107 protein-coding genes and 5 pseudogenes (1 of these 112 cut by a window edge) are annotated in these 114,151 nt (G+C 57.0%); 41 read left to right on the top strand and 71 right to left on the bottom strand.

Annotation, left to right across the window (positions count from 1 at the left end):
* A protein-coding gene (locus EDF73_RS20730) for a Vmh family MBL fold metallo-hydrolase (RefSeq protein ID WP_132730934.1) crosses the window boundary here: on the top strand, positions 1-643 show its 3' portion. 209 nt of this gene lie to the left of the window's left edge; the window shows 643 of its 852 coding nt (coding positions 210-852); its start codon lies beyond the left edge, outside the window; it ends in the stop codon at positions 641-643.
* 75 nt (positions 644-718) lie between these two features.
* Here EDF73_RS20730 and EDF73_RS20725 read toward each other — a convergent pair whose 3' ends face one another.
* Entirely contained in the window at positions 719-2,017 is a 1,299-nt protein-coding gene (locus EDF73_RS20725) for a glycoside hydrolase family 28 protein (RefSeq protein WP_132730933.1), read from the bottom strand.
* A complete protein-coding gene (locus EDF73_RS20720) occupies positions 2,014-3,465 on the bottom strand; it encodes an MFS transporter (protein ID WP_132730932.1) in 1,452 nt (483 codons plus the stop codon). The genes EDF73_RS20725 and EDF73_RS20720 overlap by 4 nt, the downstream gene beginning before the upstream one ends.
* Before the next feature lie 463 nt (positions 3,466-3,928).
* Here EDF73_RS20720 and sra point away from each other — a divergent pair, with 463 nt between their 5' ends.
* The 3 genes from sra to EDF73_RS20705 all read left to right on the top strand — a co-directional run bounded on the left by sra (position 3,929) and on the right by EDF73_RS20705 (position 7,997).
* On the top strand, positions 3,929-4,069 hold the full coding sequence (sra, locus tag EDF73_RS20715; protein WP_004861775.1) for a stationary-phase-induced ribosome-associated protein: 141 nt from the start codon (positions 3,929-3,931) through the stop codon (positions 4,067-4,069).
* 175 nt (positions 4,070-4,244) lie between these two features.
* Positions 4,245-5,942, top strand: a complete 1,698-nt coding sequence (locus EDF73_RS20710) for an NAD-dependent malic enzyme (RefSeq protein ID WP_132730931.1) — start codon at positions 4,245-4,247, stop codon at positions 5,940-5,942.
* 342 nt (positions 5,943-6,284) lie between these two features.
* Positions 6,285-7,997, top strand: a complete 1,713-nt coding sequence (locus EDF73_RS20705) for an ABC-F family ATP-binding cassette domain-containing protein (protein WP_132730930.1) — start codon at positions 6,285-6,287, stop codon at positions 7,995-7,997.
* Positions 7,998-8,058: 61 nt separating this feature from the next.
* On the opposite strand, the gene EDF73_RS20700 is transcribed toward EDF73_RS20705, so the two are convergent.
* Together EDF73_RS20700 and EDF73_RS20695 are read right to left on the bottom strand one after the other, a co-directional pair.
* The gene (locus tag EDF73_RS20700; RefSeq protein WP_132730929.1) at positions 8,059-9,021 is read right to left on the bottom strand and encodes a bifunctional helix-turn-helix transcriptional regulator/GNAT family N-acetyltransferase; all 963 of its coding nucleotides are present in this window, start codon (positions 9,019-9,021) and stop codon (positions 8,059-8,061) included.
* 192 nt (positions 9,022-9,213) lie between these two features.
* Positions 9,214-9,813: an inorganic diphosphatase gene (locus EDF73_RS20695; RefSeq protein ID WP_132730928.1), complete on the bottom strand. Its 600-nt coding sequence runs from the start codon at positions 9,811-9,813 to the stop codon at positions 9,214-9,216.
* 257 nt (positions 9,814-10,070) lie between these two features.
* Here EDF73_RS20695 and adhP point away from each other — a divergent pair.
* The 7 genes and pseudogenes from adhP to EDF73_RS20660 form a co-directional block, all read left to right on the top strand.
* Positions 10,071-11,075 (top strand): annotated as a pseudogene (gene adhP / locus EDF73_RS20690) (alcohol dehydrogenase AdhP); the annotation flags it as partial.
* Positions 11,076-11,397: 322 nt separating this feature from the next.
* Positions 11,398-13,020 (top strand): TIGR04028 family ABC transporter substrate-binding protein, encoded by a 1,623-nt coding sequence (locus tag EDF73_RS20685; RefSeq protein ID WP_132730927.1) that lies wholly within the window; start codon positions 11,398-11,400, stop codon positions 13,018-13,020.
* A 10-nt stretch (positions 13,021-13,030) separates the two neighbouring features.
* Positions 13,031-13,975: an ABC transporter permease gene (locus tag EDF73_RS20680; RefSeq protein ID WP_132730926.1), complete on the top strand. Its 945-nt coding sequence runs from the start codon at positions 13,031-13,033 to the stop codon at positions 13,973-13,975.
* A complete protein-coding gene (locus EDF73_RS20675) occupies positions 13,972-14,823 on the top strand; it encodes an ABC transporter permease (RefSeq protein WP_132730925.1) in 852 nt (283 codons plus the stop codon). The genes EDF73_RS20680 and EDF73_RS20675 overlap by 4 nt, the downstream gene beginning before the upstream one ends.
* On the top strand, positions 14,820-16,424 hold the full coding sequence (locus tag EDF73_RS20670) for an ABC transporter ATP-binding protein (protein ID WP_132730924.1): 1,605 nt from the start codon (positions 14,820-14,822) through the stop codon (positions 16,422-16,424). The genes EDF73_RS20675 and EDF73_RS20670 overlap by 4 nt, the downstream gene beginning before the upstream one ends.
* Positions 16,421-17,410: a putative FMN-dependent luciferase-like monooxygenase gene (locus EDF73_RS20665; protein WP_132730923.1), complete on the top strand. Its 990-nt coding sequence runs from the start codon at positions 16,421-16,423 to the stop codon at positions 17,408-17,410. Before EDF73_RS20670 ends, EDF73_RS20665 begins: the two co-directional genes overlap by 4 nt.
* Positions 17,411-17,419: 9 nt before the next feature.
* Positions 17,420-18,514: an alkylhydroperoxidase domain protein gene (locus EDF73_RS20660; RefSeq protein ID WP_132730922.1), complete on the top strand. Its 1,095-nt coding sequence runs from the start codon at positions 17,420-17,422 to the stop codon at positions 18,512-18,514.
* A gap of 26 nt (positions 18,515-18,540) precedes the next feature.
* On the opposite strand, the pseudogene EDF73_RS27775 reads toward EDF73_RS20660, so the two are convergent.
* Positions 18,541-18,660, bottom strand: a pseudogene (locus EDF73_RS27775) (hypothetical protein); the annotation flags it as partial.
* A 202-nt stretch (positions 18,661-18,862) separates the two neighbouring features.
* Here EDF73_RS27775 and ppk2 point away from each other — a divergent pair.
* Positions 18,863-19,684 carry a polyphosphate kinase 2 gene (gene ppk2, locus EDF73_RS20655; RefSeq protein WP_132730921.1) on the top strand — a complete coding sequence of 274 codons (822 nt, stop codon included), beginning with the start codon at positions 18,863-18,865 and terminating at the stop codon, positions 19,682-19,684.
* A gap of 137 nt (positions 19,685-19,821) precedes the next feature.
* Here ppk2 and fdnI read toward each other — a convergent pair whose 3' ends face one another.
* The 3 genes from fdnI to fdnG are packed head-to-tail and all read right to left on the bottom strand — an operon-like array spanning position 19,822 to position 24,414.
* On the bottom strand, positions 19,822-20,478 hold the full coding sequence (fdnI, locus tag EDF73_RS20650; RefSeq protein ID WP_132731006.1) for a formate dehydrogenase-N subunit gamma: 657 nt from the start codon (positions 20,476-20,478) through the stop codon (positions 19,822-19,824).
* Positions 20,471-21,355: a formate dehydrogenase subunit beta gene (fdxH, locus tag EDF73_RS20645; RefSeq protein ID WP_132730920.1), complete on the bottom strand. Its 885-nt coding sequence runs from the start codon at positions 21,353-21,355 to the stop codon at positions 20,471-20,473. The genes fdnI and fdxH overlap by 8 nt, the downstream gene beginning before the upstream one ends.
* An 11-nt stretch (positions 21,356-21,366) precedes the next feature.
* The gene (fdnG, locus tag EDF73_RS20640) at positions 21,367-24,414 is read right to left on the bottom strand and encodes a formate dehydrogenase-N subunit alpha (RefSeq protein ID WP_165905758.1); all 3,048 of its coding nucleotides are present in this window, start codon (positions 24,412-24,414) and stop codon (positions 21,367-21,369) included.
* A 223-nt stretch (positions 24,415-24,637) separates the two neighbouring features.
* Here fdnG and yddG point away from each other — a divergent pair, with 223 nt between their 5' ends.
* Positions 24,638-25,516: an aromatic amino acid DMT transporter YddG gene (gene yddG / locus EDF73_RS20630; protein ID WP_132730917.1), complete on the top strand. Its 879-nt coding sequence runs from the start codon at positions 24,638-24,640 to the stop codon at positions 25,514-25,516.
* Between the two features lie 19 nt (positions 25,517-25,535).
* Here the strand turns inward: yddG and EDF73_RS20625 are convergent, their stop codons facing one another.
* A complete protein-coding gene (locus tag EDF73_RS20625; protein ID WP_132730916.1) occupies positions 25,536-27,026 on the bottom strand; it encodes a SmvA family efflux MFS transporter in 1,491 nt (496 codons plus the stop codon).
* A gap of 119 nt (positions 27,027-27,145) precedes the next feature.
* Here EDF73_RS20625 and EDF73_RS20620 point away from each other — a divergent pair, with 119 nt between their 5' ends.
* The 7 genes from EDF73_RS20620 (at position 27,146) to EDF73_RS20590 (ending at position 36,565) form a co-directional block, all read left to right on the top strand.
* Positions 27,146-27,727, top strand: a complete 582-nt coding sequence (locus tag EDF73_RS20620; protein WP_132730915.1) for a TetR family transcriptional regulator — start codon at positions 27,146-27,148, stop codon at positions 27,725-27,727.
* A gap of 294 nt (positions 27,728-28,021) precedes the next feature.
* Positions 28,022-29,410 (top strand): NarK family nitrate/nitrite MFS transporter, encoded by a 1,389-nt coding sequence (locus EDF73_RS20615; RefSeq protein WP_132730914.1) that lies wholly within the window; start codon positions 28,022-28,024, stop codon positions 29,408-29,410.
* Positions 29,411-29,471: 61 nt separating this feature from the next.
* On the top strand, positions 29,472-33,212 hold the full coding sequence (locus tag EDF73_RS20610) for a nitrate reductase subunit alpha (protein WP_132730913.1): 3,741 nt from the start codon (positions 29,472-29,474) through the stop codon (positions 33,210-33,212).
* Positions 33,209-34,735 carry a nitrate reductase subunit beta gene (gene narH / locus EDF73_RS20605; protein WP_132730912.1) on the top strand — a complete coding sequence of 509 codons (1,527 nt, stop codon included), beginning with the start codon at positions 33,209-33,211 and terminating at the stop codon, positions 34,733-34,735. The genes EDF73_RS20610 and narH overlap by 4 nt, the downstream gene beginning before the upstream one ends.
* Positions 34,735-35,430: a nitrate reductase molybdenum cofactor assembly chaperone gene (narW, locus tag EDF73_RS20600; RefSeq protein WP_132730911.1), complete on the top strand. Its 696-nt coding sequence runs from the start codon at positions 34,735-34,737 to the stop codon at positions 35,428-35,430. The genes narH and narW overlap by 1 nt, the downstream gene beginning before the upstream one ends.
* Positions 35,427-36,107 (top strand): respiratory nitrate reductase subunit gamma, encoded by a 681-nt coding sequence (narI, locus tag EDF73_RS20595; RefSeq protein WP_132730910.1) that lies wholly within the window; start codon positions 35,427-35,429, stop codon positions 36,105-36,107. Before narW ends, narI begins: the two co-directional genes overlap by 4 nt.
* A 185-nt stretch (positions 36,108-36,292) precedes the next feature.
* Entirely contained in the window at positions 36,293-36,565 is a 273-nt protein-coding gene (locus EDF73_RS20590) for a hypothetical protein (RefSeq protein ID WP_132730909.1), read from the top strand.
* A gap of 30 nt (positions 36,566-36,595) precedes the next feature.
* On the opposite strand, the gene EDF73_RS20585 is transcribed toward EDF73_RS20590, so the two are convergent.
* Positions 36,596-37,519 (bottom strand): LysR substrate-binding domain-containing protein, encoded by a 924-nt coding sequence (locus tag EDF73_RS20585; RefSeq protein WP_132731005.1) that lies wholly within the window; start codon positions 37,517-37,519, stop codon positions 36,596-36,598.
* Positions 37,520-37,624: 105 nt separating this feature from the next.
* On the opposite strand from EDF73_RS20585, the gene EDF73_RS20580 reads away from it, so the two are divergent.
* On the top strand, positions 37,625-37,939 hold the full coding sequence (locus EDF73_RS20580; RefSeq protein WP_132730908.1) for a carboxymuconolactone decarboxylase family protein: 315 nt from the start codon (positions 37,625-37,627) through the stop codon (positions 37,937-37,939).
* Between the two features lie 10 nt (positions 37,940-37,949).
* On the top strand, positions 37,950-38,375 hold the full coding sequence (locus tag EDF73_RS20575) for a tautomerase family protein (protein WP_132730907.1): 426 nt from the start codon (positions 37,950-37,952) through the stop codon (positions 38,373-38,375).
* A gap of 87 nt (positions 38,376-38,462) precedes the next feature.
* On the opposite strand, the gene nhoA is transcribed toward EDF73_RS20575, so the two are convergent.
* From nhoA to EDF73_RS20555, 4 genes are all read right to left on the bottom strand, one after another.
* Positions 38,463-39,308: an N-hydroxyarylamine O-acetyltransferase gene (nhoA, locus tag EDF73_RS20570; RefSeq protein WP_132730906.1), complete on the bottom strand. Its 846-nt coding sequence runs from the start codon at positions 39,306-39,308 to the stop codon at positions 38,463-38,465.
* Positions 39,309-39,387: 79 nt separating this feature from the next.
* Positions 39,388-41,040 (bottom strand): iron ABC transporter permease, encoded by a 1,653-nt coding sequence (locus tag EDF73_RS20565; RefSeq protein WP_132730905.1) that lies wholly within the window; start codon positions 41,038-41,040, stop codon positions 39,388-39,390.
* 104 nt (positions 41,041-41,144) lie between these two features.
* Positions 41,145-42,113 carry an ABC transporter substrate-binding protein gene (locus EDF73_RS20560; RefSeq protein ID WP_132730904.1) on the bottom strand — a complete coding sequence of 323 codons (969 nt, stop codon included), beginning with the start codon at positions 42,111-42,113 and terminating at the stop codon, positions 41,145-41,147.
* Positions 42,110-42,814 carry an ABC transporter ATP-binding protein gene (locus EDF73_RS20555; RefSeq protein ID WP_165905763.1) on the bottom strand — a complete coding sequence of 235 codons (705 nt, stop codon included), beginning with the start codon at positions 42,812-42,814 and terminating at the stop codon, positions 42,110-42,112. Before EDF73_RS20555 ends, EDF73_RS20560 begins: the two co-directional genes overlap by 4 nt.
* Positions 42,815-43,025: 211 nt before the next feature.
* On the opposite strand from EDF73_RS20555, the gene EDF73_RS20550 reads away from it, so the two are divergent.
* The gene (locus EDF73_RS20550) at positions 43,026-43,607 is read left to right on the top strand and encodes a flavin reductase family protein (RefSeq protein ID WP_132730902.1); all 582 of its coding nucleotides are present in this window, start codon (positions 43,026-43,028) and stop codon (positions 43,605-43,607) included.
* A 100-nt stretch (positions 43,608-43,707) separates the two neighbouring features.
* On the opposite strand, the gene EDF73_RS20545 is transcribed toward EDF73_RS20550, so the two are convergent.
* The 13 genes and pseudogenes from EDF73_RS20545 to EDF73_RS20480 all read right to left on the bottom strand — a co-directional run bounded on the left by EDF73_RS20545 (position 43,708) and on the right by EDF73_RS20480 (position 54,990).
* Complete coding sequence (locus EDF73_RS20545; protein ID WP_132730901.1) at positions 43,708-44,559, bottom strand: DMT family transporter; 852 nt, start codon at positions 44,557-44,559, stop codon at positions 43,708-43,710.
* Positions 44,560-44,758: 199 nt separating this feature from the next.
* Positions 44,759-44,944: a hypothetical protein gene (locus EDF73_RS20540; protein ID WP_132730900.1), complete on the bottom strand. Its 186-nt coding sequence runs from the start codon at positions 44,942-44,944 to the stop codon at positions 44,759-44,761.
* A gap of 78 nt (positions 44,945-45,022) precedes the next feature.
* Positions 45,023-45,253 carry a tautomerase PptA gene (gene pptA, locus EDF73_RS20535; protein WP_132730899.1) on the bottom strand — a complete coding sequence of 77 codons (231 nt, stop codon included), beginning with the start codon at positions 45,251-45,253 and terminating at the stop codon, positions 45,023-45,025.
* A 68-nt stretch (positions 45,254-45,321) separates the two neighbouring features.
* Positions 45,322-45,939, bottom strand: coding sequence for a glutathione S-transferase family protein (locus EDF73_RS20530; protein WP_132730898.1), 618 nt, complete (start codon positions 45,937-45,939; stop codon positions 45,322-45,324).
* A gap of 336 nt (positions 45,940-46,275) precedes the next feature.
* Positions 46,276-47,169: a transporter substrate-binding domain-containing protein gene (locus EDF73_RS20525; RefSeq protein WP_132730897.1), complete on the bottom strand. Its 894-nt coding sequence runs from the start codon at positions 47,167-47,169 to the stop codon at positions 46,276-46,278.
* Positions 47,166-47,942, bottom strand: a complete 777-nt coding sequence (locus EDF73_RS20520) for an amino acid ABC transporter ATP-binding protein (RefSeq protein WP_132730896.1) — start codon at positions 47,940-47,942, stop codon at positions 47,166-47,168. Before EDF73_RS20520 ends, EDF73_RS20525 begins: the two co-directional genes overlap by 4 nt.
* The gene (locus EDF73_RS20515; RefSeq protein WP_132730895.1) at positions 47,926-48,852 is read right to left on the bottom strand and encodes an amino acid ABC transporter permease; all 927 of its coding nucleotides are present in this window, start codon (positions 48,850-48,852) and stop codon (positions 47,926-47,928) included. The genes EDF73_RS20520 and EDF73_RS20515 overlap by 17 nt, the downstream gene beginning before the upstream one ends.
* A gap of 9 nt (positions 48,853-48,861) precedes the next feature.
* Complete coding sequence (locus tag EDF73_RS20510; RefSeq protein ID WP_132730894.1) at positions 48,862-49,371, bottom strand: GNAT family N-acetyltransferase; 510 nt, start codon at positions 49,369-49,371, stop codon at positions 48,862-48,864.
* An 11-nt stretch (positions 49,372-49,382) separates the two neighbouring features.
* Positions 49,383-51,653, bottom strand: a pseudogene (locus EDF73_RS27770) (NtaA/DmoA family FMN-dependent monooxygenase).
* Positions 51,654-51,705: 52 nt separating this feature from the next.
* Entirely contained in the window at positions 51,706-52,827 is a 1,122-nt protein-coding gene (locus EDF73_RS20495) for a M20 peptidase aminoacylase family protein (RefSeq protein WP_132730891.1), read from the bottom strand.
* Positions 52,824-53,825 (bottom strand): MsnO8 family LLM class oxidoreductase, encoded by a 1,002-nt coding sequence (locus tag EDF73_RS20490; RefSeq protein WP_132730890.1) that lies wholly within the window; start codon positions 53,823-53,825, stop codon positions 52,824-52,826. Before EDF73_RS20490 ends, EDF73_RS20495 begins: the two co-directional genes overlap by 4 nt.
* 105 nt (positions 53,826-53,930) lie before the next feature.
* The gene (locus tag EDF73_RS20485) at positions 53,931-54,476 is read right to left on the bottom strand and encodes an AAA family ATPase (RefSeq protein ID WP_132730889.1); all 546 of its coding nucleotides are present in this window, start codon (positions 54,474-54,476) and stop codon (positions 53,931-53,933) included.
* Positions 54,477-54,591: 115 nt separating this feature from the next.
* Positions 54,592-54,990: a cupin domain-containing protein gene (locus EDF73_RS20480; protein ID WP_132730888.1), complete on the bottom strand. Its 399-nt coding sequence runs from the start codon at positions 54,988-54,990 to the stop codon at positions 54,592-54,594.
* Between the two features lie 114 nt (positions 54,991-55,104).
* Between EDF73_RS20480 and EDF73_RS20475 the strand changes: the two genes are divergently transcribed.
* Both EDF73_RS20475 and ansP read left to right on the top strand, forming a co-directional pair.
* Positions 55,105-55,992, top strand: a complete 888-nt coding sequence (locus tag EDF73_RS20475) for a LysR family transcriptional regulator (RefSeq protein WP_132730887.1) — start codon at positions 55,105-55,107, stop codon at positions 55,990-55,992.
* A 189-nt stretch (positions 55,993-56,181) separates the two neighbouring features.
* The gene (gene ansP, locus EDF73_RS20470; RefSeq protein WP_132730886.1) at positions 56,182-57,645 is read left to right on the top strand and encodes an L-asparagine permease; all 1,464 of its coding nucleotides are present in this window, start codon (positions 56,182-56,184) and stop codon (positions 57,643-57,645) included.
* Positions 57,646-57,690: 45 nt separating this feature from the next.
* On the opposite strand, the gene EDF73_RS20465 is transcribed toward ansP, so the two are convergent.
* Entirely contained in the window at positions 57,691-57,912 is a 222-nt protein-coding gene (locus EDF73_RS20465) for a YgdI/YgdR family lipoprotein (protein WP_132730885.1), read from the bottom strand.
* A gap of 143 nt (positions 57,913-58,055) precedes the next feature.
* Positions 58,056-59,117 carry a YncE family protein gene (locus EDF73_RS20460; protein WP_132730884.1) on the bottom strand — a complete coding sequence of 354 codons (1,062 nt, stop codon included), beginning with the start codon at positions 59,115-59,117 and terminating at the stop codon, positions 58,056-58,058.
* Between the two features lie 261 nt (positions 59,118-59,378).
* Between EDF73_RS20460 and pqqU the strand changes: the two genes are divergently transcribed.
* Together pqqU and rihA are read left to right on the top strand one after the other, a co-directional pair.
* Positions 59,379-61,490 (top strand): TonB-dependent receptor PqqU, encoded by a 2,112-nt coding sequence (gene pqqU, locus EDF73_RS20455; protein WP_165905757.1) that lies wholly within the window; start codon positions 59,379-59,381, stop codon positions 61,488-61,490.
* A gap of 254 nt (positions 61,491-61,744) precedes the next feature.
* Positions 61,745-62,680 carry a pyrimidine-specific ribonucleoside hydrolase RihA gene (gene rihA / locus EDF73_RS20450; RefSeq protein WP_132730883.1) on the top strand — a complete coding sequence of 312 codons (936 nt, stop codon included), beginning with the start codon at positions 61,745-61,747 and terminating at the stop codon, positions 62,678-62,680.
* A 267-nt stretch (positions 62,681-62,947) separates the two neighbouring features.
* Here the strand turns inward: rihA and EDF73_RS20445 are convergent, their stop codons facing one another.
* The 4 genes from EDF73_RS20445 to EDF73_RS20430 all read right to left on the bottom strand — a co-directional run bounded on the left by EDF73_RS20445 (position 62,948) and on the right by EDF73_RS20430 (position 66,327).
* Positions 62,948-63,313, bottom strand: a complete 366-nt coding sequence (locus EDF73_RS20445; RefSeq protein ID WP_032699969.1) for a DUF596 domain-containing protein — start codon at positions 63,311-63,313, stop codon at positions 62,948-62,950.
* A 9-nt stretch (positions 63,314-63,322) separates the two neighbouring features.
* Entirely contained in the window at positions 63,323-64,219 is an 897-nt protein-coding gene (locus EDF73_RS20440) for a hypothetical protein (protein ID WP_243655242.1), read from the bottom strand.
* A gap of 429 nt (positions 64,220-64,648) precedes the next feature.
* Complete coding sequence (locus tag EDF73_RS20435) at positions 64,649-65,686, bottom strand: NADP-dependent oxidoreductase (protein WP_132730882.1); 1,038 nt, start codon at positions 65,684-65,686, stop codon at positions 64,649-64,651.
* 65 nt (positions 65,687-65,751) lie between these two features.
* Positions 65,752-66,327: an XRE family transcriptional regulator gene (locus EDF73_RS20430; RefSeq protein WP_132730881.1), complete on the bottom strand. Its 576-nt coding sequence runs from the start codon at positions 66,325-66,327 to the stop codon at positions 65,752-65,754.
* 205 nt (positions 66,328-66,532) lie between these two features.
* Between EDF73_RS20430 and EDF73_RS20425 the strand changes: the two genes are divergently transcribed.
* Positions 66,533-67,051 carry a GNAT family N-acetyltransferase gene (locus EDF73_RS20425; protein ID WP_132730880.1) on the top strand — a complete coding sequence of 173 codons (519 nt, stop codon included), beginning with the start codon at positions 66,533-66,535 and terminating at the stop codon, positions 67,049-67,051.
* Positions 67,048-67,497, top strand: a complete 450-nt coding sequence (locus EDF73_RS20420) for a DMT family transporter (RefSeq protein WP_132730879.1) — start codon at positions 67,048-67,050, stop codon at positions 67,495-67,497. Before EDF73_RS20425 ends, EDF73_RS20420 begins: the two co-directional genes overlap by 4 nt.
* Positions 67,498-67,506: 9 nt before the next feature.
* Here the strand turns inward: EDF73_RS20420 and EDF73_RS20415 are convergent, their stop codons facing one another.
* Both EDF73_RS20415 and EDF73_RS20410 read right to left on the bottom strand, forming a co-directional pair.
* Positions 67,507-67,740 (bottom strand): YdcY family protein, encoded by a 234-nt coding sequence (locus EDF73_RS20415; protein WP_132730878.1) that lies wholly within the window; start codon positions 67,738-67,740, stop codon positions 67,507-67,509.
* A 16-nt stretch (positions 67,741-67,756) separates the two neighbouring features.
* Complete coding sequence (locus tag EDF73_RS20410; protein ID WP_132730877.1) at positions 67,757-69,355, bottom strand: ABC transporter substrate-binding protein; 1,599 nt, start codon at positions 69,353-69,355, stop codon at positions 67,757-67,759.
* A 257-nt stretch (positions 69,356-69,612) separates the two neighbouring features.
* Here EDF73_RS20410 and EDF73_RS20405 point away from each other — a divergent pair, with 257 nt between their 5' ends.
* Positions 69,613-71,046: an aldehyde dehydrogenase gene (locus tag EDF73_RS20405; RefSeq protein ID WP_132730876.1), complete on the top strand. Its 1,434-nt coding sequence runs from the start codon at positions 69,613-69,615 to the stop codon at positions 71,044-71,046.
* Positions 71,047-71,154: 108 nt separating this feature from the next.
* Here the strand turns inward: EDF73_RS20405 and EDF73_RS20400 are convergent, their stop codons facing one another.
* Complete coding sequence (locus EDF73_RS20400; RefSeq protein WP_132730875.1) at positions 71,155-71,925, bottom strand: alpha/beta hydrolase; 771 nt, start codon at positions 71,923-71,925, stop codon at positions 71,155-71,157.
* A 71-nt stretch (positions 71,926-71,996) separates the two neighbouring features.
* The gene (locus tag EDF73_RS20395; protein WP_132731002.1) at positions 71,997-72,170 is read right to left on the bottom strand and encodes a GhoT/OrtT family toxin; all 174 of its coding nucleotides are present in this window, start codon (positions 72,168-72,170) and stop codon (positions 71,997-71,999) included.
* Positions 72,171-72,360: 190 nt separating this feature from the next.
* Here EDF73_RS20395 and yncL point away from each other — a divergent pair, with 190 nt between their 5' ends.
* Entirely contained in the window at positions 72,361-72,456 is a 96-nt protein-coding gene (gene yncL, locus EDF73_RS20390; RefSeq protein WP_071844919.1) for a stress response membrane protein YncL, read from the top strand.
* 48 nt (positions 72,457-72,504) lie between these two features.
* On the opposite strand, the gene EDF73_RS20385 is transcribed toward yncL, so the two are convergent.
* The gene (locus tag EDF73_RS20385) at positions 72,505-72,804 is read right to left on the bottom strand and encodes a hypothetical protein (protein ID WP_132730874.1); all 300 of its coding nucleotides are present in this window, start codon (positions 72,802-72,804) and stop codon (positions 72,505-72,507) included.
* A 604-nt stretch (positions 72,805-73,408) separates the two neighbouring features.
* Between EDF73_RS20385 and EDF73_RS27485 the strand changes: the two genes are divergently transcribed.
* Positions 73,409-73,531, top strand: coding sequence for a small membrane protein (locus EDF73_RS27485; RefSeq protein WP_165905756.1), 123 nt, complete (start codon positions 73,409-73,411; stop codon positions 73,529-73,531).
* Positions 73,532-74,146: 615 nt separating this feature from the next.
* Positions 74,147-74,818, top strand: coding sequence for a hypothetical protein (locus EDF73_RS20380; protein ID WP_132730873.1), 672 nt, complete (start codon positions 74,147-74,149; stop codon positions 74,816-74,818).
* A gap of 161 nt (positions 74,819-74,979) precedes the next feature.
* On the opposite strand, the gene EDF73_RS20375 is transcribed toward EDF73_RS20380, so the two are convergent.
* From EDF73_RS20375 to EDF73_RS20345, 7 genes are all read right to left on the bottom strand, one after another.
* Positions 74,980-75,153 carry an addiction module toxin, GnsA/GnsB family gene (locus tag EDF73_RS20375; protein WP_132730872.1) on the bottom strand — a complete coding sequence of 58 codons (174 nt, stop codon included), beginning with the start codon at positions 75,151-75,153 and terminating at the stop codon, positions 74,980-74,982.
* 412 nt (positions 75,154-75,565) lie between these two features.
* Positions 75,566-76,990: an aminobutyraldehyde dehydrogenase gene (gene patD, locus EDF73_RS20370; protein ID WP_132730871.1), complete on the bottom strand. Its 1,425-nt coding sequence runs from the start codon at positions 76,988-76,990 to the stop codon at positions 75,566-75,568.
* A 22-nt stretch (positions 76,991-77,012) separates the two neighbouring features.
* Positions 77,013-77,819, bottom strand: a complete 807-nt coding sequence (locus EDF73_RS20365; RefSeq protein ID WP_132730870.1) for an ABC transporter permease — start codon at positions 77,817-77,819, stop codon at positions 77,013-77,015.
* Positions 77,809-78,738 carry an ABC transporter permease gene (locus EDF73_RS20360; protein WP_132730869.1) on the bottom strand — a complete coding sequence of 310 codons (930 nt, stop codon included), beginning with the start codon at positions 78,736-78,738 and terminating at the stop codon, positions 77,809-77,811. Before EDF73_RS20360 ends, EDF73_RS20365 begins: the two co-directional genes overlap by 11 nt.
* The gene (locus EDF73_RS20355) at positions 78,735-79,754 is read right to left on the bottom strand and encodes an ABC transporter ATP-binding protein (protein WP_132730868.1); all 1,020 of its coding nucleotides are present in this window, start codon (positions 79,752-79,754) and stop codon (positions 78,735-78,737) included. Before EDF73_RS20355 ends, EDF73_RS20360 begins: the two co-directional genes overlap by 4 nt.
* Positions 79,755-79,771: 17 nt before the next feature.
* On the bottom strand, positions 79,772-80,917 hold the full coding sequence (ydcS, locus tag EDF73_RS20350; RefSeq protein WP_132730867.1) for a putative ABC transporter substrate-binding protein YdcS: 1,146 nt from the start codon (positions 80,915-80,917) through the stop codon (positions 79,772-79,774).
* A 304-nt stretch (positions 80,918-81,221) separates the two neighbouring features.
* The gene (locus EDF73_RS20345) at positions 81,222-82,634 is read right to left on the bottom strand and encodes a PLP-dependent aminotransferase family protein (protein WP_132730866.1); all 1,413 of its coding nucleotides are present in this window, start codon (positions 82,632-82,634) and stop codon (positions 81,222-81,224) included.
* Between the two features lie 205 nt (positions 82,635-82,839).
* Here EDF73_RS20345 and EDF73_RS20340 point away from each other — a divergent pair, with 205 nt between their 5' ends.
* The 5 genes from EDF73_RS20340 (at position 82,840) to EDF73_RS20320 (ending at position 86,308) form a co-directional block, all read left to right on the top strand.
* Positions 82,840-83,154 (top strand): antibiotic biosynthesis monooxygenase, encoded by a 315-nt coding sequence (locus tag EDF73_RS20340; protein WP_132730865.1) that lies wholly within the window; start codon positions 82,840-82,842, stop codon positions 83,152-83,154.
* Between the two features lie 267 nt (positions 83,155-83,421).
* Positions 83,422-84,819, top strand: coding sequence for a cytochrome ubiquinol oxidase subunit I (locus EDF73_RS20335; protein ID WP_132730864.1), 1,398 nt, complete (start codon positions 83,422-83,424; stop codon positions 84,817-84,819).
* Positions 84,819-85,829, top strand: coding sequence for a cytochrome d ubiquinol oxidase subunit II (gene cydB / locus EDF73_RS20330; RefSeq protein ID WP_132730863.1), 1,011 nt, complete (start codon positions 84,819-84,821; stop codon positions 85,827-85,829). Before EDF73_RS20335 ends, cydB begins: the two co-directional genes overlap by 1 nt.
* Positions 85,829-85,969 carry a DUF2474 domain-containing protein gene (locus tag EDF73_RS20325; RefSeq protein ID WP_132730862.1) on the top strand — a complete coding sequence of 47 codons (141 nt, stop codon included), beginning with the start codon at positions 85,829-85,831 and terminating at the stop codon, positions 85,967-85,969. The genes cydB and EDF73_RS20325 overlap by 1 nt, the downstream gene beginning before the upstream one ends.
* A 93-nt stretch (positions 85,970-86,062) precedes the next feature.
* Positions 86,063-86,308: a hypothetical protein gene (locus EDF73_RS20320; RefSeq protein WP_132730861.1), complete on the top strand. Its 246-nt coding sequence runs from the start codon at positions 86,063-86,065 to the stop codon at positions 86,306-86,308.
* An 81-nt stretch (positions 86,309-86,389) separates the two neighbouring features.
* Here EDF73_RS20320 and EDF73_RS20310 read toward each other — a convergent pair whose 3' ends face one another.
* Both EDF73_RS20310 and EDF73_RS20305 read right to left on the bottom strand, forming a co-directional pair.
* The gene (locus EDF73_RS20310) at positions 86,390-88,354 is read right to left on the bottom strand and encodes a U32 family peptidase (protein ID WP_132730860.1); all 1,965 of its coding nucleotides are present in this window, start codon (positions 88,352-88,354) and stop codon (positions 86,390-86,392) included.
* Between the two features lie 233 nt (positions 88,355-88,587).
* Entirely contained in the window at positions 88,588-89,136 is a 549-nt protein-coding gene (locus EDF73_RS20305; protein WP_132730859.1) for an XRE family transcriptional regulator, read from the bottom strand.
* A gap of 189 nt (positions 89,137-89,325) precedes the next feature.
* Here EDF73_RS20305 and EDF73_RS20300 point away from each other — a divergent pair, with 189 nt between their 5' ends.
* Entirely contained in the window at positions 89,326-90,492 is a 1,167-nt protein-coding gene (locus tag EDF73_RS20300; protein ID WP_132730858.1) for a benzoate/H(+) symporter BenE family transporter, read from the top strand.
* On the opposite strand, the gene EDF73_RS20295 is transcribed toward EDF73_RS20300, so the two are convergent.
* Entirely contained in the window at positions 90,469-91,338 is an 870-nt protein-coding gene (locus tag EDF73_RS20295) for an AraC family transcriptional regulator (RefSeq protein WP_132730857.1), read from the bottom strand. The two genes, EDF73_RS20300 and EDF73_RS20295, sit on opposite strands and share 24 nt — an antisense overlap.
* A 183-nt stretch (positions 91,339-91,521) precedes the next feature.
* Between EDF73_RS20295 and EDF73_RS20290 the strand changes: the two genes are divergently transcribed.
* Positions 91,522-92,418, top strand: coding sequence for an EamA family transporter (locus tag EDF73_RS20290; RefSeq protein ID WP_132730856.1), 897 nt, complete (start codon positions 91,522-91,524; stop codon positions 92,416-92,418).
* A gap of 69 nt (positions 92,419-92,487) precedes the next feature.
* Here the strand turns inward: EDF73_RS20290 and EDF73_RS20285 are convergent, their stop codons facing one another.
* Positions 92,488-93,156 (bottom strand): DUF3313 domain-containing protein, encoded by a 669-nt coding sequence (locus tag EDF73_RS20285; protein ID WP_132730855.1) that lies wholly within the window; start codon positions 93,154-93,156, stop codon positions 92,488-92,490.
* A gap of 132 nt (positions 93,157-93,288) precedes the next feature.
* Positions 93,289-94,794, bottom strand: a pseudogene (locus tag EDF73_RS20280) (ABC transporter substrate-binding protein); the annotation flags it as partial.
* Between the two features lie 165 nt (positions 94,795-94,959).
* On the opposite strand from EDF73_RS20280, the gene EDF73_RS20275 reads away from it, so the two are divergent.
* A complete protein-coding gene (locus tag EDF73_RS20275) occupies positions 94,960-96,060 on the top strand; it encodes a site-specific integrase (RefSeq protein WP_085397371.1) in 1,101 nt (366 codons plus the stop codon).
* A 400-nt stretch (positions 96,061-96,460) separates the two neighbouring features.
* On the opposite strand, the gene EDF73_RS27765 is transcribed toward EDF73_RS20275, so the two are convergent.
* The 21 genes and pseudogenes from EDF73_RS27765 to EDF73_RS20160 form a co-directional block, all read right to left on the bottom strand.
* Positions 96,461-96,883, bottom strand: a complete 423-nt coding sequence (locus EDF73_RS27765; protein ID WP_001333465.1) for a hypothetical protein — start codon at positions 96,881-96,883, stop codon at positions 96,461-96,463.
* Positions 96,884-96,960: 77 nt separating this feature from the next.
* Positions 96,961-97,074, bottom strand: a pseudogene (locus EDF73_RS20260) (helix-turn-helix domain-containing protein); the annotation flags it as partial.
* Between the two features lie 6 nt (positions 97,075-97,080).
* Entirely contained in the window at positions 97,081-97,398 is a 318-nt protein-coding gene (locus EDF73_RS20255) for a hypothetical protein (protein WP_042945018.1), read from the bottom strand.
* Position 97,399: 1 nt separating this feature from the next.
* Entirely contained in the window at positions 97,400-97,639 is a 240-nt protein-coding gene (locus tag EDF73_RS20250) for a DNA polymerase V (protein WP_132730854.1), read from the bottom strand.
* A gap of 130 nt (positions 97,640-97,769) precedes the next feature.
* Entirely contained in the window at positions 97,770-101,288 is a 3,519-nt protein-coding gene (locus EDF73_RS28015; protein ID WP_132730853.1) for an SGNH/GDSL hydrolase family protein, read from the bottom strand.
* Positions 101,289-101,323: 35 nt separating this feature from the next.
* Positions 101,324-102,499: a phage tail protein gene (locus tag EDF73_RS20240; RefSeq protein WP_132730852.1), complete on the bottom strand. Its 1,176-nt coding sequence runs from the start codon at positions 102,497-102,499 to the stop codon at positions 101,324-101,326.
* A gap of 1 nt (position 102,500) precedes the next feature.
* Positions 102,501-103,088: a DUF2612 domain-containing protein gene (locus tag EDF73_RS20235; protein ID WP_132730851.1), complete on the bottom strand. Its 588-nt coding sequence runs from the start codon at positions 103,086-103,088 to the stop codon at positions 102,501-102,503.
* A complete protein-coding gene (locus tag EDF73_RS20230) occupies positions 103,081-104,313 on the bottom strand; it encodes a baseplate J/gp47 family protein (RefSeq protein ID WP_132730850.1) in 1,233 nt (410 codons plus the stop codon). The genes EDF73_RS20235 and EDF73_RS20230 overlap by 8 nt, the downstream gene beginning before the upstream one ends.
* A 7-nt stretch (positions 104,314-104,320) precedes the next feature.
* Positions 104,321-104,677 (bottom strand): hypothetical protein, encoded by a 357-nt coding sequence (locus EDF73_RS20225; protein ID WP_132730849.1) that lies wholly within the window; start codon positions 104,675-104,677, stop codon positions 104,321-104,323.
* 83 nt (positions 104,678-104,760) lie between these two features.
* Positions 104,761-105,168 (bottom strand): hypothetical protein, encoded by a 408-nt coding sequence (locus EDF73_RS20220; RefSeq protein ID WP_132730848.1) that lies wholly within the window; start codon positions 105,166-105,168, stop codon positions 104,761-104,763.
* A gap of 3 nt (positions 105,169-105,171) precedes the next feature.
* Positions 105,172-105,735, bottom strand: coding sequence for a Panacea domain-containing protein (locus tag EDF73_RS20215; RefSeq protein WP_132730847.1), 564 nt, complete (start codon positions 105,733-105,735; stop codon positions 105,172-105,174).
* Between the two features lie 308 nt (positions 105,736-106,043).
* Positions 106,044-106,697 carry a hypothetical protein gene (locus EDF73_RS20210; RefSeq protein ID WP_132730846.1) on the bottom strand — a complete coding sequence of 218 codons (654 nt, stop codon included), beginning with the start codon at positions 106,695-106,697 and terminating at the stop codon, positions 106,044-106,046.
* A gap of 2 nt (positions 106,698-106,699) precedes the next feature.
* The gene (locus EDF73_RS20205; protein ID WP_132730845.1) at positions 106,700-107,287 is read right to left on the bottom strand and encodes a hypothetical protein; all 588 of its coding nucleotides are present in this window, start codon (positions 107,285-107,287) and stop codon (positions 106,700-106,702) included.
* Entirely contained in the window at positions 107,265-108,146 is an 882-nt protein-coding gene (locus EDF73_RS20200) for a hypothetical protein (protein ID WP_132730844.1), read from the bottom strand. Before EDF73_RS20200 ends, EDF73_RS20205 begins: the two co-directional genes overlap by 23 nt.
* Positions 108,143-108,448: a hypothetical protein gene (locus tag EDF73_RS20195; RefSeq protein WP_132730843.1), complete on the bottom strand. Its 306-nt coding sequence runs from the start codon at positions 108,446-108,448 to the stop codon at positions 108,143-108,145. The genes EDF73_RS20200 and EDF73_RS20195 overlap by 4 nt, the downstream gene beginning before the upstream one ends.
* Position 108,449: 1 nt before the next feature.
* Positions 108,450-109,289, bottom strand: a complete 840-nt coding sequence (locus EDF73_RS20190; RefSeq protein WP_132730842.1) for a phage baseplate protein — start codon at positions 109,287-109,289, stop codon at positions 108,450-108,452.
* 3 nt (positions 109,290-109,292) lie between these two features.
* Positions 109,293-111,209 carry a lytic transglycosylase domain-containing protein gene (locus EDF73_RS20185; protein ID WP_132730841.1) on the bottom strand — a complete coding sequence of 639 codons (1,917 nt, stop codon included), beginning with the start codon at positions 111,207-111,209 and terminating at the stop codon, positions 109,293-109,295.
* A 201-nt stretch (positions 111,210-111,410) separates the two neighbouring features.
* Positions 111,411-111,887, bottom strand: a complete 477-nt coding sequence (locus EDF73_RS20175; RefSeq protein ID WP_132730840.1) for a hypothetical protein — start codon at positions 111,885-111,887, stop codon at positions 111,411-111,413.
* A gap of 61 nt (positions 111,888-111,948) precedes the next feature.
* Positions 111,949-112,461, bottom strand: a complete 513-nt coding sequence (locus tag EDF73_RS20170; RefSeq protein WP_132730839.1) for a KilA-N domain-containing protein — start codon at positions 112,459-112,461, stop codon at positions 111,949-111,951.
* 176 nt (positions 112,462-112,637) lie between these two features.
* Positions 112,638-113,081, bottom strand: a complete 444-nt coding sequence (locus tag EDF73_RS20165; protein ID WP_132730838.1) for a hypothetical protein — start codon at positions 113,079-113,081, stop codon at positions 112,638-112,640.
* Positions 113,082-114,151 (bottom strand): DUF3383 family protein (locus EDF73_RS20160; RefSeq protein ID WP_132730837.1); only part of this gene is annotated, 1,070 nt, incomplete at its 5' end. It abuts the gene before it with no gap.

Raw genomic sequence — 114,151 nt, 5'->3', positions numbered from 1 at the left:
CGGCAAAAAGCTGACCCGCATCGTCATCACCTCCGGCGACCCGGACTTTTACTTCGGCCTTGAGCCGCTGGTGAAGGCCTTCCCGCAGGCAAAAATCGTGGCGACCTCCGAGGTGGTTAAGCACATTGAGGCGACCAAATCGGCAAAACTGGCCTTCTGGGGCCCGCAGATGAAAGACGGCGCGCCGAAGCAGCTTTATACGCCGCAGGTCATCGAAGCTAACGCCTTTACCATCGACGGTGAGAAAGTCCAGATCCTCCAGCCGCAGCGCTATGCGGCCTTCGTCTGGATCCCGGCTAATAAAGCGATCCTCGGCGGCACCGGCGTGGCCTGGGGCATGCACGTCTGGACCGCCGACACCCAGAGCGCGGAAAGTCGTCAGCAGTGGCGCACCACGCTCGACGACATGGCCGCCCTGCACCCGCAGCAGGTGATTCCGGGCCACTATCTCGGGACGCCGCCGGCCGGCGATCGCGCGATTGTTTTCACCCGCGACTATCTGCAGCAGTTTGAGCAGGCGCTGAAAGCCCATCAAGATTCCGCCGGAGTGATTGCCGAAATGAAGCAGCGCTGGCCAAACCTGGCGGAAGAGAGTTCTCTCGAGCTCAGCGCGAAAGTGAATACCGGAGAGATGAAGTGGTAACAAGCGTCGCCTGCAACTGACCCGGGGCCTGACAACGTTCAGGCCCCGGGTTGAGGCGCCGCCTGCCGCGCTGGGTTACTGAATTTTCACATTTCGGGCGTTAATCACCTTAATACCGCGATCGTCGTCGTGAAAATGCCCTTCCGTGGGCTCCGTATTCCAGGTCTCCAGCAGCCGTTCTTCAGGCGCCAGCGTGTAGCTAAAGTTTCTGATGCGCACATTGTCGATCGGCGCTTCCGGTAGCCCGACAATAAACGCGGCGCTGGAGAGCACGTTGGTCGCCAGCACATTCTCAATCTGGATATCGCGGATGTGCGGCGTCATTGCGCTCAGCGGCTGCGGCCGTTCGGAAAGCGTTACCTCGCGTTCATGCGCCAGCACGCCAGGGGCAAAATATTGACCGATCACAATCGGACACCAGCAGCCATCCATCGTCAAATCGCGCAACGTGATGTTTTTAATCGTACCGCCTCGTCCACGCCGCGATTTCAGGCGAATCGCCCGCTGGGTACCTTCGAAAACGCAATCGCTCACCGACACATTTTCAATCCCCCCCGCCGTTTCCGAACCAATGGCGATGCCGCCATGGCTGGCGAGGATACGACAGCGGCGCGCCGTGACGTTGCGGGTGGGTCTGTTGATGCGCAGGCCGTCCGCCCCCGAGCCGGATTTTAAGGTAATCGCATCGTCACCCACATCCAACAGACAATCCTCGATCGTAATATTCTCGGAAGAATCCAGATCGATGGCATCGGTATTGATGGCATCGGCCGGATTGAGGATTTTCACTCCGCTGATGACGATGTCACGGGAATAGACGGTATGCAGGGTCCAGAACGGGGAGTTCTGCAAGGTGATCCCCTGCAGGCGAATCGCCGAGCATTTCCAGAACTGAACCAGCGGCGGGCGCAGGAACTGGGTCTGAGGACGCCCGCCGCCGCCGGGGCGAGAACGGTAATCCGGATTCAGCGCCGCCAGCTGCAGCTCCCAGCTTTCCCGTGGCGCCTGGCGGTCCTCCTCTTCAATCTGACGGAACGTATCCCACCACCACTGACCGGCCCCCTCAATCACCCCCGCCCCGCGAAGGGTAATGTTGCAGGCATCCGCGGCGTACAGAAGCGGATGCAGCGCATAGCATTCGATCCCCTCCCAGCGCGTCCAGACCGGCGGGTAGAGCTGCGGGTCGGCAATAAAGCGGATCGTTGCCCCAGCCTCCAGGGTGAGGGTCATATGGCTGTGCAGGGTCAACGGCCCCGTCAGCCAGGTCCCCGGAGGAAAGAGAATCTCTGCGCGCTGCTCCTCGCTGGCCGTCCGGGCGGCCTCGTCAATCAGGGTCTGCAGGTCGGTATTGTCGCTGGCAATATAGGTGGTCATTTTTTTACATCCCAAATTTCATCATAAGCGTAGCCGGTGAGATCCTCGACGATGGCCCGGGTTCTCGGGTCTACGTCCTCTTTGGCGCCCCCCTGCTGCAGGCGGTCCATCTCGGCCTTAACGACCTTGTGGGTTTGCGGATTCAGATTGAAGGTGCGAATCAGATACAGGGAGTAAATCAGGCAAATGAGCGGAATAAAAATAAATGCGGTCATGATAGCCATTTGTGCCGCGGGCGTTTGCACCGCCAGCGATTTATCAAATCCGCCAAATGCGAGGATCCAGCCAATAATCGCCGAGCCGATCGCGCCGGTTAATTTACGGGTAAAAGTCTGGCAGGCGGCAAAGGTTCCTGCCCGCAGCTTGGTGGAAACCAGAGTATCAACATCCGGCACCAGCGGAATCACGTTCCACACCGTATATTCCATCGTCTGGCGGCCAATCTGGAATAAGGCTGACAATATCAGAATGGTCACAAAGGCCGCGCCATCGGAGAGCTGAATATGAAAGACATATAGCCCCAGATAATAAATGAGGACGGCGATCATCAGCGAAAATGCCATTGACCACAGCCATTTCGGCCCGAATTTAAACATAAAAAAGGTGGCGATCGGCACCACGATCAATCCAATAATAGAGAGCGACGAAGCGGTCTGCGCCATCCCCTGCGACAGACCCAGGATAAATACGACGTAGAAGAAAAAGGCGGTATTGAAACAGTCCTTCGCGAAGTAGGATACAAAATAGATAACACAGGTTCGGCGGCAGGCTTTGGTTCTCATCACATGAAGATATTCATTGATAGAGTAAATAATATTTTTCGACCGCTGCTCTTTAGCGCTGTTCTCGAACGCTGCAACATATCCTGGGGAAAACTCCCAGGTTGTCAGCCAGGTAATGACGGTTCCGGCAAACAGAACAATGCCAAACACAATCCCGGAAATGGTGTAGGCCTGGGCGCTATCGCTGCCCAGCATCGCCAGCAGCACCGCCGGCAAACCGGTGACGGCGAAGGTGCCAAAGGCGGAGACAAACATCCGCACGGAGCTCAGCTTCACCCGCTCGTGCGCTTTATCGGTCATTTCCGTAGCGAGCGTTTCATAGGCAATATTATTAAACGATTGGGCGGTATCAAGCAGGAACAGCACCACGAAATACCACAGATAAGAGCCGACATGGACCGTAAACAGCAGCGGAAAACAGATTAAGGTGAGCGTCGCGCCGATCAAAAATAAAATATGCCGGCGCCCCAGTCTACGCCCGATTGCCGTGCGGAAGAGCTGATCGGAAACGCCGCCAATCACGCCACAGACGATCATATCCAGTATTTTCAGCGCGAATAACATGGTGCCCACCACCCCGGCATTTAACCCCGCCCAGGTGCTGAGGAATATCATCAGGTAAGAGCCGACCAACGTTCCCCATGCCGACCCGTTGAGATCGTTCATGGCATAACCTAAGGAGCGCAGCAGCGTAATCGGTCTTTTTCTATATACGCGCAACTCCTCATAATTAATCTTTTTCAATTTATTGTCCTTTTTATTATATTCCCCATTAATAACGCCCGGCGAGGGCGCTCGGTACAGCACTCATCAAGGTAATGTTTATGCCTATTATCACAATTACGTAATTTCACTAACTGGTTGTGAAAATTAATAATTGTGCGGGAGATAACAAAAAGCCGCCGCGGGGAATGGTGATAAATTTCGCCGGGTTAAGGGCCGCTTCGGGCGTTATTTGCCGCTCAATAATCACGGTCCCGGCATAACATTTGCCCGCACAAGGTTGCCATGGGCGGAAAAATAGACCACCATACATAGCGCGGTACCGATAACGTATCGTTCTTAGGGTTACATTTCGTCCGGCAACGCCGGGCTTGTCCTTGAAACAGAACTGGATTAAGGAGTAAGAATGAAATCGAACCATCAGGCACGTCATCTTCTCGGTCTGAACTATAAGCTTTCCCAGCAGAAAAAAGTGGTGCTGGACGGCGATGTGGAAACGACGATTAACCACGCCCATGCCACCGGCCGCAAGCGCCGCGCTGGCTAATATTTCAGCTGAGTGATGATAAAAACACCGTCCTTGTATCAGGATGGTGTTTTTTTAAGACAATCTCCCCCTCTTTGATAACAACTGCTCTATACTCTGCCCCGCTGCATTCCCTGCCAGCCCGCACGCCTATCGCCGCGCTCGGGTCTGAAGTGAACATCAAGGAGTTAGTGCGATGCAATTCACCCATAAGAAAAACCGTTCTCTGTATATCCCCTACGCTGGTCCCGTTCTGCTCGAATTTCCCCTTCTCAACAAAGGTAGCGCCTTCAGCATGGAAGAGCGCAGCAGCTTTAACCTGCTCGGCCTGCTGCCAGAAGTTGTTGAAACAATAGAAGAACAAGCTGAACGCGCATGGATCCAGTATCAGGGGTTTAAAACTGAGATCGACAAGCATATTTACCTGCGCAACATCCAGGACACCAACGAAACCTTGTTTTATCGACTGATTGGCAACCATCTCGATGAGATGATGCCGGTCATTTATACCCCGACGGTCGGCGCCGCCTGCGAACGCTTCTCTGAGATTTACCGCCGCTCCCGTGGCGTGTTTATCTCCTATCAGAACCGGCACAACCTCGACGATATCCTGCAAAACGTGCCGAACCACAACGTGAAAGTCATCGTGGTCACCGACGGAGAACGTATTCTCGGTCTGGGCGACCAGGGTATCGGCGGGATGGGGATCCCGATCGGTAAGCTTTCGCTGTACACCACCTGCGGCGGTATCAGCCCGGCCTACACCCTGCCGATCGTGCTGGACGTGGGGACCAACAATCAACAGCTGCTCGACGATCCGCTGTATATGGGCTGGCGTCATCCGCGCGTGACCGACGACGAGTATTACACGTTCGTCGATGATGTTATCCAGGCGATTAAGCACCGCTGGCCGGATGTTCTGCTGCAGTTCGAAGACTTCGCGCAGAAGAACGCGATGCCGCTGCTCAACCGCTACCGCAATGAAATCTGCTCGTTTAATGATGATATCCAGGGCACCGCGTCGGTGACCGTGGGTACGCTGATTGCCGCCAGTCGCGGCGCGGGCGGGCAGCTGAGTGAGCAAAAAATCGTCTTCCTCGGCGCCGGTTCCGCCGGCTGCGGTATTGCCGAGCAGATCATCGCCCAGATCCAGCGCGAGGGGTTAAGCGAAGAAGAAGCCCGTCAGCGCGTGTTTATGGTCGATCGTTTCGGTCTGCTGACCGATGGGATGCCGAACCTGCTGCCGTTCCAGAGCAAACTGGTCCAGAAGCGGGAAAATCTGCAGCAGTGGGACACCACTAACGAGGTCCTTTCCCTGCTGGATGTCGTGCGCAACGTCAAACCGAATATTCTGATCGGCGTTTCAGGTCAGCCGGGGCTGTTCACGGAAGAGATTATTCGCGAGATGCATAAGCACTGCCCGCGGCCGATCGTGATGCCGCTGTCGAACCCGACCTCCCGCGTGGAGGCCACGCCACAGAATATTCTTAGCTGGACCGACGGTGAAGCGCTGGTTGCCACCGGCAGCCCGTTTGCGCCGGTTATGCTGAAAGATAAGCAGTACGTCATTGCCCAGTGCAACAACTCCTATATTTTCCCCGGCATCGGCCTCGGCGTTATCGCCTCCGGCGCGTCACGGGTCACTGACGACATGCTGATGGCCGCCAGTGAAACGCTGGCGAAACACTCCCCGCTGGTGAACAACGGCGAAGGCCCGGTGTTACCGGAACTGAAAGACATTCAAACCGTATCGCGGGCTATCGCCTTTGCGGTCGGCAAGGTCGCGCAGGAGCAAGGCGTGGCGGTGAAAACCTCGGCAGAAGCGCTGTTACAGGCGATTAACGATAACTTCTGGTTACCGGAGTATCGCAACTACCGCCGGACATCGATCTGATTGATCTCCAGCGCTAACGGGCCTGACAGCAGGCCCGTTTTACTTTCCGCGGCGCCCACTATCTTTAGCGGCTAGCCAAACCCCCGTTCTGCTTCTACACTGCCTGCACCTGACCACTTGCTGAATAAAAAAGGAGGACCCCAATGCCGTTACGTGAAATATCTATTTTTTCACTGACATTTGGTCATCGTACCCGCTCAAGCGTTATCGGTATCGTGCTGCGATAACTTCAGCTTGAGCGAAGACCAACGACCTTAATTCTCTTCCCTCGGGCTTACCGGGTTATCGTCAGCGATGTTTGACGAGGCATTTTCATGCCTGTAACTCTTGAGTAAGTTCACTATGAGCACATTATTAACCGCGCAATCTCTGCATGTTGAAACGGCATTCGGTCCGCTGTTCACCGACCTCTCCCTGACCCTAAAACAAGGCGACCGTATTGGCCTGATCGGCTACAACGGTTGTGGCAAAAGCACCCTGCTGCAGGTGCTGGACGGTACGCTGACGCCAAACGCCGGGAGCATTGCGCTGGCGCACCATTGCCTGCTGGCGCGGGTTGAGCAACATTTACCCGACGCGCTACGGCAGCAATCGCTGGTTCAGGGGGTTCTGGCGCGCCTTCCCGCCGCCGGACGGGAGCATCAGCGCTGGCAGGCGGAACGTCTGCTGGCGGAAATGGGGTTTAGCCCCGCGGAATTCACCCGGCAGGCCGCGACCCTGAGCGGCGGGCAGCATACCCGGCTGCTGCTCGCCAGGGCGTTAATTCAGCAGCCCGACCTGCTGCTGCTGGATGAACCCAGTAATCATCTCGATCTCCCGACCCTGTTGTGGCTGGAAAGCTTCCTGCAAACCTGGCAGGGGAGCTTCGTTCTGGTGGCGCATGATAATCTCTTACTGGATGCTGTAACTAATAGCAGTTGGATCCTGCGCGACAACACCCTGCACGCCTTCTCTCTTCCCTGCAGCGCCGCCCGTCAGGCGCTGCAGGAGCAGGATGCAAGCGATGCCCTGCGGTACAAGGCTGAGCAAAAAGAGATCGACCGCGTTACCGCCAGCGCCCGACGGCTGGCGACCTGGGGACAGGTTTATGACAACGAAGATCTCGCGCGCAAAGCTAAACAGATGGAAAAACAGGTCACGCGCCTGAAGGAGAGTCAAACCGAGCTGAGCGCCGGAACGCCGTGGCGGCTGGCGTTGCACGGTGACGCCCTACGCGCCGATCGTCTGCTGGAGATGGAACAGCTGCCGGTCCCTCCGGCGCCGGGGCTGCCGGCTCTGTTCACCGCTGAGCTGGCGCGCCTGCGCAGCGGCGATCGGGTGGCGATTATGGGCCGTAACGGCGGGGGGAAATCATCGCTACTGCGCCTGCTCTGGCGGCAGATACAGCAACCGGTCGCCGACGAGGGGCTACGTCTGCATCCGCGTTTAAACGCCGGATACTATGACCAGTCGCTGCATCAGTTGAAAGACAGCGCAACCCTGCTCGAGGCGCTGGAAGCCTTCGCCGCCGCCCCGGAAGTGCGCAAGCGGGCGCTGATTTCCGCCGGTTTCGCCTGGAGCCGTCACGGCCAGCGGGTCAGTACCCTCAGCGGGGGCGAACGCTCCCGGCTGCTGTTTGTCGGCCTGTCGCTGGCGCGCTATAGCCTGCTACTGCTGGATGAACCTACCAACCACCTGGATATGGAGGGCAAAGAGGCGCTGGCCGCCTCACTGCGGGACTACCCGGGCGGCCTGCTGCTGGTCAGCCACGATCGCCAGCTGATCGGTCAGAGCTGTAACCGCTTCTGGCTGATTGATGATGCCGGGCTGAGCGAATGGCCCAGCGCCGACGACGTCTATGCCCGTCTGCGTAGCGCCGCTCGCCGGAGCGGAGCGCCAGCGCCGATAGCGACGATCGTGGCGCAGGCCGAGGATAACGATGCGCTTCTGGAACGGTTAATCGCCCTGGAACAGCGGCTGGCAGACGATATCATGCGTAAGCCGAAGCACCAGAAGCCCCAGCTACAGGCGCAATGGCGCGAGGAGATCGCGGCAATTCACGCCCGTCTGAGTTAAGCCCCACCGCCGGCTAAGGGTTGTACCTTAGCCGGATTGGTTTTCCGGGCGCGGCTGCGGGTCAGGCGCCGGGTGTCGCCGGTCCCCGTCGGCTAAATTGCTGCTCGGTCATCATCATTCCCCATTGCTCGCCCTGCCACTCTTTATGCAGCGTAAAGCCGAAAGATTCATAGAGCCTGCGGGCAGCGTTCAGGCCGCTGAAGGTCCAAAGCTGAACGGCGGAAAACTCAGCGCGATCGCAAAAAGCCATCGCCTCTCTCAGCAAACGTCTGCCGACCCCGTTTCCCCGACAGCTGTCATCAAGAATAAACCAGCGCAGATGGGCCTCATTGTTGCCCAAATCCTCGCCATCAATAGCCACCGAGCCGACGATTTCCCCGCCCTGTATAGCCAGCCAGATTTGATTACGCTCGCCCGCCAGTCGGGCAGCGAACTCCGCCAGCCCGCTAGCCACCTTGCCTTCAAAAAAATGGCCAAACCCATGGTGCCGCGCATAATACTCGCCGTGCATCTGCGCGATGCGGCCAATCATGCCAGGGCGATAGCCGGTGACGATCTCAATGCTTTTTCCCTCAGCGGAAAGCGGCTCACCGCGACACTTCTCCAGCGCCTGCGCGTAGGTCGTCAGCCCTTGCGCCACGCCGTTCTGCTGCGCGGGGTCAAGATGCGCAAGGGCAGTCGCCACCCGCATCGCCGCGTAGTCGTTAATCCGGCTCACGGTCCGCCGCCCTTTCTCCGTCAGCTCAAGCTGTTTCAGGCGCCCGTCGTTAACGACCGGCTTTTCCTGCAGCTCTCCCGCGGCGAGCAGCCGGGAGAGCATGCGACTGACGCTCGATTTCTCCAGGCCAAGAAGCTGAACCAGCTGGGCGGCGGTCATCGCGCCGCGAACCGATATCTCCAGCAGCGTGTGTACCGCGGAAGGCGAATAATCGGTTGCCGCCAGCGTCGTATGCATAAATCCGAGTTCACGGACCATCAGGCGTGAAGCGCGGCGTATTTCGTTAATCAGTGCGGTATGAGTCATAGGATTGGGGACAGAATAATTTATAGTTGTATAATACAACCATCATCCCTGGCGTGCTGTCAACCCGGGGCGCCGGCCGCCCCGCTGGCGTTTTACACCGGTAACGACGGCTTTAATGAGGATGAAAATTGGCAAGATGGGCTGGAGGCAGAAATAAAAAATAACAGGCGCCCGGTGACGCCCGTTTTTATTTTATTGCGGACTTTTCTCTTTCCAGGCATCCCACGCCTGTTTGATCTCCTGCTTCGCCGTTTCGGCATCGTTAAAGCCGTTCAGCTCCACTTTTTTCCGGCCGTCCGGTAATTGCTTGTAAACGCGGAAAAAGGCCTGCAGCCGCTCCTGCTCCATTTTCGGCAGATCGCTGAAACTTTTGATGTCATCGTAGGTTGGGTCGATTTTGCTGGTCGGTACGGCGATGATCTTATCGTCTTTCTCTCCACCATCGATCATCTTCAACACCCCGATCGCCCGCAGCTTAATCAGCGTGCCTGGCGCCATCGGCGCGCGCGTATAAAACACCACGTCCAGCGGATCGCCATCCCCGGCCAGCGATTGAGTCAACGAACCGTAGTTTGCCGGATAGGCGACCGGCATAGACTGGAAGCGGTCGGCAATAATAAACCCGGTTTTGGCGTCGGTTTCATACTTGATGATACCGCCCGCCGGGATTTCGGTAACCGCATAGAACTCTTCCGGGTTGTTATCCGGCTGCGGAAAATCCAGCACGTTATGGGCCTCGGCGGCGGCGGAGAGAAAAAGCATAGCGGCGAGCGCTGTTTTTACCAGATGCATTGGATTATCACTCTGTTGTTATAAGAAATTTGCCAGCTACAGCCTGCCATTAAGTCATGAAAGGAATATGACCATCACATTTCATCAATATTAACAGCCACAACATTGAATAATGTTCGAGTTTTGCACTATTAGTGCTTAATAACACCACATATACCACTACAAAACTTGCATTATCCATCACAATGACCAACTCTTAATGAGTATTATTAACAAATAAGCACCACCACTTTTTCCTCAAATTTCAAGGAGTAGATATGAAGGCTGCCGTTGTCACCCACGATCGCCAGGTCAATGTGACGGAAAAAACGCTGCGTCCGCTGCAACATGGAGAGGCGCTGCTGAAAATGGAATGCTGTGGCGTGTGCCACACCGACCTGCACGTGAAAAACGGTGATTTTGGCGATAAAACCGGGGTCATCCTCGGTCATGAAGGGGTCGGCATCGTTCAGCAGGTGGGGCCGGGCGTCACCTCTCTGAAGCCTGGTGACCGCGCCAGCGTGGCGTGGTTCTTTGAGGGCTGTGGGCACTGCGATTACTGTAACAGCGGCAACGAAACGCTGTGTCGCTCGGTAAAAAATGCCGGCTATAGCGTTGACGGCGGTATGGCCGAAGAGTGCATCGTCACCGCCAACTACGCGGTAAAAGTGCCTGATGGGCTCGACTCCGCGGCGGCCAGCAGCATTACCTGCGCCGGCGTCACCACCTATAAAGCGGTGAAGGTCTCGCATATCAAACCGGGACAATGGATTGCCATTTACGGTCTTGGCGGTCTCGGTAACCTGGCGCTGCAATATGCTAAAAACGTCTTTAATGCCAAAGCGATCGCCATTGACGTTAACGATGCGCAGCTGCAGCTGGCCGCTGAAATGGGTGCCGATCTCACCATTAACTCCCGCAACGAAGATGCCGCGAAGCTTATTCAGGAAAAAACCGGTGGGGCACACGCCGCGGTGGTCACCGCCGTCGCGAAAGCGGCGTTCAACTCCGCCGTTGATGCCGTACGCGCCGGTGGACGCGTTGTCGCCGTCGGCCTGCCGCCGGAAGCGATGAGCCTCGATATTCCTCGTCTGGTGCTGGATGGCATCGAAGTGGTGGGTTCGCTGGTCGGCACCCGTCAGGATCTGACCGAAGCTTTCCAGTTTGCCGCCGAAGGGAAAGTGGTGCCGAAAGTCACGCTCCGCCCGCTGGGCGATATCAACGCCATCTTTAAAGAGATGGAGCTGGGGCAGATTCGCGGCCGTATGGTTATCGATTTCCGCCGCCGATCGTCGCGGTCTCTCCGGCTACCGGGAGGCCGTTTTCATCATCTTAAACGCACCGACTAACCGCACAATGATGAAATGGCTGGTTTCCGTTGATAGCGCCATACTCCGCGTGGCAGGCAGCAGGTAAGCGAATCCCGATGAGCTGACTCCGGTAAGCATTTCGGGTGAACGAATGTCGTCAACCAACCGCAACCCGAGGTATGGCGGATACAGGCGGCAAATGCCTTTTCCGCAAATGCTTAGCGCAATTCCTTGGTTCCTTTGTCAATATCCGCGCCCGATGATGGCAAGACAATAGATAACAAAGGAATTCACCATGCAAAGCCGTTTTCGCCTGCCCGCGCTGGCAGCCCTTTTTTTATCAGGCGCTTTTTCCGTCTGGGCCGCCGACACGCCGGTCAAGGGCGGAACATTAATCTACCTGGAGCAACAGCCGCATACCAACCTCTACCCGCCGGCCGGAGGCTTTTACCCCAACGGCGGCGTGCTGAATCAGATAACCGATAAGCTGACCTGGCAGAACCCGAAAACGCTGCAGGTCGAGCCGTGGATCGCTGAAAGCTGGACCACCAACGCCGATAAAACCGAATACACCTTCACCCTGCGCCCCGGGGTGACCTTCTCCGACGGCACCCCGCTGGACGCCAACGCGGTGGCCAAAAACTTTGATACCTATGGGCTGGGGAATAAAGCCCACCGTCTGCCGGTGTCCGAAGTCATCAACAACTACGACCATAGTGAAGTCATCGATCCGTTAACGGTGAAATTCTACTTCAAAAAACCCTCCCCCGGCTTCCTGCAGGGCACGGCCACCATCGGTTCCGGGCTGGTTTCCCTCAGTACGCTGGCGCGTAATTTTGAAGAGCTCGGCGACGCGCGCAATATCATCGGCTCCGGCCCATTTACGGTAAAAGAGGAAAAACCCGGGCGCGAGCTGACGCTGGTCGCGCGTAAGGATTACCAGTGGGGGCCGAAAAACCTGGCACAACAGGGCCCCGCCAATCTCGACGGGATTACCTTTATCGTCACGCCGGAAGATAGCGTGCGTATCGGCGCTTTACTGGCCGGCCAGGCCGACTTCATCCGCCAGGTGCAGGCCTACGATGAGAAACAGGCCACCGACCAGGGCTTCACGATTTACGCCGCGCCAACCCGCGGGGTGAATGACAGCCTCAGCTTCCGCCCGGATAACCCGCTGGTTTCCGACCTGCGCGTGCGCCAGGCGCTGCTGCACGCCACCAACGCCAGACAGGTGGTCGATACGCTATTCTCCGCCAACTATCCGCAGGCGACTTCCGCCATCGCCAGTAGCGCGGCGGGATACGTCAACCTCAGCGACAAGCTGACCTTCGATCAGGCGAAATCCAGACGACTGCTCGACGAGGCCGGCTGGAAACCGGCGGCCGACGGCATCCGGGTCAAAGATGGCCAGCGCCTGGCGCTGACGGTCTATGAATCTCTGCCGCAGCCGCAAAACAAAGAGGTGCTGCAGCTGATTGCCCAGCAGTGGCGCCAGGTCGGCGCGGCATTGAGCGTGAAGGCGGGCGACGCCGGCAGCCGCACCCTCGATAGCCTTGACCCGCTGAAGACCCCGCTGACCGTTTCCGAGGTCGGCCGCGCCGACCCGGACGTGGTGAAGAGCATGTTCTTCCCCGACAACCGCGACGCCCTGCTGCAAAAAGGCGGCTCCAGCGACAAAGTCCACACCTTCCGCGACGATAAGCTTAACGATCTGCTGAGCGCCATTTCCGCCGAGGTCGACCCGCAAAAACGGCTGCAGTTAACCGGCGACGCCCAGCGCTATCTGCTGGATAACGCCTACGTGATCCCGGTCTTTGAGGAGCCGCAGGTCTTCGCCGGCGCGCCGTGGGTGAAGGGCGTCAATTTTGAAGCGGTCGGCCGACCATCGTTCTACGGCGCCTGGCTGGAAAAGCATTAAGGGGGATGCGATGAGCCACTATCTTCTGCAACGGCTGGGCCAGAGTCTCCTGGTACTGTGGGCGGCCTTTACCCTCTCCTTCGTGTTGCTGCAGGTGCTGCCGGGGGATGCGGTATTGATCAAGTTCCAGAACCCGGATCTGGGCCTCAGTCCGGCGCAAATTGCCGAGATGCGTCTCGCCTACGGCGCCGATAGTCCGCTGTGGAAGCAGTATGCCCACACCTTAACGGCGATGTTGCAAGGGGATTTTGGCTACTCGCTGCAGGCGGGGATCGCGGTCAGCACGCTGCTCGCCAGCAATTTACCGGAAACGCTCAGCCTGGCGCTCCCGGCATTCGCGCTGGCGGTCGTACTGGCGTTTATTCTCGCTTTTGCCTCACGTCTGCCGGGCCTACGTGGGTTAAGCAATGCCCTGCAGTCCCTGCCGGTGCTCTTTATCTCCCTGCCCACCTTCTGGTTGGGTATCGCCCTGATACAGCTTTTTTCCTTCCAGCTGCGCTGGATCCCGGTGATCAACCCCGGCCCGTTACAAGGCCTGATTCTGCCGGTCATCGCCGTGGCGGTCCCCATTTCCGCGCCGCTGGCGCAGATCCTGATGCGCAGTATCGATCGGGTTGCGGCGCAGCCGTTTGTTGCCGTCGCCCGCGCCAAGGGGATGAGCGAAACCGGCGTCCTGTGGCGCCATATCATCGGCAATGCCCTGCTTCCGGCGCTGAATATCGCCGGTCTGCTGCTCGGCGAGCTGATTGCCGGCGCCTTAATTACCGAAACCGTCTTTGGCCGCGGCGGCCTGGGACAACTGACCCAGCAGGCGGTCAATAATCAGGATATTGCCGTACTCCAGGCGGTGGTGATGATTTCCGCCCTCGGCTTCGTGGTGATTAATCTGCTGGTGGATCTGCTGATGCCGCTGTTCGATCCGCGCCTGAAAGCGCTGGCCGGAGGTGCAGCATGAGTCTGGTCGATTACGCGAGCGCCGCCCGTCGCCGGGTGCCGACCTGGCGCGGCCTGCGCATTCAGCCCGGCCTGTGGCTGGCCTGGGCGGTGGCGATCGTCGCGCTGCTGATGGCCGCTGCGCCGCAGCTCTTCAGCGCTTACAACCCGCTGGAAGGCATTCCCGGCGCCCAGCGTCTGGCGCCGCAGGCCGGACACTGGCTGGGGACCGATCAGCTTGGGCGGGATCTGTGGACCCGCATCGTTTATGGCGCGGTGCATTCCCTTTCCGCCGCGCTGGCGGCGGTCGCTATCGGGCTGATTATCGGTACCGCGCTCGGCACGCTGGCCGGCGCCGTCGGCGGGCGCGTCGAATCGCTGGCGATGCGGCTGGTGGATGTCCTGCTGGCGATCCCCTCGCTGTTGCTGTCATTAACGGTGATCATTTTACTCGGCTTCGGCACCGTTAATGCCGCGGTCGCGGTTGGCGTCGCCGCGATTGCCAGTTTTGCCCGCCTGGCGCGCGCAGAAGTGGTTCGCGTGCGCCACAGCGACTACGTCGAAGCGGCCTTTGGCAGCGGCGGAACATTCTTCGCCGTCTTCTGGCGACATATTTTGCCCAATTCGCTGACCGCCGTGCTGGCCTTTGCCACCTTGCAGTTCGGCCAGGCGATCCTCGCCCTCTCCACCCTGAGCTTCCTCGGCTACGGCACCCCGCCGCCGGTGCCGGAATGGGGTCTACTGATTGCCGAGGGGCGAAACTATCTCTCTACCGCCTGGTGGCTGACCACCTTTCCCGGCCTGGCGGCGATCGCCGTGGTGCTGGCGGCCAACCGCATCAGTCGTCAATTTAGTGGAGACCGCTCATGAACGTATTAAGCGTTGAAAACCTGCGTATCAGCTACCGCTCGCGGCAGCAGTGGCGCGAAGTGGTGCACAACGTCAGCTTCAGCGTCAAACGCGGTGAAATGCTGGCGTTTGTTGGCGAGTCCGGTTCCGGGAAAACGACCACCGCCCAGGCGATTATCGGTCTGCTGGCGGACAACGCCCGCCGCGACGGCGGGCGGATTCTGATTAACGGCGAAGATATCAGCAGCTGGACGGGGAAACGCCTGGATAGCCTGCGTGGGACCCGCATCAGCCTGGTGCCGCAGGATCCGGGCAACTCGCTGAACCCGGTACAAACTATCGGCGCGCAGGTGGCGGAGATCCTGCGCCTGCACCAGAAAAGCAGCGCCGCGGAACGTAAGCAGCAGATGCTGGCCCTGTTGAGCAAAGTCGGTCTGAGCCACCCGGAGCAGCGTTTTTACCAGTATCCGCACCAGCTTTCCGGCGGGATGAAACAGCGGGTGTTAATCGCCATCGCTATCGCTCTGAAGCCGGATCTGATCATTGCCGATGAGCCCACCAGCGCCCTCGACGTCACCGTACAAAAGCGCATTCTTGACCTGCTCGATACGCTGCGTCGCGAATCCGGCACCGCGGTGCTGTTTGTCACCCATGACCTGGCGCTGGCCGCGCAGCGCGCCGATCGGTTGCTGGTGTTTCGTCACGGCGAAATTCAGGAGCACGGCGCGACCGCCGATGTCGTACGCACGCCGCAGCACGCCTACACCCGCCAGCTGTTGAGCGACCTGCAGGGGCCCCCTCCCACGCCGGACGCGCCGCGTATCCAGCATCTGGCAACCCCGGCGATCCGCATCACAGAGATCGGTAAACGCTTTGCTTTAGGCGATTCGCAACTGCAGGCGCTGGATAGCGTGAGCTTTGAGGTCAAACGCGGCAGCACCCACGCCCTGGTGGGCGAGTCGGGCTCCGGTAAAACGACCCTGGCGCGGATCCTGCTGGGTTTTGAACAGGCGGATAGCGGCCAGGTCGCTATTGACGGTATCGACGCCGGTCATTTAAGCCGCGAGGCGCGCCGCCAGCTGCGACGCAAAATTCAGTTCGTCTATCAAAACCCGTTCGCCTCACTCGACCCGCGGCAGACGCTGTTTGAGATCATCGAAGAGCCGCTAAAAAACTTCGACCCCTTAAGCCCGACACAGCGGCGCGCCCGTGTTGAGGCGGTCGCCGCCCGGGTCGCGCTGGCGGCGGAACTGCTGATGCGCACCGCCCGCGAGCTCTCCGGCGGCCAGCGTCAGCGGGTGGCCATTGCGCGCGCGCTGGTGCTGGACCCAACCATCCTGGTATTGGACGAAGCCACCTCCGCACTGGATGTCACCGTCCAGGCGCAAATTCTCGCCCTGCTGCAGCAGTTGCAGCAGCAGCTGGGGCTGACCTATCTGTTTATCACCCACGACCTCGCCACGGTACGCCGTATCGCCCATAGCGTAACGGTGTTGCGCGCCGGTCGGGTGGTTGAACATGGCGAGGTCAGCCGCCTGTTCGCCCGACCGCAGCATGACTATACCCGCGAGCTCATCGCCGCGATTCCTCACGTTTTGACACCGAGCAAGGAGAGCGCATGACGCGTAAACGCCTGGGCTTTTTCACCCGCCTGCTGGACCATGCCGCCCCGCAAGAGCGCTACCGGCTGGCAACCGAACAGATTCGCCACGCCGAACGTCTCGGCTTCGACAGCGCATGGATCGCCCAGCACCACTTCCACGAGCACGAGGGCGGCCTGCCGTCGCCGCTGGTCTTTCTCGCCCACGTGGCGGCGCATACCGAACATATCCGCCTCGGGACCGCTATTATTACCCTGCCGATGGAGAACGCGCTGCGGGTTGCCGAAGATGCGGCGGTGCTGGATCTACTCGCCGATGGACGTCTGGAGGTGGGCTTCGGCTCCGGCGGCACGCCGACCTCGTTTCTGCCGTTTGGCTTAACCAGCGAGCAGCGGGCAACGGCCTTCGCCGATCATCTGCATGTGATCCACAGCGCCTGGCGCGGCGATTCGCTGGGCCATCCCGATAACCATCTCTACCCGCCGGCGCCGCAGTTAGCCGAACGCATCTGGATTGCCACTTTCTCCATCGAAGGAGCGGTACGCGCCGGCCAGGCCGGACACGGATTAATGCTCTCCCGCACGCAGCCGCGCCCTGCCGGGCAGCCTGAACTGGCGCTGGACGCGATCCAGAATCCGCTTATCGATGCCTATCTCGACGCTTTACCGGCAGACGTTGCCCCGCGGATCCTTGCCTCGCGAACCGCCTTTATCGCCGACAGTCAGGCTTATGCTCTCCAGGTGGCCGAACCGGGTTTACGCCGGCAGGCGGCCGCCCATCGCGCCGCCGGGCAGCAGATAATGGGTGACAGTGTCACTGATTACCTCTCCCAGCTCGACGCCCACGTTGGCGATGCCGACCATGTGAAGGCCTCTCTGGCCCGGGACAGCGTGCTCTCCCGGGTGACCGATATTTCGTTTCAGGTGCACTCCGTTGAGCCCTCGCACCGTGACACGCTGCGTTCCATTGAGCTGATCGCTCAGCATATTGCCCCGCAACTAAGGTAAGGAGTCACCATGACACTGAGTCAGGATATTTTGGCAGAGCTGGCAGAAATTTCCCCGGGTTCCGCATTAGCCGAAGCCCGGGCCGTAAGGGAAGCGGCAACCCGGCATGCCCAGGGCAGCTATGAAGCGCTGTTCAGCCAGCAGGATGAGGACTTTCCCCTGGATGAGCGTTTTGCCGTGGCGGCTAAAGTGGCGAAGCTGCATCAGGCGGATGCGCTCGCCGCCCACTACGCCGGTTTTGGCCTCGGCGATCCGACGTCGGCGCGGCTCACCCCCGCGCTGGCGTTTGCCCGCCTGTTAACCTTCACCCCGGTGGAAGCCACGCCCTCGGCGCTGCAGACGCTCACCCGCGCCGGATGGACGCTGCGCGGCGTGGTTACCCTCGCCCAGCTGATCGCCTTCGTCAGCTTTCAGAGTCGGCTGATCAACGGATTACGCCTGTTGAATGGTAAACCCCATGCCAGCGCCGACACGCCGGTGGCGGCAGGCTTCTGGCATACCACTCCGCACACGGTCAGCGGAAAACCGGCGCCGGTGCGATTCACCCGCGATGAGCTGAACTGGGAACCGTGGATCGCCGCGAAACCGCTGGAAGAATTCAGCGCTGACGAACAGGCGATCCTCGCGAAATATGGCCATACGGATTCGCCCTATTTTCGCCTGCTGGCGCGCAATCAGCCGGTGCTGGAACAACGTACGCTGACCGACAAAGGGATTTTCTATACGCCAGGCGGCCTGCCGCGCGCCGAACGGGAGCTGGCCGCCACGGTAGCCAGCAAGATTAACGGCTGCATTTACTGTGCGTCGGTACATGCGCGCAAGGCGGCGCAGCTGGCGAAAGATGAGACCGCGGTGGAAACGCTGCTGGCCGTGACGCCGGGAGAAAACCTCAGCGACGGCCAGGCGCCGCGCTGGCAGGCGGAAATAGACTTTGCCGCCGCCCTCTCGGTCACGCCCCCCGCGCTGCACGCAGGCCATCTGCATGCTCTTGAACAGCAGGGCCTGGATACGCTTGCGCAGCTCGATTTGCTGCAATCGGCGGCGTTTTTTGCCTGGGCTAACCGTCTGATGCTGACCCTCGGCGAGCCGTGGCAAGCGCCTTAACCCGATACGCCCGCCGCTATGCGGAACGACGCAGGTAGCGGGCGTACATCAGCAGCGATTTCCGGTAATACGCCCATAATGCCAAATTCCGCCATCCCCAGACCGAAAGTGCCAGGCGCTAACGAAAAAGGGTCTTTTTCATTCAGTTAATTACGTGTTTTTTCTTTTCGGCCGGCATTATTGACCATGCAACTGCGGCAGACCAGACAAAAACCCACGCCGACCCGTTTGTCCATAAAATGGCGACATCCGTACAGGTCTCAGCGCAATGCCTGCCCCAATATTCTCCCCCCGCTTTGCGCTGCGTGATTACACTTCAAAGTACAAGACAAACCGGAGAGGCCAGATATGGGCAACAAAAAAAGCGCCAGAATCATCGCTGAGGTCACGAAAAAAGCGCCGCCGCTGGGTAATAAAACGTACGCCCGGGAGCTGCGAAAACTTCACGTCGAGCTGGTCAAACTCCAGCAGTGGGTGGTCAGCAAAGGGCTAAAGGTGTGTATTGTCTTCGAAGGACGCGATGGCGCCGGTAAAGGGGGCACCATCAAAGCGATTACCGAACGGGTGAGCCCGCGCGTGTTTCGGGTTATCGCCCTGCCGGCGCCCACGGATAAAGAGAAGACTCAGCTCTATTTTCAACGCTACATCCCGCACCTGCCTGCCGCAGGCGAAGTGGTGATTTTCGACCGCAGCTGGTACAACCGGGCGGGCGTCGAACGGGTGATGGGCTTTTGTACTCCGGAGGAGACCGATAAATTCCTCGCCGGGGCGCCGATGGTCGAGCGCGCAATGGTGGAATCCGGCATCATCCTGCTTAAATACTGGCTGGAGGTGACCCCGGCCGAGCAGGAGCGCCGCCTGCGGGACCGCATCGACGACGGCCGTAAGATCTGGAAACTGTCGCCGATGGATATCCTGTCGTTTAACCGCTGGGATGACTACACCCTGGCGCGGGATGCGATGTTCGCCGCGACGGACACCGCGTGGGCGCCGTGGTTTGTCGCCCGTTCGGAAGAAAAAAAACGCGTTCGCCTTAATATCATTTCCCATATCCTGTCGCAGATCCCTTATAAACGCCTGCCTGGCGAAGCGGTAACATTGCCCAAACGCAAAATTGGCAAAGTTAAGACCACCCATTACCCATTCCGTTATATTGCCGAGCGCTATTAACACGCGCTCTACCGGGGCGTGGTTTTTGCTGCGGCCCGGCCGTTCGGCGCGCGGTTTGGGCGGCAGGTCCTGCGCGGCGCGCAATGCAACGCCAGTGGCGCGACGGTTGTCGCGCCATTATCAAGAGCGCAATCGAACTAGCGGATCCCTTCTGAACTCTCTTTTTTTGCCTCCAGCCGCTCAACGTCACGATACCAGCGCGGATGGTGCTTCTGCGCCCAGCGGCGGCTCACCTTGCCTTCGATCATCCCTTTAATGGAGCCTTGCACCCAGAATGCCATATACATATGGATCAGAATGGCGTGAATGAGGACGATCGCGGATGTTGCATGAATCAGCAGGCTGTAGCGAATGACCTGAATCGGGAAAGCGTGGGCAAAATAAGGACGCCAGATAATCACTCCGCTCACCAGCAGCACGAAAATCATGCTCATGATGGTCCAGAACATCATCTTCTGCCCGGCATTGTATTTGCCGACGCGGGCCACTTTATGTTCATTGCCCTTCAGCACTTCAACGATCCCCTTCAGCCACGGAATGTCCTGCCGGTCCGGAATGTTATGCTGGACAAACCGGACGAACATAAACATCAGCGCGAGGAAGATGCCCACGCCGAAGAACGGGTGCAAAATGCGCCCCATCTGCGGCGTACCGAAGGTTTCCGTCAGCCATTGCAGCGTCGGGAAGAAGAATGAAATCCCCGACAGCGCCACCAGGAAGAAGCAGATCACCACCGTCCAGTGGCAGGCGCGGTCGATAAACTTCGTGCGCACGATCGTTTTCGATTTATCCATCATGCTCTTCCTCCTCATCATCCACTTCCTTGTTAGGACCAATCCCGATGTAGTGATAAATCAGCCCGGCAAAGGTGGCGATGAAACCGGCGGCCGACAGCGGCTTAAGCGCCCCCTTCCACAGATTGATGCTGGTGTCGATCTTCGGCTCATTCGGCAGATTGTGGTATAGCGCCGGCTGGTCAGCGTGGTGCAGCACATAGATGACGTGCGTCCCGCCCACCGCCTGCGGGTTATAAATGCCGGCATGCGGGTAGCCACGGGCTTTCAGCCTGGCGACCCGCGCCTCGGCCACCTCCAGCATCTCCCTGCGGCTGCCGAAGTGAATCGCGCCGGTGGGACAGGTTTTCACACAGGCCGGCTCCTGGCCCACGCTGACGCGGTCCACGCACAGGGTGCATTTATAGACCCGGTTATCCTCTTTATTGAGGCGCGGGACGTTAAACGGACATCCGGCGATGCAGTAGCCGCAGCCGATACAGTTTTCCTGCTGAAAATCGACGATACCGTTGGCGTACTGGATAATCGCCCCGGCGGACGGGCAGGCCTTCAGACAGCCCGGATCCTCGCAGTGCATGCAGCCGTCCTTGCGGATTAACCACTCCAGCCTGCCGTTCGCCTCGGTTTCGCTAAAGCGCATCACCGTCCAGGATTTGGCGCTTAAGTCTGCGGGGTTATCGTAAACCCCGACGCAGTGCCCGACCTCATCGCGGATATCATTCCACTCTGAACAGGCCACCTGGCAGGCTTTGCAGCCTACGCAGGAGGTGACATCAATAAACTTGGTGACTTCAGCCTTATCGTCCCGCGCGCGCGGCGCGGGGGTTAGCGGATTCGTCGCGGAGCGTTTAAGAATGTCTTGTGTTGCCATCGCCATGTTATCGCCCCTTACGCTTTCTCGATGTTGACCAGAAACGCCTTATACTCCGGCGTCTGCGAATTGGAATCGCCGACGTTCGGCGTCAGGGTATTGGCGATATAGCCTTTACGCGCCACCCCTTCAAAACCCCAGTGCAGCGGAATGCCGACGGTTTCCACCTGCTGCCCGTGAACGTTGAGGGTTTGCAGACGGCGGGTGACCACCGCCACCGCGCGAATAAAACCGCGCTGGCTACTGACCGTCACCCGATCGCCGTTGGCAATCCCTTTCGCCTGCGCCAGCCCTGCGCTGATTTCGACAAACTGTTCCGGCTGCGCAATGGCGTTGATCCGCGCGTGCTTGGTCCAGGTGTGGAAATGCTCGGTCAGGCGATAGGTGGTGCCGACATACGGGAACTTGTCCTTCTTGCCTAAGCGCAGCCTGTCTTCCTCGTAAATACGCACGACCGGGCTGGAAATCACGTTCGGATGCAGCGGGTTGGTGCCCAGCGGCGTCTCCATCGGTTCGTAATGTTCCGGGAACGGTCCTTCCGCCAGCTTGTCGAGGGCAAACAGACGCCCCAGACCTTCCGGCTGCATAATAAAGGGCCCGGTCCGGCTTCCCGGCGGCGCGGTGTTGAAGTCCGGGATATCGTTCCCTTGCCACTTCACACCGTTCCACTGGATCAGCATCCGTCGCGGATCCCACGGTTTGCCGTTAATGTCCGCCGAGGCGCGGTTATAGAGGACGCGGCGGTTCAGCGGCCATGCCCATGCCCAGCCCAACGTATTGCCGAGGCCTGACGGGTCGGCGTTATCGCGGTTAGCCATCTGGTTACCCTGCTCAGTCCAGCTGCCGGTGTAGATCCAGCACGAAGAGGCGGTAGAGCCGTCGTCACGCAGCTGTGCAAAACTGCTCAGCAGCTGGCCTTTTTTCGCCACCCGCGTCCCGCTGGCGTCATAAAGATCCTCGAGCGCGTAGCCGTTATTCTCCCTGGCGACCTCTGCCGATTCCGGATGCTCCGGCTGCCTATAGTTCCAGCTCATGGCCAGCAGCGGTTCTGCGCCTTTCCCGCCTTCGCGGCGATACATCTCGCGCAGACGGTGGTAGATCCCGGCGAGAATTTCACCGTCATTACGCGCTTCGCCTGGCGCATCCTGCCCCTTCCAGTGCCACTGTAGCCAGCGCCCGGAGTTGGCGATGGAGCCATCTTCTTCGGCAAAACAGGTAGACGGCAGGCGGAACACTTCGGTCTGAATCTCAGCGGAATTGACGTCGTTCGACTCGCCGTGGTTCTGCCAGAAGGTAGAGGTTTCCGTCACCAGCGGGTCGATAACCACCATGTACTTGAGCTTACTCAGGCTGCGGACGACTTTGTTTTTATCCGGGAAGGAGGCCACCGGGTTAAAGCCCTGGCAGATATAGCCGGTGACTTTCCCGCTATCCATCATGTTGAAGTACTTGATGACGTCGTAAGCCTGATCCCATTTCGGCAGCCAGTTAAAGCCCCAGTCGTTCTCCTGGCGCGCCGCATCGCCGTAGAACGATTTCATCAGGCTGACAAAGAACTTCGGATAGTTGCTCCAGTAGTTCACCTGTTCGGCCAGCGTCGCTTTTGGCGTACTGGCGGCAAGATAGGTTTGCAGATCCGCCTGCTTATCCGACGGCAGACTCAGGTAGCCGCTCAGGCTGGTCGAGAGCAGACCTAAGTCGGTCAGCCCCTGGATATTGGAGTGCCCGCGCAGCGCGTTGACGCCGCCGCCCGCCATCCCCATGTTGCCGAGCAGCAGCTGAATCATCGCCATGGTGCGGATGTTCTGCGCCCCGACGGTGTGCTGCGTCCAGCCCAGCGCATACAGGAAGGTGGTGGTCCGGTCCGCCGCGCTGGTCGCGGCCAGGACTTCGCAAACCTTCAGAAAGTCCGCTTTCGGCGTCCCGCAAATGTTCTCCACCACTTCCGGCGTGTAGCGGGAAACGTGCTGTTTTAGCAGGTTCCACACGCAGCGCGGGTGCGTCAGGGTTTCATCGCGTCTGGCGAAGCCGTTTTCGTCAAACTGGTAGTTCCATGATGATTTATCGTACTGGCGTTTTTCAGCGTCATAGCCGCTGAACAGGCCATCGTCGAAGGCAAAATCCTCGCGTACCAGCAGATTGGCATTGGTGTAATGCTTAACGTACTCCGCATTAATTTTGTTATTTTCGATCAGGTACAGCAGAACGCCCGACAGGAAGGTAATGTCGGTACCGGAGCGGATCGGCGCATAGATATCGGCCACCGATGCCGTGCGCGTAAAGCGCGGGTCGACGACGATCAGCGTCGCGTCGTTATTGTTTTTGGCCTCCATCGCCCAGCGGAAACCCACCGGATGGGCTTCAGCGGCATTGCCGCCCATCACCACCACGACGTTAGCGTTTTTGATATCAACCCAGTGGTTGGTCATCGCACCGCGACCAAATGTTGGAGCAAGACTTGCTACCGTTGGTCCGTGTCAAACGCGCGCCTGGTTATCTACCGCCAGCATGCCGAGAGAACGCACAAATTTTTGCGTCAGCATACCGGTTTCATTACTGGCTGCCGAAGCACACAGCATCCCGGTGGAAAGCCAGCGATTGACGGTAACGCCCTGCTCGTTTTTCTCAATAAAGTTGGCGTCGCGGTCGGTTTTCATCAATCTGGCGATACGGGTGAACGCCTCATCCCATGAAATGCGCTGCCATTTGTCCGAGCCTGGCGCGCGGTATTGCGGATAACGCAGACGGTTTTCACTGTGGACATAATCCAGCAGCCCCGCGCCTTTCGGGCACAGCGCGCCGCGGCTGACCGGATGATCCGGGTCCCCTTCGATATGATAAATGGCTTCTTTCGCGTTCTTCGCGCCGTCGCCGAGGCTATACATTAATAGCCCGCAGCCCACGGAGCAGTATGTGCAGGTGTTGCGGATCTCTTTGGCGCGCAATAATTTGTAGTTACGCGCCTGAGCCAATGCCATTTTGGGTGCGAAACCCAATGCAGCAGCGGTTGTTCCGGCCATACCGCCTGCGCAGATTTTAAAAAACCTTCTGCGGCTGACGTCCATTGATTTTCTCCATGCTGGATGCTTGTTCATCGCCGGGGAAACTAACAGCAATGTCCCTGATTTTTTTGCGTCAAATCAATGTCGAAAACGGTCGCCCCCTTAATAGTCAAGGTCACCGGGTTTCCTTACTCACTTGGTATTAAGCCACGCGGAAATTAGGGGCCAGCGGGAATGAAAAAGTGTTATAAATCGGCTCTTGATTGCAACAGGTGTCAGGTTTGACATGGAAAAGAAAAAAGCCACGCTGACCGGTCTCGTCGCCATTGTATTATGGAGCACAATGGTCGGTTTAATACGCGGCGTCAGCGAGGGGTTAGGCCCGGTGGGCGGCGCGGCAATGATCTATACCCTCAGCGGTTTATTACTGCTGGCGACCGTCGGTTTTCCCCGCCTGCGCCAGATGCCGCGCCCCTATTTAGCGGCGGGCAGCCTGCTGTTCGTCAGCTATGAAATTTGCCTGGCGCTGTCGCTGGGATTTGCCGGCAGCCGTCAGCAGGCCATTGAAGTCGGAATGGTCAATTATCTGTGGCCCAGCCTGACTATTTTATTCGCGATTCTCTTTAACCGGCAACAAACCAACTGGCTGGTGCTTCCCGGCTTATTACTCGCTCTTCTCGGGGTTTCCTGGGTATTAGGCGGCGAACACGGTTTGAATATTGCGGAAATTACCCGCAACGTCGTTTCCAGCCCCCTGAGCTATATTATGGCGTTCATCGGCGCCTTTATCTGGGCGAGCTATTGTACGGTAACCGCCAAATATGCCCGGGGTCACAACGGTATCACCCTGTTTGTTTTATTAACCGCCCTGACGCTGTGGCTGAAGTTTCTGTTCAGCGAACAGCCGCCGATGGTGTTTAGCTGGCCGGTGGTGATTAAGCTGGTAATGTGCGCGGTGGCGCTGGGGTTCGGCTATGCCGCATGGAACGTGGGTATCCTGCATGGCAACGTCAGCCTGCTGGCGGCGGCTTCGTACTTCACGCCGGTGCTCTCCTCGGCGCTGGCGGCGATGCTGCTGAGCGCCGCGCTGTCATGGCCATTCTGGCAGGGCGCCGGTATGGTCTGCGCCGGCTCCCTGCTCTGCTGGTACGCCACCCGGCGTTAGCCGGGATCGCCGCCGGCGATCAGTCCATCGCCGGCGCTTTCGCCAGGCTGCGCCAGATCCCCGCGGCCAGCAACAGCAGCAGCACCCCGGCGGTAGCCAGCATGATGCTGTGGGCGTTGATAAAGGCGCTTTTCGCGGCGTCAACCAGCGCCTGCGCCGGAATAGCCGGCATCGTGTGCGCCAGCGCAATCGCCTCGCTAATAGACGATGACGCCTGCGTCGCCGCGTGCCCGTCAACCCCCGCGGGTAACACTATCGACGAACTGTAGCTGCGGGTCAGGATCAGCCCGAACAGGGCGATCCCCAGACCTGCTCCCAGCTCATAAGCCATCGTTTCAATCGCGCCCGCCGCCGCCGCTTTCTCTTTCGGCGCGGCCGCCATAATCGCCGCTCCCGACGCCAGTAAGGCGCTGGCGACGCTGAAACCTAACAGGATCATGAATCCCCATGCCTGCCACTGCTGGGTGCTAAAGTCGGTCATCGCCAGGCCAAGGAAGCTGAATGCGCTCAGCAACATGCCGCCGGTCGCCACCTGGCGCAGCCCAAGCCGCGAAACCATCACCCCGGCAATGGGGCCGCTAAAGCCGCTGGCCACCATCAACGGCAGCATAAACAGCCCGGCTTCAAACGGCGTTTTACCGTGGACGAACTGCAGCTCCTGCGCCATCAGCAGTTCAAACCCGACCAGGGTGATCAGCGCGGTCATCGCCATCATCACGCCGCTTAAAATAATGCGATGGGTGAACAGGCGCATATCCACCATCGGCGTCGCGGCGCAAAGCTGCTGACGAACGAAGCGCACCAGCAGCCCGGCGCCAGCCAGCGCCACCAGCCCGCTGATCCACGCGGCCATCAGCCCTTTCAGCGCCGTTTTGGCGCTGAATACCAGCATCAGGATCGCGGCAATCAACATGATGGCCTGCATAAAATTGAGCGGCTGTTCGCGACGCGCCGGCTGACGCGGCACCATCCGGGCGCAGAAGGCGATCACCGCCAGCACAACAGGGACGTTTATCAGGAACACCGATCCCCAGTAAAAATGCTCCAGCAGCACCCCGCCGACCAGCGGGCCGAAGGCGGCTCCGCCGGAGCCAATCGCCGCCCACAGGCCAAGGGCCATATTTCGCTGGCGCGCCTGCGCGAAGGTGTTGCGAATCCCCGCCAGCGTTGCCGGGACGATCATCGCCGCGCCTATCGCCAGCAGCGCGCGGGCGGCAATCAGCGCCTGCGCGCTGGGCGACAATGCCGCCGCCAGCGAAGCCACGCCAAAAATCGCGCTCCCGAGCAGCAGCAGGCGTTTAAAGCCAATTTTATCGCCGAGCGCGCCCATCGGCAGCACCATACCGGCCATCACTAATGAATAAATATCAATGATCCACAGCAGCTCATTGCTGCTGGTCCCCAACGACATGCTAAGCGTGGGCGCGGCGACATGCAGCACCGTGGCATCGATCGCCACCGGAACATAGACCAGTAAAATCGCCACCAGCGTTAACCATTGCCGAGACATACTCCATTCCTCAAGTTTGCAAATTGGACACGTGTCCAGGATTGCGATCCTGCCGGATTGTTGAACAACTGTCCAACTTTTTGTTACTATCGATGCAAATCACGGCTTAGCGGGGCAATATGCATTATTTGAATCGGGAAGCGCGGCGGGAAGTCATCCTGCAGGCGGCTATGCGCGTGGCGTTGCAAGGGGGGCTGGGGGCGATGACGGTACGCCAGATTGCCGCTGAAGCGGGCGTCGCCACCGGACAGCTGCACCACCACTTCGCCTCCATTGGCGAGCTCAAAGCCCAGGCCTTTGTCCGCCTGATTGGTGAAATGCTGGATATCCAGCTGGTGGACGACAACGCCAGCTGCCGCGAGCGGTTGTTCTCGATGCTGGGCAGTGAAGATGGTCGCCTGGAGCCCTACATCCGCTTGTGGCGCGAGGGGCAACTGCTTTCCGGCAGCGATGACGACATCAAGGCGGCCTACCTGCTGACCATGTCGATGTGGCACGAGGAGACGGTGAAGATTATCCGTATTGGCAGCGAATCCGGCGAATTCCACCCCGACGATAGCGCGGAAAATATCGCCTGGCGTTTAATCGCTCTCGTCTGCGGTCTGGACGGCATTTACGCCCTCGGTATGAAAGCGTTCGACGAGAGTGTGTTTACACGCTATATAAACTATTATATAACGCTGGAGCTACTGCGCCCGTAATCCCTTTGCCATCGCCATGGCAGAATCATCAGCATGCGCCGCCGCGGCGGGCCTGTCGCTCCGCCAGAGGCCTGCGGATCCGCCCACCACCTCGCGAACTGAATCACATTTAATTTACATTCTGTAACAAATAATAATCACCTATTGCCAATGGGCTTTCTTCTGCCGTCTTTTTTTTATCTATTCTTCAAACATTACAATAATTAAATCAGCCAGCCTTAATCGCCTCTTCTGCTTAATTTGCTGTTTTCTCATATTTAATTTTTCTTTGGTTACGGTTCATTCGAGGGCAATATGTCAAGAGAAAATGAGAAAGATAATCATTACCTTTTAACCGACTGGAGACCCGAAAACCCGGCATTCTGGGAAAATAAAGGAAAAGCCATTGCCCGAAGAAACCTTTGTATTTCAGTCGCCTGTTTATTACTTTCCTTCTGCGTCTGGATGTTATTCAGCGCCGTGGCGGTTAATCTCAATAAAGTCGGATTTAATTTCACTACCGATCAGCTTTTTTTATTAACCGCGCTGCCTTCGCTGTCCGGGGCGATATTACGGGTGCCCTATTCTTTCATGGTTCCTATATTTGGCGGGCGCTACTGGACGGTATTCAGTACCGTTATATTAGTGGTTCCCTGCCTGTGGCTGGGGATCGCGGTACAAAACCCGGCAACGCCATTCTGGACATTTATTATAATCGCCCTGCTATGCGGATTTGCCGGGGCCAACTTTGCCTCCAGCATGGGAAACATCAGCTTTTTCTATCCGAAAGCGAAGCAAGGCAGCGCCCTCGGCGTTAACGGCGGCCTGGGCAACCTCGGCGTCAGCGTGATGCAGCTACTCTCGCCGGTGGTCATCTTTTTGCCGATCTTTACCTTTCTCGGCGTACGCGGCGTCGATCAGCCCGACGGGTCGAGCCTGTGGCCAGGTAACTCACCGCTGATCTGGGTGCCGCTGCTGCTGGCTGCCACCGTTGCCGCCTGGTTCGGCATGAACGACATCGCCGGCGCCAGAACCGCGATCCGCGATCAGCTCCCGGTATTAAAACGCCCGCATATGTGGCTGCTGAGCCTGCTTTATCTCGCGACTTTTGGCTCGTTTATTGGCTTTTCGGCAGGCTTCGCCATGCTGGCCAAAACCCAGTTTCCGGACGTCAATATCCTTAAACTGGCCTTCTTCGGGCCGTTTATCGGCGCGCTGGCCCGCTCTTTCGGCGGCATCATTTCCGACCGGCTGGGCGGCGTCCGGGTGACTCTGGTTAACTTTATGCTGATGGCGCTGTTCAGCGGACTGCTGTTTCTGACCTTACCCGGCTCGGGCGCCGGTAGCTTCCTCGCCTTTTACATCGTGTTTATGGGGCTGTTTATCACCGCCGGTCTTGGCAGCGGCTCCACCTTCCAGATGATCGCCGTGATCTTCCGCCAGATGACCATCGATAGCGTCAAGCAGCGCGGCGGAAGCGATGAGCAAGCCCAGCGCGAAGCGGTAACCGATACCGCCGCGGCGCTGGGTTTTATTTCCGCCATCGGCGCCGTCGGGGGCTTTTTCATCCCCAAAGCCTTTGGCACCTCCCTGGCAATGACCGGTTCGCCGGTTGGCGCGATGAAAGTGTTCCTGATCTTTTATGTCGTTTGCGTGCTGGTGACCTGGCTGGTCTACGGCCGCCGCAGGCCCGCCGCGAAATAAACAGAAAAAATGCTGAGCAGTGTAACCCCGGGGGCTTCCGCCTCCGTCAGGAGATAATGTCATGAGCAAACTACTGGATCGCTTTCGCTACTTTAAGCAGAAAGGCGAAACCTTTGCCAACGGCCACGGCCAGGTGCTGGACACCAACCGCGACTGGGAAGATAGCTACCGCCAGCGCTGGCAGTTCGACAAGATAGTCCGCTCCACGCACGGCGTGAACTGCACCGGCTCCTGCAGCTGGAAAATTTATGTCAAAAATGGGCTGGTCACCTGGGAAACTCAGCAGACCGACTATCCGCGCACCCGTCCGGACCTGCCCAACCACGAACCGCGCGGCTGCCCGCGCGGGGCCAGCTACTCCTGGTATCTCTACAGCGCCAACCGCCTCAAGTACCCGCTGGCGCGCAAACGGCTGATTGAGCTGTGGCGCGAGGCGTTGACCCGGCATCCGGATCCGGTGGCGGCCTGGGACAGCATCATGCAGGATCGGCAACAATGCCTTAGCTACAAGCAGGCGCGCGGTAAAGGCGGCTTTATTCGCTCGACCTGGCAAGAGCTAAACCAGCTGATTGCCGCCGCCAACGTCTGGACCATCAAACGGTACGGCCCGGATCGCATTGTCGGTTTCTCGCCGATTCCGGCAATGTCGATGGTCTCTTATGCCGCCGGGACCCGCTACCTGTCGCTGATTGGCGGCACCTGCCTGAGCTTCTACGACTGGTACTGCGACCTTCCCCCCGCCTCACCGATGACCTGGGGCGAGCAAACCGACGTGCCGGAATCCGCCGACTGGTATAACTCCAGCTACATCATCGCCTGGGGCTCTAACGTGCCGCAGACCCGGACGCCGGACGCCCACTTTTTTACCGAAGTGCGCTACAAAGGCAGCAAAACCATCGCCATTACGCCGGACTATTCGGAAGTGGCAAAACTGTGCGATCAGTGGCTGGCGCCGAAACAGGGTACCGACTGCGCGCTGGCGATGGCGATGGGCCATGTGATCTTAAAAACATTCCATCTCGATAACCCCAGCGACTACTTCCTCAACTATTGCCGTCGCTACACCGACATGCCGATGCTGGTGATGCTCGATAGCCGGGATGACGGTAGCTGGGTGCCGGGACGCATGGTGCGCGCCTCCGACCTGCTCGATGGGCTGGGCGAAAGCAATAACCCGGAGTGGAAAACCGTGGCCTTTAACGTTAGCGGAGAATTAGTCGCCCCCAACGGCTCCATCGGTTTCCGCTGGGGCGAAAAAGGGAAATGGAACCTCGAACAGCGGGCCGCCGGGCAAGAGACCGAACTCACGCTTTCGTTGCTGGATCTCAAAGATGAGGTCGCTGCGGTGGGCTTCCCCTATTTTGGCGGCAATGAGAACCCGCATTTTCGTAGCGTGCAGCAGCAGCCGGTGCTGGTCCATCAGCTGCCGGCCAAACGGCTGACCCTGGCTAACGGCGAGCGCAAGCTGGTGGTCAGCGTCTATGACCTCGTGCTGGCCAACTACGGGCTCGATCGCGGTCTGAATGACCAAAACGCGGCGCAAGATTTCAGCGAGGTCAAAGCCTACACCCCGGCCTGGGCCGAACAGATTACCGGCGTGCCGCGCCGACACATAGAGCAAATTGCGTGGGAGTTTGCCGACACCGCGCATAAAACCCACGGTCGGTCGATGATTATTCTCGGCGCCGGCGTCAATCACTGGTACCACATGGACATGAACTACCGCGGGATGATCAACATGCTGGTGTTCTGCGGCTGCATCGGGCAAAGCGGCGGCGGCTGGTCGCACTATGTTGGTCAGGAAAAACTGCGCCCGCAGACCGGCTGGCTGCCGCTGGCCTTCGCCACCGACTGGAACCGCCCGCCGCGTCAGATGAACAGCACCTCTTATTTTTATAATCACTCCTGTCAGTGGCGCTATGAAAAGCTGACCGCGCAGGAGCTGCTCTCCCCGCTGGCGGATGCCAGTCGCTTCACCGGCCATCTGATCGATTTCAACGTACGCGCCGAACGGATGGGCTGGTTGCCTTCCGCGCCGCAGCTGAACGTCAACCCGCTGACCATCAAACAGCTGGCGGACGCCGCCGGGCTATCCCCCGCCGACTACACCGTCCAGGGGTTGAAATCCGGCGCTATCCGCTTTGCCTGCGAGCAACCGGATAGCGGTAAAAACCACCCGCGGAATATGTTTATCTGGCGCTCCAACCTGCTGGGCTCCTCCGGGAAGGGCCATGAGTATATGCTCAAATATCTGCTCGGTACCGACAGCGGGATTCAGGGCGATGAGCTGGGGGCGACGGATGAGGTGAAACCGGAAGAGGTGGAGTGGCAAACCGCCGCCATCGAGGGCAAACTCGACCTGCTGGTGACCCTCGACTTTCGCATGTCGAGCACCTGCCTGTTCTCCGATATTGTCCTGCCGACCGCCACCTGGTACGAAAAAGATGACATGAACACCTCGGACATGCATCCGTTTATCCACCCGCTCTCCGCCGCCGTCGACCCTGCCTGGGAGGCCAAAAGCGACTGGGAGATTTATAAAGAGATCGCCCGGGTCTTTTCGACGGTTTGCGTCGGCCACCTGGCGAGCGAAAGCGATGTGGTGCTTACCCCCCTCCAGCACGATTCCGCCGGCGAGCTGTCGCAGCCGTTTGAGGTGGTGGACTGGCATAAAGGCGAGTGCGATCTGATCCCTGGCAAAACCGCGCCGGCCATCGCCGTGGTTGAGCGCGACTACCCCGCCACCTACGAGCGTTTTACCTCCCTGGGACCGCTGCTGGATAAACTCGGCAACGGTAGCAAAGGCATTACCTGGCAAACCGATGACGAAGTCGCGTTCCTCGGCAAGCTGAATTACGTCAAACCCGACGGCCCGGCAAAAGGCCGCCCGCGGATCGACAGCGCCATCGACGCCAGCGAAGTGATCCTCAGCCTGGCGCCGGAGACCAACGGCCAGGTGGCGGTCAAGGCCTGGCAAGCGCTCGGGCAGTTTACCGGGCGCGATCATACCCATCTGGCCATCAACAAAGAAGATGAGAAGATTCGCTTTCGCGATATTCAGGCCCAGCCGCGCAAAATCATCTCCAGCCCGACCTGGTCCGGTCTGGAAAGCGAGCACGTCTCCTATAACGCCGGCTACACCAACGTCCACGAGCTGATCCCCTGGCGCACGCTCTCCGGCCGCCAGCAGCTGTATCAGGATCACCCGTGGATGCGCGCCTTCGGCGAAAGCCTGGTGGTCTACCGACCGCCGATTGATACCCGTAGCGTCAGCCATATGCATGAGATTCCGCCGAACGGCTTCCCGGAAAAGGCGCTCAATTTCCTTACGCCGCACCAGAAATGGGGGATTCACTCCACCTACAGCGAAAACCTGCTGATGCTGACCCTGTCGCGCGGCGGACCGATCGTCTGGCTCAGCGAAACCGACGCCAGAGAGCTTGGCATTGAAGATAACGACTGGATTGAGGCCTTCAACGCCAACGGCGCGCTGACCGCCCGGGCGGTGGTCAGCCAGCGCGTTCCCCCCGGGATGACCATGATGTACCACGCTCAGGAGCGGATTATCAACATTCCGGGTTCCGAAGTGACCGGGCGTCGCGGGGGGATTCATAACTCGGTGACCCGCATTTGCCCCAAACCAACCCATATGATCGGCGGCTATGCCCAGCTGGCCTACGGCTTTAACTACTACGGCACCGTCGGCTCCAACCGCGATGAGTTCATCATAATTCGCAAAATGAAAAACATTGACTGGCTGGATGACGAAGGTCGCAATCAGATACAGGAGGCGAAAAAATGAAAATACGCTCGCAAGTCGGCATGGTGCTGAACCTCGACAAATGCATCGGTTGCCACACCTGTTCGGTCACCTGTAAGAACGTCTGGACCGGTCGCGAAGGTATGGAATATGCCTGGTTCAACAACGTGGAGACCAAACCCGGCATCGGCTACCCGAAAAACTGGGAAGACCAGGAGGAGTGGCAAGGCGGCTGGATCCGTGGGATCACCGGCAAGCTGACCCCACGCCTCGGCAATCGCGTGGGCGTGCTGGCAAAAATCTTCGCTAACCCGCAGCTGCCGGGCATCGACGACTACTACGAACCCTTCACCTACGATTACCAACATCTGCATACCGCGCCGGAGAGCCAGCATCTGCCTACCGCCCGCCCCCGTTCGCTGATCAGCGGCAAGCGGATGGAGAAAATCAGCTGGGGCCCCAACTGGGAAGAGCTGCTCGGCGGCGAGTTTGCAAAGCGCGCCCACGACCGCAACTTCGAGGCCATGCAGAAGGAGATGTATGGCCAGTTCGAAAACACCTTCATGATGTATCTGCCGCGCCTGTGCGAACACTGCCTTAACCCGAGCTGCGTCGCCACCTGCCCGAGCGGCGCCATCTATAAGCGCGAAGAGGATGGCATTGTGCTGATCGACCAGGATAAATGCCGCGGCTGGCGGATGTGCATCAGCGGCTGTCCGTACAAAAAAATCTACTTCAACTGGAAAAGCGGCAAGTCGGAAAAATGCATTTTCTGCTATCCGCGGATTGAATCCGGCCAGCCGACGGTCTGTTCGGAAACCTGCGTCGGACGTATTCGCTATCTTGGCGTGCTGCTGTATGACGCCGATCGGATTGAAGAAGCGGCCAGCACCGAACATGAGACCGACCTCTATGAACGTCAGTGCGATGTGTTCCTCGATCCGCACGACCCGGCGGTCATTGAAGAAGCGCTGCAGCAAGGGATCCCGCATAACGTCATCGACGCGGCGCAGAAATCCCCGGTCTATAAGCTGGCGATGGAGTGGAAGCTGGCTCTGCCGCTGCACCCGGAATATCGCACCCTGCCGATGGTCTGGTACGTCCCGCCGCTGTCGCCGATTCAGTCCGTCGCCGATGCGGGCGGCCTGCCGAATAACGGCAGCATCCTGCCCGCCGTCGAAAGCCTGCGCATTCCGGTCCAGTATCTGGCTAATCTGCTGAGCGCGGGCGACACCGGCCCGGTGCTGCGGGCGCTGAAACGGATGATGGCGATGCGCCACTATAAACGTTCGCAGACCGTGGAGGGGGTAACCGATACCCGGGCGATTGAAGAGGTCGGATTAAGCGTTGAGCAGGTCGAAGAGATGTATCGCTACCTCGCCATCGCTAACTATGAAGATCGCTTTGTCATCCCCACCAGCCACCGTGAAATGGCGGAAGACGCCTTCCCGGAACGCAACGGCTGCGGCTTTACCTTCGGCGACGGCTGCCACGGTTCGGATAGCAAATTCAATCTGTTCAACAGCCAGCGTATCGATGCGATCAACATCGGGGAGGGAGACTAATGCGGATCCTCAAAGTCATCGGTCTGCTGCTGGAGTACCCGGATGATCTGCTCTGGGACAACCGCGCAGAGGCGCTGGAACTGGTCCGCGCCGACGCGCCGGCGCTGCTGCCGTTTGTCGAGCCGCTGCTGGCCGCCCCGCTGCTCGATCGCCAGGCGGAATGGTGCGAAGTCTTCGAACGCGGACGGGCCACCTCACTGCTGCTGTTTGAGCATGTGCATGCCGAATCCCGCGACCGCGGCCAGGCGATGGTTAACCTGATGAATCAGTATGAACAGGCCGGTTTACACATCGGCTGCCGCGAGCTGCCTGACCATTTGCCACTCTATCTGGAGTACCTCAGTACCCTCCCGCGGCAGGGCGCGCAGGAGGGGCTGCAAAACGTCGCGCCGATTCTGGCGCTGCTCGGCGGGCGGCTAAAGCAGCGACGCTGCGCATATTATCAGCTGTTTGACGTGCTGCTGGCGCTGGCCGGCAGCAAACTCAATAGTGACAGTGTCACCAGACAGGTGGCGGGTGAACAGCGCGATGATACCCGCCAGGCGCTGGATGCGGTGTGGGAAGAGGAACAGGTGAAATTTATCGAAGATAACGCCACCGCCTGCGACAGCTCCCCGCTGCAAAACTATCAACGTCGCTTTAGCCAGGACGTCGCGCCGCAGTACGTCGACGTCCGTGCCGGAGGCCCGAAATGATACAGTACCTGAACGTCTTTTTTTACGATATCTATCCGTATCTGTGCGGTACGGTGTTTCTCATCGGCAGCTGGCTGCGCTATGACTACGGTCAGTACACCTGGCGCGCCTCCTCCAGCCAGATGCTCGATAAACGCGGCATGGTGTTATGGTCGAATCTGTTCCACATCGGCATTCTCGGCATTTTCTTTGGCCACCTGTTCGGCATGTTGACCCCGCACTGGGTTTACTCGTGGTTCCTGCCGATGTCGCAAAAGCAGCTGATGGCAATGATTCTCGGCGGCGTTTGCGGCGTGCTGACGCTGGTCGGCGGCGCGGGGCTGCTGATTCGCCGCCTGACCAACCCGCGTATTCGCGCGACCTCATCGACGGCGGATATTCTGATTCTGTGCATTTTGCTGCTTCAGTGCGCGCTCGGTCTGACGACGATCCCCTTCTCCGCTCAACATCCGGACGGCAGCGAAATGCTCAAGCTGGTGGACTGGGCGCAGGCGGTGGTCACCTTCCACGGCGGCGCCTCGGCGCATCTGGATGGCGTGGCGTTTATCTATCGCATTCATCTGGTGCTGGGGATGACCATCTTCCTGATCTTCCCGTTTACTCGCCTGGTGCATGTCTGGAGCGCGCCGATAGAATATTTGACCCGCCGCTACCAGCTGGTGAGAACCCGACGCTGAATATTTTACCTCCCTCTCTGTCAGCCCTTATGGGCTAACCATCAGCCTCCGCGCCAGGAGGCTGATGCTTTTAAAACAGGAGGTGCCTGTAGTCGCTTCCCGCAATGGCTTATACTCTTCCCCGCGCTTGCTCTCTTCTCTTGAAAAGCGCTGACTCAACCCGATGATACGTATGTGAGGGAACCATGGGGAAATACGTCATTTTTATCAGCAGCCGCGGCGGGAAAGCCGTGGCAAAAGACGCAGTGACATCCTCTTTGATTAAAGAGATGAAACGACAGGGATTCAGAAAACATCACGTTGAGGTAGACGCTGAAAACGAAACAGATGCCGTTAAAGCGTTCAATAGATTTAATGACGATTATCTGACGGAGGTAAAGGACTACACCGCAAGCGTTATATTTGGGTGCCTGTGCGCTATTCCTGTTTTCATCATTATTCTATTGTCAAACGGATAGCAAATTTGCGCCTCAGACGCAAAAAACAGATTAACAGACCGGGGCTCCGCGCACAGCGAAACTATCCGTCGGCGGCATATGCAGCGCAAAACAGGCGGTAATGGTATGCAGCAGCAGTTTCGCCGGCCCGGCAAGCCGATTTTCATCGCCATATAACCCCACTCCAATGTCACCCGCCGCAGGCAATTTTGCGCAATGAACGACCTGCAGCGAAGCAGGCATGCCCATCGTTGTGCGTAGCGCCACCCCCAGCCCTGCAGATGCGGCGGCCCAGATACCGTTCAGGCTGCGGCTGGTAACGGCAATACGCCAGGGAATACCGGCGTTGTCTAACGCCGCGGTGGCGGCGGTGCGCATGACGCACGGCGCTTCAAAGGCCAACAGCGGCAGCGGCTGGTTTCTGTCGAGATAACGGGCAAGATCGAACTCCGCCGCGGCGATCCACTGCAGCGGCAGTCTCCCCAGCAGATGATCAAAAACCGGTTCGTCGCGCCCTTCCCAGCTCAGGGCCAGATCGAGCTCCTGGCGCATCATCGCCTCGCGCAACGGCGCATTTCGCGTGACGGTAACCGCAATCTCCACCTCGGGACAGGCCCGGGAAAATTGCCCGAGGACCGTCGGCAGTAACACCTCGCCAAAATCCTCCTGCAGTCCGAGGCGAACCTCGCCGCTCGCTCCTCTGGCCTTCAGCGCAGCCCAGGCTTCGTCATTCAGGCTAAGCATTCGCCGCGCGTAGCTCAGCATAATCTCCCCCTCCGCCGTCAGCGCCAGATGACGCCCGGCCTTTTGTACCAGCGCCGTGCCGCTCTGCTGCTCAAGCTTTTTAAGCTGAGCGCTGATCGCCGACGTTGAACGCCCCAGGCGTTCGGCGGCAAGGGCAAAACTGCCGAGCTCCATTCCGGTCACGAAAGCGCGTAGCGCGTCGGCATCAAAGGTCAGTGGTCGTCTGGTCATCATTAATCATCCCGTTTTTCAGGATTGTTATTCATAAATTATATGATTATCGAAACCATCATAACCGGATATCGTCTCCGTGACATCCCACATATGAGGTTGAAAATGGACAAAGTTAATCTGACACGGGAAAACCTGGCGGCGCTGGCGCCAAAGCTGGCATCACTGAGTGAAGAGGTCCTGTTTGGCGATATCTGGCAGCGCCCGGCGCTGTCACCGCGCGACAGAAGCCTAATCACTCTCAGCGCGCTGGTCGCAATGTATCGTCCTGAACAGCTTGCCTGGCACCTGAAATTCGCCCGGAAAAACGGCGTAACGGAGAGCGAAATCACGGAGCTTTTTACCCACCTGTCGTTTTACGCCGGATGGCCAGCGGCGGTGTCGGCACTCAATGTGTTTAGCCAGCGCGATACCGAATGAGGGGATGCTTATGCCCATGACCCGCATCGCCATTTCTGAGTCGCGTTTCGCGCAATGGCACGCTCAAATTTCCCTGGATTTGCAGCAGGCGCTTGAAGACCATTTTTCGGTGCCGCCTGGCGACTGCTTTCAGCTTTTTGACTGCTACAGCCCGCGACAGCGCGTGTTTGACCCTGACTATCTCTGCGGCGCAGAGGGCAGGCGCAGCGACGATTATCTGCTGTTTCAGATAACGGCAGGCAAAGCGCGCAGCCCGCGCCAGAAGCAGGCTTTTTATCAAAATTTAGTCGCCAGACTTGAACGCTCGTTGGGGATCGGCCCGCACAACATCATGGTGGTCATTGGATTTACCGAGCCGGAGGACTGGTCATTCGGCGGCGGGAGAATGTTTTGTTTAGCGGATATCCCACCGCCGTCGCGACCCGAGGAGGAATAGCGGGCAAGCGCAAACGCTCGGGCCGGAACGAATGGCTTCCGGCCCCGAGATTCCCGACCAGTTGACCGGGCAGGAGGCGCTCAGCGCCTACTTGCCCGCGTCAGGATGGGTATCAAACGCCGCCATCACCGCCGCCAGTTCGGCCTCGCTGAAGCCATGTTTGGCATCATCGACGCCGAGGCCAAAGCGCGTCTGCAGCGCATCGTACAGCGTGGCGACATCCGGGAGGTCCACTTTCTCAACCACATGCTGGTTATCCCAGTGGGTAAAATGGAAATTGGTCAGGGTCATCTTGCCGCCGTCGGGCAGATGACGGCACATCAGCAGGTGGTGGCGAAAATGCGACTGCGGCCAATGAGCCGACCAGAAGTTACCCATCACATAATCGGCGGCAAACTGGCGATCCAAATCGAAATGGTACATCGATTGCCAGTGCTCATGATGGTTAAACTGCAAGGTCCACAGATCGCCTTCATACAGCAGACGATAGGTGCCGTGCGGAGTTTGCTGAGGAATATCCGCCAGCAGCTTAATCGGCGCGGTCAGGGTCTGGCCGCCAAAGCCGACGTCGGCAATCCAGCGCTCTCCCTCCACTTCCACCAGCAGCAGTCGATGGGTACGCGGCGGCATTTGCGGCGGATTCGCCAGCACCACCCGGCCGAGCAGACTGCGCACCCGGAAGCCAATCTCACTTAAGGCGCGCTCAAACAGGCCGTTTTGTTCAAAACAGTAGCCGCCGCGACGAGCGCCAATCAGCTTATCTTCCAGCGCCCGATCGTCGAGATGGATCTCCCTCGGCAGCAGCACATCCAGATTTTCAAACGGGATCGCGCCAGTGTGGTGAAGATGCAGCGTCCGCAGCGTGTTAATCGACACATCGGGGGTTCCCGTCCAGCCCAGACGAGAAAAGTACGCACGTAAAAATGGGCTCATCAATGCCTCCAGCAAACGGTGTGCGTCATTTATAGCGTATTTTTAGCCGCGCACTGGCAATTTTGTGCGATCGCCCGCGTCAGCGGGCGGTACGCTGCATCAGCGCCAGGGCGCCAAGCATCAACAGCAGGCCGCTGAAAAGCGTCAGGCTTGCCATCGCCATTCCCTGCCCCGGCGAACCTTGCTCAAACTGACGCCAGATAAACACCGCTACGGTCTGGGTGCCCGCCGGCGCCAGCAGCAGGGAGGTCACCAGCTCACGCGATGCCACCGCAAACACCATTAACATCGCCGCCAGCAGTGCCGGGAAGACCAGCGGCAGGACGATCAGCCGCAGCGCCTGCAGCGACGATGCGCCATGTACCCGCGCCGCCGGTTCAAGGTTCGCGCCAAGCTGACGCAGCGCGCTGCCGACGTAACGCACCGGCCACGGCAGCAGCAGGCAGCAATAGGAGAGCAGCAGCATAAACCAGGTGTTATAGGGCGACACCGGCCAGAACGGGCGGTTCCAGAGCAGGATCAGGCCGACGCCCACCACCACCCCGGGCAACGCCGCCGGCATCAGCGACAGGGCATCAATCAGCGCGCTGCCTTTGATTTTTTGCACCAGCACCAGCCAGGCGGCGACCAGACCGAGCACGCCGACAATCAGCGCCGAAGCTAACGCCAGCGAGAGACTGGTGCCCAGCGCCGATAGCGCATCGCCCTGCTGACTGAAGAGCGTGGCAAAATGTCTGAAGGTCAAATTGTCCGCATTCAGGCCGCCGGAAAGCGTACCGCTCAGACTGGTGGCCACCATCGACGCGCCCGGCAACAGCACCGCCAGCCCGCCGACCGCCGCCAGCAATAAGAGGGCCGGCGCGGTCAACCAGCCCAGTTCAGCCCCGCTGTTTTCACCCGGTTTGCCGGTCACGCTGGTCACCTCTTTGTCGCCAACCAGCCGCTTTTGCAACCACCAGGCGAGGAGCGCCAGCGTAATTAACAGCAGTGACAGCAGCGACGCCCCGCTCAGGTCGATTGGCCAGTCGGCGAGTTTGTTTTCAATACCGACGGTAAGCATCACCACCCCCGCGCGCGACCCCAGCGCCGCGGGCACGCCATACTCCTCAATCGCCAGGGTAAACGCCAGCAGCATCCCCGCCGCCAGCGCCGGAGAAAGCATCGGCAGCGTCACGTGCCAGAACGCACGCCAGGCGCTGGCGCCGTGGACCCTGGCGACCATAGCCAGCCGCTGCCCGCTCGCCAGCAGGCTGCGCGAAACGGCAAAATAGACCACCGGGAAAATATTCAGCGTCATCACCAGCACGATTCCCGTGCGGCTAAACAGCAGATCGTTAAGATCCCACCCGGTGAGCTGCTGGAGATAACCGTTACTCTGCAGCAGCAGCATCCATGACAGCGCCGCGATGTAAGGCGGCGTCAGAAACGGGATCAAAAACAGCAGATCCCACAGGCGCGACAGCGGCAGATTAAACAAGCCGCGCAGCACGCCGAGCGGTAGACCAATCGCCACGCTGACCAGCGCGACGCCGCAGGCAATCCATAAGGTCCCGCCCAGCATGGCCGGTATTTGCGGATCGGCCAGCAGCGCGGAAACCCCGCTGAACGGGTCCTGGAATGATCCGCCGCTAAACTGCGGAAACACCGCCTGTAAGAGAATAAAAAGCAGCGGCAACGCCACCAGCAGCAGAAGCGCCGCCAGCGTGATGCCGGGAATCAGTTTCTGTTTCACTATATCTTCCTGGGGACGAGCGAAATCTTCCGGGCGGCGGCCAGACGCAAACCCGGCGTCTGTCCCCCCGGCCGGCACCGCGCCGCCGGGGAGAATAGCCGAACTTATTGTCCGAACAGGGTATTGAAGCGGGCCAGCACCGCACGACGTTCGCTGCTGCCGTCGCCGGTGGTTGGCAGAACCTTCAGCTCGTTGAGCAGCGGACGTTTGGCGGTAATGTCGGCCCGCGCCGGCATCAGCCAGGCCCCGGCGACCAGCGCCTGCCCTTCCGCCGACAGCACATAATCGACAAAGGCTTTGGCATCATCCGCATGCCGGGTGGTTTTGAGGATCATCATCGGCCGCGGGGCGATCACCGTACCGCTGGCGGGGAAAATCACCTTCAGCGATTCACCCTGGTTGATATTGCCGTAGGAAACGTAATCCACCGCGCCGAAGACCGCCGCTTTCGCGCCTTGCATCACCGGCGTAACCGCCTGGGCATTCGGTCCGCTCACCACCATACCGTTCTTTTTCAGATCGTCGAACAGCGCCCAGGCCTTATCGCCCATGCCATTTTGCAGCCCGATCAGCAAATCTAACGATGCGCCCGACAGCGCCGGGTCCGGCGTCGTCACTTTGTCTTTAAACGCCGCTTCGGTCAGATCGCGCCACTCTTTCGGCTCCGGGGTCCCGCTTTTGCTGTTCCAGACGATCCCCAGCGCGGAAATCCCCTGCGCGACGTAGTCCGCCGACTGCAGGTTGGCCGGTACCTTTTCGGCATTGGCGCTCTGGTACGGCAGGAGCCAGCCGCGGTTATGCAAATCCTCCGCGGTATCCCACGACGCGGAGATCAGCACATCCGCCTGCGGGTTAGCCTGTTCGGCTTCGAGCCGCGCCATCACTTTGCCGGTGGTGGCCTGGAAAATATTCACCTTGACGCCGGTTTTCTTTTCGTATCCGCTGGCAAGGCTTTTCGCCAGCGTACCCGGGCCGGCGGTATATACGGTCAGCGCGTGGGCGCTGGAGATCATCGTGGCCGATAGCATAATCGCGAGCGTAGCTCCTTTCTTAAACGTCATAACGGATTTCATGCGGTTTCCCCTGAGGATGAAGTCACGGTGCGGACGGCGGCGATGCTGCCCGCGGATAAATGCACAATACGGTCAGCCAACAGCTCTGCTTCGCGGCGGTCATGGGTGACATACACCGCGGTGATCCCGAGCTGGCGCAGCAGGCGGCTCATTTCGATACACAAGGATTCGCGCAGTTCGCTATCGAGGTTGGAGAGCGGTTCGTCGAACAGCAGCACCCGCGGCTCGGCAACGATGGCGCGCGCCAGCGCCACCCGCTGCTGCTGCCCGCCGGAGAGACCGGACGGTTTGCGTTCGGCGAAACCGGTTAAACCGACCCTCGCCAGCGCAGCGTTCACCCGCTGCTGGCGTAGGTTGCGCGCCACGCCGCGCATCCGCAGCGGGAAGGCAATATTTTGCGCCACCGTCATATGCGGCCACAGGGCGTAATCCTGGAACACCATGCCAATATCGCGCTGCTCCGGAGGCATTCCCCATCCGCTTTTGGCGATCAGCCGATCGCCAAAATGGATTTCGCCGCTGGCCGGAACGGTTAATCCCGCCAGCAGGCGCAGCAGGGTGCTTTTGCCGCAGCCGGAGGGGCCCAGCAGCGCGACAATGCTGCCCGCGTCGATATGCAGATCGATATGGTTAAGTACGGTATGAGTGCCGAAAGCGAAAGAAACGCTATCGAGTTTGATGCCGGTAAGCGCACGCATTATCGCCCTCCCCGCCGGGAAAGCGATGCTCTGCCGGCGGTCAACATCCGCCGGGCCGCGCCCACCTGTGCTAAAAACAGGGGAGCTAACATAGTGTTATCCTCTTTGGGACTTAGTGCTGCCGACTATAGGCAGCCTGTATGACGTATTGATTACATTTTCATTGCGGCTTAACGTGTTGTCTGGCATCAGACCCATTTACCAAGGAACGCTTATGAGCCGTTTTCGCCACGTGGAACTCCAGTACGCCAGTCGCCTGCTCAATCACGGCCCGACTATTCTTATCACCAGCTATGACGCGGCATCAGAACGCCGCAATGTGATGGCCGCCGCCTGGTCGATGCCGGTGGAGTTTGCGCCGCCACGCCTCGCCATCGTGGTCGATAAGAGCGCCTGGACACGGGAAATTATTGAACGTAACGGGACCTTCGGCATCGTGGTGCCGGGCGTCGCCGCCGCCAGCTGGACCTATGCGGTCGGCAGCATCAGCGGGCGCGACGAAGATAAATTCAACGCCTACGGTATTCCGGTGGTCAATGGCCCGGTACTGGGGCTGCCGTTAATTGAGGAGAAGTGTCTGGCGTGGATGGAGTGTCGCCTGCTGCCGCCGACCGCCGCTCAGGAGCAGTACGACACGCTGTTTGGCGAGGTGGTTGCCGCCGCCGCCGATGAGCGCGCGTTTATCAGCGGACGTTGGCAGTTCGACGACGATAAGCTCAATACGCTGCATCATCTCGGCACCGGAAACTTTGTCGCCAGCGGCCGACATGTGCGGGCCAATACCCCGGAGGAGTAGTTTGCTTACTGCCCCCGGCGGCCTGGCGACCATAGCGCCAGAGACAGAAAAGCGCCGTTTCACCCTACGCGGGCGGGCGCGGCCAACGGCGCGCAGCCGTTTACGATGGTGACCCGCAGAACGCAACCGCCGCAATAATCAATCCGCCGCCGATAAAAACGGCCGGCCCCGGCAGCGAGCCAAACCAGATGGCGGCAAAGAAAACCGCCCACAGCGGCTCCAGCGCTATCACGATCGCCGCTTTGCCCGCGGCGACGTATTGCAGCGCAAAGGTCAACAGGCTGTAGGCGATACCGGTGCACAGCACGCCTATTAATATAACGTGCAACAACGTCTCACCGTCGGCGCTGCGGATGGCGGAATATCCCCAGGGAAGCGTGGCCAGCGCGCAGGCGCAACACTGGAGCCATGCGGACTGCAGCGGCGAAGCGCCGGTCTTCGCATGACGGTTATACAGCACAATCACCGCGTAAGATAAACCCGCGGCTAGCGCCCACAGCAGCGCGCTTCCCCCGCCCTGCGCCGACAGCGCTTCAGGCGAAATGACCAGCAGGCCAACCGCCACCATCACCATCGCGGCGACATCCCGCCGGGTAATCGGCGTGGCGAAGATAACCCGGCCAATCAGCGCCACAAACAGCGGAAAACAGGCGAAGCCCAGCGTCCCGACCGCCACACCGCCCTGTTCAACGCCGGTGAAAAAGCAGATCCAGTGCCCGGCCAGCAGCAGGCCGTTAATCGCCAGATGAGACAGCTCTCGCCAGGATAGCCGCCGCCACTGACGACGCGCCAGCAGCAAAACTGCGGATAAGGTCACTACCGCCCAGGCGGCGCGCCCGGCGACAATCGCGCTCACCGGCAGCGGCAGCCCTTTCGCCAGCACCGCCGAGAGACCAAATAACATCGTGCAAAGCTGCACGCCGGCTAACGCCTGAAACTTTCTTAAATCCATATTATCCCCCACTCTGCGCAGAGCAGGCTAACATTGCGGGACGCTTTTATAAAATCTCATCATCGATGGGGTATCGATTCGACCAGCGGCCGTCGGACCTCAAGCCTTTACCCGCCGCTATCCCGCGCGCAAGCCAAAAGAGGGACTTCTGAAGGGAACCCGCATGCGGTGTGTTATGCCGCATCCGGGTAGCGCCGGATCAGGTAATGATAATCGCCCGAATATTGTTAACGTTGGTCAACGTCGGGCCGGCGATCGCCAGATTCCCCTGGGCGGCAAAAAAACGATCGCGAACCGGCGTCCGGGACTGCCGTTGGCGGCAATGTGGGTGAAAGAAACCCGGCATGACGTCCGCGCGGCGATGCTCCGCGTCCTGGCTTCGCATCCTGAATTGTATGCTGAGACCGGCGATGGGGGATAGCCCGGCAACGGGCGGCCTGGACGCCGCCTTGCGGGACAGGCATTACGACATGCTGTAGCCCGGTTTTTTAATCAGCCGCGCCATCTGCGGGGCAATCTCGCTGTCCCAGACCTGCTGCCAGTCGCTTTGCTCAACCTGATTGAGGGCGACGCTCACCGCGCCCTCTTTGCTATTGAGATGACGGACAAGCACGTCGGTGATATCGGCGGCCAATGCGCTTTTTTGTTCATCGGTCAGATCGCGGGGAAAACATTTAATATCAACATGTGGCATAGCAGGCTCCTTATTTGTCAGATCGATAAACTAGCATAGCGCCGCGGAGTCGGTTCGCCTTTTGTGCTTTAAATCAACTCGTTGTCACGCAGAACCTGCTGTAGCTCCGGCCGCTGGTACACCTTGTCCGCCACGGCGACAAACTTTGGCGTGTGCTCCATAAACCACGCCCGCCGCGGCCCCCAGTTGCACATCGCCGCGATATAACAATCGAGCAGCGAAATGTCGGCCCCCAGCGCATAAGGCTCCGCGCGCAGCTGCTGTTCCAGCCACAGATAGAGCGACTTGCGATAGCGAATGCAGTTCTCCCGCAGCTGCTCAGGCGCATCGGCGGTCCAGCGCTGTGGATAATCGGCATAGGTGAACGTGGGGTAGACATTGGCCACCAGCCAGATCAGCAGGCGCTGAAACTGCTGGCGCTGCGGCGTCCCCGGCGCCGGCGCCAGATCCGGGCGCTGGTCAAGGATCATTAAGGCCATCGCGGCGGATTCGGTCATCACGCTGCCATCATCCAGCCGCAGGGTCGGTACCTGACATAGCGGGTTTAGCTGCAGCAGGCTGTCGCGCTGCGGGCCCGGCTGATCGAAACCGGCAACGTTGACGAAGCGATAAGAGATCCCGGCCAGGGTCAGCATCAGCTCGCCGATCGCCGACCCCCAGCCCGGTACACCATAGACGGTTATCATTTTCGGCCTCCACGATAAACATTAAGTTTAGGCACAAAATCGGGCTGGCATGCCGGAACCCCCGCGCAAAAGTACGACGCAACATGATACAGAATACGCTGTTGCCGGTAGCGTTGCCCCCGTCATGGCGACGCCCAACCCTGCAATACCGCATACAAATCCGCCACACAACGCATAAAGTGACATTGACATCATCTTTGCCGATTTGTGAACACCGCGATGAAAGTCGATATCAATAATTATCCGGTCCGCTGGCAACATCAGCGCCTGATTTAATACCGCTGGCGAAAGTTCGTCCCGCTGTTTCGCCCTGTACTCCGGCGAAACAGCGGTTTTTTAGTAGGTGATCCCCGGGGGATTTACCTGAGACTGTGCCACCGCTTCGCCCTGCTCTCCCCAGCGTGCCAGCACCTGCTGATACTCGCCGCGCGCGATCGCGCCATCAAGCGCCGCCTGCAACGCAAACACCAGGCCATTGCCCTTTTTAGTGGTGGTGGCGACGTACGCTTTTTTCGGCCCCAGCCCGACAACTTTGGTGGTCCCGGTCAGCGCCGCTTTGTAGGCCGCCACCGACTGAGGGCCAAAGAAGACATCGGCGCGCCCGGACTGGATGTACAGATTGCCGGAGGCGTCATCGGTCAGGTACACCGGCAGCGCCGGCTGGCGCCCTGCGGCGGCGTTCTCTTCGTTCCAGCCGAGCAAAATGCGCTCCTGATTAGTGCCGGAACCGACAATGACCTTCCGGCCGGAGAGATCCGCCGCGCCGCTGATGTGAGCGATACTGCTGGTGGATTTAACCGAAAAAGCCAGCGAATCGACACGATAGGTGGCGAAATCGAACTTCTCCTTACGCTGTTCGGTGACTGCGATATTGACCAGCGCCACGTCATAACGCCCGGAGGTAATCCCCAGCGGCCAGTCTTCCCACGCCGTCGGCACCAGCTTCAGCTTCAGGCCTAAACTCCCGGCCAGCAGGCGGGCAATATCCGGGTCGCTGCCAATCCGCGTCCGGTTATCGCTCGCCAGCAGCGCCAGCGGCGGCGAGTTGAGCGCCGAGATCGCCACCGTCAGGGTACCGGGCTCGACAAAGTGATAACCGGCCGGGATCCTGGCGATCGCCTGCTTATCCAGCGTGACCGGTAGCGGCTGCTCATTCGCCCGCAGATCGATTTCCGCCTGCGCCCCCGCAGAAACGGCGCAGAGGGCCAACGCGACTATCCCCATTCTCATACCAGTACCTTCGATAAAAATTGCCGCGTCCGCTGATGCTGCGGATGGTTAAGCACGGCGTCGCTGCTGCCCTGTTCAATGATTTTGCCATCGACCATAAACACCACCTGATCGGCGACCTCGCGCGCAAACCCGATTTCATGGGTCACCACCACCAGCGTAGTGCCGGAGCGGGCCAGTTTTTTAATCACGTCAAGGACTTCCCCAACCAGTTCCGGGTCCAGCGCCGATGTCGGCTCATCAAACAACATCACCCGCGGCTTGAGGGCCAGCGCTCTGGCGATGGCGATGCGCTGCTGCTGGCCGCCGGAGAGATGGCGTGACCAGGCATCGGCCTTATTGCGCAACCCCACCACATCAAGCAGCTCATAGGCGCGTTCGACCGCTTCCTTACGGCTGGCCTGCTTGTGGGCGATCGGCGCTTCAATCAGGTTTTCCAGCACCGTCAGATGGGGGAACAGGTTGAAGTTCTGAAACACATAGCCCACGTTAACCCGCTGGCGGAGGATCTCTTTCTCCTTCAGTTCATACAGTTTGTCGCCCTGCCGACGATAGCCGATGTAATCGCCATCGATCTGGATAAAACCTTCATCGACCCGCTCCAGGTGGTTAATGGCGCGCAACAGCGTTGACTTTCCCGACCCGGACGGACCGAGGATCACCGTGACCGTCCCGGGCGCGATCTCCAGCGAAACGTCGTCCAACGCCTTGTGGCGACCAAAATATTTGCTGACGCCGGTAATCGAGATATGGCCGTTATGAGAGTTGGGCATGGATAGTCTCCTGCGGTTGCGGCTGACGGGGCGATTCGGCGCTACGGGCGCGGCGCGGCGAGTTCACCGCCGAGCGACGTTCGCTGCGCGCGAGGGCGCGCTCCACCAGATATTGAATCAGCGACAGCACGCTGGTGATCGCCAGGTACCAGACGGCGCCAACCATCAGCAGCGGGATCACCTCCTGGGTGCGGTTGTAGATCATCTGAATGGTGTAGAACAGCTCCGGCATCGCCAGCACATACACCATCGCCGTACCTTTGGCGAGACTGATAATTTCATTAAAGCCGGAAGGCAAAATCGTCCGCAGCGCCTGCGGCAGAATAATACGCAGCGTGCGGCGCCACGCGGGCAGGCCCAGCGCGGCGGCCGCCTCATACTGCCCGTGGTCGACGCCGAGAAAACCGCCGCGGATGATCTCCGCGGTATAGGCGCTCTGCACCAGCGTCAGTCCGACTACCGCCGTGGAAAACTGTCCCAGCACGTTAATGGTCTGGTAGTTGCCCCAGCTGATATGGGTAAAGGGAATACCCAGCGACAGCGTGTCGTAAAGATAGGAGAAGTTGTAGAGGATAATCAGCACCACAATCAGCGGCAGCGAACGGAACAGCCAGATATAGCCCCAGGCAAGGCTGCTCAGCAACCATGAGGAAGAGAGTCTGGCCAGCGCCAGCAGGCCGCCGAAAATGACGCTCAATACGCTACCCAGCAGCGTCAGCAGCAGCGTTTGCCCCAGCCCTTCGAGGATAACCGGATCAAAGAACCAGCGGGCAAAGACCGCCCACTCCCAGCGCGGGTTAAAGGCCACCGATTGCACCACCACCGCCAGAACCAGCAGCGCCAGCACCGCGCCCACGGCACGCAGCGGATAGCGCGCCGGGACCACTTTAATCGTTTCCGATGTTTTCATGTTCCCTCCTCAGGCGCTGTGGCTTAGGGCGCTGACCGCCAGCGCTTTGGTGAACCGCAGCCGGCCGTCAAACGGCGGCTGGCTGTACTCTTCCGGGTTGCGCGTCAGGTCAAACTGCGCGTCATAGCCCTGGCTCAGATAGAGCCTGACCGCTTCCGGCTGGCGAAAACCGGTGGTCAGGTAGATATGGCTGTAGCCCGCCAGCACCGCCCGCCGCTCCAGCTCCTGCACCACCCTGGCCGCCAGCCCCTGCTGACGCAGGGCATGATGAGTCCAGATACGTTTTATTTCCGCGGTGTGGGTATCTTTCGGTTTGTAGGCGCCGGTGGCGATAATTTCCCCCTCCCGCTCCAGCACGATAAACAGCCCCTGCGGCGCCAGATACCATTCGGTCAGTTCGACTTCCGCATCGCGGGAAAAATAGTCGCCGTAGCGCGACGCGTATTCAGCGAACAGGCCGTTGATAATCGGCTGTAGTTCAGGCGCTTCGGGTGAAATATCGCGGAATAGATCGCTCATACTGCCTCCTGTTAATCACCGAGCCCGGCCGGGTTAATTTCTGATTGCGGGATGCTCTCCACGCCTTCGCCCCAGCGGTTAAGCACCCTGGCGTAATCGCCGTTGTTAATCGTACCGTTCAGCGCCGCCTGCACGGCATCCACCAGGCCGCTGCCTTTTTTCACCGTAACCGCAATATGCGCCGCTTTTGGCCAGCCGCCGTCCACGCTGCCAACCAGTTTGGTTTTCCCGGTCAGCGCCGCTTTCCACGCCCCGATGACGTTCGGGCCAAAGAAGGCGTCGGCGCGACCGGACTGGATCGCCAGCGTCTGGGCGGCATCATCTTTGGTGTAGACCGGGGTAAACGGTTTCAGCCCCTTCTGTAGGTTTTCCGCATTCCACGCCAGCAAAATGGCTTCCTGATTGGTACCGGAGCCGACGATAATGCGCAGCCCGGCGATATCCCCGGCGGTGTCAATTTTGTGCAGCGGGCTGGTGCTCTTGACGTAGAAGCCCAGCGAATCCTTACGGTAGGTGGCAAAATCGAACTTCTCTTTACGCTCTTTGGTCACGGTAATATTGCTGATCGCGGCATCATATTTGCCGGAAGCCACGCCCAGCGGCCAGTCCTCCCATGACGTCGGCACCACGTTCAGCTCCAGCCCGAGGCTATCGGCGACCAGGCGGGCAATATCGGCCTCGCTGCCAAGCAGGGTCTTGTTATCATCCGAAAATACGGTCAGCGGCGGTGAGTTCAGCGCCGCCACCGCCACGGTGAATTTCCCCGGTACCGCGAAGTGATAGTTGGCCGGCAACAGGGCAATGGCCTGCGGATTTTTCGCCGTGTGAATCGGGGCTTTATTCGCCTCCAGACTTACCCCGGTACCGTTAATGTTGACGTCCTGCGCCCATAACGGGGCGCTGAAGGCCAGGGCAAGCGCCAGTAAAAGTGACTTTTTCTGCATAGCGAGAGTTCTCTGTTGTTATTGTTGTTGTTGGAATTGATTAACCGGCAGCGTCAGCCCCAGGCTTTCGCGCAGCGTCGTTCCCGGATACTCCCGGCGGAACAGCCCGCGCTCCTGCAGAATCGGCACCACCCGGTCGACAAAGCGCGGGAAGGTATCCGGCGTGCCGCCCTGGATAATGAAGCCGTCGGCCGCGCGCTGTTCAAACCACTGCTGTAGACCGTCGGCCACCTGCTGTGGCGTCCCGGCAAAGCGCGGGCGTGGGCTGGCGGCTTCCAGCGCGACCTGGCGCAGGGTCAGGCCGCGCTCGCGGGCGTTGCGCTTGATTTCATCGGTGGTGCTGCGGAAGCTGTTTTTGCCGAGGTCGCCAATATCCGGGAACGGTTCATCCAGCGGGTACTGCGCAAAGTCATGGTGTTCGAAATAGCGCCCAAGGTAGTTGAGGGCATCCTCGATCGACACCAGCGCGGCGGTGGTCTGATATTGCTGTTCAACATCGTCGGCATCGTCGCCGACGATCACGCTGACTCCCTGGAAGATATGGAGCTGGTCGTCGCGGCGGCCATAGGCTGCCAGCTGACTTTTGACATCGCGATAAAAGGCCTGCGCTTCGTGCAGCGACGCCTGATGGGTGAAAATGGCGTCGGCATGACTCGCCGCCAGCTTTTTGCCATCATCAGAGGCGCCGGCCTGAAAAATAATTGGCCGTCCCTGCGGAGTCCGGGAAATATTCAGCGGCCCGGCGACCTGGAAAAAATCGCCGTGATGATCGAGGGTATGCAGCTTATTTTTATCGAAGAATTGGCCGGTCGCTTTATTACGCACAAAGGCATCCTCTTCCCATGAATCCCACAGGCCTTTGACCACGCGTAAATATTCATCGGCGATGCGGTAGCGCAGCGCGTGGTCAGGATGCCGGGCGCGGGAAAAGTTCTTCGCCGACCCTTCCAGGGGGGACGTCACCACGTTCCAGCCCGCGCGCCCCTGGCTCAGGTGGTCAAGGCTGGCGAACTGTCTCGCGGTGGTGAACGGCTCGCTATAGGAGGTGGACAGGGTCCCGACCAGCCCCAGCCGCCGGGTGATCGCCGCCAGCGTCGACAGTACCGTCAGCGGTTCAAAGCGATTTAAAAAATGCGGGATCGATTTCTCGTTAATATATAAGCCATCGGCGACAAATAAAAAGTCCAGCTTGCCCTCTTCCGCTTTTAAGGCCGTCTGTTTGACGAACTCAAAATTAATGCTGGCATCCGCCTGGGCGGTCGGATGACGCCAGGCCGACATATTTCCCGATGCGCCATGTAATATCGTGCCCAGACGCAGTTGTCGTTTTTCAGACATAGCAACCCCTTTCCTTGCCGAAAATGAAAATAAAAGCCTGAGGTCTCAGGCGTTAAATCTGGCGTAATGCCTGTTGCGCCAGCGCCGCGAAATAGCGGGCCGCCGGAGCAATTAAGTTGTCATCCGGATTGTAGGCCGGGTGGTGAAGACCGAATTCGCTGGCGCTGCCGATGCTGACAAACGCGCCGGGAATATGCTGCAGGTAAACGGCGAAATCTTCGCCGCCCATGTGCAGATCCGCATGACGGGTGCGGTAGCCGGACTGTGCGGCAACCTCGCTGGCAAATGCCGCCCAGCGTTCGTCATTGACCAACGCCGTCGGCCCGGCGTACCAGAAGACGTCGATTTGCGCGCCAAAAGCGCTGGCGAAACCGGCGGCAATTTCACTGACCCGCCCCTTGACCCGCTGCTGCACCTCGCTGCTGTGGGTACGCAGGGTCCCTTCAAGCTCCACGCTTTCCGGCAGCACGTTCCAGGTATTGCCGCCCTGGATCCGCGTCACGCTCAGGACCACCGAATCGAGGGTATTCACCTCGCGGCTGGCAACGCTCTGCAGGACGGTGACCAGCTGGCTGGCCAGTAAAATCGCATCTTTGCCTTCGTGCGGCCGGGCGGCATGCGCCCCTTTACCGGTGACCTTAAAGACGAAGCGATCGACGTTGGCGTAGAACGCCCCGCCGCGGGTGGCGAACTCGCCCAGCGGCAGGCCGGGTTCATTGTGCATGCCGAAGATCGCGGAGACCCCCTCCAGCGCCCCGGCGCGAATCAGGGTTTTCGCCCCGCCAAAGTTCTCTTCCGCCGGCTGGAACAAAATGCGCACCCGGCCCGGCAGCTGCGCTTCCCGTTCTTTCAGCAGCAGCGCAGCCCCCAGCATCACGCTGGTGTGGATATCGTGACCACAGGCGTGCATCACCCCCTCGTTTTGCGAGCGATACGGCAGACCGGTGGCCTCCGCAATCGGCAGCGCGTCGATATCCGCCCGCAGGGCGATAACCTTGTCACCGCTGCCGACTTCCACCACCAGCCCGGTTTTCAGCTCGTAGGGCAACACCCGCAGGCCGCCGCTCTCGAGCCAGTCGCGAATGCGCGCGGTGGTCGCCACCTCCTGCAAGGAGAGTTCCGGGTACTGATGCAGCTCGTGCCGCCAGTTGATCAGCTGTTGTTCAAAGCTCATGGCAGCGCCTCCGCACCTAGATGGGCCTGGGCCAGCAGGCGCAATGAGTCGAGACGCGCCAGCCCTTCGCTGAGCGGCGTGTCGATAATGAATTCGTCAATATTCCAGGCGCTATGCAGGGCGTCGAGCTGCGTTTTGACCTCCCCGGCGGTGCCGGCCAGCAGCGAAGACTCGCGACGGGCGATCCGCGTCGGCTGACTCCCGGCCTGGCGCGCAAAAGCCGCGGCCTGCGCTTCGCTGCCGACGGTGACCCGCTGGCCGTTTTCCAGTTCAACGCCCCAGACTTCGACCTGTTTAGCCAGCGCGGCCGCCGTCGCGCTATCCTCCGCCACGATGACCTGCACCGCGACGATGGCGTCCCGGCGGCTGAGGGCGCGCCAGCGGGTCAGGACATCGCGCAGCAGGGTTTTATCGCCGTTAAGGTGGGCGGCAAAGACAAAGTTCCAGTCCAGCTGAGCGGCCAGCTGGGCGCTTTCGAGGCTGGCGCCGAGCAGAAAACCGTCGGCGCGGCGCGGGGGGATTGGCGTGGCGCGCAGGCTCTCCTCACCTTCAGCATCGGTAAGCGACAGCCAGTTATCCAGCTGCGCGAGGCGGTCGGCAAAGGTTCCCCCCTCTTCAGGATGCAATCCCTGTTGCAGGGCGCGGGTGGACAGCGGCAGGCCGCCCGGGGCTTTACCGACGCCCAGATCGACGCGGCCCGGCGCGATAGAGGCCAGCAGGTTGAAGTTTTCCGCCACTTTATACGGGCTGTAGTGCTGCAGCATGACGCCGCCGGAACCAACGCGAATCTGGCGGGTCTGGCCGAGGATCCAGGCGATCACCACTTCCGGCGACGGGCTGGCTAATTGATCGGTATTGTGGTGCTCGGCAATCCAGAAGCGGTGATAGCCCCAGGCTTCCGCCTGTTGCGCCAACGTTAATGTACGCGTCAGCGCCTGAGCGGCCGTTTCCCCCGCCGCCAGCGGACTTTTATCCAGGATACTGATTCGATAAGACATTTCGCAGGCTCGTATTAATTAACATGCCTGCATTATTAGAATCTGCCGCGGCCACTGAGAAACAATTTATTTACATGTACTCTGCCGGAAAATAGATATACCCCCTTAACGCGACGCCACCCGCCGCTGTAGCTGGCGGATAAATTCCTCGGTCTGCCGCGGGTGACGCAGGCGTACGAAGCGAATATGCCGATACGCCGGGTCGGCCATATCAGACTGATAACGCTGGCGATTTTGTTTCCAGGTTTTGATGGTCCACCAGATAATGGATTCGCGGCTAAAAAAGGAGCGACGGAAGCTTTCACGGTTGCCGGTCCCCGGCCACAGCTCCTGGCGGCGGCTGGCGCGGGAGGCAGCCCGGCAGACGGCCTGCCTCAGCGTGCGGCAGAAACCGTAGTCCAGCCACACCACCAGATCGACCTCGCGCCACTTGACCGGGCGGCTGCGGTGGTAATTGCCGTCCAGCACCCAGCCGGGGGCGTCGGTGGCGGCGGCGATTTTTGCGAAGAACTCATCGTCCGGCGTCCCCTGCCACTGCGCAAACCAGTACAAACGATCCATTTCGATACAGGGTACGGACAGAGTCTGCGCCAGGCGGCGCGCCAGCGTCGATTTGCCGACGCCACTGGTGCCCACTACGTTGATTTTCATCGTTGTCTCTCAGCGGTTGCCGGCTGAGAATCATAGCCTGAAAAAGGGAAACGGCGCTACCGGCTCGCCGCAAGGCGGGCGTCAGGGTATCCCACCTTCCGACGAGCGGCGGCGATTAGCTTGCCGGATACTGCTCGTCGGTCACTTTTTCCAGCCAGGTGACCGGGCTGCCGTTTTCGGCTTCGGCGATGGCGATATGCACCATTGCGGTATCGCTGCAGGCGCCGTGCCAATGCTTAACCCCCGGCGGGATCCACGCGATATCGCCCTGGTTCAACGCCTGCGGCGCGTTGCCCCACTCCTGCAACCAGCCGCGCCCCTGGGTGACGATCAGCGTCTGGCCCAGCGGATGGGTGTGCCATGCCGTCCGCGCGCCGGGCTCAAAGGTGACCGTCGCGCCGCCGACCTTCGCCGGCTCCGTCGCCTGAAACGGCGCGTCAATGCGAACGTCCCCGGTAAACCAGCTGTCCGGGCCTTTTCGTGAAGGCTGCGAGCCGCTACGGATAATATGCATTTTTCTCTCCTCTCAACTTGACCTGTCTGTTCAAGGTAGCGCAATGTTGCCGCGAGGATTAGACTGCGAAATCAGAAAGGAACCATGAGCAGAATTCATTAATTCGGGAAAACGATGTTAAAAGAAAACGTTAACGACCTGCTGTCGTTTATGGTGGTGGCCCGCGAGCGCAGTTTTACCCGTGCGGCCGCCCAGCTCGGGGTCTCACAGTCCGCCCTCAGCCACGCGATGCGCAATCTCGAGGCCCGGCTCGACGTTCGTCTCCTGACCCGGACGACCCGCAACGTTGCGCCAACCGAAGCCGGTGAGAAACTGTTCCAGAGCCTCGGCCCGCATCTGAAAGAGATCGAGCAGGAGCTCAATGCGCTGCGCGATACCCGCGATCGGCCGGCGGGCAACATCCGCCTCTCCGCCGGGGATCATGCCACCAGCGCCGTACTGTGGCCCGCGCTGAAAAACTTTATGCGGCAATACCCGGATATCAATATCGAAATCACCGTCGATAACGGCCTGACCGACATCGTCGATGGCCGCTTTGACGCCGGCGTTCGCCTCGGAGAACAGGTCGCCAGAGATATGATCGCCGTGCGTATCGCCCCCGATATGCGCATGGCGGTGGTCGGCTCGGCGGACTATTTTCAGCGCTTTGACATTCCGTCAACGCCATATGACCTCGAACAGCATCGCTGCATCAATATGCGTCTGCCGACCCTCGGCGGCATTTATGCCTGGGAGTTTGCCCAGGACGGTCGCGAGGTTCGGGTACGCGTCGAGGGGCAAATCACCCTCAACAGCCTTGCGCAGCGGATTGATGCCGCCGAATCCGGGCTTGGGCTGGCCTATGTCCCGGAGGACAGCGTCGGGCAGGCGCTGGCGGAGGGACGACTCATCCGGGTGCTCGATAGCTGGACCCCCTCCTTCGCCGGCTATCACCTCTATTACCCCAGCCGCCGCCAGCATACCACCGCTTTTAGCCTGCTGGTGGCGGCCCTCCGCTATTGAACTCATTGATATCTAAGCAAGTGCGCTACAGCAATGTTTTACGTGCGTCACTATCTCGTTACGTGTAGGATGCTGCGCCATGCCGTGCTTATCTCCTACGTCAGAATGATGGGAAAGCCAGCATAACGTGCTGCTACTGAGCGGTGCGATGAACCACTCATGGACATTGACAGGAAAATGGGTACATCAATGAATACAAAGCAAAACACGGCGGCGGAACAGCATGCCGCCAGGCGTCACTGGCTTAACTCTCACGAATCGGGCTATCACAAGGCCATGGGTAACCGGCAGGTGCAGATGATCGCCATCGGCGGCGCCATCGGTACCGGTCTGTTCCTCGGCGCAGGCGCGCGCTTACAGATGGCAGGGCCCGCGCTGGCGCTGGTTTATCTGGTCTGCGGCCTGTTCTCGTTCTTCATCTTACGCGCCCTCGGCGAACTGGTTCTCCACCGTCCTTCCAGCGGCAGTTTCGTCTCCTACGCCCGTGAATTTCTGGGTGAAAAAGCGGCCTACGTTGCCGGCTGGATGTACTTCGTCAACTGGGCGATGACCGGCATTGTCGACATCACCGCCGTGGCGCTGTACATGCACTACTGGGGCGCTTTCGGCGATGTCCCGCAGTGGGTATTCGCCCTCGGCGCGCTGGCGATTGTCGGCACCATGAATATGATCGGCGTGAAGTGGTTCGCCGAAATGGAATTCTGGTTCGCCTTAGTCAAAGTGCTGGCGATTGTCGCCTTCCTGGTGGTCGGGACCATTTTCCTCGGCAGCGGCAAGCCGCTGGACGGCAATGCCACCGGCTTCCACCTGATTACCGATAACGGCGGCCTGTTCCCGCACGGGCTGATGCCTGCGCTGGTGCTGGTTCAGGGGGTGGTGTTCGCCTTTGCGTCCATCGAACTGGTGGGTACCGCCGCCGGTGAATGTAAAGATCCGCAGACCATGGTGCCGCGCGCGATCAACAGCGTGATCTGGCGTATCGGCCTGTTCTACGTCGGCTCCGTACTGCTGCTGGTTTTGCTGCTGCCGTGGAACGCCTATCAGGCGGGGCAAAGTCCGTTTGTCACCTTCTTCTCGAAGCTGGGGGTACCGTATATCGGTAGCGTGATGAATATCGTGGTGCTGACCGCCGCGCTCTCCAGCCTTAACTCTGGCCTGTACTGCACCGGGCGCATTCTGCGTTCGATGTCGATGGGCGGTTCCGCGCCGAAGTTTATGTCGAAGATGAGCCGCCACCACGTTCCGTATGCCGGGATTCTGGCGACGCTGGCGGTGTATGTCGTCGGCGTATTCCTCAACTACCTGGTGCCGTCACAGGTCTTCGAGATTGTCCTTAACGTGGCATCGCTGGGGATTATCGCGTCGTGGGGCTTTATCGTGGTGTGCCAGATGCGGCTGCGTAAAGCGATTAAGGAAGGTAAAGCGGCGGACGTGAGCTTTAAAATGCCGGGCGCGCCGTTTACTTCCTGGCTGACCCTGCTGTTTCTGCTCAGCGTGCTGGTGCTGATGGCCTTCGACTATCCGAACGGCACTTACACCATCGGTTCGATTCCGCTGATTGCGGTCCTGCTGGTCGCCGGCTGGTTCGGCGTGCGTAAGCGCGTCCAGGCGGTGCACAGCACGGCGCCGGACGCGCCGACTGTACAGAAATAACCTTAGCGCGGTTTGTCCGTCAGCGGGCAAACCGCCACTTGCTGCTTAGTTATCTTCCACCAGCTGCGACACATCGCTGCTGTTAATCTGCCGACGATGGCCAGATTCATCCACGTAGCTGGTCATCCCGGTGTCTTTATCCAGACGCGGCTTGCCCTGAGTCACAATGGTCTGCCCACTTTTCGTGGTCATCACGTAGTTTGAAGTACACCCCGCAAGCAGCGCCAGCATCGCGCCGGCGCACAGAACCATAAATGGCTTATTCATACATCCTCCAGAATGTTTATCGCCGCCTAACGTAAGCGGGAAAGCATTGATTGTAAAACCATTACATTGCTGAGGCCAATAGGTGTTTGTAACAGAGGGTGATTCCGCGGGACTGGAGGGGTTTCCCCCTCCTTAAAGATAACTTACAGCGCAATGCGGATAACGTCATCCGGCTGGGTGGCTTCTTTCTGACGGGTAGATTCCTGTTTCACGCTGACATACAGCGTTTTACCGTCGGCAGAGAGCGCCAGGCTGTTCGGGAAGGTTGGCGTTTTGAAGGTTTTTACCACCTTATAGGTTTTACCGTCAATTACGCTAACTTCACCGGCTTTACGGTGCGTCACGTAGGCTTCGTTACGCGTCGGGTTGAACAGCACCGCCAGCGATTCCGGCGCGGCGATTTTCTCCAGCACTTTACCGTCACGCAGGTCAACAACCAGCACTTCCGGCTGTTTGCTGTCGGTGATGAAGGCGCGGTGACCCGCGGTATCGAGGCTCAGGTTCAGATAGAAATGCTCTTTACCGTCATCCTGCAGCTTTTTACGGCTCAGAATTTTGTTGCTGTCACTGTCGATGGTCAGCAGTTCGCCATCGGCGTTGGTGGTGTAGATCCGCTTCGCGTCAGCATCCACCGCCAGGCCGGTCGCCATGGCGCCGGTATTGGTAATAGTCTCTTTCAGCGTCAGCTTTTCTCCGTCGACCACCCAGATCACGCTCTCTTTACCCAGCCCGGTGATATAGACGGTATTGGTTTTTTCATTGACCGCCAGTTCACGCGGCGCCAGCGGACGCACGGTTTCGCTGCGTTTACGGGAGTCCAGCACCAGACGGCCTTTGACGGCGCCGGTTTTCGCATCAATCGCGGTGACGGTGCTGTCGGTGGTATTACCGAACCACAGCGTTTGCGTCGCGTTGTTGATGGTCGCGCCGAACGGTTTCAGATCGTTATGGATAACCTGGGTGACCTCCAGGGTGGTCGGGTCGAGACGATACACAATCCCGCCTTTATCCAGAGAACGGCTTTGTGAGGTAGCGACCCACAGCGCATTTTCTTGCTGGCTGTAAGCCATTTCGTATGCGCCCTTGCCGACCGCTTTACGCAGCATTTCTTCTGCCGCATGAGCGCTGAAGCTCCCTGCCAGCAGTAAAGAGGTTAATAACAGTGAACGACGCAGACGCGGCGCGGACAGATGACGTAATGACATGACGACTCCCTTTGATAAAACAAATATGTGCCTGCTCGACATTGCTTCCGTGGCGCAAAGTCATGGCTTTGCGCTATTTTTCAAATGCGAATAGTAATCATTATTTGCCCTAAAGTGGAGCGCTATTTCGTCATACTGGCGGCTAAAATAGTCATTCGGTGCCATTCTTTAACGGAATCACCGTTAATAATTTTCAAAAACTTACAAAAGAGTTAACATATGCGGACATGTTCCGTTTGGTTCGTTTGACGAGTAGCTCCCATGAAAATCCTTTCCGTGCGTACGGTCGCGCTGCCTGCCCTGCTTTTTCCCCTGATTGGCGTGGCGCAGGCCAGCGCCGCTGACGAACAAACCATGGTCGTGACCGCCGCCCCGACGGCGGTTTCCGAACTCGACACTCCTGCCGCCGTTAGCGTCGTCAACGGCGACGAGATGCGCCAGGCCACGCCGCGGGTGAATCTCTCCGAGTCGTTGGGTGCGGTACCCGGCCTGCAGGTGCAGAACCGGCAGAATTACGCCCAGGACCTGCAGCTGTCGATCCGCGGTTTCGGCTCCCGTTCCACCTACGGCGTGCGCGGGCTACGCATCTACGTCGACGGGATTCCGGCAACCATGCCCGATGGGCAGGGACAAACCTCGAATATTGATATCGGCAGCGTCGAGAGTATCGACGTCCTGCGCGGGCCGTTCTCCGCGCTGTACGGCAACTCCTCAGGCGGCGTGATTAACGTAACCAGCCAGACCGGCAGCCAGCCGCCGACCATCGAGGCCAGTAGCTATTACGGTAGCTTCGGCACCTGGCACTACGGTCTGAAGGCCACTGGCGCCGTCGGCGACGGCACCCACGCCGGTGACGTCGATTACACCGTGTCGACCAACCGCTTTACCACCCACGGCTATCGCGATCACAGCGGCGCGCGTAAAAATCTTGCCAACGCCAAACTCGGCGTACGTATCAACGACGTCAGCAAGCTGACCTTGCTGTTTAACAGCGTGGACATTAAAGCCAATGACGCCGGCGGTTTGAGCGAGGATGAGTGGCGGGACAACCCGCGCCAGTCGCCGCGCGGCGATCAGTACAATACCCGCAAATCGACGAAGCAGACCCAGGCGGGATTACGCTATGAGCGTCAGCTGAGCGAGCAGGACGACCTGAGCGTGATGATGTACGCCGGCGAGCGTGAAACCACGCAATATCAGTCAATCCCCCGCGCGCCGCAGCTCAATCCTGGCCATGCCGGCGGCGTGATTGACCTGACCCGCCATTATCAGGGCATCGATACCCGCTGGACCCACCGCGGCGAGCTACTGGTCCCGGTCACCTTCACCACCGGCCTCGACTACGAAAACATGAGCGAGCGCCGCAAAGGCTTTGAAAACTTTGTGATGGTCAACGGCGCGCCGCAGTATGGCGAAGAGGGTAATCTGCGCCGTAACGAACGCAACCTGATGTGGAATATCGACCCCTATCTGCAAACTCAGTGGCAGCTGACGGAGAAACTCTCCCTTGATGCCGGGGTGCGCTACAGCTCGGTGTGGTTCGACTCCAACGACTATTACATTACGCCAGGCAACGGCGATGACAGCGGTGACGCCAGCTACCATAAATGGCTGCCGGCCGGGTCGTTGAAGTACGCGGTCACCGGGGCATGGAACGTCTATCTCTCCGCCGGTCGCGGTTTTGAAACGCCGACCATTAACGAGCTCTCCTATCGTTCAGGCGACCAGAGCGGCCTCAATTTCGGCCTGCAGCCGTCGACCAATGAAACGGTTGAGATCGGCAGTAAAACGCGGGTCGGCAATGGCCTGTTTACCGCCGCCCTGTTCCAGACCAATACCGATAACGAAATCGTGGTGGATGCCAGCAGCGGCGGGCGCACCAGCTACAAGAATGCCGGTAAAACCCGCCGTCAGGGGATGGAGCTGGGGCTGGATCAGCAGTTCGGCGAAAGCTGGCGTCTGAAAGCCGCGTGGACCTGGCTGGATGCGACCTACCGGACCAACGTTTGCGACGACGCCAGCTGCAACGGCAATCGTATTCCGGGTATCGCCCGTAATATGGGCTACGCCTCATTTGGCTATCAGCCGGATCGCGGCTGGTACGCCGGCAGCGATATCCGCTATATGAGCGATATTATGGCTAACGATGAGAACACCGCCAAAGCGCCGTCCTGGACGGTGGTCGGCCTCACCACCGGCTATAAGTGGAGCTACGGCAAGCTGGATATGGATCTGTTTGGCCGCGTGGATAACCTCTTCGATCGCAGCTACGTCGGCTCGGTGATTGTCAACGAGTCCAATGGTCGCTACTACGAGCCGGCGCCAGGACGTAACTATGGCGTGGGCCTGAATCTCGCCTGGCGCTTTGAGTAATCCTCCGTCGCCCGGGGTCAACCCCGGGCGACGCGTCAACGCCTGACCCGGCGGCTGACGGTTCGAACTTCTTCTTAGCCCGGCAAGCGTAGCGCGAACGGGGGAATATCCCTCACAAACCCGCAGCGCCAGCGGGGAATCGTCCCCTCACCATCATAATGCGGCATACTTCACGCTTTGATTTATCCTTTCTCGTCTGTTGTGCCCCAGAGCGTTACCCTTATCACAAATAACGCCCATAAAAAGGAGCCGCTATGGCACTGCCAATCATCCTTGATTGCGACCCGGGTCATGATGACGCCATCGCTATCGTTCTCGCCCTCGCCTCACCCGAACTTGACGTCAAAGCCATCACCTCCTCCGCCGGTAACCAGACGCCGGAGAAAACCCTGCGTAACGTGCTGCGCATGCTGACGCTGCTGCAACGCCAGGATATTCCGGTGGCCGGCGGCGCGCGTAAGCCGCTGATGCGGGAGCTGATCATCGCTGACAACGTTCACGGCGAAAGCGGGCTCGACGGCCCGGCGCTGCCGGAGCCTGATTTTGCCCCGCAGAGCGTTACCGCCGTGGAGCTGATGGCGAAAACGCTGCGCGAAAGCCCGCAGCCGGTGACGATTGTCGCCACCGGCCCGCAAACCAACGTCGCCCTGCTGCTGAATAGCCACCCGGAACTGCATGACAAGATCGCGCGTATCGTGATGATGGGCGGCGCGATGGTGCTCGGCAACTGGCAGCCCGCCGCCGAGTTTAATATCTACGTCGACCCGGAGGCGGCGGAGATCGTCTTCCAGTCGGGTATTCCGGTGGTGATGGCCGGGCTGGATGTCACGCATCGGGCGCAGATTCATGGCCTGGATATCGAACGTTTCCGCCAGCTCGGCAACCCGGTAGCCACCATTGTTGCCGAACTGCTCGACTTCTTTATGGAGTATCACAAGGATGCTAAATGGGGCTTCACCGGCGCCCCGCTGCACGACCCCTGCACCATCGCCTGGCTGCTGAAGCCGCAGCTGTTTACCAGCGTTGAGCGCTGGGTCGGCGTGGAAACCCAGGGGAAATATACCCAGGGCATGACGGTGGTCGATTATTACTTCCTCACCGGCAATCAGCCGAATACCACGGTGTTGCTGGATGTCGACCGGGAGGGGTTTGTCGACCTGTTGGCCGAGCGGCTGGCGTTTTATGGCTGACTTTAGATTCTGCGAGACGTTAAAGGCTGCGATACTGCCTTCTGGATAAAGACGATCGTCGGCAGTTTGCAGAGTATCAGGCGACGAGTTTGTCAGGCGCAGGCCCTGTCCGCTCGTTCGTCAATAACCCTGCCTTTGGTCTGTCCAGGTTGGCTCTATCAGAGGCAGGCAGCGCCGTTAATTTCAGTATCGTGACCGACAAACAGCGTTTATGCGGGATATATTCAAGGATAACGGCTCCGAAGAGCCGTTATGACTAGCGGTGTATCAGGTCCAGTCTTCATAGCCATTGTCATGGATCCAGACTATGCCGCCAGGGCATTTTTCCGTCAGAAACCAGAAGCCATCAAAAGCATCCTCTTCCATTTCCTCCTGGTTTTTGGGAAAGTTTTCACGATACAAGGAAATTTGTTCGTCGATGCTTCCTTCCAGATATTTTCCTCGACTTGCTAATTTTATTTTTCCTTCCAGAAGAAGGCGTTCCATAAGTTCAAAAAAATAGTCGCATTTTTCTTTATATGATAACTCTTCTTTCCCAAAATTATCCGCCCTCATGGCAGACCATACGGTACCCATGGATGATCCTTCCAGTTCCTCAGCAAACAGCTTATATTCATCATCGCTATATAACATATAAACACCTCACCGAAACTTGATCTCAACTTTTTTCTTAACTTTGCCCTGTAAGGCTTGCAAGTCTTCATTACCTAAAATTTCTATTGTCCAGCGAGCATTTGTTTTTTCTTCGCTTGCGGAATAGTCACGCAGGCTTATTGTTACACTATCTTTTTTTGAAAAATAAACTGTACCTAAAGGAGTCGTGACTTCTTTAAATGGCTCTCCCCCCGTCAAAGATTGCGCATAATCAATGATATCTCGGTCGGAAAGTTTCTCTGTCGCAAAGACCTTGGTCGTTCCGTACTTATTACTTCCCCCGTCACCCAACACCTGCGCAAACTCCTTCCCGAACACATTGAGCTTATCGCTACTCTGTTTTGGATCAAACACTTTAACTAACTGGTCAGTATTGGTTTTCTGAATATCGCGGACATAATCTGCCGTTTTCGTAGAAAGATTCGTCCCGGCGGCTGTTTCTCCTTTGATAAAACTGGCAACAGACTGAGTATTGAACCTTTTTGTTTGGTTAAACTCATCAAAAACGTTCACCAACTGTCGACCCAGCTTCTTCATGCTGTCTGCGGTTTTACCCAGAATCAATGTGCTGCCGGTCGTTACAGCGCCTGTACCAATGATAGCCTCTGGTGCCACAATATCTGCCGCATAAATACCCGCCTGATTCAGGCAAAGCGCAGGATTTGTTTTACAACTAGCGATGACCAATCTTGCCGCCAGAACCAGCTCGGGGGCCGCACCTACCAGGGTCATCCCACCTGCGGTCAGGGCCATACCTCCACCGCTGGCAGCAGCCACGATAATCGCCGCTTCCCTCCGGGCCTGAACGCGTTTAGCTGCCTCCTTATCCCCTTTATCTGCCGCCAGAATATCCCGCTGATTATCCAGAGCATATTGTTGCAGCATATGCTCCGTCATATTGTAACGGTAAACATTTTGCGCACTGTCTGCACCGCTAAAGGGGCCGCTGAGAGCGCCAGCGGTATAAGTAGCAGCGCAACCGCAACACAACCGCTGCGCCAGACAGATATTGGCATCGACATCAAAAACTCCTTTTTTTGAAATGTTGCGACATTAAATGTAATATTCTGTAATTAAATGTCCATTAAAAATTCAATATTGCATCTCAGATCGCGCCAGAAAAATCCGAATAGCGCTGGAATATGAGCCATTTGAGCGACATATTAACGTGCGGGATAAGCCCAAAGAGTTGATTCGGGGACAGTTGATAGCGGGATGCGATAAGGGGAAGCGCGGATAGCGCTTGCGCGTGATGCGGGCTACCGTCCGGGGCGTCGCCCCCGGTCAGCGCAGCGCGACCGGGGGCAGCGTTTGTTATTCGTCAGGAGAAACGCGGATGACCACTTTGCCGAAATTCTCTCCCTTCAGCAGGCCAATCAGCGTCTGTGGCGCATTTTCGAGGCCCTCAACGAGCTGCTCGCGGTATTTGATTTTGCCTTCCTGCACCCAGCGCCCCATCTCTTGCTGGAATTCGGCAATGCGATGCCCGTAATCCAGGCCGATGATAAACCCCTGCATACGGATACGTTTCTTCAGCAGCGTCGCCATCAGCAGCGGCAGGCGGTCCGGGCCATCCGGCAGCGAGGTCGCGTTATAGCCGCTGACCAGGCCGCACACCGGTACCCGCGCCGAGGTGTTCAACAGCGGCAGCACTTCATCGAAGACTTTGCCGCCGACGTTTTCGTAATAGATATCAATTCCCTGCGGGCAGGCTTCCAGCAGCTGTACGGCAAAGTCCGGTGCCCGGTGATCGATACAGACATCAAAGCCCAGCGTTTCCACCGCGTAACGGCACTTCTCGCTGCCGCCCGCGATCCCCACCGTCCGGCATCCCTTCAGCTTAGCGATCTGCCCTACCGTGGCGCCCACCGGCCCGGTTGCCGCGGCAACCACCAGCGTTTCCCCGGCTTTCGGCTGGCCAATATCCAGCAGCCCCATATAGGCGGTAAAACCGGGCATCCCAAGCACGCCCAGCGCCCAGGAAGGATGCTGAGGATCCTTGCCCAGCTTCACCAGACCGCTACCGTCGGACAGCTCATAGTCCTGCCAGCCGCCGTGGCCCAGCACCCATTCACCGGGGGTAAAATCAGCATGATTCGACGCCTCAACGCGGCTGACCGTACCCCCCACCATCACCGCGCCAACCGCAACGGGAGGCGAATAGGAGGGGGCATCGCTCATGCGACCGCGCATGTAGGGGTCTAAAGAGAGGAAAACGGTACGTAGCAGCACCTGTCCGGGACCGGGCGTCGGAACCTCTGCCTCTTCCAGACGGAAGTTCTCCCCGGTCGGCTCGCCGTGCGGGCGGGAAGCCAGCAGCCAGCGGCGGTGACGTTGCGGATGAAAAGCCATAGCAAACTCCTCTTTTTAAAGGCCTGTACTGAGGCTAGTCGCAATTCGCGCCCTGTACATTGGCATTATGAGGCAGATTGATTTAATCGCACCACCAGGTAGGTGCATGCAGCGCTGGATTCATTGATAAACCGGCAGTCGTTTGGCGGCCCCAGTTCGAGACAATCTCCGGCCTGCATCACATGACGCGTCGACCCCTCAACAAAGATCAGCTCGCCCTGCTGCAGCCAGATCAGCTGACGCGCCAGCGCATAAGAGGCGGCGGGCATCGGCACATCGCTCCCCGCCGGCAGTTCCACCTGCACCAGATCGATAGGCAGATCGCTACGCGGGGAGACGTGACGCCGCAGATAGTGGCTCTGCGGGTCGCGCCACACCGGCTGCTGCGCAAAGCGCAGCAGATTGCCCTCCTGCACTTCCGCCCGGGCGATCAGCGTCGACATGCTGATACCAAAGGCGCCGGAAAGCCGCCCCAGCATTGATGCCGTCGGGCTGCTCTCACCGCGCTCGATCTTGTGGATCATGGCGCGTGAGGCCCCCGCCCGTTCCGCCAGTTCGCTGAGCGACCAGCCGCGAGACTCGCGCTCGATGCGAATGCGGGCGCTAATGCGCTGATTGATATTGTCTTCAATAGTATTCATAGCGTAGTACTATAGTGTATGAATCGATCGCCAACAAGGCCGCGTTCGGCGAAGCCCGCTTAGCCGTTCTCACCGCTCCTCCGCCATCCATACTCGCCTCTCGCCGCATCGCCCGCTAAAATTTATCGCTAAAACAGATGACAGCATTGCGTACATTATTGTAATAATACCGTACTACTATAGTGTACAAACATTGAGGCTTACTATGTCCATTCGTTATGCCTGCAAACAAGACTGCGCGGCGATCGCCGAAATCTACAACCACGCGGTGCTGCACACCGCCGCTATCTGGAATGACAAAACCGTCGATACCGATAATCGCATCGCCTGGTTTGAAGCCCGTCGGCTGGCAGGCTTCCCGGTGCTGGTAAGTGAAGAAGACAATGTGGTGACCGGTTACTCTTCGTTCGGGGACTGGCGCTCCTTTGACGGCTTCCGCCACACCGTAGAGCACTCGGTGTATGTGCATCCCGATCATCAGGGCAAAGGTTTGGGCCGCGCCCTGCTGGTTGCGCTGATTAACGAAGCGCGTCGGCTGAACAAGCACGTGATGGTCGCCGGCATCGAAGCGCAGAACCATGCCTCTTTGCATCTGCATGAGACGCTAGGCTTTGTCACTACCGGGCAGATGCCGCAGGTCGGTACCAAATTCGGCCGCTGGCTGGATCTGACCTTTATGCAGCTCCAGCTCGACGATCGTCTCGATCCGGATGCCGGCGCATGAATCAGTCGCTGACGCTCGCCTGTCTGATCGCCGCCGGGGTCGGTCTGGTGGTGCAGAACACGCTGATGGTGCGGATCACCCAGTCCGCCTCCACCATCCTGATTGCGATGCTGCTTAACTCGCTGGTCGGAATCGTGATTTTTGTCACTATCCTGCTGCTGCGCCACGGCGCGGCAGGCTTTCAGGAGCTGGCGGTCAGTATTAAATGGTGGACGTTGATTCCGGGCCTGCTGGGCTCTTTCTTTGTCTTCGCCAGCATCAGCGGCTATCAGAATGTCGGCGCGGCGACGACCATCGCGGTGCTGATTGCCAGCCAGCTGGTCGGCGGGCTGGTGATGGATATTATTCGCGCCCACGGCGTGCCGTGGCGAGCGCTGCTGGGGCCGCTGTGCGGCGCGGTCATGCTGGTGGCAGGCGCCTGGCTGGTAGCCAGGCGCCAGTTTTAGCGCGCAAGATCAAAGAATGGCGCCACCTTTGTTCAACTGCTCGCGACGCGCCTCCTGCTCTTCCTGATGCTGGCGCCCGTGATGCGCAATGGTGGTACGTAAACGCTGCTGCTGGGTAAAGCGCTCGTCGCGACTCAGCTCAGCATCGTCGCTCAGCTCGACCAGCAGCTCGTTCATGTGAGTAATCACCCCCTCGGCAATCGCCGCATCAACGCGGGCAATAACGTCATCCAGATGTGCCATCTGTTCTCCTTTCGGCTTAGTTCAACTTAACCTTCGAAAAATCGCTACCCATCAGGCTCACGCTATAGCCGCTGACATTGCTGCGGGTGGCGTAGAAGGTTTTTCCGCTCGCGAGGGTAATCCACGGCGCCTGCTGATAAAAGATCTCCTGCGCCTGAGCGTACAGTTTGGCGCGCGCCTGTGGGTCGCTTACCTGGATCGCTTTTTTCACCAGCGCATCGTAAGACTTATCGCACCAGCGGGCAACGTTGGAGCCGGTCTTGATGTTATCGCAGCTCAGCAGCGTACCGGCAAAGTTGTCCGGATCGCCGTTGTCTGACATCCAGCCAAACAGAGCGCTGTCATGCTCCCCTTTACGCATCCCGGAGAGATATTCCCCCCACTCATAGGTTACGATTTTGGCCTTGATACCCACCTTACTCCAGTCACTCTGAATCATCTCGGCAATACGGCGTGAATTGGGGTTATACGGCCGTTGCACCGGCATCGACCACAGGGTGACCTCAGCACCTTTTTCCAGGCCCGCCTGTTTCAGGAGATCTTTGGCCTTTTGCGGATCGTAGCCGTAATCCGGCAGATCTGACTTATAGCCAGACATATTCGCCGGCAGCGGTGATTTGGCGACAACGCCAGAATCCATAAACACCGCTTTGACAATTGCCTGCTTGTCGGTGGCGTAATTCAGCGCCTGGCGCACCAGCACGTTATCAAACGGCTTTTTCTCAGTATTAAACGCCAGATAGCCGACGTTCAGCGCTTCCACGGAGTGGAGCGCCAGAACTTTGTTGCCATTAATGACGGCGAACTGCACCGGGGATGGCGCCGGGATGATCTGGCACTCGTTGGTCTGCAGCTTCGCCAGACGCGTTTCGACATTCGGGGTGATCGAGAAGATCAGATGTTTTGTTGGCACTTCACCTTCCCAGTAGTGCGGGTTGGCGATATAGCGGATCAGCGAATCGACTTTATATTGCTGAAGCGCGTACGGGCCGGTGCCGATAGGCCAGGTATCAACGTACTCCGGCGTACCTTTCTTCAGCATGGCCTCGCCATACTCTGCCGACAGTATCGAGGCAAAATCCATCCCCCAGTCGGCAAGGAAGGCCGCATTCGGCTCCGTCAGCACGAACTGGACGTGATAATCATCGACCTTTTTCACCTCTTTAATCAGTTTATCCAGCCCGACATCATGAAAATACTCATAGTTACCCTGCGATACGTTGTGATACGGATGGTGCGCATCCTGCTGACGCAGCACCGAGAAAATAACGTCATCGGCGTTAAAATCGCGGGTCGGTTTAAAATATTTATTGCTGTTGAACTGCACCCCTTTACGCAGGGTAAAGGTCCAGGTTTTTCCATCCGGGGAGACGGTCCACCCGGTGGCCAGCGACGGAACCGGCGTGTTTTTTACCGGGTCAAAGGTAATCAGACGATTATAGAGGACCTGCGAGCTGGCGACAAACGAGGGGCCTGAGCTGGCAATCTGCGGGTTAAAGGATTCCGGCGAGGCTTCAGAACAATAAACCAGCGTATCGCTGTTTGCCGCCCACGCGGCGCCGGCCGGCAGTAATGTACTGAGTGCCAGCGCAATCAGCGTTTTCCCTGTAGACATGGTTATAAACCTTATGAATTTGTTATATGTACGCTAATAACAGCACAGCATGATGCAGCGGGCAAATAATCAATTGGTATCAGGTTATGCTGAAAGCCCCGTTTTCGGCGATTTATTCCACAACCGCAGGCCAGAAACGCTGAAGTTGTGAACCAGATACAAAACCGGGAAAAAATCGTGCGATAACCGCCCTGCGCTCACCGCGCCGGCCCCCTGCCCGGTACACTCGGAAAACCGCTGCATAATGAGGCTTCCCGATGACGATAAACTGCAACTTATATACCCATGGCCAATGGCACGATGCTGAAGATCGCGCCACCTTCAGCCGCAGCAACCCGCTGAGCGCCCAGACCGCCTCTGTGGCCGCGGCGGCTAATCTCAACGATGCGCGGCGTAGCGTCGAAGCCGCGGCCGCCGCATTCCCCCTCTGGCGCGATACCGCCCCCTGCGAACGACGTCGGTTACTGCTGGAAGCCGCAGAGCAGATGCGGCTTCGCGAAGCTAAATTTATCGCCGCGATGGCCGCGGAAACCGGCGCAACGGCGCACTGGGCAGGTTTTAACGTCCATCTGGCCGCCGATATTCTGCGTGAGGCCGCCGCACTCACCACTCAGATAGAGGGCCAGGTCATTCCGTCGAATGTGCCGGGGAGTCTGGCAATGGCCGTCCGCCAGGGGGCGGGCGTAGTGCTGGGGATGGCGCCGTGGAATGCGCCGTTGATCCTGGCGACCCGCGCCATTGCCACCCCGCTGGCCTGCGGCAACACGGTGATCCTCAAGGGGGCCGAGCTATCGCCCGCCAGCCAGGCGCTGATTATCGACGCACTGGCGGCGGCGGGGTTCCCCGCTGGCGTGGTGAACTATCTGACCTGCGATCCTGCGGATGCTCCGGCGCTGGTGGAATCGCTGATTGCCCACCCGGCGGTACGCCGCGTTAATTTTACCGGATCCACGCCGGTGGGTCGCATTATTGCCCGCGCCTGCGGTCAGTATCTTAAACCGGCGGTTCTCGAACTCGGTGGCAAAGCCCCGCTGCTGGTCCTTGATGATGCCGACCTCGAACAGGCCGCGGCGGGTGCGGTGTTCGGCGCTTTTGCCAACGCCGGGCAAATCTGTATGTCGACCGAGCGGATTATCGTCGACGAGGCGATAGCCGACGCCTTTATCGCCCTGCTTAGCCGCCGCGCGGCAACCTTGCCCGTCGGACTGATGGGGCCGGTTGTCGATATGAAAACCGTTGCGCGCTGCAATGCGCTGATTGACGATGCGCTGGCGAAAGGGGCGCGGTTATTAACCGGCGGCAAAGCCAGTTCCACACAGATGGCGGCGACGCTGCTTGACGGCGTCACCCGCCAGATGCGGATATGGCATGAAGAGTCCTTCGGGCCGGTGAAAGCCATTATTCGGGTACATGACGAACAGGAAGCGCTGGCCGTCGCTAACGACAGCGAATATGGACTCTCGTCGGCGGTATACAGTCGCGACAGCGCCCGGGCATGGAACGTGGCGCAGGCTCTGCAAACCGGCATTTGCCACATTAATGGCCCCACCGTCCACGACGAGGCGCAAATGCCCTTTGGCGGCTGCAAAGCGTCTGGCTACGGGCGCTTCGGCGGGCGCGCAGGCATTGCTGAGTTTACCGAACTGCGCTGGATAACGCTGCAAACCCGTCCGCGCGAACTGCCGTTTTAGCGTGCACGACAGCGGCAGATATGCCATCCGCGGCCGGACCTTAAACGTGCGGAGCGCTACACGCTCGCGGAGATCTCTTCTGATCCAACGCGCGCTGACGATCGCCGGTCAGGCTTCTGCCCCGGGCGGGTCGAGGAATACCGCCACCCTGTCGGCCAGCGCGCCGGGATTTTCCCAGGCCATCGAGTGCCCCGCATCTGGCACCACCAGCAGCGGAATACCTGCGGCTTGCGCCGCGGTTGCCTCCCCGGCCGGAAGGGAGCGGGCGCCGTAAATCAGGACCTTGCGACAGGATAATGCAGCAAAACGCGCAAACCATGAAGGCATGACCCCGGCGACCAGGCTGCTGGCGCCGCGCCATACCGCCCAGGGAGCGCTGTTTTGCAGACACCCGGCCCACGCGGACGTTTCGCCCGCCAGCGTTTGCGCATAGCCGTGAGCGACAAAATCCGCCTCCGCCTGCCCGGCGATGGCCCGACTGTACATTCCGCCCCCGGCATACAGATTGGGTTCCGCCACCAGCAGAGCCAGCACGCGTTCCCCGAGTCGCTCAGCGGCTTCGATGGCGATACTGCCGCCCATGCTGTGCCCATACAGATAGCAGCGCGCAAGCTGCAGATGATCGAGCAGTTCCACAACGACCTGCGCCTGTTCCCGGGTACTGTAGCCAAATGCGCGGGGTTTATCGCTATAGCCGTAACCCGGCAGGTCGATAAGCACGGCCCGCCGTCCGCAAAAGGCGGGATCGGCCACCACTCGCGGATAATCATAGGAGGAAGCGCAGCCCAGTCCGTGAATAAAGACCACCGGTTCGCCGTGCCCGGGGAGATCGAACCAGCGCACGGTGGCGCCGGCCAAAGAAGAATAAAAGCCGTTCATAAGATTACCCGTCAATGGTTACTGTGTTTTTATACAGCCACCTTGCCGCAGTTGCCAACGATTTTATGCCTTCAGAATAAGGAGACTAATAAGGCCGTGGGGAAACTAAACGGCCAGGTTGCCCCGATCAGCAGTGCGGCCAGCAGGCGAATCAAACGGCTTTCTTTGGTTAAAAACCAGCTGATAATTGCGCAGATAAAGCCCATGACTGCGTAAAAAATCAGCATTTTTTGGTATAGGGTCATTCTTATTCCTTCCCTGATAAGCATCATCATGACCTGGACTCTTTACGCATCGGGTGAACGTCAGAGTTCGCTAAATCATATTATGAATAGCGCACTTAATCAGTGGAAAACCTCCAATTCAGCCTTGTCCGATAGCACATCCTTTAACCTCGTACTATACCTGTAGAGGCTTACTCATAAAGGTGGCGTTATGGATGTTTCCAGCAAAACCGTAATTCTGATTAATGTCGGCGCAGCTTTCGCGCTTATCAGCCTGTTATCTGTTCGTTTCGGTTGGTTTTACTGATTTTTTCAGCAATGAAACCTAAAAAAGCAGCCTCTGCGGGCTGCTTTTTTACGCTTTAATCGCGACGGTATTATCTGCGCCTGTCTGAGACAGAGCCTGTTCACGCTGCACGGCAACAGACTTAATATTGTCAGGGTTATATTGCGGCAGAAGATTGATTTTTTCATTGTCCCACTCTGCGGCCACGCAAACGGCCTCACTGGCCCGCTGCTTTACACAACCGCTAATGCGCTGAGCAGGCAAATTGCCGTAGAGGATTGCCGCGGCGCAGGCCACTGACAGGAAAAATGCGATATTTTTCAAAACAAGATCAACGTCAAAGTAACAAATTATGACAAATGTTCGCATGGGCGGCCATATAAAGTCAAATGTCAAACGGCTTGCCCACGGTTATCCGCAGCGGGTGGGCGCTTATTTTAACATTTTATCTACATTTCCCGCGACTGAATAAAAGAGGCGGCCAGACAAAGTTGCCATAATCGTTATCTGCGACAATACTTATTGCGCTAAGTGAATAAGCGAGCGAGCTTCTTTTCATTACAATTTAAGGGGGTATTTAATTTAATAAAACAAATGAATCTGCGCGGTTTTATGCAGAGAATGCTTTAGCACCATGAGCCTCAACACTCAATAAACAGAACCTATAAGAAAAACCTTAAAAACCAGTGTAAAACAGGTGCCTGTAGATAATTAATAATAATGTATGGATAGCTTAGTTATTAGCGGAAAATGCGATACTTCTTAAATCTTTGTTCTTCAACAGACAGAGAGGATACCACATAATCCAATGTTTAATATGGAATTTATTATCCCCCGTGCACATTTTCTCGCGGTAACAGGATGCTACCGTCTGCAAATACTATTTGCGTTATCCATCATTAGAATTTACATTCATAATCACAAGTTATGAGTGTTTGATTTTGCTTTTTCTCATTTTATTTTGAGGTGGTATATGTCCGGAATTATCGTGCTTATTGTGGCGCTAATACTGCTGGTGATTGCAGCGTACAATCTTGTTTCTTACATTCGCGAACGCCGCCAGTCCAGCTTGCCGACAAAAAAAACAAAGCGATAGGGTGAAGTGCCGCTGGTCTAAAATTACATTTATTATAGAAAAAATTTATTTGTCATTCTCACTTTGTGCGCCATCCAGCCCCTGTTCCGGGCGAGCATTTCCTCCCGCACTGATTCTCTTCTCTCCCGCTGACCACATCAGTCGAATTTCGGCGACACAAACGGGTGAAAGACAAAAAACCCCTGCAACTACATGCAGGGGCTCAATAAAGATTGTCAGTTCCCGCCGATCTTGATCATCGTCTCTTCGCCGACAGGTCACTCACTACAGGTGTTTTGCGCGCCCCACCCGGCGCTTATCTCCGGCACTCACTATGGCTTAGCTCTTGAAGGGGCATAAGAATATTCTCATATCATTGCGCTTTTGTTTTAACAATAACTGCTATTGTTACTATTAGCTTGCTAATGTAAGCAGGAGGTAACTATCCCGGACGTTAGCAGCATGCCAAAAAACCCAATGTCTAAAACGGATTATTCGACGCCGACCCGCCTGTTCTGTTACAGAATCCTGTGCCATGATTTAACAGGATAATCATTAAAACTCCCTAAGAGTTAATCGCCCAAGGATCCCGGCCTCGCCGCGCCTGTTTGTATCCATCACAAGGAGCCCTGCATAATGCATAGTCACCCCCTGTATGAGCATGTGCCGCTGAATGATTCGCGGCTGTTGCAATTTGCTGAGCAAATCAACCCCTTCTCTAAACCGATCCTTGTCCCGGTTATTGACTCCCCCGGCCCCGCGGGGAATTCATACTGGAATGTGGATGCCGCTATCCAAAAAGTGGGGGGAAAAATGCAGCCTGGTTGGGATGTTAATCTATGGCGCGGCTGCTTTATGGTCGCCACCCATCATGCGGTCCTGCTTGCGAATGATGGGGGGTATTACGATGTCACCAGGCGGCCACCTGTCGCCGGAGCTGCGGGCGTCACGACGTTCATACCTGATGATTCGATCCCGATAGATCTGGATAGAACCCCGGCGATCGCCTCACAGTTCCTGGTCCTGGGCGAAAGCCCGGAAATCACCGGCTATATCCGAACTTACGAAAACCTTAACTTATTTGAAAAGAAAATGAGTGAGGTAATGTATGCGCACGGTTATCGCTGTGAGACCAACAAATCCCTGGCAAAAGGTGTACCGGGGCCCGCGGCGAATCTTGTAAACCTCAATGAAAAAGAGGTGATGGAGATCAGGGATAAGATTGCCGAACTTAGCTGGGTAATGAAAGATAAGATCATAAAATTAAAGAAATACTCTGACACGCTTAATGGCTTAACTCGTCACTAATATCGCCTGGACACTAACCTCTGCGGGCTCATCTCACGCTAAAATCACCAGCCACAGGTGAGCCACGCAGACCATCACGGCGGAGGGCTTCGGTTGAACCGTCACAATCTCCCCCCTCATAAAGAAGGGTAAAAAGGTCGCCTCAGCGACCTTTTTGCTTTTCACATCAGCTTTATTTTCACTTCATAGCCGTCAAGCCCCGTCATCGTCTCATGAGGAATGAACTCGATTTCAGAGACTTCCTGCCCGGTTTTCTTCCTCAATTCTGCCACTTTTTTTGCAATCAGCGCAGAGATATCCTCTTCAGCTTTACGTGTCAGTTCTTCGCTTTTCATTGGTCAACTCTCCTTGAATTCAAGATCTCGTATAGCAATGAAGTGGTTATACTTCATCCAAAAAATAACCATAACCTATTATAAATAATAGACTATCTTGATTGAAGTCGTTTTGAACGTTGATCCCAGCTGACAAAACAGTCGCCAGGCTGGCGATTTACGCCGCCAGAAAGGGCAAAAAACAAACCAGAAAGTCACCCTCCGGGAGAATGCCATGAGGGTCAGGATTGCGGCCAGAGAAGAGCATGTCGGCGGCGTATTGATGCCTCTGGCGTCGTTAACGCGGTGATTGGCATGTCGCTTTGCGGATAATCTCCGGCAGCCATACCGGGCAGCAAACAATGATGTGTAAGAATGGCCCGCAGTGCCCCAGCGGAAAGTAGCCAACGGGCCCGTTGGCTACTGACCGTTGTTAGTGTTTTACCATCACATGGCGCACCACCGTATAATCTTCCAGACCGTACATCGACATGTCCTTACCGTATCCGGAGAGCTTCTGCCCACCGTGCGGCATCTCGCTGACCAGCATAAAGTGGGTATTGACCCAGGTGCAGCCGTACTGCAAACGGGCGCTCAGACGGTGCGCTCTGCCAACGTCACGGGTCCAGAGCGATGAGGCCAGGCCATACTGCGAGTCATTAGCCCATGCCAGCACCTGATCCTCATCGCTGAACGCCGTCACGCTGACCACCGGACCAAACACTTCGCGCTGGACGATGTCATCCTCCTGTCTGGCCCCTGCCAGCAGCGTCGGCTGATAGAAGTATCCTTTGCCCGGGACCGGACTGCCGCCGGTCACAACCTTGATATGCGCCAGCTCGCGAGCGGCGTCAACGGCGGCGCTGACCCGCGCCAGGTGCGCCTGCGAACTCAGCGGCCCCAGTTCGGTCGCCGGGTCGTCGGGCTGGCCGACCTTGAGACTGGCCACCGCGGCCCCCAGTTTCTCCACCAGCCGATCGTAGATCCCTTGCTGGGCATAGAGTCGACAGGCGGCGGTACAGTCCTGGCCGGCGTTATAAAAACCGAAGGTCCTGACGCCCTCCACAACCGCGTCAATATCGGCATCATCAAAGACAATCACCGGCGCTTTGCCACCCAGTTCCATATGGGTACGTTTAATCGAAGAGGCGGTATGACCGAGAATATGCGCCCCGGTAGCAATCGACCCGGTCAGCGAGACCATGCGCACTTTCGGGTGGCCGGTCAGCGGGTCGCCGACGCTTTTCCCGCGGCCAAACAGGACATTCAGCACCCCGGCCGGGAAGATATCTTTTGCCAGTTCTGCCAGCGTCAGCGCGGTCAGCGGGGTGATTTCTGACGGCTTAATCACCACACAGTTGCCTGCGGCCAGCGCCGGCGCCAGTTTCCACGCCGCCATCATCAGCGGGTAGTTCCACGGCGCGATAGAGGCCACCACCCCGACCGGATCGCGGCGGATCATTGAGGTGTGACCTTCCAGATATTCACCCGCCGCCATGCCCGGCAGACAGCGCGCCGCCCCGGCAAAAAAGCGAAACACATCGGCAACCGCCGGCAATTCATCGTTAATAACGCAGTGCAGCGGCTTACCGCAGTTTAGCGACTCCAGTTTCGCCAGCGACTCCGCGTGCCCGGCAATGGTATCGGCCAGCGTGAGCAGACATTCCGCTCGGGTTTTCGGCGTCGTCTGGCTCCAGCTGACAAATGCCCGATCCGCCGCTTCGACGGCGGCGTTGACCTGCGCTTCGCTAGCTTCCGCTATCTCGAGAATGACTTCACCATTGGCAGGATTAAATACCGGCACCCTCTCACCTTCACCCGCCACCAGCTCGCCGTTAATCAAAAGGTTATGTTGCATAGCATGATCCTGTAGATGTGAATTATTTTCCGTTTTCGGCGCTCGCGTCGCCGTCACGGGTTAGCCACCAGGCCCCCAAAATCGGTATCGTCGTCACCAGCATCACCAGCAGCGCAACCACGTTGGTGACCGGCACATCGCGCGGCCGGCCTAGCTGATTCAGCAACCACAGCGGCAGCGTGCGCTCATGCCCGGCGGTAAAGGTGGTGACGATAATCTCATCAAATGATAACGCGAACGCCAGCATTCCTCCCGCCAGCAGAGCCGAACCGAGGTTAGGCAGCACCACGTAGCGAAAGGTCTGCCAGCCCGTGGCGCCTAAATCCATTGACGCTTCCACCAGGCTCCACGACGTCCGGCGAAAGCGGGCGATAACGTTGTTGAACACCACCACCACGCAAAAAGTGGCATGCCCCACCACAATCGTTAACAGACCGGGTTCAAGATTGATGGCCTTGAACGCGGTTAGCAGCGCAAGACCGGTAATAATCCCCGGTAGCGCAATCGGCAACAGCAACAGCAGCGACACCGCGTTCTTACCAAAAAAAGTGCTGCGCCAGAGTGCTCCTGCAGCCAACGTGCCAAGTACTAACGCAATGGCCGTCGACAGCGCGGCAATTTTAAGTGACAACGTCACAGAATCGATAATATCGCTACGCCCCGCCGCCTCGCTGAACCAGCGTAATGTCAGGCCCTGAGGCGGAAAGCTAAAGGCAGCATCCTCGGTATTAAAGGCATACAGGGCGATAATCGCCAGCGGGAAATGGAGGAAGACGACCCCACCCCAGGTGGCGATTTTCAGCAACAGCGGTGCGCGTTCAGAGTGCATCAAACGCTCCCAGACGCTTCACCAGCGCCAGATAAAGGGCAATCAGGACAATCGGTACCAGGGTAAACGCGGCCGCCATCGGCATATTGCCGATCGCCCCCTGCTGGGAATAGACCATGTTGCCGATAAAGAAGCCGGGCGGCCCCACCAGCTGCGGGACGATAAAATCCCCCAGCGTCAGGGAGAAAGTAAAAATCGACCCGGCGGCAATCCCCGGGATCGCCAGCGGTAAAACCACATAGCGGAACGTCTGCCGCGGGCGGGCGCCGAGATCGGCCGACGCCTGCAGCAACGAGGGGGGTAAACGTTCCAGCGCCGCCTGAACCGGCAGAATCATAAACGGCAGCCAGATATAAACGAACACCAGGAAGCGGCCCAGTCCGGAAGTCGACAGCGTATTTCCCCCCACCGCCGGGATGGTCAGCAGCAGGTTTAGCCCCCCTTCCAGCCCCAGATGGCCGAGAAACCACTGCGCCACGCCATCTTTCGCCAGCAGCAACGTCCAGGCATAGGCTTTAACGATATAGCTCGCCCACATCGGCAGCATCACGGCGATGTAAAAAAACGCTTTCATTTTGCCGCGGGTATAGCGCGCCATATACCACGCCATCGGCAGCGCCAGCACCGCGCTGGCGAGCGTCACCGCCAGCGCCATGACCAGCGTGCGGATGATGATGTCGTAGTTTGCCGGGTTAAATAACGCTTTCAGGTTAGCCAGCGTCAGGTCATGGGTCACCGACATGGTGAAGTCATCAAAGGTATAGAAGCTTTGCCATAACAGGGTGAGCAGCGACCCCAGATAGACAATGCCAAACCACATCAGCGGCCCAAGCAGCAATAAGAACAGGCCCAGCGACGGCCTGCGCCAGAACAGCCCGGACAGGCGCCCGGTTGACGCGTGAGGAATGACCATCGTCATCTCCAACCTCCGCTATCCAACGGGACCATCGCCGCGCGCGACCATGATGCCAGCACCGTTTGTCCGGCCTGCGGCGCGCTGAACACCGCGCCGTCATCAATATTCGCCTGACTCACCAGCAGCTTATCGCCATCCTTCAGCTTCAGTTCAATGCGCGTCGCCGCCCCCTGGTATTGCACCGCCTGGACAACCCCCTGGACCTGCACTTCGCCGCCGCCGTCCAGGCGAATATGTTCCGGACGCAGTGACCAGACGCCCGGCATCCCGCACAGGCGGGCGGCAACTTCGGCAGGAAACACGTTGGCGGTGCCGACAAACCCGGCCACAAAGGCGGTTTTAGGCCGCAGATAGAGATCGTGCGGCGCATCCACCTGCTCAATGCGCCCGTTATTAAACACCGCCACCCGGTCGGACATCGACAGGGCCTCTCCCTGATCGTGAGTGACAAAAATAAAGGTGATACCCAGCGCCTGCTGCAGTTTCTTGAGTTCCAGCTGCATCTGCTCGCGCAGCTTTAAATCCAGCGCACCAAGCGGTTCATCCAGCAGCAGTACCCGCGGCTCGTTCACCAGCGCCCGGGCAATCGCCACCCGCTGCCGCTGGCCGCCGGAGAGCTGCGACGGCTTACGGGTATGGACAAACCCGAGCGCCACTTTTTCCAGCGCCGCCTGGGCGCGGTTATGACGCTCTTTCTTACCGACACCTTTCACCATCAGCCCGTAGGCGACATTATCGAGGATCGACATATGGGGAAACAGCGCATAGTCCTGAAAGACGGTATTGACATCACGCTGCCACGGCGGCAGCTCGCTGGCCTGTTTACCGAAAATCGAAATCGCCCCGCCGGATAGCTGTTCGAATCCGGCGATAAGCCGCAGGCAGGTGGTTTTGCCGGAGCCGGACGGCCCCAGCATCGAGAAGAATTCACCATCACGGATAGCCATGCTGACGCCATCCACCGCCCGCACGTCAGCGTAAAAACGTGAGACATTATGAAACTCTACCGCGTACGTCATGTTGTGCCTCCGGCCAATCAGCGGCCGCCCATAATCGCGATAAAATCCTGCGTCCAGCGGCTGTAAGGCACGTACTTGCCGCCTTGCGCAATCGGCGTTTTCCAGAACGCTATTTTAGCGAACTCGTTATAACCGTTCGTTTCGCACCCTTTATCGCCCAGCAGCGTACTGGCTTTACAGCCCTGCGGAACCACCGGCAGCGAGCCAAACCACGCGGCGACATCCCCCTGGACCTTCGGCGTCAGCGACCAGTTCATCCATTTGTAGGCGCAGACCGGGTGTCGGGCATCGCTATGCAGCATAGTGGTGTCCGCCCAACCGGTGACCCCTTCTTTCGGGAACACGGTGGCGATCGGCTGCCCTTCGCCTTTTAAGCCGTTGGCCTGATATGGCCAGGCGCTGGAAGCGACAACGCCTTCGTTTTTGAAGTCGCTCATCTGAACGGTGGTGTCATGCCAGTAGCGGTGGATCAGCTCGCGCTGGTCGCGCAGTACCTTCAGCACCGCCTGATACTGCGCTTCGGTCAACTGGTAGGGATCGTCAATCCCCAGCTGCGGCTGGGTGGCTTTGACAAACAGCGCCGCGTCGGCAATATAAATCGGCCCGTCGTAGGCCTGCACGCGGCCTTTGTTACTCTTACCATCGGGCAGATCTTGCTTCACAAAGACCACGCTCCAGCTGTCCGGCGGCGTCGGGAAGACTTTGGTGTTGTACATCAGCAGGTTGGGGCCCCACTGGTACGGCGTGCCGTAGACTTTGCCGTCGACGTTAAACCAGGCCCCTTTTTCGACGCGCGGGTCGAGGGTAGACCAGTTGGCGATCAGCGCCGTGTTAATCGGCTGTACCCGTTTACCCATAATTAAACGCAGCGAGGCGTCGCCGGAGGCGGTCACCAGATCGTAACCTCCTTTTGCCATCAGGCTAACCATCTCGTCAGAGGTGGCGGCGGTTTTCACATTAACCTGGCATCCGCTCTCTTTTTCAAACTGAGTGACCCAGTCATAGTTTTTATCCGTCTGGCCACGTTCGATATAGCCAGGCCAGGCGATAATATCGAGTCGCCCTTCGCCTTTATCCAGCGAGGTGGGCGGTTCGGCGGCCTGCGCGGTCAGGAAGGCCATCCCCAGCACACACAGGCTGCCACGGGCAATTTTTTTGCTCATCGGGTGTTACTCCTGTCACAATAAAATGAGCGGCAGCCGTGCCGTAAAAATATCTCCCTTAATAACAGTAGTCGGCGCGCTTAGGCCCCTCCGGGATTTTATTCAGGTTGTGACAAGGGGCGCATTCCGCAAAAATCGACGAATGCAGCGCAACAATATGGATTATAGACAAGGAGTTATAGAGCAGCCGCGGCTATGCGAATTTCCTATGGTTACGGCCGGTAAAATAATCACCGGCACGCTTTGAACATCATATTTCGTTATTTTACCGGGCGGTTGACGCGGGTAAAAAATAAGCATCCGTTTACGCCAGCTGCTGGCGAATAAGTTCGCCAAGACGTTTCACCGCCTGCTCTTCTCTTTCTCCCCAGCCCCACGCGGTATTAAAGCGGAAAAACGAAGTCCAGCTGGCGGTGGTGGAGAACATTTTCCCCGGCGCGATGCTGATGTTATCGCGCAATGCGCGGGCGCTTAGCTCCCCGGCATCCGCCCCTTCCGGCAGCTCCAGCCACAAAAAGTAGCCGCTATCGCTATGGTGAATTTTCACTTCTGCCGGCAGATGACGCAGCAGCGCCTGCCAGGCCTGCTGTTTGCGTTCAGCAAGCTGACGCCGCAGGCGGCGAAGATGCGCGTCATAACGCCGGGTAGACAGATAGTCCACCAGCGCCATCTGCATCGGGGAGCTGGTAGAAAGCGTACTCATCAACTGGAGTTGCTGAATGCGCCGGGCATGCTTACCCGCCGCCACCCAACCGATACGAAAACCGGGTACCAGGCATTTAGAAAACGAACTGCAATGCAGGGTCATCTCCTGGCGGTCCCAATATTTGGCCGGCAGCGGTTTTTCACGGCCGAAGTAGAGTTCGCTGTAGACATCATCTTCGATCAGCACCACGTTATAGCGCGCCAGCAGATCGACCAGCCGCGCCTTTTTCTCCGCGCTCAGGGTAAAGCCGAGCGGATTCTGCCCGTTGGTCATCAGCCAGCAGGCTTTCACCGGGTAGTTTTGTAACGCCTGCTCCAGGGCGGCGAGATCAATCCCCTCTTTCACATCCGTCGCCACCGACAGCGCCTTCAGACGTAGCCTTTCCAGCGCCTGTAGCGCGCCGTAAAAACAGGGGTTTTCCACCACCACCCAGTCGCCGGGTTCGGTGACCGCCTGCAGACTGAGGTTTAACGCCTCCAGCGCGCCGGCGGTGATGACGATTTCATCGGGTGAAATATTCATCCCCTGCAGCGCGTAGCGGCGGGCAATGGCATGCCGCAGCTCATCGTTCCCCGGCGGTAAATTCTCAATAACGCTCATCGCGGTGGCGGTTTTGCTCACCTGCGCCAGCGAACGGTTCAGCTGCTGGAGCGGAAACAGCCGCGGGTCGGGAAACGCGGAGGCGAACGGCAGCATCGAAGCCTGGCGGCTGGCCTGCAGAACTTCGAAGATATAGGTATTAATATCCACCGCCTCGTCGCGGGTGACCTGAGCGGGCGGCGCGGGCTGGCGCAGTTTCACCGGTTTTGGCGCCACATAGTAGCCGGACTGCGGGCGAGCAATAATCCGCCCCTGGCTCTCCAGCAGTTGATAAGCATGGCTGACGGTCATAAAGCTCATGCCGCTGCTCACCACCTGTTCGCGCAGCGATGGCAGGCGATCGCCGGGCTGCCAGACGCCAAGCGCTATCTGTTCGGTCAGCTGTAAGGCAAGCTGCTGGTACTTTTTCATCGCGAAATCCGCAGGTTATCCTCTGTCCCTGTAGTATATCAGTTTTGGAAAAACAGGGGTTTATAAAAACTGTTATAGTTGCGATAAGGCGGAACGGATCCGCCCCCCGATGCTGATGGCGAGTTACGGCAAGATGGCGCTGACCCGCCGGACGCAGGTCTGTATTATCGCCAGTATCGTTCTGTTTCACTAACGCGGAGTTCCCATGAGCACACAGCAGTTACAGGTTATCGCCCACTATTATGTCCGTGAAGATGCGGTCGAAAGCGTGGCGAGCGCATTACTCGCCCTGGCCGAAGCCACGCGCCAGGAAGCGGACAACCTCTCCTATGAATTCTTCCAGTCCCGCGAAGCGCCCCGTCACTTCGTGATTCTTGAGCGCTATCGCAGCGCCAACGGGCTCGATATGCACCGGGCGACCCGGCATTTTCAGCATCTCGGCATCGAGGTGATCGCTCCTCTGCTGGAAACAAAACGGGTGGAGAGCTTTTTAGTCCCGGGGTCCGATAACGACAAATAAGGCGGGATGACGCCATCCCGGGATATGGATGCCTTCACGGCCGGCGGTTTCCTTCTCGTTGCCTGACAGGGCGCGCCACGATCTGCCGCGCCGGTTATCGCTGGCCTTTTCATTCCGGCAGTCCCGCAGCGCTTGACCACGCCCTGGCGCCGAAAAAAGCCATAACAGCAGGCAACTGTTATCGCAAAAAATAGCCTTTCTGCCTCTGCAACCCCAAACGGTCGACGCCTAGAATTGCGCTGAATAAATTTTCCTGCGGAGTTCTGCATGTTTGGTCTGGATGCCTTCCACCTGGCGCGAATTCAGTTCGCCTTTACCGTCTCATTTCATATTATCTTTCCCGCCATTACGATTGGCCTGGCCAGCTATCTGGCGGTGCTGGAAGGGCTATGGTTAAAGACCCATAACCCCATCTGGCGCTCGCTGTATCACTTCTGGTGCAAAATTTTCGCCGTTAACTTCGGGATGGGCGTGGTCTCTGGCCTGGTGATGGCCTATCAGTTCGGTACCAACTGGAGCGGTTTTTCTGAGTTTGCCGGCAGTATTACTGGCCCGCTGCTGACCTACGAAGTGCTGACCGCCTTTTTCCTCGAAGCGGGATTCCTCGGGGTGATGCTGTTCGGCTGGAACCGCGTCGGCCCCGGTCTGCACTTCTTCGCCACCTGCATGGTCGCGCTCGGAACGATCGTTTCGACATTCTGGATCCTCGCCTCCAACAGCTGGATGCAAACGCCGCAGGGATTCGAGGTGGTCAACGGCCAGGTGGTGCCCATCGACTGGGTCGCCGTGATCTTCAATCCCTCTTTCCCCTATCGTCTGCTGCATATGTCGGTGGCGGCCTTTCTCAGCAGCGCGCTGTTTGTCGGGGCGTCGGCGGCATGGCATCTGCTGCGCGGCACCCACACGCCGGCGATCCGCGCCATGTTTTCGATGGCGCTGTGGATGACCCTGATTGTCGCCCCCATTCAGGCGATGATTGGCGATATGCACGGTCTGAACACCCTCAAACATCAGCCGGCAAAAATCGCCGCCATCGAGGGACATTGGGAAAATCGGCCCGGAGAACCGACGCCGCTGCTGCTGTTCGGCTGGCCGGATATGCAGCAGGAGCGCACCCGCTACGGTCTTGAAATCCCGGCGCTCGGTAGCCTGATCCTCACCCACAGTCTGGATAAGCAGGTCCCCGCACTGAAAGAGTTTGCCCCGCAGGATCGCCCGAACTCGACGATTGTATTCTGGTCGTTTCGCCTGATGGCCGGTCTCGGCATGCTGATGATCCTCCTCGGCGCGCTGGCGCTGTGGTTACGCTACCGCAACCGCCTGTATCAGTCGAAGCCCTTCCTGCGCTTCGCGCTGTGGATGGGGCCGTCCGGGCTTATCGCCATTCTGGCCGGCTGGGTCACCACCGAGGTCGGCCGTCAGCCGTGGGTGGTCTATGGCGTGCAGCGCACTGCCGATGCCGTCTCCGCCCATGGCGACCTGCATATGACCATCAGCCTGCTGACCTTTCTGCTGGTCTACTGCTCGGTATTCGGCGTGGGCTACAGCTATATGCTGCGCCTGATCCGCAAAGGGCCGCAGGACGTTAATCCCCCGCTATCCGGTACCCCAGCACGCCCGCTCTCTGCCGCAACGGAAGGTTTTCAGCATAAGGAGTCCCGCTAATGGGTATCGATTTATCGGTTATCTGGTTCGTGATTATCGTTTTCGCCACCCTGATGTATATCGTGATGGATGGCTTTGATTTAGGGATCGGTATTCTGTTTTGCACCACCCGGGATGCGGAAGATCGTGACGTGATGGTCAACAGCGTTGCGCCGGTCTGGGACGGTAACGAAACCTGGCTGGTGCTGGGCGGCGCCGGGTTATTTGGCGCGTTTCCTTTAGCCTACGCGGTGATTATTGATGCGCTGGCGATCCCGCTGACGCTGATGCTGATTGGCCTGATTTTTCGCGGCGTCGCGTTTGAGTTTCGCTTTCAGGCGACGCCGTCGCATCGCCCGTTCTGGGATCGCGCATTTCTCGGCGGCTCGCTGCTGGCCACGTTTACCCAGGGGATGGTCGTGGGCGCGGTAGTTAACGGCTTTGCGGTCAGCGGCCGAACGTTCAGCGGCGGCGCGTTCGCCTGGCTCACCCCCTTCACCCTGTTCTGCGGTCTGGGGCTGACCATTGCCTATGCGCTGCTGGGGGCGACGTGGCTGGTGATGAAAAGTGAGAACCCGCTGCAGGAAACAATGCGTCGCACCTCCCGGAGATTGCTGCTGGCGCTGCTGGCAACCATCGCCGCTATCAGCCTGTGGACGCCGCTGGCGCAGCCGGCGATCGCCGCCCGCTGGTTCAGCCTGCCGGGCCTCTTTTTCCTGCTGCCGGTTCCGCTGCTGGTCGTCACGTTCGGGGTCTGGCTGTGGCGTGCTCTGCGTCACCACCAACGTCACGCGCTGCCCTTTATCCTGACCCTGGGTCTGGTATTTCTCGGTTTTAGCGGGTTGGGGATCAGCATCTGGCCGCATATTATCCCGCCGAATATTACGTTGTGGCAGGCCGCCGCGCCGCCGCAGAGTCAAGGCTTTATGCTGGTGGGCGCGCTGCTGATTATTCCGGTGATCATCGGCTACACCTGCTGGAGCTACTACGTGTTTCGCGGCAAGGTACAACATGGCGAGGGGTATCATTGATGGGTCCGGTATGGCTGAAACGGCTGAAACAGTGGTTATGGCTGGTCGCGTTATGGGGCGGCAGCGTGCTGGCGCTGGCGGCGGTGAGTATGCTCTTTCGCCTGCTGATGACGGCGGCGGGACTAAAAGGGGCATCCTGAGCGGATAAGACAACTCTGATTAGCCAGACCTCCATTGTCTCTCCATTTTTGTTTGCTGAAATCGCGGGGCAGATAAAAATAAAGGACATGACGATGAAAAAAATACTTTTGCTCTCGGCCGCGATGACGTTTGCGCTCTCATCTCTGGCGTTTGCCGCCGATAATCCGCCGCCGCCGAAAAAAGCGGCCGCGGCTCAACAGAGTGCTGGCCACACTCATCGCGCGCCGCAGCACAGCGGCAAACAGCCGTCGAAGAAAGGAAAAGCCCCCGCTCATCGCAATAAGCAGCCGGCGAAAAGCGGCCAGCATAAGGACAAACCGTTACCGCCCAAAAACTAGCCGTCTAAGCCTCGAACAGCAGCAGCCGTTCGAGGCCGACAGCGATCAGTTGCGCAGCCAGCGGGACGAGGCGGACGCCGATCAGGCGCCTTTGCGCTTCGGCAGGGTCTTCAGCAGCTCATCCGGGCTGACCGAGGCGACAATACTTCCCGGAAGCGGCATTTTCAAAATATGATTTTTCATCTTGCCGATGACGTGCATTTCGCACGGACGGCAGTCGAATTTCAGCGTCAGCACTTCATCACCGTGAATGAGCTGCATCGGCGTCGCTTTCCAGCTCTTAATCGATCCTTTCGCCTGCTTCGGACACAAATTGAACGCGAAGCGCAGACAGTGCTTGGTGATCATTACCGGCACCTCTCCCTTCTCTTCATGCGCTTCATAAGCGGCATCGATCAGCTTCACGCCATAGCGTTGATAAAACGCGCGCGCCTTATGGTTGTACACGTTGGCGAGGAACGACAGATGCGTTTCAGGGTATACCGGCGGCGGCACAGAAACCGCTTTACGCTGGCCGCGAGGCGCAGCATTCACCCGCGCAGCGTCCAGCAGCTCGACGGTTTCACGGCGCAGCTGGTTCAGCAAACTGTTAGGGACAAACAGCGCGCCGGGCAGATTGATCTGCACATCGCGGGCAAAATAGATCGTCTGCCCCAGTTTCGCCACGCCGTCGCGCAGGTTAGCCAGCGCTTTTTCGCCCTGGGTCGCTTCGGCAAACTCGCCGTCGAGGGTATGAGTGGCGCTGACGCCATCTTCGCAGGTCATCGTCAGCACCAGCTGCTCCTGCCAGCCGCTGAGGGTGATATCCACCGCGATCCGGCGCTCGCTGGACGTTTTTTGCAGCGCCTGCTGCCAGTTATGGTCAAGGTTACGGTTCAGCACCTGATGCGGGCGCACTTTATGCAGGTCCGCCGGCATCTCATTCGGCCATACGCGATAGCGATTTTCCCCGGTTTTTTCCACCGTATTCGCGCGGAAGCCGACGATTTCACGCTTAATCATCACGTTAAGGCCATCGCCGTTGGTCAGCGCTTCGCTAACTTCGACATCGAGATGGTCTTTGCCCACTTTCAGCACTTCCCCCACCGGCAGGCCGATGAATTTCGGTGAGTCGAAGGCGCCGATGTCGCCTTTGCGCGCATTGACAAAGTAGTCGGTGCTGCCGCGGTGGAAGGTTTTATCGGTGGAGGGGACGAAAAAGTGTTCGGTACGCCCGGCAGACGAACGCATAAGGTCGCCGCGATCTGCGATAATCGCATCGAGCATCTGGCGATAGTGCGCGGTGATGTTCTTGACGTAGCTCATATCTTTGTAGCGGCCTTCAATTTTGAAGGAGCGCACCCCGGCGTCAATCAGCTGGGCCAGGTTTGCCGTCTGGTCATTATCTTTCATCGACAGCAGATGCTTCTCGTACGCCACCACGCGGCCCCGATCGTCTTTTAACGTATACGGTAAACGACAGGCCTGGGAGCAGTCGCCGCGGTTGGCGCTGCGACCGGTCTGCGCGTGGGAGATATTGCACTGCCCGGAATAGGCCACGCACAGCGCGCCGTGAATAAAGAATTCGATCGTCGCGTCGGTATTATCGTAAATCGCTTTAATCTGTTGCAGGTTGAGCTCGCGCGCCAGAACAATCTGGCTAAAACCGACGTCGGAGAGGAATTTTGCCTTCTCCACGCTGCGAATATCGCACTGGGTGCTGGCGTGCAGCTCAATCGGCGGAATATCCAGCTCCATCACCCCCATATCCTGCACGATCAGCGCGTCAACGCCGCTTTCATACAGGTCGGTAATCAGCCGCTGCGCCGGCTCCAGTTCATCATCATGCAGAATCGTGTTCAGCGTCACAAAGATTTTCGCCCCGTAGCGATGGGCGAAAGGCACCAGGTCAGCGATATCGCTGAGGCTGTTGCTGGCGTTGTGGCGCGCGCCGAAACCCGGTCCGCCAATATAGACCGCGTCCGCACCGTGTAATATCGCTTCACGGGCAATCCCGGCATCACGGGCAGGGCTAAGAAGTTCAAGATGATGGTTTTGCAGGCGCATACGCTCGTCGTTATCCGTTATAGGGGGTCGAAATGGCGGCTATTGTAGTCAGAAGTGAGCGCAGACGAAAACATTTTCCATCACCCGCGACCGGTGAATTTTCGGTTTCCGGCAAAGCATTGAAGGAAAAGGTATTTCCATCGTAAAACGCCCGAGGTTACAGTCAACACGTATTCCGGATTTTCCTCGTCACGTTGTGAGTGGTTGTCACTGATCATTTGATTGGCCGCAGGTTAACTCCCTGCGGTTTTTTCTTTCGGGTAGTGAATCAGCGAATGAAAATGGGCCGTTTGCGTACCGCTGTTACGATAGGCATGCGCCAGGTCCCCGGCAAAGCGCCTTCCCTCTCCGGCGGTTAAGACCCGCCATTCTCCCTGCAGGCACAAATCCAGCGCCCCGCTTATCACCACCACATGTTCAATCACCCCTTTTTCATGCGGATCAGACTCGCTGAGCGCTCCCGGCGCCAGGGTAATCGAGAAATGGTCGAAGCGTAGCTCCGGGTCCCACGGGAAAATGGGCGTCACCACCATCGCCTGCTGCTGTGGGTCAAAGGCCGACGGCACGGCAGATTCATCGGCGACGATAAATGATGAAAACGCCACGTTCAGACCGGTGGCGATTTTCCACAGCGTCGCCACCGTCGGGCTGGATTCATTCCGCTCGATTTGACCGAGCATGGCTTTCGACACGCCGGTTTCTTCCGCCAGACGCGACAGACTCCAGCCGCGCTGCTGACGCAGCGTTTTCAGGGTTGCCGCGAGATGTTGCGCAATATTCATTCCACCTCCTGATATGCTCAGCGGAAATTATACGCGCATTGATATGATTCTACAGGGAGTTTACTCGCAAAGCGTTTGTGTGGCTCCCGCGAACCACCTCACCCGGCGGCTAAAATGCTGCCGGCCTTGTGCGCTATAACGCACGATGATACATTTCACCGTATGCTATAACGCACAAGAGGTCATTTTATGCGCGCGTCCTCACTTCCGCTGTCGACGCTGTTCGCCGGTTTTATCGCCGTGCTGGTCGGCTATGCCAGCTCTGCCGCCATTATCTGGCAAGCCGCCGCCGCCGCGGGCGCCGATGCGCAGCAAATCGCCGGCTGGATGACGGCGCTGGGGCTGGCAATGGGCGTCAGTACGCTGGCCTTAACGCTATGGCGCAAAGTCCCCGTCCTCACCGCCTGGTCAACCCCCGGCGCGGCGCTGCTGGTCAGCGGATTGCAGGGCGTGACTCTGAGCCAGGCGGTGGGAGTTTTTATCTTTGCCAACGCCTTAATCGTATTGTGCGGGGCGACCGGTCTTTTTGCCCGCCTGATGAAAATCATTCCGCACTCGCTGGCGGCGGCGATGCTGGCGGGGATTTTACTGCGCTTTGGTCTGCAGGCCTTTGCCAGTCTGGAGGGTAATCTCATCCTGTGCGGCGGGATGCTGGCGGCGTGGTTGATCGGCAAAGCCCTGTTTGCGCGCTTTGCGGTGGTTGCCGCGCTGCTGGTCGGCGGGGCCATCGCCGTGTTCTCCGGCGCGGTCGCCGGGGCGCACATCAGCCTCGCTTTTGTCGCCCCGCAATATATCGCGCCGCAGTTTACCCCTTCGCTATTGCTCAGCGTCGGCGTGCCCTTCTTCCTGGTCACCATGGCCTCGCAAAACGCCCCCGGCTTCGCCACGATGCAGGCATCCGGTTATCAGGTGCCCGTCTCAGCGCTGATGATTGCCACCGGCGGCCTGGCGCTGGTTCTGGCGCCCTTTGGCGTCTATTCGATTTGTATTGCCGCAATCACCGCCGCCATCTGCCAAAGCCCGGAGGCCCATCCGGACCCGCAACGACGCTGGCTGGCCGCGGCGGCGGCGGGCGTTTTTTATCTGCTCGCGGGGCTGTTTGGCGGATCGATTACCGCATTGATGTCGGCGCTGCCGACGGCATGGATCCAGATGCTCGCCGGACTGGCGCTGCTCGGCACCCTTGGCGGGAGTCTGTTTCAGGCGCTGAATCATGAAAGTGAACGCGATGCGGCGGGGATAACCTTTCTGGTCACCGCCAGCGGCATCACGTTGCTGGGGGTCGGTTCGGCCTTTTGGGGGCTGGTACTGGGCGGGGTCAGCTTCGCCCTGCTATCCGCGCTGCGCCGCGCGTAGCTGTGACGGGGTCAGGCCGGTGGCGCTTTTCACCCGGTGGCTAAAGTGGCTGGCGGAACTGAACCCGCAGGCCATCGCGATATCGGTTAGCGACCGCGCGCTGTGGCAGATAAGCTCCCGCGCTTTGACCATCCGCCGCTGCATCACATACTGGTGCGGCGCCATTTTCATCGACTGCCGGAACATCCGCGCAAAGTGATATTCGCTGAGCGCCGCTTCCTGCGCCAGATCGGCAAGGGTGAGCGGCTGATCCAGATTCTCCTCAATCCACGCGATGACGTTACGCAGGACGTGCGGCGCAAGGCCGCCGGTCACCGTCGGTAGACGCCACTGGACACTCGAGTAGTGCTGAATCAGATGGGTCAGCAACAGCGTACTGGCGGAACTGAGGGTCAGCTGATTGGCCTGCTGCTGCCAGTCGTTATCGAGGAGAAACTGGCGATACACGGCGGTAATTTTGTCATCCTGGGAAAAGGTTTGTTCCTGCAGGTTGAACGACGCCGGGCTGCGATCCCAAATCTGCTCCCCGACCCGACGCAGATGGTCGTCGGTGCAGTAGAGATGAACAAAAGAGAGATCGCCTCTGATGTCCCATGTGCTCTCAGCGCCCTTCGGCATCAGGCAAAAACGGTCCGGGCCGCCGCCGTTTTTCCAGCCGGCAGGGGTTTTCTGATAACTTTCGTAGCCATCCGCGACGTACAGACTCAGGGTATGGTGGTCGCTACGCACCGTCACCGTATCGCGATTGTTATACCACGCCGCCAGTTGAATACCGGAGTTGAGCTCCACCGTCTCGCGCAGGACGGCCTTTTGTCGACGTAATGTTTCGAAAGTCCCGTAAGCCATAGCCTTCACATATCAGATTGCGTAAACCTCTAGTCTATGAAGAGTCGACGCCGGATACCAGTTCTCTGCCGCCTGCTGGCAAAAATAAGCGCAAGAATTTGCAAATCCATTCGCCGGGGATGACAGCGCCAACGGCGAAAAACCGCCACACTGCCTCCCTGGTGTGCTTACGGGAGAGATATTTTGAACGCATTACTGTACGGGCTGGTGGTAATTATCTGGGGAACGACGTGGATTGCCATTTTTTTACAGCAGGGGCCGGTCTCCGCGCCGGTTTCCATCTTCTGGCGTTTTGCCGTGGCGAGCGTCACGGTATTGACGATTCTGCGGGTGACCCGCCGTCTGCGCCCGCTGGCGCTGCGCGATCATCTGTTCTGCGTGCTCCAGGGCTGCTGCGTATTCTGTTTTAACTTCTGGTGCTTTTATACTGCCGCGGCGCACATCAATACCGGTCTGGAATCGGTGATCTTTTCCATGGCGGTGCTGTTTAACGCCGTTAATGGCTTTCTTTTCTTCCGCCAGCAGCCGCCGGGACGTTTCTGGCTTGCCGCCGGGCTGGGTCTCGCGGGGATCGTTACGCTGTTCTGGGACGATCTGCTCAGCAACGGTCTGAATGCGTCGCTGCTGTGGGGAATTGGCCTCAGCGCGCTGGGCACCTACGGTTTTTCGCTGGGAAATATGCTCAGTATGCGCCACCAGCGTCGTGGGCTGGAAACGCTGACCACCAACAGCTGGGCGATGCTGTACGGCACGCTGGTGATGGGCGCTATCGCCCTGCTGCGCGGAGATGATTTCACTCCGCAGTGGACGCTGAGCTATATGGGCGCGCTGCTGTACCTGGCCTTGTTCGGTTCGGTTATCGCCTTCGGCGCCTATTTTACCCTGGTCGGGCGGATCGGCGCCGGCAAAGCCGCCTACAGCACGCTGCTGTTTCCGCTGGTGGCCCTGACGATCTCCACTTTTTACGAGGGGTACGTCTGGCATAGCAATGCGGTCATCGGCCTGGCGCTGATTCTGGTGGGGAATCTGGTGATGTTTGCCCGCCCCGAGCAGTGGTTTTTGCGCCGCAGACTGGCTTAGCCCCTGCCTGCTGGCATAAAAAAGCGCCCTCCTGCAGGGCGCCTTTTTCTTTATATTGCTATTGCGAACTTATTTCTGCGTCGGGTCGAATTTCACCGCGTCGATCGCCATATCATCAATAACCTGTTTCAGAGTATCAATGGTCAGCGGCGTATTCTCGTTAGCCAGATCTTTACCCTCGCCTTTACGCACCACTTTGATCACCGGCTTGTTGGTCGCCGGGTCGATCAGCTCACCTTCGAAATAGAGACTGGTATCCATTGTCCGATGGCCGGTCGCCATCTGCGTTCCGGCTACCACTAAGGCGACCGGCACCACTTCATAGAACTGCAACCCCTCTTTGCTGGAATCCACGCCGGTAATCGCGCCACGGAAAATCAGGCTCCGCGGGCCCGGCCTGGCGACCAGCGGTTTACGCTCGGCAATCGCCTGCTTCATCTGTTGGTTGGTATAAGTGAGGATATCGCTCAGCGCTTTTTCCCCGACCTGGGTCGAGGGTTTTGGCACCGGGTAATAGGTAATCGGATGATAGACGACGCTGTCATAGTTTTGCGGCTTGTAATCCGGGGAGATCCAGCGCAGTTCAGGTTTACCCGAAGCCGACGTGGTTTCTTTTAAGTTTGCATAATCTTTTAAGAAACCGGAATATTTTTCCGGTGCCGCAATTTTTGCCGCACAGCCGGTTAAGGCCAACAGCCCGGCGAATGCCGCCACTTTAAAAATGACATGAGTACGCATGAGTAATCCCTGTAGGTGCAGTTGTCGGCGCGATTTATAGCAATGAACAGGCTAAGTGTTGTGACAAAAAGAGTGGAACGCAATGATTTGAAAAAATAAATCCGCCACGGTCGGCGGATTTATCTGGCGGGGTTATTTTATATCGACCTGATAGAAAATATGCTTGCCGAAAGGATCGATTTGGTAGTCCGAAACATCCTTGCGCACCGGTTCAAAAATCGTCGAATGGGCAATCATCACCGCCGGCATCTGATCATGCATCATCTGCTGCGCCTGTTTATAGAGCGCTTCACGTTTTGGCCGATCGGTTATCGATTTCGCTTCGGCGATCAGTTTATCAAACGGCTGATAGCACCACTTCGCCGAGTTGGAACCGCCGTTCGCCGACTGGCAGGTAAATAGCGGGCCAAAGAAGTTATCCGGATCGCCGGTGGCGGTGGTCCAGCCCATCAGCGCCGCCTGGTGCTCGCCATCTTTCACCCGCTTGAGGTATTCACCCCATTCATAGGTCGTGATTTTGGTCTGCACGCCGATTTTCGCCCAGTCCGCCTGAATCATCTCGGCCATTCGTTTAGCGTTCGGGTTATAGGGGCGCTGAACCGGCATCGCCCACAGGTCAATGGTCAGCGGCCCTTCGATCCCCGCCTCCTGCAGCAGCGCCTTCGCTTTTTGCGGATCGTAATCGTAATCTTTCAGCTCGCTATCGGCGCTCCATACCCCTGGCGGCAGCAGGTTTTTCGCCACACTGCCGGTGCCGTGAAATACCGCATCAATAATCGCCGGCTTGTTGATCGCCATCGCCAGCGCCTGGCGTACTTTGACATTATCCAGCGGCGGTTTTTGCGTATTAAAGGCTAAGAAACCGGTATTCAGCCCCGCCTTACTCAGCAGATTAATGTCTTTATTCTCTTTCATCCTCGGCAGATCGGCGGGATTCGGGAACGGCATCACCTGGCATTCGTTCTTCTCCAGCTTGGCATAACGCACCGAGGCATCCGGGGTAATGCTAAAGACCAGACGGTCTATTTTCGCTTTGCCCTGCCAGTACTCCGGGAAAGCGGTAAACAGAATGCGGGAATCTTTCTGGTACTGCGCCAGCTTAAACGGGCCGGTGCCAATCGGATCCGAGTCCACGCGCTGCGGCGTCCCGGCTTTCAGCATCGCGTCCGCATACTCCGCCGACAAAATAGAGGCGAAATACCACGCCAGATCGGCAACAAACGGCGCTTCGGCGCGCGCCAGGGTAAAGCGCACCGTATATTCATCAGGTTTATCTATGGCGGTAATTAACTGGCCGAATTCGAGGCTCTCGAAATTAGAGTAGTTACCGCTGGAGACGTTGTGATAAGGATGCTGCGGATCTTTTTGCCGCATGAAGGAGAAAATCACATCATCGGCATTAAAATCGCGGGTGGGCGTGAAATATTTATTACTTTGAAACTTCACCCCTTTGCGTAAATGGAAAGTATAGACTTTGCCATCTTCGCTCACCTCCCAGCTTTCTGCGAGGCTCGGCTGCAGTTCAGTGGTACCCACTTTGAAGTCCACCAGCCGGTTATAGACCGGTACCGCGCTGGCGTCCACGCTGGTGCCGGATGTATAGAGCTGAGGATTGAAGTTCTCCGGCGATCCTTCGGATACTCAAAAACACCCACAAAATTAAAATACAGTATATTCAATGCAATATGTTATTTTACTGATTTTTCATACAGTACAATTATGGATTGTTTTTGCCTATTTTTTGCCGTTTTATTATTATCAGCACCCCACACAGCACCCCATAAAACGAGGGAGTGATAAAGCATGGCGTTCTTCACCATAGAGAAACGGCTTCGTAGCGACGGAACAGCCAGGTACCGCTGTACGGTTGGCGTCAAAAAGAACGGGAAATACGTTTACAGGGAGAACCAAACGTTCTCAAAGAACACCCTCGCTAAATCATGGGGCGCTAAACGAGTGGCTTATCTCGAAGAGCATGGCATACAACATAAGGCGCAGGAAGGTGCTCCAGAGTTAATCCTGACCGTCGGAGATTTACTTCAGAAGTACGAGCAGCACCCCAACATCAAGGTTGGCCGCTCGAAAAAAAGCGCTATTGCCGTCCTCGGACGATCCCCTATCGCGGATGTCAAACTCGCCGAGCTTAAGCCCTCAGATTTCATTTCACATTGTCAGATGAGGAAGGCGCAAGGGATCTCACCATCAACGATTTCAAAGGATATCACTGAACTTGGCGTTGCCCTGGAATCAGCGGCGCCTCTCTTCAGTATAAGAGTCGACCCAACCCCTCTTGCTGATGCAAAAAAATGGCTGCGGAATATGGGGCTGATCTCCGCATCGCAAAAGCGGAGCCGGCGGCCGACCTCCGAAGAGATTAACCGAATACTGGAAGTGTTAGAGAGGAAGGCCTTACGGGCTTTATCTGGCGCCCCCTTTGACAAAATTTTTATGTTCTCAATCCTGACATGCATGCGCATTGGCGAGGTTTGCCGCATTAAGTGGTCCGACGTAAGCGAGAGCCAGCGGGCAGTCATCGTGCGAGACAGGAAGGATCCGCGTAAAAAGGAAGGAAATCATATGTCAGTTCCGTTGCTGGGGGATGCCTGGACCATTTTGCAGCGTCAGCCGAAAAATGATGAAAGAATATTCCCCTATAACGAAAAAACTATTACTGACATGTTTCGGCGCGTTCGTGATGAGCTGGGCATTGAAGATCTGAGATATCACGACCTACGCCGCGAGGGGGCAAGTCGTCTGTTTGAAGCGGGGTTCAGTATTGAAGAGGTTGCGCAGGTCACGGGCCACCGTTCACTGAATATTTTATGGCAGGTTTACACTGAGTTATTTCCTAAAACTCTGCATGATAAGTTCGATAAGTTGCAGAAAGACAAAGTTAATAAGTAAAATCATCGCCGACTGTACGGCATGAACACCTACAGTTCTCCTACCCGACAGGTCTTGTATACGGCTGCCGGGTGGGATTTTACATCAAATCGTCATCCTTGCTTCATGCAGTGTGCTATCCGGGAATTATTTATAATATCGTCTTCCCCCCCCCTCCTATCACATCGGCCAGCAACACAATGTTTTAACTGCTCAGACCAGAAATATCTGGAAGCTTTAGGCATATTCTTGGAAGATAGACGAGCGCAAAGACGCACACAGCAATGATGTTATGTAGTATTTCCCCCTTGAGTGTGCCTGCTCAAGGGGATTTTTTACCGCCGTATTGTACCGGCAAATATTTGTAAATCGTCTTCACTCCCACGCCTGTCACATCGGCCACACGCTACTGGACAGGCGCTTAGTCCGGTATGTTTCTCGCGCTACTACTGCTTACGTTAACGTCTGGTAATGATCTAGCGGCGCGACGTAAAGCGGCGTTGAAAGCAATTATAGTGACCGGCCGGCGATGGTACTTCACACGGTTAGAATGACTCTGAAATAAATAAACATCTTCTGGATAGCGTTCTCTTCTACGAGCAATCATCGCCTCCACTGGAGGGGTTGATTTAACACGTAGCTCCTTCAGGTGACCCTGTTTTCGTATCAGTATCAAGTCACCATCAATATCATCATATCGAATACTCAGCAGCCTTCCAGCGCTTAAACCCGTGTGAAAAATTAACGCCCACAAGTCAGCCCATGTATCTGAGATGGAAACAAGATTGCTGTTAATAGTTAAAAATTGCTCAAAACTTATTGTTTTCTTACCGTTCACGAACAAACCAAACTGTTTTCAAAGCTGAATGAATTGATTAAGCCAAACGTAACATATCAGGAAAAGTAGTGAAATCTTTGTCTTCAAGTCGCCGGGAGGTACTTGTAGATTGTTTTCACGTCCACGCCTGTCACATCAGCCACCTGCTGCCGGGTTGCACCGTTCTCCAGCATTCGTCGCGCCCGCTCGACAACCTCACCCTATCAAACAGGGCTATCATCCTGCATCAGATCGATGATGGTATGCGTTACCACTCCTCCAACCTCAACGTCGTCGAGAGCCTCTCCCTCGATCGCCTCACCGTCAGCCGTTATAAGCGCCCTTCCCATGAGCTTTGCAAACTCAGCACGCCCGTCATATCGAACCAGTACCGTATCTCCCTGCTGCGGCCGCCGGGACACGTCGACGACTGCGTAGCCGTCGCTGGTTTCAACTACACGCGTATTGGCGCCAAGGCTGCACAGACTGGTAATGCTGATCCTGCGCTCGATGTAGTCAGTCGCGGGGGACGGAAATCCCATATCACAGCCCTCTGTTCGGGTTGTAGAGCTGGAACGTCCGATCGTCTCCCTCTTGCGTGGAAACATCCCGGAATGTCGTCACGTAACCTTCTATCCACTGATTGGCCTGCCGTGGCGACCAGTGCCAGTTATATCTCTCCAGCTCCTGCAGAAACCGCCTGGTAGTAAGGATACGCCGACCGTTTGGCTGTATCTCGATCGCATTGCGGCAGGCGACCTCAATTTCGTATAGACGCGGCATGATCTTAACCTCCCAATGATACTGTTTTTATATACAGTAGTTTTATCGAGAGCTCAGATCAAGAGAGGTTGTGCCTATCAATTTTTGCTACCGATGTAATGCAATGATATTGCACGTCCCTGTGCAGTTCTCACTGCGCGCAGGCCCAGATATAAAACGGGAATAGGCAGTTGTACGCCATGTACTGACGGCCCCAGGTATCCCAGTGGATTCCATCACTGCGGGTATCAACATAGCTCCCTGTTTGGGAATCCCTGACAATAGCTGTACCGTCGCTACTCCACGCGGTATCTGACGGCATTATCCCCCACGACGGGATGATGTGCAGTTTCTCTGCCTGCCGACCTTTGAATGACCCTATGACGTTTCGGACATACTGCGACACCGTCGCATTCCAGACACCGCGGCTCGATGACGTCACGCTATACGGGGCAATCGCGATTCGCGCGTTAGGACATGCAACCTTGATTTGCGCCACCATGTAGTTGATTTGCGAGATATACGCGTCAGGGCTCTGGCCGTTTGCCTGGTCATTCCAGGCCAGCGCAATTGACACAATATCCGGATCGGCAAAACCCTGTGCATCAAGGTATTTGCGATAATCAAAGGTGTAAAACACACCGGTTTGCGTATCCGCGTAGGATTGTTCACTCGCTGCCCCCGTGTTCAGGAAACACATCGCCGGATTTGCCGTCTTCTGGGCAGTTGTGGCTTCAAACAGGAACGGATTTTTCGCCGTACTGGACGGGTTATCGGAGCTAATATTTATCCGCGTGCTGCCCAGTAACGTCCGTTTACCGACGAAATGAGCGGCCGCCCAGCTCTCGCGCCCCTCCCCATTTCCGCCCTCTGCCTGTGACATCGTACCAATCTGACTGACCGTCACTCCTGCCGCAGTGAGCAGCGTAGACAAGCGTGCTACCTGCCCGCGGTTCGTCAGTGAGTCACCGATGAGCGCAATACGTTTAGATGCCGATACTGATGCCGGGCCACGGAGAATTGACATATCACGGCTGGACCACTGCGCGGGTTTCTGCCGGTTGTGGAAGCTGATTCGGACAGCTGTACCGGTTTTTGCCGGGTCAATCTCCAGCGTGCGGCTGGTTTCGTAGCTATACGGCTGGCCACTGACTGCCGTTCCCCTTATCGACCAGTCCAGGAATTTACCCGTGTCCGCCGTCCAGTTCATCAGCAGCTGGTTACACTGCAAAATAAGCGGCGCAGTCGGGTGCGCAAATACCTGGTCAGGCAGCAGGATTAAATCCTCAGCTCCCGTTATTGGGGTATTCACTGCCAGCAGTGGCGGGTACGGATTCGCTGACTGAGCAATCAGCCCGTTAACCCACGATGCCAGTTGCGGGTCGCGCACCAGTGATTTCGTTATGCTGAGTATCGGCGTAGCTGATGATGCCGCGAATAGATTAAAAACGTAGAGGTCTGCGTTGTTAAATGTGTTCCGGGCACCAAAATACACACGTGTGGCGTTCTGCGTGTACTGATACGACGTTTGCATCACGTAGACGTTGGCGTTAACTTTGGATTTTATCGTTGCAATGGACTGGAAAAAACCGCCGGACTCCAGCCAGAAAAATGCACGGCATGCTCCCAGTACAGAGGCTGGATCCACTCCGCTGTCTGCATTAACGTAAACGCTGAATTCGACCGCGACATACTCACCCGCCTTTACACCATCCAGATTAACGTTAACCAGCGCGTCTTTATATCCCGATGCCACTCGCATGGCTGGCAGCGCCGCCTTTGCCCCCAACTGGGAAATCATCTGCACAGCGGCCGGCAAATTAGCAACGGGCGTCCAGGCGCTGTCTGTACCAAACAGCGGTAGCAGTTGCTGCGTGGTGTCACCGTACGGGTTAAACGCAATATTGCGGGCGTTCCCGTCCACGCGCTCGTTAAACCCGGCATCACGTGACGGGGATTCGAGAATGTCCCGGATCGGCTGCCCTGAGCAGGCAAGGAAAAATCCGAACACGTAGAAGGTGCTGACTGCACTGGTCTGACGAACGCCCATCGACACCCGGCGAGGACGCTGGGCGGTGAAACGGTAGGTAGCTCTGACTTTAAATAGATTTGCGGAAACCGCGCTAATTATGTCCGGCGTGATTTGCGCTGTAGCACCATCCTGATCTGCGAAAAAAACAGCAGTTTTGCTGATTTCATCTCGTGCATTGAGTCCGGAACCGGGCGCCACGTAAACGTAAAACTGAGCGGCAGCATACTGCCCGATAGCGATAGTGTCGTAAACAAACGGCTCGACCAGCGCGTCGGTATAACCGGATGCCACCGGCGGAGCCACCAGGCAGGACACAGCCCCCGCATTCGTTAACGCAGTCGCAATCGTAGAGTCAGTAATTGCACTAACCTGCGTCCAGCCGATCGAGCCTACACGCAAACGCGGCATCTGATATTGCGGGTCAGCATAGCTGTTTGGGACCAGATTGGGTGCAATAACGCCAGCGATATTCAGCCTGTCGGCTAAAGACATATCTCCGCCAACACCAAAAATTGGACGATCGGATACTGCCATTTGCGGATATGCTATTTCGCACGCAGTAGTGCTCGCCCCCCGCTGCTGACATCCGAAATAAATATACTGAGCAACACCAGGCCCCACGCCAGTTAAACGGTAAACAGCGGTTGCCAAATATGTACCGTCACCCAAATCATCAGCGCGTGAGGAAATCAGGGTGCCAGAAGATGCGGGTTGCAAATTACGGAAAATTAATTCGGTAGTCCCGCGGAACAGATACGAAACGGCAAGATACTGGCCGCCAGATGCAAAACTAATATCCTGCTGAAATACATAGTTAACCGTAGGATCAGAGGTGGACGAACGTGCCGGACACGGAACAGACTGAACCGCACCATGCACCGCCATTTCTGCGCTAGCGGGAGACCACGTACCTCCTGACTGAGCACCGGTAAACAGCAGCGGTAATTTTTCTGAATCCGATGCACGGGAGTTGGTAATGGTATTTGGGGCGTACATCGCGTATTGCGAAGGCATGCTCCGCCCAGTCGCCTCCAGCGTACCGCCGTTGTTGATGTACTCGTCTGCCAAATTGCCATCAGCGGTATTCGTTACCCAGCATTTAGCCCCATCAAGGATATTTCCTGCATTAGCATCATTCTGAGCGGCGGCAAGTGTAGGAAACTCACGGACGGTTCCCGTTACTGCTGCAGTACCTGGTTGCGATGCCTGTAATACGGCTACACCATCCTGATTTTCATAGATATTGTATGCAGATATTGAGTCAGGACCCTGAGCAACCCAAAATGATTGTCCGTTGTTAGTCGCAGCAAGACCAGCAATTGTGCCATCTGGATCGCTTGCAGTTTTGTAGAAGGTAAATTTATTCTTTGCGTACTCAGTTGCATCACTGGCTGCCATTTCCGCATCATTCTTTGCTGATAATGCATCTTCGGCGGACTGAGCGGCGGAAATCTCAGACACAGAGGAATTCTGTTCTGAAGTTGCAGCAGCTGCGGCTGCATCTAAAGCCTCCTGAGCTGCTTTACTTGTATCCTGGTACCCCTGCTGCGCTTCAAGAAGATATTGTTTTGCCTCTGCAGCACTGACTGCGGCATCCGCAGAAAACTGCGCTGCCTGCTGTGTGTCTGTAACAGCCATAGCGGATCCTGTAACTATTAATTAAGATTGGGGGATTAATATTTAATGCAGTACAGCAATGCGATGTTTCGCGGACGAGTGACACTAAAGAATGCATTTTGTGCAGATGAAGGAATGGAAGTTTTTTCTTCTGCATTCAGGTAATAAGGTTTGATTCCTGAATAATTGGAAAACAGCACTGCGTCACTTCCATAATCGACAGCGTTACCGTTAGCGAGAAATGAAATATTCGCCCCGTCGTCATTGTCATCCTTGCCGCCGACGATCGTCCCTTTTTGCGCACTACCGAATGTCCGGCCAGAGTCAGCACCGCGACCATTGTCCCATCCACGAATAAACTCACCCCTGGCATCAGGAAGATTGAATGTGGTGCTGCCATCTCCGGCCCCCCAGGTAGTACCGATTCGGGAGAAGAGGCGCGCATAAACGTTCCTACTGACGGCCTGTCCATTAGCTGCCAACCATCCATTCGGGGCGGAGTTTACGGCGAACGCCGCCACACTACCCACCAAATCTGTTTGAGTGGACATAGTTTCATCTGTGATATTTGTCCCATCACAGAAAATACGCGACACGAGACCAGGAATGACCACAACCCCGTTTCCTGACGCCGTCTTGCATGTAACAGAATATGGTCCTGTGCAGTTATTGTGTACAACCCACACCTTAATCCACGCCGGAAATACAAGATTAATATTTGCTGTCAGCGCGCCAGTGAGGATGATTCTTTCCTTTGCGGCCTGGAGGGAAGATAACACTACACTCGAAGCGGCAAGTCCGGTGATCGACGTTATGCCATAGCTATCCTGAGGTACCCACCCTGTCATTGCACCAGATGCAGATTCCGGGTTATTAGAATTACCATTGCTCAGGTTTAGCCATTGTCCCGAGTAATCGGAGGCGGGAACAATAGCCCCCTTGGGATATCCGGAAATTGCAGTGCTGAACGCGGCGTTAAATGGATAACCCATCCCCGCATCACTCCACTGTAGGCGCGTATAAACGTCATTAAAAATACCGTTAAAATCCTGCCCTTGTGGTGGCTTACCTCCGGCAGAGAGTGCGATACGTGTTAGTGGCGGGAAACCGGAGTCCATCGCCGCCAGACCGTCAGCCAGCGTTTCAGAAGTGGAATTGACCGGGATCGTGTTTTTGTCGCCGCTCGCAGAAAATACAACCGTCAGACGTGACGGTATGGCTGAATTATTCAATTCAGACCTCCTGAACGATGTTAACTTTTACCCCTGGAGGGGAAGGAAGCGCGCCGGAGCTTTGCACTATGGCCAGCTCAGATTCGGAAAGCTGGAACTCGAAGACGTAGCTCATGACATGGTTACCATCGCCACGCACGTAAGCCCGCCCGCTGTCGCCGAACATGTACATCAGCATGCGGTTCATGACCGGCACGGTGCAGTCGCTGATGTTCGCCATCGCTTTGCACATGATCAGCTTGCGGTATGCATCATTACTCAGAACGACTGTATTGGTATCCTGTGTTCCGGTATAAAACGGTGCCTGGTTAAATGGCTGGGGATCGGTAAGCTCAGCTGGTGTACTGGTGGCTTCACCAAATCCAAAAAACTGCTGCGAGGGTGTGACGGTCAGCAGTCGGCCTACTTCGACAATTTTCCCCCAGCACATCAGCCCGTAGTCTTCACAGGTCTCGATGTTGAAAACGACATCGTAGAAGGTGTCAATCCAGTCCTCTGGTGCCACAGAAGCGTTAAACGTATCAATGAGTGACCGCAGGCGCGTTGCATTGACATACTGCGCGTAGATCGTCCAGTCGACATTATTCACTTACCGCCTCCGTTGTGATGTTTGTCGCATCGAGAGTCGGCTCCTGATCAATGCCAACGGTCAGCGCACTCGACCAGGTTGTTCCATCCAGAGAGATCTGGACCGAAAGAACGTTCATGTTCTGCGCGTCGAGCGCCTGAATTGGCCCGATATACCGGCTGCCGTAAATTCGTGCACCGGCACGCGCCCGGTTACCGCCATCTGCACCAGTGAATGCGTTCAGAACGGCTGTATTAATCTGTGAGTTGATATCCGATGGCAGGCCGTCATTGGCCTCGTACTCAACTTTGATATGAACACTCACTGCATCCAGTGTTTTCCATTTGTAGGTGTAATCCGGATAAGGTGCGTCATAGTTTTCGGTGTCATAAACCGTGCCGGTGGTATCACCATTCATAACAGTGCCGGGTGGCAATTTTCTGTTGATGGCTGCCGCGATATCAGCAGCAGCACCACCGTATACGCCGATATAAATTGAGCTGGCGAGCAGGCTGTAATTAGTTGACCCCTTCGTTACCGGTTCGGGCTCTTTGTTATCGATGACATACGCATCCAGTACACCATCAACCGTAAGGATCTCCGCCCTTACCGCCGCAGCAGTGTTGAACGCATTACGCGCCACTGATTGCCGACGCCGGTATTCGAAAGCAGAGCGCCCCTCAACGTCCGTACCCGGAACTCCGGCGGTTTCGTTGGTTATGCTCGACCAGCCGCTTACCGCGACATAAATATTCGTCAGCGTGCCAATCGGGCAGGCTATCGCACCGGTAGTCAGGTTCTGAAACTCAATTTTAACAGTCCCATCAGCGCCAATTGTCCCGGCCGCCAGCGACACGTACATATACCCGTTATCGTCAGTCGCATAGGACTGCGCAGGGATAACCGTACCAACGGCACCGGAGCACGTAGCAGTAACAACCGTTCCCGCCGCGGCGATGCGATCGATAAAATAGATGCGCCCTATTCCGTCCTGAAAGCGCCCGGACGCGAAATCAGGATTCATATTGTTCACGATAGCCAGAAGCTGATCGTTCTTGTCCGCGATTATGGCGGTGTCAGTCACAGCAAGCTGGCCCTGAGGGGTTTTGAGGTTGGTGCTCAGAGCTGTGCCGAACGCTGAACTTAAATCCGCCTGGCGGCCAGCGAGGATGTCTCCTTCATCAGGAACATCCAGACCGGTCAACGAGAATGTTACAGCAGGTACCGCTGTTGAAACTGTCGTCATTTTTCCCTCACAGGACAATGTTTGAAATGAGTCCATTGGTGTCGACTATGGCTATAACGCCGGAGGCACGGCGGGTATCTCGGTCATTAACCAGCGTTGCTTCAGCCTGGGAGATGTAGTTCATCCGAAGCGCCTCAATCTGAAGCGCTGCCGCCATCGCACCAGTGCTGGCTTTAACGTTCAGCAGCTCTTTGTAATTAACTCCGGTGTCTTTTTCGTAGATGCACTCACCACGGATGGCTAGGCATGCCGTGGCGACGTCCTGGGCGCAGGCGTAGGGATTGTCTACCGTGGCAATGTTACCGAGGTCGTCAACGACCAGGTCCCAGGTGTCCGTATCGAGCAGTAATGACGTGGTTTTCATGAATTGCGCCCATAAAAAAACCCCGCCGGAGCGAGGTTTGTGATTTGGTGGCTACAGAAAGCAAAAACCCGCCGGATAGCGGGTTATTTAACTATATACTTCTGATAATAATTTTTGACTTTACCAGAGACTCTTTTGGAAACTTCAAACCCTGACAGGATTCTAGTAAACGTTGGATCAGGGCAGGCTTGCCGTATCTTAAGCTCTCCCGCCTGGACTCCTGCTACTAAACTGGTGGCGGCATAAATATCCGCCTTTGCATAATAAACAAAGCTTTGGTGTTTTATGAATGGATGATCACCCACGTCTAAAATACAAGACTCGTCATATGGTAGCTCTGGATAAAGTGTTGTTATGTTGACCAATAACACCGATTCAGCATTAGCATACTTAGGGTATGGTACAGGATCATTGCAAATGATATGCAGATGCTTATCCCTTCCAGATGGAACTAAAATAGAACCTTTTGCTAAAGGGATGAATGTATTCATCTGCTACCTAAATTTGTATACAGACAATGCCCGGTCTAGTTGCTCGCGTTCGAAAAGGCGATCCTGAAGAGCTGAAGCCGTTAAAGAGGGCTTGCCTAACGCTGCAAAAGTGGCTGAAGGAGGAATCGCCACAGACGTACATCCAGGGTCTTGCCACTCCGCACAATGATCATGCGTAAAATCACGTATCTGGTATTTGGACATATGACCGAACTCAGCCATGATGCTGTCGAGAATTTCGATATCAGCTTCGCTCAGCTCATCTAAATCTTCAACAGAAACAACCATTGGCTTAAGCTCAATCTCATAATTCTCTGCGCCACGTATCCAGTGATTCCAGCCATTTTCGTCTTCCCCGCCATTTTTGACAAGATCATAGGTTTGCGAGAGAACGGGACCATGTTTCATAGCGACAAATCTATCCCCGCTTATAGATTCTCCATAAACGCCCATAGATTGCCGATCAGAAAGATAAAGCAGTTTGATAAGTTTTAGGTATGCCATGCGCCCACCGTCTTTCGACAGTAGGTAAGCAGCCATTTGAGCTACTTTTTCTTCGCTAAACATAACTCCTCCAAAACCCACTCAAGAACAAACCCATATCAGTTACAACCATCACTTGACATGGAGTTTATTACCTTAATGGTAATCCTTCAACCTTTGGTTGAATCTATCATCCTCATAATGGCCTTAGAAATCGCCCAAAAACACCCAAAATCACCATGTACCAGGACGCGTCTTCAATTATCGCCTCTTGTAGCGCTTCTGGCTTCGTTTTGGAGGGCATCAAAGCCATCCTCATTTTGTGCGCTATCGGATTTAGATCACATATCGCATCGTTTTGACAACAAAAAGCCCACCTGGGTGGGCTGCTCTCAATACATTGACCGGATTTGCGTGGTGCCGTCTGGTACGCCGTACTTGCTCATTTTCCAGCAAGACTCTGCGACCTGTTTAATCTGGTATCTTACTCCCGGAGCTATCCCCTCAACCAAATCAATATTTTTCTGCATTTGCTCACGGGAAACGCCATTTCTTTGAGCCTCTCCGGCGCTCCTGCACATGCGCCTCACAGCGGCATCGTAATCAGCTTGCAAGTATGGATTTTGAGCCATCAGAGAATAGTAAATACTATTTAACGTGTAAGATGCAGCATCAACTTCTCTCTTGTTCATACACTCTTTGCTGGCCTGACATTCATCTTCTTTTTGCTTAGCGACTATCTTATTCTGTTTATCTTTTTCTTCTTGGTGCTTTTCCATTAAAGAATCATAAGCACTAGCATACTTTCCGTAATAACATGATGCATCTCTTTGACATTCATAGGTGTTTTGATTTGGAAGCTCCATTCCTGTTATGTTCTTGAATTTATGTCTTAAATTAAACACAGACAGCCTTTCGTTAGATTTAGTCTGGAATGTTACATTCTCAAAATCATGTTCTTTCTGGTAGTTTACCGCCTCGTTAGGGGATAAGGCACAACCTGACAAAGAAAACGAAAGCGCGAGAAGAAAATACTTTTTTATCATTGTTACGGCTCCAGAGGATTTGTTCGGCTTCCTCCGGATTCTACCCCGCCATGGTCATGCCCATCAACGATTGAACCATCGACAAGTTCAAGCTGGCCGTTGGGATGGATTTTCAGGCCATTTATGTTTACCCTCCCAGGACTCTTAATATTTATGCCGCTGCCGGTGAACTCCACGAACTCCGTCGGCTCATCGTTCAAGCTGGCAATCGCCGTGATGTAAACCGCATCAGAATAGGAATGGCGGCGCTGCGTAGGGGCTGGGCCTCCACGCTTTGACTTTCTTACGTTGGTTGTGTCCTTGTCGCAAATGGCGATCAGTCCTATGTCTCCTGGCCTTGGTGCCATTTTAACTGCACTATTTCCAGCTTGAAGCCGAAGGAAAGGGATCTGGTAAACATCATTATTTGAAATTGATCCGCCGGACACGTCAACATCATTAACAAGCGGGAGAATGGTGAGAGTATCGCCGTCAACATCCTTTACCAGCACTATATCTATAAAAGACATCCCAGCCATTACGGATGCTATGATTGACGCTACCGCATTACCTTGACATGACGCGGACTCAGGATTCTGGTTGGTCAGCATTTCCTTCTCCCTTAATTAGATAACCAGGCGCAGCCACTACAAATGTTTCCCATAGACCCCCAGGGATTTTGCAGGAAAGGTAATGCGTCGTACCTGCTTGAATGATCCATTCACCGCTCGCATGCGGAAGCATTGTTTCAAGTATTATCTTTGTGTTCAGCTTTATCGCCGGGGAATAGATGCACCTGAAGTTGATTCCCATATCATAAAAGATGGGGTATCCAATCAGCCCATGATCTGGAGAAATTAATGGAACAACTGAGTCTGAAGGCTTTTTACCGGTGTAGATTGTTACTGTGCCAAAGTCGATATTGGCTGTTATTTTATGAGCAGCAGCAATTTCAAGTATCTGTTTTATCGCGTTGCCTTTATAAACAGGATTAGACTCAATGCTTTTCACATCAACGTTGATAAAATTAAGTCCAACCTTGAAAGCGAGCGCACGAATCATGTCAGCAACGGCGACATCTCCTCGAATAGAAGTTGGTTCGCAAGGGATCAGTCGCTCTTTCCCGGCAGCTGCAGCCGTTATCTCAATGGGCGCATCCGGCATCTGGTTTAGGTTGATTCTGGCAGAAGTAATTGAACCAGAAAAAACTCGGTTGTCATCGGCATAAACCCGAATGGAGTTTTGCTCTGAGGCGATAATCTTTTGGGCGTTCGTGGTCAACTTAGCCATATTGTCAAGAGACAGACCCCATAAGCTAAGCTCAAGCATAGTGCCTGTAGCTCCACCAAACGCTGATATTGCCGCCTCACATTTGAACCCTTTAACCGTCAGCGTATTTCCAACACCTCCGTCAAATGTCCCGTTAGCTAGGGTGAACGATACGGTAAGCTCTCTCTCCTTGTAACTCATCGACTCACCTCTTCACTGGTTGCGTAGTAAAGCTTAAAGCGAGTACCAATTTCGTAATAAGCAGGATCAGCGTCACCTTTCGTATCGACGAAAATCAGGTCTCCACTAAACCCAAGGTATGAATAACGCACAAGGTATGTGCAGTTAAGGCACAAGACGCCCTGCATTACCGGGCTTTCATTAACATACAAATCAGCGTAAAAACCCGTTGAACGCTGGTGAAGCTTAATAGCGCAGTTCTGTCCACCGAGAGTGACATAAACCTTCTGAGACAAGGATGGTGATAGGCTGATCTCCTGCATTTCACATCACCTTTTCCAGAAAGTCAGACACAGTGCTTTTTATTTGCTTAGCCACCGCAGTTGATGAACTGTCCCACGCCTGGGATACAGATTCGGCTGCCGAGTTCACCCCGGATACGATTGCCCCGCCTGTTGACTGTAAGGCGCTGGACAGCGACGTTTCAGCGCTTGACCAGGCGGTTTTAACATCACTCAGCGACACATCTTTAGTGGAGCCGGTAATTACCTGGGTCGAAGTTGCAGAACCATTATTGGTTTTGGCATTGCTGGTAGGAGGACCTTCTATTACAGCATTGGAGAGCATCACGTCGCCCGTATTCATGATCTCCTCAAAAGTGCAGTTCGCCATGAGAAGTGTTTGCCCGCGATAGGAACCGACAAAGTAATCAAAATGGGTCAGATCATAGCCGTAATAAACAGTATCTGGTGTCTCGATATCATAGGTGCTGGCGGTGTTTTTCATTTCATCCAGTTTCTGAATGAAGTTGTTACGACTCAGCAATGAAAAGTTAGTCAGATTAGGCAGCGATCCGGAGTAAGCCGTCCAACCCTCGAGAGCAAAAATAACCCTTAGTTCAGATGGCTGGCGAACTTTGTTGTAGGAGGAATACCGCCCCTTCTCTACCGGACCTTTTGTCACCACAGCGTCACCGTACCGATCAACACTAACCCAGCCGGAAGGAGAGAAGACCTCCTGCCCGGCCGCCGCGGTTAGCAGAGACTCATCAACCGTGTTGTAGGTAATTTTGTACGTGGGTGACAATGCACTGTTTAGCACAGATAACAGGCTTCCTCCCTGAATGGCGGAAAGCACTGTCGAGACATTCAGAGAAAACGACATGGTTTATTGTCCTGAGTAGCCAGCCATCAACATGACCCGGTTGTCACCGTGCTTTTTGATGTCACTGGTAAGCTGTTCCACATTCTGGGCCTGAGTGGTGATTTTGGTACCGTAGAATTGATAAGTTGCTCCGGACTGTCCGGGCATTGCACGGTCAACCGCCATTCCAGCTCCTGGGCGCATGCCAGCCATGACTTTAGGCGCATATTGACGAGACTCAAGTGGCATGCCTTCCTTGCCTTTCTTCCGCAAGGTACCAATTCCACCGTTGTATGCCATTAATGTTGCCTCCAAATCTCCGCCCGTCATATCCTGCAGCCAGTTGAGATATTTTGCTGCAGCTTCTGCTGACTTATGCGGATCGTAAACATCACGACCTTTCAGTCCCATATCCTTCGCAGTTCCCGGCATGAACTGAAACAGACCTTTTGCCCCTGCGCCTGATACAGCAAACGGATCTCCACCAGACTCTGTTGCAGCTACCGAAGAAAGAAGTCCTGCAGGAAGTCCATACTTCCCTTCCAGCGCGCCGAACTCACCCGTCATAGCCTGAAGGAATGCCCTCCCCTTCTCGCCAAGCTTTGCAGCCTGAGCATTGAGTGGGATATTTGGTTGATACCCTTCAGTATTTGTCTCCATAGAAGAAGCACCAGCAGGAGTAACAATCGCGTCCGCTATTTTAGAAAGCAGTCCTTTTGTTGTATCCCAGTAAGACTTTTCATCTTGATCTCTCTTTCTGGCTGACGGAGTGCCACCCATCCATTCCGGGAGATATTTATTCAGGAGGTCATTATATTTTTTATAGGTGCTGTCTTCGTAAGTGCTCTTTGCGTTGCTTGTCACTCCGGGCAGCGCATCGTTTCCGGTCGGCTTCCCATCCTCAGTTCCGTACCATGCCTTCTTAAACTCATCAGCTGCCTTAGAGAAGTTACCATTATTGACTTCGTTTAGAGCATTAACCAGGTAGCTTATTGTTCGCCCAAGCATGGAGAAGTTATCTTTCAGATTTTTTAGATCGTCAGAAAGCTTCCAGTCTCCTAAATCAATACCCGTTATGTCGTTGATATCTTTCTTCAGCTCTTTGAAGAAAGACGACGATTTAACATTTCCTGATGACCATTCTTTTAGCAGTCCATTTAGGTCTCGAATGGTTGGTATCAGACCTTCATAAATTTGATTTTTTATCGTGTCGAGGTTTTGCCCCAGCTCTGCCCAGGCTGCGGTAAATTCTTTAGCCCCATTGGTGGATGCATCAGTTATGCCAGAGCTTTTGGTTAGGCGATCAACGTCAGGCAGGAACTTGCCTTCCTGGTTGCGCTGCAGGGTGGCATCATCAAATCCAAGACTCAAACCCACCTGACGACGAAGATTGGGGTCGCTTATTTTGCGTAGCGCCTCAAGAGAGGTTCTGGCCAGAGAATCGGCATCTTGTCCCCATACGTCAAAATTCTGCCCTGTCAGCGCATTTAACTGTGCTAACCCACCGAAAATAGAGCTGCTGTAATCACCAACTCTAGCCCCCTGAATCGCTCCCTGAAATCCCTGCAGCGATGCGCTGATTTTCTCAGCGGAGCTACCTGCTGCCTCAGCTGATTTTGACCATCCATCGAGTTCACGAGCTGACAACCCCAACGCCTTAGACTGTATCGATAAATCCATCAGGCCGGTCGTCGTGTTTTTGACAAAGCTCATCAGACCGCCAGCAGTGACTGTCACTCCGGTCAGCGCCAGAAGCTCAGTCTTAATACTGCTGAAGAACGATGCCGCTTTCTTGCCCTGTTCTGCCATCTCCTTGGCGGTATTCCTGGCATCATCACGCTGCTTTTTCAGGTCATCGCTAACTTCTTTCTGCCCTTTGCGGAAGTTAGAAGCATCAATCCCCAGCGTAACCAGGAGGGCGTCAATTACCGTTGCTGCCATGGTCACTCTCCGCTATGGCTCTGTTTGTGTTATCCACGGTCATCACTTCTATAAGCCACCACATGTCCTGAACGCCGTATACCGTGTCCAGCTCGTGGAGTGTCGCCATCCTCCCGGAAATAACCGCGGCGATGCTTCGCGGCACGTTTTCGTACTGCAAAAATCCTCGAGCAGAATCTTCCGGGACTGACAGGGGTAGTTTTAGTTTGCGGTGGCTGCTACAAAAGCGATGTGAAGTTTGAATGCTTCAATTTTAAGGCGAGACCATGTGCTGATTTCTTCAATCTGCCCATCATCAACAAGCGGCGTTTCGATGCCGTTTCCGCCGACAAACTTCACGCACCCCAGCAACTCATCCAGCAAAGGCTTTGACTGAGAAAACGGAACCTTAGCCAGAGATGTGATCCCCCACTGAGCCAGCCCAGCCATGCCGCTTGCCATCACGCTTTCATACAGTTCTCGCGCTTCTGAATTGTCTTCGGAAGGTGCAGGAGCGACAGCAGCGCCAATGGCCACCATCATGTCATCCGGAACAGTCACCCCGGCGCCAATGACAGCGCACGCCAGGCGGATCGCCCACTCTTCAGCCTTACGAGCCGGCATCTCGGTGATTTTGAATTGCTTACCCTTGTCACGGTTATCAGCTTCAACCGTGAATACGATACTTTTACGCGCCATTTTGATTTCCTGAATTGATTATTTGGCAATAAAAAGCCCACCGAAGTGGGCTATTCCAAAATTATGCGATGCCAGGCAAATACAACTGCACTTCATCAGCCGCACGATCGCGTGCTGCGTGGAGTAATTGCTTGCGGCCACCAACTCCCCACTTCGCCATCCTGCTTGCGCACTGGCTGATCGCTTTGGTTTCAGTATTGATAATGTGGTCGATTTTGTTCAGGCGAGACATGGCGTCAATGCCATTACGGATGAGCATCTGAAATGTCTCATATACCTTTATCTCGAATAATGGGTTAAGCCATGCTGCATACCTGATGGCAATTAACTCCAGCCCCCACGAACCCTGAAGAGAGCCACCCTTAACGGTTAACACTGATGCGATTTTCTTCGCATCGCTTAGGGCCTGTACGAATCTCCTTACTTGCTTTGTCTTAAGGAATTCACCAGGTCGCTGAGATTCAGTGGCTTTACCTTCAGCCACAGCCGCAGCATGCAGATCGTTTAGGTTGTAGCGCCCTTCTCCATCGACACGAACAGAAACGCCGTTTACTGATACAGTTGGGTATTGCATGGTGATTACCTTTCAAAAAAGAGACCCCTGTCTCACCAGAACGGCCATGCCCGAGCGCACCATGCTACGATGGCGTTCTCAGGGGTCGCTTTTGTGAATGGTCTCAGGACTGGAATGCGCGGTGAGTGCGCGGTGAAATTTGGGTGTAAAAAGCCCGGATTAACCGGGCTGATTGCTTATGCTGAGTAGTTTGCTGGGGTGACGGTTTCCCACTGGATGAGCCCGGTCACCGGCTGAAGAACACGACCGGCTGATGGCATGCGGCGCGCTCGCTGCAGTATGCCGTTGGTCATGGTGTACTTCTTACCCAGCGATGGGAGGATCACCGTCCCGTTAACGCGAAGAACGGATTTAGCAGTCATCTGCGTCATCTGCCAGGTATCGATATACTGGATCGACGGAGAAGAGGCTGCCAGGTGAAACGTCCACGGCAGGTCGCCATAAACAAACCCACCAAGCAATTTACCGTCGGCAGTACGCTGATATTCCGCCATGTCGGTATCACCCATGTCGAAAATGTTCTGTGCTTCGAACTGCTCCAGGTTAAATCCGGATGGGTAAAGCTCAGCAATGACCAGAGTGATAACCGCATCAGCTGAAGTGATGTTCTGATTGGACATTTACTGCACCTCCACGCTGTTAACGGTAATGCCCTGGATAATGCCGCCGTCGGTGTACCAGAAGTAAACCGTTGGCTTGGTACGTGCAGATCGCATTGCTGCGGTGAACTGGCCAATGTAGATGTAATATCCGTCGGCCATGAGTGCATCAGAGACATCAACACCGGTGATAGCCTTAATCTGGTCGAGCTGAGACTGATCCAGATCGGTTCCGGCGGTCAAACCACCCCACGTTTTGAACTGCTCGATATACGGCTTCATGCACGACTCAATGCGTGCCTTTCCGGCCGTGGCGTAAGGAAGGTTGGATGCCTGCTGGAACAACGCAACGAGAGCCGCCTGCAACTGCGCGTTAATCCACACCTGACCGGCCCATGCGTCCAACCATGCGAAATCACCTGTAATGGTGCCAGGAGTCCACTGGTTCGTTTCTACGGCGTTTGCAGCGTACTTGCCATAGAAGTTGTACCCGTTGGATTTGGCCGCCTCATAATCAGTATCGTTACTGATCATCGGCAGCAGGCCGGAAACCTGGCGACCATTCAGCGAACAGCGCCCATTGGCCTGCGTGAAGTTCAGCGCAGCCACAAACCCCATCACGTTTGCTGCATGGTTCGGATATCCGTAAACCGGGCAGGTGTCGTTGTAGGCGTAGGTGTTGATGATGTCGTACACCAGAGCATTAGAGCTGCCCGGCACGATAGCGGTACCTGCTGAGTCCCACGGGATATAGGCAAAGCGGTGGTTCTGGTTGTTAACCCACAGAGCAAACGCATTAGCCTGGTCTTTCGTTACCGCAAATGTGGTGGAGAAAGCGACCCAGTCCTGTTCGGTTGCAAGAATTGCGGTAAAGATGTCATCAACAACCGCCGGCTCTGCTCCCTGAGAAATTACCGCGCCGGTGGCTTCAGTTAGCTTCAGACCTTCTGCCAGTGTTCCGTCCGTGGCGAACGTGATTGAGCTTCCATCGCCGGCCGTCGCTGACGTGATGATGAATTTTTTCAGCACGCTATCCCATGTCACTTCCACCGAGGCGCCAATGCCGGTTTCGATGAGAGCTGCGGCATTGT

It is taken from the genome of Klebsiella sp. BIGb0138 (genome assembly GCF_004342285.1).
In the GTDB taxonomy this organism is placed as follows: domain Bacteria; phylum Pseudomonadota; class Gammaproteobacteria; order Enterobacterales; family Enterobacteriaceae; genus Klebsiella.
Note: the sequence above shows the minus strand (reverse complement) of the source record. Positions and strands in the feature narration are given on the sequence as shown.

Bases quoted from the DNA above. Each gene is read 5' to 3' on its own strand.
- EDF73_RS20615 (WP_132730914.1), top strand. From the start codon at position 28,022: ATGTCAAGAGAAAATGAGAAAGATAATCATTACCTTTTAACCGACTGG.
- EDF73_RS20300 (WP_132730858.1), top strand. From the start codon at position 89,326: ATGCGCGCGTCCTCACTTCCGCTGTCGACGCTGTTCGCCGGTTTTATC.
- ydcS (WP_132730867.1), bottom strand. From the start codon at position 80,917: ATGAGCAAAAAAATTGCCCGTGGCAGCCTGTGTGTGCTGGGGATGGCC.
- yncL (WP_071844919.1), top strand. From the start codon at position 72,361: ATGGATGTTTCCAGCAAAACCGTAATTCTGATTAATGTCGGCGCAGCT.
- EDF73_RS20360 (WP_132730869.1), bottom strand. From the start codon at position 78,738: ATGACGATGGTCATTCCTCACGCGTCAACCGGGCGCCTGTCCGGGCTG.
- EDF73_RS20185 (WP_132730841.1), bottom strand. From the start codon at position 111,209: ATGGCAGCAACGGTAATTGACGCCCTCCTGGTTACGCTGGGGATTGAT.
- EDF73_RS20560 (WP_132730904.1), bottom strand. From the start codon at position 42,113: ATGAAATCCGTTATGACGTTTAAGAAAGGAGCTACGCTCGCGATTATG.
- EDF73_RS20420 (WP_132730879.1), top strand. From the start codon at position 67,048: ATGAATCAGTCGCTGACGCTCGCCTGTCTGATCGCCGCCGGGGTCGGT.
- EDF73_RS20665 (WP_132730923.1), top strand. From the start codon at position 16,421: ATGACGCGTAAACGCCTGGGCTTTTTCACCCGCCTGCTGGACCATGCC.
- EDF73_RS20705 (WP_132730930.1), top strand. From the start codon at position 6,285: ATGAGCACATTATTAACCGCGCAATCTCTGCATGTTGAAACGGCATTC.
- EDF73_RS20720 (WP_132730932.1), bottom strand. From the start codon at position 3,465: ATGAACGATCTCAACGGGTCGGCATGGGGAACGTTGGTCGGCTCTTAC.
- EDF73_RS20365 (WP_132730870.1), bottom strand. From the start codon at position 77,819: ATGCACTCTGAACGCGCACCGCTGTTGCTGAAAATCGCCACCTGGGGT.
- EDF73_RS20485 (WP_132730889.1), bottom strand. From the start codon at position 54,476: ATGAAAATCAACGTAGTGGGCACCAGTGGCGTCGGCAAATCGACGCTG.
- EDF73_RS20675 (WP_132730925.1), top strand. From the start codon at position 13,972: ATGAGTCTGGTCGATTACGCGAGCGCCGCCCGTCGCCGGGTGCCGACC.
- EDF73_RS20425 (WP_132730880.1), top strand. From the start codon at position 66,533: ATGTCCATTCGTTATGCCTGCAAACAAGACTGCGCGGCGATCGCCGAA.
- EDF73_RS20660 (WP_132730922.1), top strand. From the start codon at position 17,420: ATGACACTGAGTCAGGATATTTTGGCAGAGCTGGCAGAAATTTCCCCG.
- EDF73_RS27485 (WP_165905756.1), top strand. From the start codon at position 73,409: ATGTCCGGAATTATCGTGCTTATTGTGGCGCTAATACTGCTGGTGATT.
- EDF73_RS20575 (WP_132730907.1), top strand. From the start codon at position 37,950: ATGCCCATGACCCGCATCGCCATTTCTGAGTCGCGTTTCGCGCAATGG.
- sra (WP_004861775.1), top strand. From the start codon at position 3,929: ATGAAATCGAACCATCAGGCACGTCATCTTCTCGGTCTGAACTATAAG.
- EDF73_RS20175 (WP_132730840.1), bottom strand. From the start codon at position 111,887: ATGGCGCGTAAAAGTATCGTATTCACGGTTGAAGCTGATAACCGTGAC.
- EDF73_RS20385 (WP_132730874.1), bottom strand. From the start codon at position 72,804: ATGCGAACATTTGTCATAATTTGTTACTTTGACGTTGATCTTGTTTTG.
- yddG (WP_132730917.1), top strand. From the start codon at position 24,638: ATGGAAAAGAAAAAAGCCACGCTGACCGGTCTCGTCGCCATTGTATTA.
- EDF73_RS20670 (WP_132730924.1), top strand. From the start codon at position 14,820: ATGAACGTATTAAGCGTTGAAAACCTGCGTATCAGCTACCGCTCGCGG.
- EDF73_RS20205 (WP_132730845.1), bottom strand. From the start codon at position 107,287: ATGCTGACCAACCAGAATCCTGAGTCCGCGTCATGTCAAGGTAATGCG.
- EDF73_RS20380 (WP_132730873.1), top strand. From the start codon at position 74,147: ATGCATAGTCACCCCCTGTATGAGCATGTGCCGCTGAATGATTCGCGG.
- EDF73_RS20475 (WP_132730887.1), top strand. From the start codon at position 55,105: ATGTTAAAAGAAAACGTTAACGACCTGCTGTCGTTTATGGTGGTGGCC.
- EDF73_RS20255 (WP_042945018.1), bottom strand. From the start codon at position 97,398: ATGGGATTTCCGTCCCCCGCGACTGACTACATCGAGCGCAGGATCAGC.
- ansP (WP_132730886.1), top strand. From the start codon at position 56,182: ATGAATACAAAGCAAAACACGGCGGCGGAACAGCATGCCGCCAGGCGT.
- EDF73_RS20320 (WP_132730861.1), top strand. From the start codon at position 86,063: ATGAAAAAAATACTTTTGCTCTCGGCCGCGATGACGTTTGCGCTCTCA.
- EDF73_RS20325 (WP_132730862.1), top strand. From the start codon at position 85,829: ATGGGTCCGGTATGGCTGAAACGGCTGAAACAGTGGTTATGGCTGGTC.
- EDF73_RS20495 (WP_132730891.1), bottom strand. From the start codon at position 52,827: ATGAGCTTTGAACAACAGCTGATCAACTGGCGGCACGAGCTGCATCAG.
- EDF73_RS20310 (WP_132730860.1), bottom strand. From the start codon at position 88,354: ATGCGCCTGCAAAACCATCATCTTGAACTTCTTAGCCCTGCCCGTGAT.
- EDF73_RS20695 (WP_132730928.1), bottom strand. From the start codon at position 9,813: ATGCATCTGGTAAAAACAGCGCTCGCCGCTATGCTTTTTCTCTCCGCC.
- EDF73_RS20625 (WP_132730916.1), bottom strand. From the start codon at position 27,026: ATGTCTCGGCAATGGTTAACGCTGGTGGCGATTTTACTGGTCTATGTT.
- EDF73_RS20620 (WP_132730915.1), top strand. From the start codon at position 27,146: ATGCATTATTTGAATCGGGAAGCGCGGCGGGAAGTCATCCTGCAGGCG.
- EDF73_RS20215 (WP_132730847.1), bottom strand. From the start codon at position 105,735: ATGTTTAGCGAAGAAAAAGTAGCTCAAATGGCTGCTTACCTACTGTCG.
- EDF73_RS20515 (WP_132730895.1), bottom strand. From the start codon at position 48,852: ATGAAAACATCGGAAACGATTAAAGTGGTCCCGGCGCGCTATCCGCTG.
- EDF73_RS20285 (WP_132730855.1), bottom strand. From the start codon at position 93,156: ATGCGTACTCATGTCATTTTTAAAGTGGCGGCATTCGCCGGGCTGTTG.
- EDF73_RS20435 (WP_132730882.1), bottom strand. From the start codon at position 65,686: ATGGCTTTTCATCCGCAACGTCACCGCCGCTGGCTGCTGGCTTCCCGC.
- EDF73_RS20225 (WP_132730849.1), bottom strand. From the start codon at position 104,677: ATGAAAACCACGTCATTACTGCTCGATACGGACACCTGGGACCTGGTC.
- rihA (WP_132730883.1), top strand. From the start codon at position 61,745: ATGGCACTGCCAATCATCCTTGATTGCGACCCGGGTCATGATGACGCC.
- EDF73_RS20610 (WP_132730913.1), top strand. From the start codon at position 29,472: ATGAGCAAACTACTGGATCGCTTTCGCTACTTTAAGCAGAAAGGCGAA.
- EDF73_RS20190 (WP_132730842.1), bottom strand. From the start codon at position 109,289: ATGTCGTTTTCTCTGAATGTCTCGACAGTGCTTTCCGCCATTCAGGGA.
- EDF73_RS20550 (WP_132730902.1), top strand. From the start codon at position 43,026: ATGAGCCGTTTTCGCCACGTGGAACTCCAGTACGCCAGTCGCCTGCTC.
- cydB (WP_132730863.1), top strand. From the start codon at position 84,819: ATGGGTATCGATTTATCGGTTATCTGGTTCGTGATTATCGTTTTCGCC.
- EDF73_RS20170 (WP_132730839.1), bottom strand. From the start codon at position 112,461: ATGCAATACCCAACTGTATCAGTAAACGGCGTTTCTGTTCGTGTCGAT.
- narW (WP_132730911.1), top strand. From the start codon at position 34,735: ATGCGGATCCTCAAAGTCATCGGTCTGCTGCTGGAGTACCCGGATGAT.
- EDF73_RS20195 (WP_132730843.1), bottom strand. From the start codon at position 108,448: ATGCAGGAGATCAGCCTATCACCATCCTTGTCTCAGAAGGTTTATGTC.
- EDF73_RS20530 (WP_132730898.1), bottom strand. From the start codon at position 45,939: ATGATAACCGTCTATGGTGTACCGGGCTGGGGGTCGGCGATCGGCGAG.
- EDF73_RS20685 (WP_132730927.1), top strand. From the start codon at position 11,398: ATGCAAAGCCGTTTTCGCCTGCCCGCGCTGGCAGCCCTTTTTTTATCA.
- EDF73_RS20440 (WP_243655242.1), bottom strand. From the start codon at position 64,219: ATGCTGCAACAATATGCTCTGGATAATCAGCGGGATATTCTGGCGGCA.
- EDF73_RS20230 (WP_132730850.1), bottom strand. From the start codon at position 104,313: ATGACGACAGTTTCAACAGCGGTACCTGCTGTAACATTCTCGTTGACC.
- EDF73_RS20525 (WP_132730897.1), bottom strand. From the start codon at position 47,169: ATGAGAATGGGGATAGTCGCGTTGGCCCTCTGCGCCGTTTCTGCGGGG.
- EDF73_RS20545 (WP_132730901.1), bottom strand. From the start codon at position 44,559: ATGGATTTAAGAAAGTTTCAGGCGTTAGCCGGCGTGCAGCTTTGCACG.
- EDF73_RS20465 (WP_132730885.1), bottom strand. From the start codon at position 57,912: ATGAATAAGCCATTTATGGTTCTGTGCGCCGGCGCGATGCTGGCGCTG.
- EDF73_RS20580 (WP_132730908.1), top strand. From the start codon at position 37,625: ATGGACAAAGTTAATCTGACACGGGAAAACCTGGCGGCGCTGGCGCCA.
- EDF73_RS20400 (WP_132730875.1), bottom strand. From the start codon at position 71,925: ATGAACGGCTTTTATTCTTCTTTGGCCGGCGCCACCGTGCGCTGGTTC.
- EDF73_RS20520 (WP_132730896.1), bottom strand. From the start codon at position 47,942: ATGCCCAACTCTCATAACGGCCATATCTCGATTACCGGCGTCAGCAAA.
- EDF73_RS20200 (WP_132730844.1), bottom strand. From the start codon at position 108,146: ATGAGTTACAAGGAGAGAGAGCTTACCGTATCGTTCACCCTAGCTAAC.
- EDF73_RS20345 (WP_132730866.1), bottom strand. From the start codon at position 82,634: ATGAAAAAGTACCAGCAGCTTGCCTTACAGCTGACCGAACAGATAGCG.
- EDF73_RS20510 (WP_132730894.1), bottom strand. From the start codon at position 49,371: ATGAGCGATCTATTCCGCGATATTTCACCCGAAGCGCCTGAACTACAG.
- EDF73_RS20405 (WP_132730876.1), top strand. From the start codon at position 69,613: ATGACGATAAACTGCAACTTATATACCCATGGCCAATGGCACGATGCT.
- EDF73_RS20250 (WP_132730854.1), bottom strand. From the start codon at position 97,639: ATGCCGCGTCTATACGAAATTGAGGTCGCCTGCCGCAATGCGATCGAG.
- EDF73_RS20460 (WP_132730884.1), bottom strand. From the start codon at position 59,117: ATGTCATTACGTCATCTGTCCGCGCCGCGTCTGCGTCGTTCACTGTTA.
- EDF73_RS28015 (WP_132730853.1), bottom strand. From the start codon at position 101,288: ATGGCTGTTACAGACACACAGCAGGCAGCGCAGTTTTCTGCGGATGCC.
- pptA (WP_132730899.1), bottom strand. From the start codon at position 45,253: ATGCCACATGTTGATATTAAATGTTTTCCCCGCGATCTGACCGATGAA.
- EDF73_RS20700 (WP_132730929.1), bottom strand. From the start codon at position 9,021: ATGACTCATACCGCACTGATTAACGAAATACGCCGCGCTTCACGCCTG.
- EDF73_RS20335 (WP_132730864.1), top strand. From the start codon at position 83,422: ATGTTTGGTCTGGATGCCTTCCACCTGGCGCGAATTCAGTTCGCCTTT.
- EDF73_RS20410 (WP_132730877.1), bottom strand. From the start codon at position 69,355: ATGTCTACAGGGAAAACGCTGATTGCGCTGGCACTCAGTACATTACTG.
- EDF73_RS20275 (WP_085397371.1), top strand. From the start codon at position 94,960: ATGGCGTTCTTCACCATAGAGAAACGGCTTCGTAGCGACGGAACAGCC.
- EDF73_RS20480 (WP_132730888.1), bottom strand. From the start codon at position 54,990: ATGCATATTATCCGTAGCGGCTCGCAGCCTTCACGAAAAGGCCCGGAC.
- EDF73_RS20445 (WP_032699969.1), bottom strand. From the start codon at position 63,313: ATGTTATATAGCGATGATGAATATAAGCTGTTTGCTGAGGAACTGGAA.
- EDF73_RS20210 (WP_132730846.1), bottom strand. From the start codon at position 106,697: ATGATAAAAAAGTATTTTCTTCTCGCGCTTTCGTTTTCTTTGTCAGGT.
- EDF73_RS20585 (WP_132731005.1), bottom strand. From the start codon at position 37,519: ATGACCAGACGACCACTGACCTTTGATGCCGACGCGCTACGCGCTTTC.
- fdxH (WP_132730920.1), bottom strand. From the start codon at position 21,355: ATGGCGATGGCAACACAAGACATTCTTAAACGCTCCGCGACGAATCCG.
- narI (WP_132730910.1), top strand. From the start codon at position 35,427: ATGATACAGTACCTGAACGTCTTTTTTTACGATATCTATCCGTATCTG.
- EDF73_RS20375 (WP_132730872.1), bottom strand. From the start codon at position 75,153: ATGAAAAGCGAAGAACTGACACGTAAAGCTGAAGAGGATATCTCTGCG.
- EDF73_RS20355 (WP_132730868.1), bottom strand. From the start codon at position 79,754: ATGACGTACGCGGTAGAGTTTCATAATGTCTCACGTTTTTACGCTGAC.
- pqqU (WP_165905757.1), top strand. From the start codon at position 59,379: ATGAAAATCCTTTCCGTGCGTACGGTCGCGCTGCCTGCCCTGCTTTTT.
- EDF73_RS20220 (WP_132730848.1), bottom strand. From the start codon at position 105,168: ATGAATACATTCATCCCTTTAGCAAAAGGTTCTATTTTAGTTCCATCT.
- EDF73_RS20305 (WP_132730859.1), bottom strand. From the start codon at position 89,136: ATGAATATTGCGCAACATCTCGCGGCAACCCTGAAAACGCTGCGTCAG.
- EDF73_RS20295 (WP_132730857.1), bottom strand. From the start codon at position 91,338: ATGGCTTACGGGACTTTCGAAACATTACGTCGACAAAAGGCCGTCCTG.
- EDF73_RS20395 (WP_132731002.1), bottom strand. From the start codon at position 72,170: ATGACCCTATACCAAAAAATGCTGATTTTTTACGCAGTCATGGGCTTT.
- ppk2 (WP_132730921.1), top strand. From the start codon at position 18,863: ATGGGCAACAAAAAAAGCGCCAGAATCATCGCTGAGGTCACGAAAAAA.
- EDF73_RS20680 (WP_132730926.1), top strand. From the start codon at position 13,031: ATGAGCCACTATCTTCTGCAACGGCTGGGCCAGAGTCTCCTGGTACTG.
- EDF73_RS20590 (WP_132730909.1), top strand. From the start codon at position 36,293: ATGGGGAAATACGTCATTTTTATCAGCAGCCGCGGCGGGAAAGCCGTG.
- EDF73_RS20540 (WP_132730900.1), bottom strand. From the start codon at position 44,944: ATGCGAAGCCAGGACGCGGAGCATCGCCGCGCGGACGTCATGCCGGGT.
- EDF73_RS20710 (WP_132730931.1), top strand. From the start codon at position 4,245: ATGCAATTCACCCATAAGAAAAACCGTTCTCTGTATATCCCCTACGCT.
- nhoA (WP_132730906.1), bottom strand. From the start codon at position 39,308: ATGAGCCCATTTTTACGTGCGTACTTTTCTCGTCTGGGCTGGACGGGA.
- narH (WP_132730912.1), top strand. From the start codon at position 33,209: ATGAAAATACGCTCGCAAGTCGGCATGGTGCTGAACCTCGACAAATGC.
- EDF73_RS20340 (WP_132730865.1), top strand. From the start codon at position 82,840: ATGAGCACACAGCAGTTACAGGTTATCGCCCACTATTATGTCCGTGAA.
- EDF73_RS20415 (WP_132730878.1), bottom strand. From the start codon at position 67,740: ATGGCACATCTGGATGACGTTATTGCCCGCGTTGATGCGGCGATTGCC.
- EDF73_RS20165 (WP_132730838.1), bottom strand. From the start codon at position 113,081: ATGTCCAATCAGAACATCACTTCAGCTGATGCGGTTATCACTCTGGTC.
- EDF73_RS20725 (WP_132730933.1), bottom strand. From the start codon at position 2,017: ATGACCACCTATATTGCCAGCGACAATACCGACCTGCAGACCCTGATT.
- patD (WP_132730871.1), bottom strand. From the start codon at position 76,990: ATGCAACATAACCTTTTGATTAACGGCGAGCTGGTGGCGGGTGAAGGT.
- EDF73_RS20490 (WP_132730890.1), bottom strand. From the start codon at position 53,825: ATGTCTTATCGAATCAGTATCCTGGATAAAAGTCCGCTGGCGGCGGGG.
- fdnI (WP_132731006.1), bottom strand. From the start codon at position 20,478: ATGGATAAATCGAAAACGATCGTGCGCACGAAGTTTATCGACCGCGCC.
- EDF73_RS20430 (WP_132730881.1), bottom strand. From the start codon at position 66,327: ATGAATACTATTGAAGACAATATCAATCAGCGCATTAGCGCCCGCATT.